The 114473-nt window shown below is 73.0% G+C and carries 92 protein-coding genes and 2 pseudogenes (1 of these 94 only partly in view); 44 read left to right on the top strand and 50 right to left on the bottom strand.

Annotated elements, in window-relative coordinates:
* Together ACFYWQ_RS35735 and ACFYWQ_RS35740 are read left to right on the top strand one after the other, a co-directional pair.
* The coding region (locus ACFYWQ_RS35735; protein WP_389522497.1) for an AMP-binding protein at positions 1-1137 on the top strand (1137 nt) is incomplete at its 5' end.
* Entirely contained in the window at positions 1134-2414 is a 1281-nt protein-coding gene (locus ACFYWQ_RS35740; protein WP_389522498.1) for a hypothetical protein, read from the top strand. The genes ACFYWQ_RS35735 and ACFYWQ_RS35740, both read left to right, overlap by 4 nt.
* A 116-nt stretch (positions 2415-2530) precedes the next feature.
* Here the strand turns inward: ACFYWQ_RS35740 and ACFYWQ_RS35745 are convergent, their stop codons facing one another.
* From ACFYWQ_RS35745 to ACFYWQ_RS35770, 6 genes are all read right to left on the bottom strand, one after another.
* The gene (locus ACFYWQ_RS35745) at positions 2531-3436 is read right to left on the bottom strand and encodes a TauD/TfdA family dioxygenase (RefSeq protein WP_389522500.1); all 906 of its coding nucleotides are present in this window, start codon (positions 3434-3436) and stop codon (positions 2531-2533) included.
* A 47-nt stretch (positions 3437-3483) separates the two neighbouring features.
* The gene (locus tag ACFYWQ_RS35750; RefSeq protein WP_389522501.1) at positions 3484-4803 is read right to left on the bottom strand and encodes a thymidine phosphorylase; all 1320 of its coding nucleotides are present in this window, start codon (positions 4801-4803) and stop codon (positions 3484-3486) included.
* The gene (locus tag ACFYWQ_RS35755; RefSeq protein ID WP_389522502.1) at positions 4800-6230 is read right to left on the bottom strand and encodes an aspartate aminotransferase family protein; all 1431 of its coding nucleotides are present in this window, start codon (positions 6228-6230) and stop codon (positions 4800-4802) included. Before ACFYWQ_RS35755 ends, ACFYWQ_RS35750 begins: the two co-directional genes overlap by 4 nt.
* A gap of 14 nt (positions 6231-6244) precedes the next feature.
* Complete coding sequence (locus tag ACFYWQ_RS35760) at positions 6245-6994, bottom strand: thioesterase II family protein (protein WP_389522504.1); 750 nt, start codon at positions 6992-6994, stop codon at positions 6245-6247.
* Complete coding sequence (locus ACFYWQ_RS35765; RefSeq protein WP_389522506.1) at positions 6991-9018, bottom strand: non-ribosomal peptide synthetase; 2028 nt, start codon at positions 9016-9018, stop codon at positions 6991-6993. Before ACFYWQ_RS35765 ends, ACFYWQ_RS35760 begins: the two co-directional genes overlap by 4 nt.
* A gap of 77 nt (positions 9019-9095) precedes the next feature.
* Complete coding sequence (locus ACFYWQ_RS35770; protein ID WP_389522508.1) at positions 9096-12431, bottom strand: type I polyketide synthase; 3336 nt, start codon at positions 12429-12431, stop codon at positions 9096-9098.
* A 128-nt stretch (positions 12432-12559) separates the two neighbouring features.
* Here ACFYWQ_RS35770 and ACFYWQ_RS35775 point away from each other — a divergent pair, with 128 nt between their 5' ends.
* From ACFYWQ_RS35775 to ACFYWQ_RS35785, 3 genes are read left to right on the top strand one after another with little or no spacing between them, the layout of a single operon-like run.
* Positions 12560-15691: an amino acid adenylation domain-containing protein gene (locus tag ACFYWQ_RS35775; protein WP_389522510.1), complete on the top strand. Its 3132-nt coding sequence runs from the start codon at positions 12560-12562 to the stop codon at positions 15689-15691.
* The gene (locus ACFYWQ_RS35780) at positions 15688-16866 is read left to right on the top strand and encodes a cytochrome P450 (protein WP_389522511.1); all 1179 of its coding nucleotides are present in this window, start codon (positions 15688-15690) and stop codon (positions 16864-16866) included. Before ACFYWQ_RS35775 ends, ACFYWQ_RS35780 begins: the two co-directional genes overlap by 4 nt.
* A gap of 58 nt (positions 16867-16924) precedes the next feature.
* Complete coding sequence (locus tag ACFYWQ_RS35785; protein WP_389522513.1) at positions 16925-17683, top strand: phytanoyl-CoA dioxygenase family protein; 759 nt, start codon at positions 16925-16927, stop codon at positions 17681-17683.
* Positions 17684-17948: 265 nt separating this feature from the next.
* Here ACFYWQ_RS35785 and ACFYWQ_RS35790 read toward each other — a convergent pair whose 3' ends face one another.
* Positions 17949-19379 (bottom strand): beta-N-acetylhexosaminidase, encoded by a 1431-nt coding sequence (locus ACFYWQ_RS35790; protein WP_389522514.1) that lies wholly within the window; start codon positions 19377-19379, stop codon positions 17949-17951.
* Between the two features lie 375 nt (positions 19380-19754).
* Between ACFYWQ_RS35790 and ACFYWQ_RS35795 the strand changes: the two genes are divergently transcribed.
* Positions 19755-20999 (top strand): helix-turn-helix domain-containing protein, encoded by a 1245-nt coding sequence (locus ACFYWQ_RS35795; RefSeq protein ID WP_389522516.1) that lies wholly within the window; start codon positions 19755-19757, stop codon positions 20997-20999.
* A 324-nt stretch (positions 21000-21323) separates the two neighbouring features.
* Here ACFYWQ_RS35795 and ACFYWQ_RS35800 read toward each other — a convergent pair whose 3' ends face one another.
* Together ACFYWQ_RS35800 and ACFYWQ_RS35805 are read right to left on the bottom strand one after the other, a co-directional pair.
* Entirely contained in the window at positions 21324-23615 is a 2292-nt protein-coding gene (locus ACFYWQ_RS35800; RefSeq protein WP_389522518.1) for a zinc-dependent metalloprotease, read from the bottom strand.
* 634 nt (positions 23616-24249) lie between these two features.
* A complete protein-coding gene (locus ACFYWQ_RS35805) occupies positions 24250-24510 on the bottom strand; it encodes a hypothetical protein (protein ID WP_389522520.1) in 261 nt (86 codons plus the stop codon).
* Between the two features lie 130 nt (positions 24511-24640).
* Between ACFYWQ_RS35805 and ACFYWQ_RS35810 the strand changes: the two genes are divergently transcribed.
* The 4 genes from ACFYWQ_RS35810 to ACFYWQ_RS35825 all read left to right on the top strand — a co-directional run bounded on the left by ACFYWQ_RS35810 (position 24641) and on the right by ACFYWQ_RS35825 (position 29459).
* On the top strand, positions 24641-25258 hold the full coding sequence (locus tag ACFYWQ_RS35810) for a TOPRIM nucleotidyl transferase/hydrolase domain-containing protein (protein WP_389522522.1): 618 nt from the start codon (positions 24641-24643) through the stop codon (positions 25256-25258).
* A 228-nt stretch (positions 25259-25486) separates the two neighbouring features.
* Positions 25487-28531: a CHAT domain-containing protein gene (locus tag ACFYWQ_RS35815; RefSeq protein WP_389522524.1), complete on the top strand. Its 3045-nt coding sequence runs from the start codon at positions 25487-25489 to the stop codon at positions 28529-28531.
* Positions 28532-28582: 51 nt separating this feature from the next.
* The gene (locus tag ACFYWQ_RS35820; RefSeq protein ID WP_389522525.1) at positions 28583-29239 is read left to right on the top strand and encodes a DUF6338 family protein; all 657 of its coding nucleotides are present in this window, start codon (positions 28583-28585) and stop codon (positions 29237-29239) included.
* Positions 29232-29459 (top strand): hypothetical protein, encoded by a 228-nt coding sequence (locus ACFYWQ_RS35825; RefSeq protein ID WP_389522526.1) that lies wholly within the window; start codon positions 29232-29234, stop codon positions 29457-29459. The genes ACFYWQ_RS35820 and ACFYWQ_RS35825 overlap by 8 nt, the downstream gene beginning before the upstream one ends.
* A gap of 112 nt (positions 29460-29571) precedes the next feature.
* Here the strand turns inward: ACFYWQ_RS35825 and ACFYWQ_RS35830 are convergent, their stop codons facing one another.
* The 3 genes from ACFYWQ_RS35830 to ACFYWQ_RS35840 form a co-directional block, all read right to left on the bottom strand.
* Entirely contained in the window at positions 29572-29796 is a 225-nt protein-coding gene (locus ACFYWQ_RS35830; RefSeq protein ID WP_389522528.1) for a hypothetical protein, read from the bottom strand.
* 113 nt (positions 29797-29909) lie between these two features.
* Positions 29910-30602: a response regulator gene (locus ACFYWQ_RS35835; protein ID WP_389522530.1), complete on the bottom strand. Its 693-nt coding sequence runs from the start codon at positions 30600-30602 to the stop codon at positions 29910-29912.
* Positions 30603-31267: 665 nt separating this feature from the next.
* Positions 31268-32299: a LacI family DNA-binding transcriptional regulator gene (locus ACFYWQ_RS35840; protein ID WP_389522531.1), complete on the bottom strand. Its 1032-nt coding sequence runs from the start codon at positions 32297-32299 to the stop codon at positions 31268-31270.
* Positions 32300-32612: 313 nt separating this feature from the next.
* On the opposite strand from ACFYWQ_RS35840, the gene ACFYWQ_RS35845 reads away from it, so the two are divergent.
* The gene (locus tag ACFYWQ_RS35845) at positions 32613-33152 is read left to right on the top strand and encodes a hypothetical protein (RefSeq protein ID WP_389522532.1); all 540 of its coding nucleotides are present in this window, start codon (positions 32613-32615) and stop codon (positions 33150-33152) included.
* Between the two features lie 87 nt (positions 33153-33239).
* Here ACFYWQ_RS35845 and ACFYWQ_RS35850 read toward each other — a convergent pair whose 3' ends face one another.
* Positions 33240-33968 carry a dienelactone hydrolase family protein gene (locus ACFYWQ_RS35850; protein ID WP_389522534.1) on the bottom strand — a complete coding sequence of 243 codons (729 nt, stop codon included), beginning with the start codon at positions 33966-33968 and terminating at the stop codon, positions 33240-33242.
* Positions 33969-34330: 362 nt separating this feature from the next.
* On the opposite strand from ACFYWQ_RS35850, the pseudogene ACFYWQ_RS35855 reads away from it, so the two are divergent.
* Positions 34331-35065 (top strand): annotated as a pseudogene (locus ACFYWQ_RS35855) (DUF4328 domain-containing protein).
* 200 nt (positions 35066-35265) lie between these two features.
* On the opposite strand, the gene ACFYWQ_RS35860 reads toward ACFYWQ_RS35855, so the two are convergent.
* From ACFYWQ_RS35860 to ACFYWQ_RS35875, 4 genes are all read right to left on the bottom strand, one after another.
* Positions 35266-36087 (bottom strand): nucleotidyltransferase, encoded by an 822-nt coding sequence (locus ACFYWQ_RS35860; RefSeq protein ID WP_389522536.1) that lies wholly within the window; start codon positions 36085-36087, stop codon positions 35266-35268.
* Positions 36088-36266: 179 nt separating this feature from the next.
* Positions 36267-36977, bottom strand: a complete 711-nt coding sequence (locus ACFYWQ_RS35865; RefSeq protein WP_389522538.1) for a hypothetical protein — start codon at positions 36975-36977, stop codon at positions 36267-36269.
* Between the two features lie 48 nt (positions 36978-37025).
* Positions 37026-38402: an NAD(P)/FAD-dependent oxidoreductase gene (locus tag ACFYWQ_RS35870; RefSeq protein WP_389522540.1), complete on the bottom strand. Its 1377-nt coding sequence runs from the start codon at positions 38400-38402 to the stop codon at positions 37026-37028.
* 91 nt (positions 38403-38493) lie between these two features.
* Positions 38494-39780: a hypothetical protein gene (locus ACFYWQ_RS35875; RefSeq protein ID WP_389522542.1), complete on the bottom strand. Its 1287-nt coding sequence runs from the start codon at positions 39778-39780 to the stop codon at positions 38494-38496.
* A 492-nt stretch (positions 39781-40272) separates the two neighbouring features.
* On the opposite strand from ACFYWQ_RS35875, the gene ACFYWQ_RS35880 reads away from it, so the two are divergent.
* Positions 40273-41196: a ketopantoate reductase family protein gene (locus ACFYWQ_RS35880; RefSeq protein WP_389522544.1), complete on the top strand. Its 924-nt coding sequence runs from the start codon at positions 40273-40275 to the stop codon at positions 41194-41196.
* A 231-nt stretch (positions 41197-41427) separates the two neighbouring features.
* On the opposite strand, the gene ACFYWQ_RS35885 is transcribed toward ACFYWQ_RS35880, so the two are convergent.
* The 8 genes from ACFYWQ_RS35885 to ACFYWQ_RS35920 form a co-directional block, all read right to left on the bottom strand.
* The gene (locus tag ACFYWQ_RS35885; RefSeq protein WP_389522545.1) at positions 41428-42687 is read right to left on the bottom strand and encodes a sulfite oxidase; all 1260 of its coding nucleotides are present in this window, start codon (positions 42685-42687) and stop codon (positions 41428-41430) included.
* Between the two features lie 397 nt (positions 42688-43084).
* Positions 43085-43489 carry a hypothetical protein gene (locus ACFYWQ_RS35890; RefSeq protein WP_389522547.1) on the bottom strand — a complete coding sequence of 135 codons (405 nt, stop codon included), beginning with the start codon at positions 43487-43489 and terminating at the stop codon, positions 43085-43087.
* A gap of 50 nt (positions 43490-43539) precedes the next feature.
* On the bottom strand, positions 43540-43722 hold the full coding sequence (locus ACFYWQ_RS35895; RefSeq protein ID WP_389522548.1) for a hypothetical protein: 183 nt from the start codon (positions 43720-43722) through the stop codon (positions 43540-43542).
* A 92-nt stretch (positions 43723-43814) separates the two neighbouring features.
* Positions 43815-45470: an amidohydrolase gene (locus ACFYWQ_RS35900; protein WP_389522550.1), complete on the bottom strand. Its 1656-nt coding sequence runs from the start codon at positions 45468-45470 to the stop codon at positions 43815-43817.
* 25 nt (positions 45471-45495) lie between these two features.
* Positions 45496-46941, bottom strand: coding sequence for a purine-cytosine permease family protein (locus ACFYWQ_RS35905; protein ID WP_389522552.1), 1446 nt, complete (start codon positions 46939-46941; stop codon positions 45496-45498).
* The gene (locus ACFYWQ_RS35910; RefSeq protein ID WP_389522554.1) at positions 46938-48455 is read right to left on the bottom strand and encodes an APC family permease; all 1518 of its coding nucleotides are present in this window, start codon (positions 48453-48455) and stop codon (positions 46938-46940) included. Before ACFYWQ_RS35910 ends, ACFYWQ_RS35905 begins: the two co-directional genes overlap by 4 nt.
* Positions 48456-48576: 121 nt before the next feature.
* On the bottom strand, positions 48577-49929 hold the full coding sequence (locus tag ACFYWQ_RS35915) for an aspartate aminotransferase family protein (protein ID WP_389522555.1): 1353 nt from the start codon (positions 49927-49929) through the stop codon (positions 48577-48579).
* A 94-nt stretch (positions 49930-50023) separates the two neighbouring features.
* Positions 50024-51496, bottom strand: a complete 1473-nt coding sequence (locus ACFYWQ_RS35920; protein ID WP_389522557.1) for an aldehyde dehydrogenase — start codon at positions 51494-51496, stop codon at positions 50024-50026.
* Positions 51497-51841: 345 nt separating this feature from the next.
* Between ACFYWQ_RS35920 and ACFYWQ_RS35925 the strand changes: the two genes are divergently transcribed.
* Entirely contained in the window at positions 51842-52459 is a 618-nt protein-coding gene (locus ACFYWQ_RS35925; protein WP_389522559.1) for a TetR/AcrR family transcriptional regulator, read from the top strand.
* A gap of 48 nt (positions 52460-52507) precedes the next feature.
* Here ACFYWQ_RS35925 and ACFYWQ_RS35930 read toward each other — a convergent pair whose 3' ends face one another.
* From ACFYWQ_RS35930 to ACFYWQ_RS35970, 9 genes and pseudogenes are all read right to left on the bottom strand, one after another.
* Complete coding sequence (locus ACFYWQ_RS35930; RefSeq protein ID WP_389522561.1) at positions 52508-53434, bottom strand: LysR family transcriptional regulator; 927 nt, start codon at positions 53432-53434, stop codon at positions 52508-52510.
* Between the two features lie 41 nt (positions 53435-53475).
* The gene (locus tag ACFYWQ_RS35935; RefSeq protein ID WP_389522743.1) at positions 53476-54846 is read right to left on the bottom strand and encodes an MFS transporter; all 1371 of its coding nucleotides are present in this window, start codon (positions 54844-54846) and stop codon (positions 53476-53478) included.
* Positions 54847-54911: 65 nt separating this feature from the next.
* Positions 54912-55142, bottom strand: a complete 231-nt coding sequence (locus ACFYWQ_RS35940; protein ID WP_389522745.1) for a hypothetical protein — start codon at positions 55140-55142, stop codon at positions 54912-54914.
* A gap of 10 nt (positions 55143-55152) precedes the next feature.
* Positions 55153-55899: pseudogene (locus ACFYWQ_RS35945) on the bottom strand (lyase family protein); the annotation flags it as partial.
* Positions 55900-56204: 305 nt separating this feature from the next.
* Positions 56205-57353, bottom strand: coding sequence for a M20 family metallopeptidase (locus tag ACFYWQ_RS35950; protein WP_389522562.1), 1149 nt, complete (start codon positions 57351-57353; stop codon positions 56205-56207).
* Positions 57350-58015, bottom strand: coding sequence for a DUF1028 domain-containing protein (locus tag ACFYWQ_RS35955; protein WP_389522564.1), 666 nt, complete (start codon positions 58013-58015; stop codon positions 57350-57352). Before ACFYWQ_RS35955 ends, ACFYWQ_RS35950 begins: the two co-directional genes overlap by 4 nt.
* A complete protein-coding gene (locus ACFYWQ_RS35960) occupies positions 58012-58482 on the bottom strand; it encodes a RidA family protein (RefSeq protein ID WP_389522566.1) in 471 nt (156 codons plus the stop codon). The genes ACFYWQ_RS35955 and ACFYWQ_RS35960 overlap by 4 nt, the downstream gene beginning before the upstream one ends.
* 10 nt (positions 58483-58492) lie before the next feature.
* Positions 58493-59779, bottom strand: coding sequence for a flavin-containing monooxygenase (locus ACFYWQ_RS35965; RefSeq protein ID WP_389522568.1), 1287 nt, complete (start codon positions 59777-59779; stop codon positions 58493-58495).
* Between the two features lie 188 nt (positions 59780-59967).
* The gene (locus ACFYWQ_RS35970; RefSeq protein WP_389522570.1) at positions 59968-60366 is read right to left on the bottom strand and encodes a VOC family protein; all 399 of its coding nucleotides are present in this window, start codon (positions 60364-60366) and stop codon (positions 59968-59970) included.
* 116 nt (positions 60367-60482) lie between these two features.
* Between ACFYWQ_RS35970 and ACFYWQ_RS35975 the strand changes: the two genes are divergently transcribed.
* Complete coding sequence (locus tag ACFYWQ_RS35975; RefSeq protein WP_389522572.1) at positions 60483-61475, top strand: helix-turn-helix transcriptional regulator; 993 nt, start codon at positions 60483-60485, stop codon at positions 61473-61475.
* 200 nt (positions 61476-61675) lie between these two features.
* Here ACFYWQ_RS35975 and ACFYWQ_RS35980 read toward each other — a convergent pair whose 3' ends face one another.
* Both ACFYWQ_RS35980 and ACFYWQ_RS35985 read right to left on the bottom strand, forming a co-directional pair.
* Positions 61676-61960: a hypothetical protein gene (locus ACFYWQ_RS35980; protein WP_389522574.1), complete on the bottom strand. Its 285-nt coding sequence runs from the start codon at positions 61958-61960 to the stop codon at positions 61676-61678.
* A gap of 177 nt (positions 61961-62137) precedes the next feature.
* A complete protein-coding gene (locus tag ACFYWQ_RS35985; RefSeq protein WP_389522576.1) occupies positions 62138-62611 on the bottom strand; it encodes a hypothetical protein in 474 nt (157 codons plus the stop codon).
* Positions 62612-62774: 163 nt separating this feature from the next.
* Here ACFYWQ_RS35985 and ACFYWQ_RS35990 point away from each other — a divergent pair, with 163 nt between their 5' ends.
* The 6 genes from ACFYWQ_RS35990 (at position 62775) to ACFYWQ_RS36015 (ending at position 70541) form a co-directional block, all read left to right on the top strand.
* Positions 62775-63500: a GNAT family N-acetyltransferase gene (locus ACFYWQ_RS35990; RefSeq protein WP_389522578.1), complete on the top strand. Its 726-nt coding sequence runs from the start codon at positions 62775-62777 to the stop codon at positions 63498-63500.
* Entirely contained in the window at positions 63479-64366 is an 888-nt protein-coding gene (locus ACFYWQ_RS35995; protein WP_389522580.1) for an NAD-dependent protein deacetylase, read from the top strand. The genes ACFYWQ_RS35990 and ACFYWQ_RS35995 overlap by 22 nt, the downstream gene beginning before the upstream one ends.
* A gap of 130 nt (positions 64367-64496) precedes the next feature.
* A complete protein-coding gene (locus ACFYWQ_RS36000; RefSeq protein WP_389522582.1) occupies positions 64497-66200 on the top strand; it encodes an NAD-dependent malic enzyme in 1704 nt (567 codons plus the stop codon).
* 211 nt (positions 66201-66411) lie between these two features.
* Positions 66412-68313: an FUSC family protein gene (locus ACFYWQ_RS36005; RefSeq protein ID WP_389522584.1), complete on the top strand. Its 1902-nt coding sequence runs from the start codon at positions 66412-66414 to the stop codon at positions 68311-68313.
* Positions 68314-68344: 31 nt separating this feature from the next.
* Positions 68345-69313: a LysR family transcriptional regulator gene (locus ACFYWQ_RS36010; protein WP_389522586.1), complete on the top strand. Its 969-nt coding sequence runs from the start codon at positions 68345-68347 to the stop codon at positions 69311-69313.
* Between the two features lie 106 nt (positions 69314-69419).
* Positions 69420-70541: an IS630 family transposase gene (locus tag ACFYWQ_RS36015; RefSeq protein ID WP_389522588.1), complete on the top strand. Its 1122-nt coding sequence runs from the start codon at positions 69420-69422 to the stop codon at positions 70539-70541.
* Positions 70542-70640: 99 nt separating this feature from the next.
* On the opposite strand, the gene ACFYWQ_RS36020 is transcribed toward ACFYWQ_RS36015, so the two are convergent.
* Together ACFYWQ_RS36020 and ACFYWQ_RS36025 are read right to left on the bottom strand one after the other, a co-directional pair.
* Positions 70641-71918, bottom strand: coding sequence for an IS701 family transposase (locus tag ACFYWQ_RS36020; RefSeq protein ID WP_389522590.1), 1278 nt, complete (start codon positions 71916-71918; stop codon positions 70641-70643).
* 218 nt (positions 71919-72136) lie between these two features.
* Positions 72137-73315 (bottom strand): IS701 family transposase, encoded by a 1179-nt coding sequence (locus ACFYWQ_RS36025; RefSeq protein ID WP_389522591.1) that lies wholly within the window; start codon positions 73313-73315, stop codon positions 72137-72139.
* A gap of 288 nt (positions 73316-73603) precedes the next feature.
* Here ACFYWQ_RS36025 and ACFYWQ_RS36030 point away from each other — a divergent pair, with 288 nt between their 5' ends.
* Both ACFYWQ_RS36030 and ACFYWQ_RS36035 read left to right on the top strand, forming a co-directional pair.
* Complete coding sequence (locus ACFYWQ_RS36030) at positions 73604-73945, top strand: hypothetical protein (RefSeq protein ID WP_389522593.1); 342 nt, start codon at positions 73604-73606, stop codon at positions 73943-73945.
* Between the two features lie 124 nt (positions 73946-74069).
* A complete protein-coding gene (locus ACFYWQ_RS36035; protein ID WP_389522595.1) occupies positions 74070-78368 on the top strand; it encodes a DUF6531 domain-containing protein in 4299 nt (1432 codons plus the stop codon).
* 64 nt (positions 78369-78432) lie between these two features.
* Here ACFYWQ_RS36035 and ACFYWQ_RS36040 read toward each other — a convergent pair whose 3' ends face one another.
* Positions 78433-79065 carry a hypothetical protein gene (locus tag ACFYWQ_RS36040; RefSeq protein ID WP_389522597.1) on the bottom strand — a complete coding sequence of 211 codons (633 nt, stop codon included), beginning with the start codon at positions 79063-79065 and terminating at the stop codon, positions 78433-78435.
* 130 nt (positions 79066-79195) lie between these two features.
* Here ACFYWQ_RS36040 and ACFYWQ_RS36045 point away from each other — a divergent pair, with 130 nt between their 5' ends.
* A complete protein-coding gene (locus ACFYWQ_RS36045) occupies positions 79196-79606 on the top strand; it encodes a VOC family protein (protein WP_389522599.1) in 411 nt (136 codons plus the stop codon).
* A gap of 149 nt (positions 79607-79755) precedes the next feature.
* Here the strand turns inward: ACFYWQ_RS36045 and ACFYWQ_RS36050 are convergent, their stop codons facing one another.
* The 3 genes from ACFYWQ_RS36050 to ACFYWQ_RS36060 all read right to left on the bottom strand — a co-directional run bounded on the left by ACFYWQ_RS36050 (position 79756) and on the right by ACFYWQ_RS36060 (position 82256).
* Complete coding sequence (locus ACFYWQ_RS36050) at positions 79756-80745, bottom strand: NAD(P)-dependent alcohol dehydrogenase (RefSeq protein ID WP_389522601.1); 990 nt, start codon at positions 80743-80745, stop codon at positions 79756-79758.
* A 168-nt stretch (positions 80746-80913) separates the two neighbouring features.
* Positions 80914-81615: a TetR/AcrR family transcriptional regulator C-terminal domain-containing protein gene (locus ACFYWQ_RS36055; protein WP_389522603.1), complete on the bottom strand. Its 702-nt coding sequence runs from the start codon at positions 81613-81615 to the stop codon at positions 80914-80916.
* Between the two features lie 161 nt (positions 81616-81776).
* Positions 81777-82256, bottom strand: a complete 480-nt coding sequence (locus tag ACFYWQ_RS36060; protein ID WP_389522605.1) for a carboxymuconolactone decarboxylase family protein — start codon at positions 82254-82256, stop codon at positions 81777-81779.
* 200 nt (positions 82257-82456) lie between these two features.
* On the opposite strand from ACFYWQ_RS36060, the gene ACFYWQ_RS36065 reads away from it, so the two are divergent.
* The 4 genes from ACFYWQ_RS36065 to mtnB all read left to right on the top strand — a co-directional run bounded on the left by ACFYWQ_RS36065 (position 82457) and on the right by mtnB (position 85677).
* A complete protein-coding gene (locus ACFYWQ_RS36065; protein WP_389522606.1) occupies positions 82457-83395 on the top strand; it encodes an RNA polymerase sigma-70 factor in 939 nt (312 codons plus the stop codon).
* A gap of 355 nt (positions 83396-83750) precedes the next feature.
* Complete coding sequence (locus tag ACFYWQ_RS36070) at positions 83751-84350, top strand: acireductone dioxygenase (protein WP_389522608.1); 600 nt, start codon at positions 83751-83753, stop codon at positions 84348-84350.
* The gene (gene mtnC / locus ACFYWQ_RS36075; RefSeq protein WP_389522610.1) at positions 84347-85072 is read left to right on the top strand and encodes an acireductone synthase; all 726 of its coding nucleotides are present in this window, start codon (positions 84347-84349) and stop codon (positions 85070-85072) included. Before ACFYWQ_RS36070 ends, mtnC begins: the two co-directional genes overlap by 4 nt.
* The gene (gene mtnB, locus ACFYWQ_RS36080; protein ID WP_389522612.1) at positions 85069-85677 is read left to right on the top strand and encodes a methylthioribulose 1-phosphate dehydratase; all 609 of its coding nucleotides are present in this window, start codon (positions 85069-85071) and stop codon (positions 85675-85677) included. The genes mtnC and mtnB overlap by 4 nt, the downstream gene beginning before the upstream one ends.
* 333 nt (positions 85678-86010) lie before the next feature.
* Here the strand turns inward: mtnB and mtnA are convergent, their stop codons facing one another.
* Positions 86011-87042 (bottom strand): S-methyl-5-thioribose-1-phosphate isomerase, encoded by a 1032-nt coding sequence (gene mtnA / locus ACFYWQ_RS36085; protein WP_389522614.1) that lies wholly within the window; start codon positions 87040-87042, stop codon positions 86011-86013.
* Positions 87043-87354: 312 nt separating this feature from the next.
* Between mtnA and ACFYWQ_RS36090 the strand changes: the two genes are divergently transcribed.
* The 6 genes from ACFYWQ_RS36090 to ACFYWQ_RS36115 are packed head-to-tail and all read left to right on the top strand — an operon-like array spanning position 87355 to position 93911.
* A complete protein-coding gene (locus tag ACFYWQ_RS36090; protein WP_389522616.1) occupies positions 87355-88407 on the top strand; it encodes a BMP family ABC transporter substrate-binding protein in 1053 nt (350 codons plus the stop codon).
* The gene (locus ACFYWQ_RS36095) at positions 88388-89926 is read left to right on the top strand and encodes an ABC transporter ATP-binding protein (protein WP_389522618.1); all 1539 of its coding nucleotides are present in this window, start codon (positions 88388-88390) and stop codon (positions 89924-89926) included. The genes ACFYWQ_RS36090 and ACFYWQ_RS36095 overlap by 20 nt, the downstream gene beginning before the upstream one ends.
* 1 nt (position 89927) lies before the next feature.
* Positions 89928-90971, top strand: coding sequence for an ABC transporter permease (locus ACFYWQ_RS36100; RefSeq protein WP_389522620.1), 1044 nt, complete (start codon positions 89928-89930; stop codon positions 90969-90971).
* A complete protein-coding gene (locus tag ACFYWQ_RS36105) occupies positions 90971-91837 on the top strand; it encodes an ABC transporter permease (RefSeq protein WP_389522622.1) in 867 nt (288 codons plus the stop codon). Before ACFYWQ_RS36100 ends, ACFYWQ_RS36105 begins: the two co-directional genes overlap by 1 nt.
* Positions 91834-92586 (top strand): nucleoside phosphorylase, encoded by a 753-nt coding sequence (locus ACFYWQ_RS36110; RefSeq protein ID WP_389522623.1) that lies wholly within the window; start codon positions 91834-91836, stop codon positions 92584-92586. Before ACFYWQ_RS36105 ends, ACFYWQ_RS36110 begins: the two co-directional genes overlap by 4 nt.
* Entirely contained in the window at positions 92583-93911 is a 1329-nt protein-coding gene (locus ACFYWQ_RS36115; protein ID WP_389522625.1) for an amidohydrolase, read from the top strand. Before ACFYWQ_RS36110 ends, ACFYWQ_RS36115 begins: the two co-directional genes overlap by 4 nt.
* Positions 93912-94008: 97 nt before the next feature.
* Here the strand turns inward: ACFYWQ_RS36115 and ACFYWQ_RS36120 are convergent, their stop codons facing one another.
* Positions 94009-94794, bottom strand: coding sequence for a ferredoxin reductase (locus ACFYWQ_RS36120; RefSeq protein ID WP_389522627.1), 786 nt, complete (start codon positions 94792-94794; stop codon positions 94009-94011).
* Positions 94787-95392, bottom strand: coding sequence for a sulfite oxidase-like oxidoreductase (locus tag ACFYWQ_RS36125; protein ID WP_389522629.1), 606 nt, complete (start codon positions 95390-95392; stop codon positions 94787-94789). The genes ACFYWQ_RS36120 and ACFYWQ_RS36125 overlap by 8 nt, the downstream gene beginning before the upstream one ends.
* Before the next feature lie 275 nt (positions 95393-95667).
* On the opposite strand from ACFYWQ_RS36125, the gene ACFYWQ_RS36130 reads away from it, so the two are divergent.
* From ACFYWQ_RS36130 to ACFYWQ_RS36140, 3 genes are all read left to right on the top strand, one after another.
* Positions 95668-97071: an MFS transporter gene (locus ACFYWQ_RS36130; protein WP_389522631.1), complete on the top strand. Its 1404-nt coding sequence runs from the start codon at positions 95668-95670 to the stop codon at positions 97069-97071.
* A 167-nt stretch (positions 97072-97238) separates the two neighbouring features.
* Positions 97239-98450 (top strand): globin domain-containing protein, encoded by a 1212-nt coding sequence (locus ACFYWQ_RS36135; RefSeq protein WP_389522633.1) that lies wholly within the window; start codon positions 97239-97241, stop codon positions 98448-98450.
* A gap of 307 nt (positions 98451-98757) precedes the next feature.
* Complete coding sequence (locus tag ACFYWQ_RS36140; RefSeq protein ID WP_389522635.1) at positions 98758-99708, top strand: alpha/beta hydrolase fold domain-containing protein; 951 nt, start codon at positions 98758-98760, stop codon at positions 99706-99708.
* Positions 99709-99803: 95 nt separating this feature from the next.
* Here the strand turns inward: ACFYWQ_RS36140 and ACFYWQ_RS36145 are convergent, their stop codons facing one another.
* Positions 99804-100661 (bottom strand): choice-of-anchor K domain-containing protein, encoded by an 858-nt coding sequence (locus ACFYWQ_RS36145; protein WP_389522637.1) that lies wholly within the window; start codon positions 100659-100661, stop codon positions 99804-99806.
* Positions 100662-100681: 20 nt separating this feature from the next.
* Complete coding sequence (locus tag ACFYWQ_RS36150) at positions 100682-101296, bottom strand: hypothetical protein (protein ID WP_389522638.1); 615 nt, start codon at positions 101294-101296, stop codon at positions 100682-100684.
* A 640-nt stretch (positions 101297-101936) separates the two neighbouring features.
* Here ACFYWQ_RS36150 and ACFYWQ_RS36155 point away from each other — a divergent pair.
* The 6 genes from ACFYWQ_RS36155 (at position 101937) to ACFYWQ_RS36180 (ending at position 108767) form a co-directional block, all read left to right on the top strand.
* The gene (locus ACFYWQ_RS36155) at positions 101937-103763 is read left to right on the top strand and encodes a serine/threonine protein kinase (RefSeq protein ID WP_389522640.1); all 1827 of its coding nucleotides are present in this window, start codon (positions 101937-101939) and stop codon (positions 103761-103763) included.
* A 209-nt stretch (positions 103764-103972) separates the two neighbouring features.
* Positions 103973-105058, top strand: a complete 1086-nt coding sequence (locus ACFYWQ_RS36160) for a hypothetical protein (RefSeq protein ID WP_389522642.1) — start codon at positions 103973-103975, stop codon at positions 105056-105058.
* The gene (locus tag ACFYWQ_RS36165) at positions 105051-106703 is read left to right on the top strand and encodes a polyprenyl synthetase family protein (RefSeq protein ID WP_389522644.1); all 1653 of its coding nucleotides are present in this window, start codon (positions 105051-105053) and stop codon (positions 106701-106703) included. The genes ACFYWQ_RS36160 and ACFYWQ_RS36165 overlap by 8 nt, the downstream gene beginning before the upstream one ends.
* On the top strand, positions 106700-107452 hold the full coding sequence (locus ACFYWQ_RS36170) for a hypothetical protein (protein WP_389522646.1): 753 nt from the start codon (positions 106700-106702) through the stop codon (positions 107450-107452). Before ACFYWQ_RS36165 ends, ACFYWQ_RS36170 begins: the two co-directional genes overlap by 4 nt.
* Before the next feature lie 72 nt (positions 107453-107524).
* Positions 107525-107995 carry a hypothetical protein gene (locus ACFYWQ_RS36175; protein ID WP_389522647.1) on the top strand — a complete coding sequence of 157 codons (471 nt, stop codon included), beginning with the start codon at positions 107525-107527 and terminating at the stop codon, positions 107993-107995.
* 172 nt (positions 107996-108167) lie between these two features.
* Positions 108168-108767 (top strand): TetR/AcrR family transcriptional regulator, encoded by a 600-nt coding sequence (locus ACFYWQ_RS36180; RefSeq protein WP_389522649.1) that lies wholly within the window; start codon positions 108168-108170, stop codon positions 108765-108767.
* Between the two features lie 70 nt (positions 108768-108837).
* Here the strand turns inward: ACFYWQ_RS36180 and ACFYWQ_RS36185 are convergent, their stop codons facing one another.
* The 3 genes from ACFYWQ_RS36185 to ACFYWQ_RS36195 all read right to left on the bottom strand — a co-directional run bounded on the left by ACFYWQ_RS36185 (position 108838) and on the right by ACFYWQ_RS36195 (position 113779).
* Positions 108838-111555, bottom strand: coding sequence for a glycoside hydrolase family 78 protein (locus ACFYWQ_RS36185; RefSeq protein WP_389522651.1), 2718 nt, complete (start codon positions 111553-111555; stop codon positions 108838-108840).
* 130 nt (positions 111556-111685) lie between these two features.
* Complete coding sequence (locus tag ACFYWQ_RS36190; RefSeq protein ID WP_389522653.1) at positions 111686-113002, bottom strand: MFS transporter; 1317 nt, start codon at positions 113000-113002, stop codon at positions 111686-111688.
* Positions 113003-113221: 219 nt separating this feature from the next.
* Entirely contained in the window at positions 113222-113779 is a 558-nt protein-coding gene (locus ACFYWQ_RS36195) for a TetR/AcrR family transcriptional regulator (RefSeq protein ID WP_389522655.1), read from the bottom strand.
* A gap of 595 nt (positions 113780-114374) precedes the next feature.
* Between ACFYWQ_RS36195 and ACFYWQ_RS36200 the strand changes: the two genes are divergently transcribed.
* Positions 114375-114473: the 5' portion of a DUF5670 family protein gene (locus tag ACFYWQ_RS36200; protein WP_389522747.1), read on the top strand. The gene runs 72 nt beyond the window's last position; the window shows 99 of its 171 coding nt (coding positions 1-99); it begins with the start codon at positions 114375-114377; its stop codon lies off the right edge, out of view.

A 114473-nucleotide genomic window follows, 5' to 3' on the forward strand; every position in this document is an offset into this window, starting at 1 on the left:
GCCGTCCAGGACGGTCCCCTGGTGCTGCCCGGCGCCGGATACCTCACCTTCTCCTCCGGAACCCAGGGCACGCCCAAGGGCATCATCGGCAACGCGGCCGGCGTCGCGCACTTCCTGGACTGGGAGGCGGCACTGCTGGGGCTGGGCCCCGCCGATCTGCGGGTCGCGCAGCTCACTTCCCCCTCGTTCGACGTGGTCCTGCGCGAGATGCTGCTGCCGCTGGTGGTCGGCGGGGTGCTCTGTGTGGCCGGGGCCGGGATACGGTCCGATCCGTCCGCGGTGCTGCCCTGGCTCGCGGACGAGCGGGTTTCCGCGGTCCACCTCGTCCCCAGCCTGAGCTCCCGCTGGCTGGCCGCCTCCGGGCGGGCCCGCCTGCCCGATCTGCGCTGGACGCTGTTCGCCGGGGAACCCCTCCACTCCCGGCACGTGGAGACCTGGCGCGCGGTCGCGCCGAAGACCCGGGTGGTGAACCTCTACGGCCCCTCGGAGACCACCCTCGCCACGTTCTGGCACCTGGTGGCCGAGAGTCCGGAGCCCGGGCTCCAGCCGGTCGGCCGCGGACTGCCCGGCGTCCGGCTGACGGACGGCCCGCCGGATCCGCGTGACGGCGCCGCCGAGGGGACGTTCCGGCTCACCATCGAGACACCGGACGGCGCGCTCGGCTATCTCCCCGACACCCCGGAGGACGCCGGCGCACAGGGGCTCACCCGGCGGGACGGCGTCACCACGTTCCGCACCCAGGACCGCGGGCGGCTCGACGAGCGGGGCCGACTCTACGTCGAGGGCCGGCTCGACGGGACGGTCAAACGCCTGGGGGTGCTGGTCGACCTGTCCCGGATCGCCGCCGACGCCCTCGACGACCCGGACGTGCGGCAGGCCTGCTGCGTCCAGGTGGACGTCGAGACCAGCGGCGACGTGGTGCTGGCCGTCGAGGCCGGCGCGGCGTTCTCCGTACCTGACTTCACCCGTCGGCTGCGCCGCAGGCTCGGCACGGCCATGCCGAACACGGTGATGATCTTCGACCCCCTGCCCCTGCTGCCCAACGGGAAGGTGGACCGGCGCCGCGTCCTGGCGGCGGCCGAGTCCCGGCGCAGGGCCGCCCCCGATACCGCTGTCCCACGCGAGGAGGTGCAGTGACGGCCTACGCCGCCACCCGGAGCACGCACGGTGAACTGTCCTGGCAACAGGCGGGACGACTGCGGCGCGACGTGGAGCGCAACGAACGGGTTCCGAACTGCAGGACGTCCTTCGTCCTGCCCGACGACGTGACGACGGACCGATTGCTCAGCCGGCTCCGGACGCTGGTCCTGCGTGAGGAGGCCCTGAGGATCACCGAGATCTCCCCCGCCGACGGGGGCCGCGCCCACTACGCGCCCGGCGTCGACCTGCCGGTCCGCCATCTCGGCGTCGGCTCGGCCGAGGAACTGGCGGAGGTCGGCACCCGGATGCGGCACCATCGCTTCGACCGCGCGGACGGCCCCCTGTGGGAGCTGGCGGTCATCGAGCTGCCGGATCCGGCGGGCCGGCCGGTCCGGCAGGTCTGCGCCGTCTTCGACCACCTGATCAGCGACGCCCGCAGCACCCGGCTGCTGCGCGACGAACTGCTCGGCCTCGGCACCGACCGGATCGGAGCCCAGTACGGCCGGCACTCGGACTGGGTCGCCGAGCAGCACCGGCAGTTCCCGTTCGACGCCGCCGGGGTACCGACGACAGCGCGCGAGTTCTGGCTGCGCTACCTCGACGGCACTCCCCCGGACCGCGCCACGGTCTTCCCGTTCTGCCCCGACCCGGACGGCCCCCTCAGCGGCTACGTGCACTGCATCCGGCGGGACCTTCCGGACATCGCGCGACTGCGGGCCGCGGCCGGCCGGCTCAAGTCCTCGCCGTTCCTGCTCTTCCTGGCCGGTGCGGTGTCGGCCGCCGGGCTCGTGACGGGCGACGACGACGTGACCGTACGGGTCAACACGAGCGGGCGGGCGCCCGGCTACCTCGACACCCAGGGGTACTTCGCCGAGAACACGCCCGTGCGGGTGCGCCACCCCTCGCTCGGCGAACCGCGGCACGCGCTCGCGGCCACGAAGTCGGCCTGGCTCCAGACGCTTCCGCACCAGCCGACGCCGTGGGACTACATCCTGGCGGTGAGCGGACAGGCCGACGCGAAGGCCATCGCGAGCCGTCCGGCACAGGTGCTGGTCAACTTCGTGCCGTGGACGGTGCCCCGGGAATCCCTGGCCCTGTCGGAGCGGGGCTTCAACAGCCTCGTGGGGACGTTCCAGCTGATCGTCAGCGTGGCGGACGACGGCACCTGCCACCTCGAGTGCCAGTTCGACCCCGGCCGGTTCGACACCGGCGGGGTGCACGGCTTCCTGGACGTGCTATCGGCACGGCTGGCGCACTTCACCGCGGACGTCTGAGACCCGCCGTCCCGAGCGGCGGGTCCGCATGACGGACGAGGTGGCGGGCGGCGCCCGGGACCTGGACGGCGGTCGTCCTCGTGGTCACGAGGACGACCGCCACCGGCCAGGCACGGTCACCGTGCCGGGACACCGGACCGGACCCGGGGGTGTCGCAGGTGCAGGCTCCGGTACAGGCAGCGTTGCCGGCCGGGCGAGTCCTCGTAGGGGGTGCGGCCGTGCGAGATCCGGGTGTTGTCGAAGACGATGCCCTGGCCCGCGTCCAGCGTGAGCTGCGTGAAATACGGGCTGCCCGGTCGCGCGGCGTCGCGCAGGAACCGCACCCCGCGCAGCAGGTCCTCCTCCACCACCTCGTCGGGGACCGCCCAGCGGTCGGTGGCGGTGACGGAGTAGCCGGCGACCAGCCGGCCGTCCTGGACGGCGAAGGCCGGCTGGGCGTTGACGTCGGTGGCACCGTTGATGTTCGCCTGCCGGACCAGCACCCCGGGCACGGCCAGGGCGCGTGCGGCCGCGGTGTCGTCGGCGGCGAGCCGGGCGAACGCGGCGGAGGCGTTGAACAGCGTGGTGTGCCCGCCACGAGCCGCCGGGAACTCGCACAGCAGCAGTGACGCCTTGATGTGACCGAGGGGCTGGAGCGTGCCGTCGCAGTGCAGTTCCTGGCCGACGGTCCGTCCGAAGGACGGGTGGTCGGCGTCGGCGGTGCCGACGTTGGCGGCGGCGGAGATCCGCGACACCGGTGCGGGTGTCTTGCCGCCGCGCCGGTAGAGATCGGGGACGAAGGGCTCGCCCAGGTCGAACGAGCGCGTGAGCCGGAGCAGCGCGTGCGGGGTGACGGGTTCGTCGTCCACCTGGACGATCGCGAAGCCGTGCCGCTCGTAGCGCTCGACCGCCCCGGCCGTTTCCCGGGCATCGACGACCGACGCCGTGCGCACGTGGACGGGATCGCCGGGGAGGTCCTCGAAGGTGGTGGTCACCGACTTGGCGGCGGTCAGCAACAGGTCGGCGTCGACAGGTCCGGACATGGGACGGGGCTCCTTGCTGCGGCAGCGGCCGCGCGACTCGGGCGGTTTCACAGGACGTCGTGGATCAGGGGCCGGGGGGCGGGAGGCTCCGCCGCGATGGTGAAGGCGGATCCGGTCAGAGCGACGGCGACGGCCGGGTCGGCGTCGGTGTAGTGGATCTCGGCCAGTGGGTCGCCGGCCCGGACCGGGTCGCCGACCCGCCGCCGCAGGACCACTCCGGCGGCGTGGTCCAGGGCGGCACCCCGCACCAGCCGTCCGGCGCCGACGCGGAGGGCCGCCGTGCCGATGACGACCGGTTCCACGGCGGCGACCCAGCCCGACCGGTCCGCGCTGACGACGGCCCGCCGCGGGGCCGTGGGCAGCAGGCCGGGCTCCCGCAGCACCCGGACGTCCGCTCCCTGGGCGCCGGCCCAGCGCAGGAACAGTTCGTGTGCGGCTCCGCTGTCGAGGGCGTGCGCGACGCGCCGGTCGGCCGCGTCGTCGGTGAGCTCCGGCTCCGCGTTCTGCAGCATCAGCCGGGCCAGCGCACGGCTCAGCTCCGACAGGCCCGGCACCTGCTCGCCCCGCAGCGCCGCGAGTGCTTCCCTGACCTCCAGGGCGTTGCCGACCGCATGGCCGAGGGGCTGGCTCATGTCGGTGAGCACGGCACGGCAGCGCAGGCCGAAGGCCCTGGCGAGTTCCGCCATGAGCGCCGCCAGTCGCACGCTCGACGCGTGGTCGGGGAGCAGCGCTCCGGTGCCGGTCTTCACGTCCAGCAGCAGCCCGTGGGCGCCGACGGCGACTTTCTTGCTGATGATGCTGGCGGCGATCAGCGGGATGCTGCCCACCGTGGCCGTGGCGTCGCGCAGGCCGTACACCGCCCGGTCGCCCGGGGCCAGTTCCTCGCTCTGGCCGGTGATGACCATGCCGACCTCGTCCAGCAGGGAGCGCACCTCGGCGGCGCCGAGGTCGAGCCGCAGCCCGTCGACGGACTCGAGCTTGTCGAGGGTGCCGCCGGCGTGTCCGAGTCCCCGCCCGCTCATCTTGGCGACGGCGACGCCGCAGGCGGCCACCAGGGGGACGACGACCAGGGTCACCTTGTCCCCGACACCTCCGGTGCTGTGCTTGTCCAGCACGGTCCGGCCCGGCCCGCCGAGCCCCAGGCGCTTTCCGCCCGCCACGAAGGCGCGGGTCAGCGCGACCGTCTCCTCCAGGTCGAGGTCCCGGCAGGCGACCGTGGCCAGCCAGGCCGCCATCTGGTAGTCCGGGATCCGTCCGGCGACGTGGTCGGCGACGACGCCTTCTATCTGCCCGGGGTCGAGCGCCTGCCCGGCGCGCTTGCGGGTGATGGAGTCGAGAACCCGGGCGGAGGCGCCGGCCCAGGTCATGCGGCGGCCTCGGTCACGGTGCGCTCCAGTCGGCCGGCGAGTTCGTCGATGCCCTGGTCGTCGATGGTCAGCGGCGGCACGGCCATGAAGGCCTCGCCGGGCTGACGGAGCAGCAGGCCGTTCTCCCTGGCGCGCAGGACCAGCCGCGTGGCGGCCTCCGGCGAGGACGTCTCCACCACCAGGACGAGCCCCGTTCCCCGTACGTCGGTCACCTCGCCGACGCCGATCAGCGGGGTGAGCCGGTCGCGCAGGACGGCTCCGTGGCGCTCGGCGCGTTCGGCGAGCTGCTCCTTCTCCAGGACGTCCAGGGTGGCCAGGGCCGCGGCGCAGGCCACCGGGTGGCCGGAGGTGGTGTGGCCGTAGCGGACCCCGCCGATGACCGGGTCGAGGGCGAAGGTGTCGTGGACGCGCTGGTGGACGGTGACGGCTGCGATGGGGACCGAACCGCCGCTCAGCCCCTTGCTCGTGACGAGGACGTCCGGGGGCGCGTCCTCGTGCTGGAAGGCGAAGACGCGGCCGGTCCGGCCGAAGCCGGTGAAGACCTCGTCCAGGATCAGCAGGGTTCCGGCGGTGTCGCACACCTCACGCAGCGCCCGCAGGAAACCGGGCGGCAGGACGATGCCGCCGCCGACGTTCAGGAAGGGTTCGACCAGCACGGCCATGGGCGGGTCGTCCGGGTCGTCGCCGATGGCCCGTTCGAAGGCTTCGAGCAGGGGGGCGAGGGCGTGGGGCCGGTGGAGTTCGCGCGGCGGGAGCGGGAGGTCGACGTGGGTGACCGGCAGCGGGGCGGCGAAGCCGTGGGTGATCCGCGGCAGTCCGGACAGGGTGCGGTTGGCCAGGGTCGAGCCGTGGTAGCCGCGGCGGAAGCTGACGACCCGTTTCCGCGGCCGGCCGGTGTTCTCCCAGTAGCCCGCGGCGATCGTGAGGGCGGCCTCCAGTCCTTCGGAGCCGCTGTTGACGAAGAGCGTCTTCGCGAAGGCGTCGGGCAGGTACGAGGAGAGCCGCTCGGCGAGGAGGCCGACCGGTTCGTGGCTGGCGATCGACAGGTCGAACTGGTGGAGCCGGTCGAGCTGGCGGTGGATGGCTTGCTCGACGTGGGGATGCCGGTATCCGGTCGTGGTGTTGAGCGAGGTGGCGTCGATGTACTCCTTGCCGTGGAGGTCGCGTACGCGGTAGCCGTCGCCGTGCACGAGGGTCAGTTCGGAGCGGTCGGCCGCGAGGGGTGACCAGGGGTGCCAGACGTGGCGCCGGTCGCGCTCCCGGATCCGCTCCCGCTCCGCCGCCGTCTCCGGGACGCCGGTGCCGTGGCGGTGCTGTGCCGGAGTGCCGGTGCGGTGGTGGTGCTGTGCCGGGGTGCCGGTGCCGTGGCGGTGCTGTGCCGGGGTGCCGGTGCCGTGGCGGTGCTGTGTCGGACTGTCCGTCGTCATGGGGTGTGCCTCCGTCAACTCGTCGGCCGGTCGCGGGAGTCCCGCAGCAGGAGGGCGTAGGGGGGATCGGAAATCAGGTAGAAGTGGTCCCCGCCCGGGACGATCCGTTCCCGGAAGGTGCCGGTGGTCAGCTCGCTCCACGGCCGGCGGTCGGCGTCCGGATCGGCGTCGCCGACGATCGAGGTCACGGGGCAGTCCAGTCGCGGCAGGGGCCGGAAGGAGCGGGCGTGGGACCGGAACATCTGTCCGTCCGCGCGGAGGTAGGGCAGCACCAGTTCCCGGAAGAGGGGATCGTGCGCCAGTTCGGGGTCGGTGCCCCCGAGGTGCAGGAGGCGCGCGGTGAGGGATTCCTCGTCCTCGTCGGCGTCGTCGTCCTCCTCGGGCTCCGGGAGGGGGGCGTCGCGGGAGCCGGAGGCATAGAGGTGTGCGGGGGCGACGCCCCGGGCCTGGAGCTCCCTGGCCGTCTCCAGCGCCACCACGGCGCCCATGCTGTGCCCGAAGAGGAGGAGCGGCCGGTCGGCCAGCGGCTCCAGGGCGTCGGCGATGTCACGGGCGAGCCGCCGCAGGTCGGTGCGGGGTTCCTCCTCGATGCGCTCGGCCCGTCCGGGGTAGGAGACCGCGTGGACCTCCAGGTCGGGCAGGTGCCGGCCCCAGTCACGGTAGAAGGCGGCGGACCCGCCGGCGTGCGGGAAGCACACGAGCCGTCGCCCGGCCGCCGGGCGCGGATCCGCGCAGCGCAGCCAGGTCTCCTGGATCCCGGTCACCGCGGGCCGCTCCCGTCGGTGTCCGCGGACCGCCGCGACCGTGCCGACCGGGCACGGCGGGCGGCCGGGCCGTCGGCGGGGGCGGCGTCCCGGGACCGGTCACCGGAGCGGGCGTCCTGGGGCCGTTCCCGTGCGGCGCGGATCACTTCGGCCTGCGCGGACACCGTGGTGTGCCGGAAGAGGGCGACCACGGAGGGCCGTACTCCCGTGTGCCGTTCCAGGGCGTCCTGGAGCTGGAACATGGTGAGCGACTGGCCGCCCGCGTCGAAGAAGTTGACGTCGGCGGGCGGAGCCTCGTCCACCTTCAGGACCTCGGCCCACGCGGCGGCCACCTGCGCCGTGAGGTCCGCGTCCGACGGCCGCCCCACGACGGCCGGCGCGGGTGCCGGGCGGGCGGGCGCGGAGGGTCCGGGGGTGAGCGTGGCCGCCAGTTTCCGCAGCCGTTCCCGGTCGGCCTTGCCGTTGACGGTGAGCGGCAGGCCGTCGAGCACCTGGACGCTGCCCGGCACCATGACCGTCGGCAGACGGTCCGCCACTCGCGCGCGCAGGGCGACGGCGTCGGTGCCGCGGGGTGCGGCGACGAAGGCCGTCAGCCGGGTGTGCTCGTCGTCCGCCACCACCACCGCGTCCCGTACTTCCGGAGCGGAGCGCAGGACGGCCTCGACGGCGCCGAGTTCCACCCGGTGGCCGCGGATCTTCAGCTGGTGGTCGCGGCGGCCGAGGAAGTCGAGCGTGTCCCCGGCGTTCCACCGGACGAGGTCACCGGTGGCGTACATCCGGCCGCCGTCCGCTCCGGCGAAGGGGTCGTCGAAGAAGGCCCGTGCCGTGGCGTCGGGACGCCCGAAGTAGCCTCGGGCCACCCCCGGACCGGCGATGTACAGCTCACCCTGGACGCCCGGCGGGACCGGCCGGCGCAGTTCGTCGAGCACGTAGAGCCGGGCGCCCGGGACGGGCCGGCCGATGGACACCGGGCCGGGGCCGTCGAAGCGGTGGTAGCTGGCCCATACGGTCGCCTCGGTAGGCCCGTACTCGTTGACCAGGGCCACCTGCTGCCGGTGCAGGGCGAAGTGACGGTGCACCAGGGGTTCGGAGAGGGGCTCGCCCGCGGTGATCACGGTGTCGAGGGAGCGCAGCCGTCGTGTTCCGGCGCGCTCGGCGGCGTCGAGCAGGACGCCGTAGAGGGAGGGCACGCACAGGAGCGTGGTCACCCGGTGGCGTTCGATCAGCGCGACCAGTCGCTCCGGGTCACGGACCTCGTCGGTCGTGGCCACGACGAGTCGGCCGCCGGTGGTCAGGGTGCCCCACAGTCCGGCCACGGAGGAGTCGAAGGCGAGCGGTGACACGAGCAGGAAGACCGGGGAGCCCGGGTAGACGGTGCGCCTCGCGCTGGTGGAGGCGGCCAGTTGGCCGTGTTCCACCAGGACTCCCTTGGGCTCGCCGGTGCTTCCCGACGTGTAGATCAGGTACGCGGGGTCGTCCGCGGTCGTGGGGACGGCCGGTGGCGTACCGGCCGGATCCCGGGTGCCGGGCGGTGGCTCGGCCTCGTCGGCCCGCAGGAGCGGCAGCCCCAGGCCGGCGGCCTTGTCGCGGGTGGCGGCGGTGACGACGACGGCGGTGACGCCGGCGTCGGCCAGCACCTCGGCGATCCGCCGTTCGGGGTGGGCCGGGTCGACGGGGACGTAGGCCGCGCCCGCCGCCAGGACGCCGAGCACGGCGGCCACGGCCGCGGCGGAGGGCTCGGCGATCAGTCCGACCCGGCTGCCGCGCCCCGCGCCCGCCTCGGTGAGCCGGGAGGCGATCCGGGCGGACCAGGCGAGCAGGTCCTGGTAGCTGATCGCCCGGCCGGCGCTGTGCACGGCGATGCTGCGCGGCCGGGAGCGGGCGATCCGGGCGACCAGCCGGTGCACCGGTGCCTCGGCGTCCGTCACGGGCCCGCCCCGGCTTCCGGGTGATGGTTCGGTCGGCGTCTCGTGGTCGGCGGTCTCCGGCTGCGGCGGTGCTTCGTTCCGGTCCGGCAGCAGCATCAGCGGTTCCTCCCGTTGTTCGCCAGTGCGGTCCTTCGGCCCATGGCGGATGTCGGCGGGGTGCGGGCGAGGACGTGTCAGAGCGGGGGCGCGGGGTCCGTCGACGGACCCGGCCGTCGTCCGATCAGGTCGCGGACGAGCGCGGTCTGCCGGGCCAGGGTGCGGCCGCTCAGCATGGCGCGGATCGGGGCCTGGATCCCGAACTCCTGGTTGATCCTCCGCACCAGACGGGTGATCAGCAGCGAGTCACCGCCCAGTTGGAAGAAGTCCGCCTCCGCGTCCGGATCGCCGTGGCCGAGCAACTCGGACCACAGGGCGGCGAGCCGGACGGCGGGGTCGGGGGCGGGGGGTGGTGCGGTGGGCTCGGGGAACGGATCCGTCCACGAGGTGTCTCCGCCACCTCTGCGGATCGGTTCCGCGGAAGGTGCTCCTTCACCGGCCGTACGGATCAGGTTCGTGGAAGGGGCTCCCTCACCGGCCGTACGGATCGGATCCGCGGAGAGGGCTCCCCCACCGGCCGTGCGGATCGGATCCGCGGAGAGGGCTCCCCCACCGGCCGTACGGATCGGATCCGCGGAGAGGGCTCCCCCACCGGCCGTGCGGATCGGATCCGCGGAGAGGGCTCCCCCACCGGCCGTGCGGATCGGATCCGCGGAGAGGGCTCCCCCACCGGCCGTGCGGATCGGATCCACGGAGAGGGCTCCCCCACCGGCCGTGCGGATCGGATCCGTCGGGGCCGGTGCCCCCGACGGGCGCGGCGGTGCGGGAAGGGGCGGCGCGGCGGTGCGCGGGGCCGCTTCGGGGGCGAGCCACCTGCGGCCCGCGAAGGGGTAGCCGGGCAGGTGCAGCCGCTGTCCGCCCGCGCACAGTCGCGCGACGTCGACGGGCTGCCCGAGGGTCCAGAGCGTGCCCAGGGACCGCAGGACCTCTTCCGCCGGGCGGGCGGTGCGGGCCGGGGACAGCGGGACGGTGTGCAGGCCCGCGGCCTCGGCCAGGGCCGACAGCGCGCGCCGCGGCCCGACCTCGACGACCACGGCGTCCGGGTGGTGGTCCGCCGTCGCGGCCAGGCAGTCGGCGAACCGCACCGGTCGGCGGGCCTGTTCGACGAAGTGGTCCGCCTCGACGGCCTCGTCGGCTCCCACCAGGCGCCCGGTGGTGTTCGAGGCGAAGGGCAGGACCGGCCGGTGCAGCCGGACGTGCGAGAAAGCGGCGGCCAGCGGTTCCAGGGCGGGCTCGACGAGGGACGAGTGGAACGCCCTGTCGGTCCGCAGCGGCCGGGTGTGGACGCGGTCCGCGAGCCAGGTACGGAAGTCCCGCACGGCCCGGGGCGGTCCGGCCACCACGGTGCTGCCGGGGCCGTTGACGGCCGCGACCTCCAGCCCGCCCCCGAACGCCGCCACCAGGTCCCGGGCCGCCGTCTCGTCGCAGCCCAGTCCGAGCATGGCACCCGGTGGGCACCCCTGCATGGCCCGTCCTCGTGCGGTGACGATCCGGGCGGCGTCGGGCAGGTCGAGCACTCCGGCGACGCAGGCCGCGGTGAGCTCACCCAGGCTGTGCCCCACCAGCGCGGCGGGGGTGACGCCCAGTTCGCGCAGGGCGGTGGCCGCCGCGTATCCGACGGCGAAGAGCGCCGGCTGCGCCCACTCCGTCGGCGTGAGCCCGGACTCTCCCGCGGGCGGGCGGTGTTCGAGCAGTGCCGGGCGCAGGCGGTCGGCGAGTGCCGGCTCGTAGGCGGCGAGGCAGGCGTCCAGCGCCGCGGCGAAGCCGGGCAGCGCGTCGGCGAGGGGCAGGGCCATGCCCGGGTACTGGGATCCCTGTCCCGGGAAGAGCAGGACGACGGGTGCGGGCCCGGAGTCGGGACGGCGTCCGCGGACCGGGTCGCGGCTCGTGGCGAGCCGGTCCGCGACCTCTGCGGACGTGCGGCCGGTCACGGCGAGGCGTTCGGGCAGGGCGGCCCGTCCCGCGGCGAGCGTGGCGGACACGTCGGTGAGGTCGGGGGACAGGTGCGTCAGATGGCGCCGCAGGCGGTCGGCCGACCGGGTCAGGGCCCCGGGGTCGGCGGCCGAGAGCAGGACGAGCCGGTCCCCGGCCGGCCGGACGGGCCGGGCGGGCCGGGGCTTCGGCGCCTGTTCGACGATCACATGGGCGTTGGTGCCGCCGATCCCGAACGCGCTCACCCCGGCACGCCTGGGGTCGGGTCCCGTCCAGGGCGCCTCCGCGGCGGGCACGAAGAGCGGTGAACCGTCCGTCTCCAGCAGGGGGTTGAGCCGTTCGAAGCCCGCCACGGGAGGCACCACCCCCTCCTTCAGCACCATCAGGGCCTTGACCAGGGCGGCGACGCCCGCAGCGTTGTCCAGGTGGCCGACGTTGGCCTTGAGGGCCCCCACCGCCACCTGGCCGGGCCGTGCTCCGAGGCCCCCGAGGGCGGCGGACGCCGCGGACCACTCGATGGGGTCGCCGACCCTCGTCCCGGTCGCGTGCGCCTCCAGGTAGCCGATCGAGGCGGCGTCCACGTCCGCCGTGCGCAGCGCCGCCCGGATCACGGCCTCCTGCCCCGCGGCCGACGGAGCGTAGAAGCCCGCCTTCGCCGAGGCGTCGTTGTTGATCGCCGTGCCGAGGATCACCCCGTGGGGATCGGATCCGTCGGCCAGGGCGTCGGCCAGCGGGCGGAGCACCACCGCGACCACACCGGAGCCGGCGACCACGCCGTCGGCGCTCGCGTCGAAAGGGCGGCACCGGCCGGTGGCCGAGTGGATGCCGCCCGGTACGTGCAGCCGCCCCGCCTGGGGGAAGGGCACTCCGGCACCGACGACCACGGCCTGCTCGCAGTCACCGTCGAGCAGTCCCTGCACGGCCAGGTGGACGGCCACCAGGGAGGAGGAGCAGGCGGTCCGGACGGCCAGCGCCGGACCGCGCAGGCCGAGTCGGTACGCGATGAGGCCCGCGACGAAGTCGGGTTCCGTGCCGTGCAGCGCGTCCTCGAGGGTCAGGTCGTCGAGGGCGCCGCCCGCGAGCATGGCGCGCAGGTAGCCGCTGGGGCTCGCGGTGGCGTACACACCGGTCCTCGGGGTGCCGCCCGAGGGGTCGGTCCCCGCGTCCTCCAGGGCGGTCCAGGCCGCCTCCAGCATCAGCCGGTGCTGGGGGTCCGTCATCTCGGCCTCGCGCGGGCTGACCCGGAACAGCGTGTGGTCGAAGCGGTCGGCGTCCGCGAGGTGGCCGTGGACGGGTACGTAGTCCGGGTCGTCGAGCAGCTTCTCGGGCACCCCGGCCGCGAGGAGTTCGTCGCGCTCGTACCGGCGGGTGAGCACCCGGCCCTCGCGCACGGCCGACCACCACTCGGAGAGGTCCGGTACGCCGGGGAACCGGGCGGCGATGCCGGTCACGGCGATGTCCAGGGAACGGTCGCGGGCCATCTCACCCCTTGCGTCAGACGCTGCTTCCTCCGGCATGTTGCCAGACCCATGTGGCATGTGCCAACCTCTTGGCAATAATTGCCAACGAGTTGCCATCCCGGTGCCGCGCCGAGGAGAGGGGAAATGGCGTGCGAGCGAACCCGAGCGCGATCCGGGAGAACACGGCCCCGGACCCCGGTGAGGGCCTCCACGAGACGGTCGCCCGCAGAGCGGCCCTGCACCCCGGAGCGGTCGCCCTCGTCACGGACGGGGGCCGGACGACCTACGGTGAGCTGGACCGCACGGCCGACGCCTGGGCCGCACGGCTCACCGCGGCCGGGGTCACCCGGTCCCGGTTGGTTCCCGTCCTGCTGCCCAGGAGCCCCGAGCTGGTCACCGCGGTGCTCGCGATCCTCAAGTCGGGCGCCGCGTACGCCCTCCTGGACCGGTCCTGGCCCGACGCCCGGCTCCACGAGATGTTCCGGGCGCTGGACGCCCCGCTGCTCGTGAGCGCGGACCCCGCCGACCACCGGCACGGACTGCCCCTCTGGTCGCCTCCGACCGGGCCGGTCGCCCGGCGGACCGGCTTCCGGCCCGTGAGCGTGGCCGGCTCCGAGCCGGCCTGCGTCTTCTTCACCTCCGGCACCACCGGCACGCCCAAGGCGGTCCTCTCCCCCCACCGGGCGACGGCCCGCCTCTTCCCCGCGGACGGCTCCGCCCGGTTCACCGCCGCCACGGTGATGCCGCTCGCCGCTCCCGTGTCCTGGGACGCCTTCTCCCTGGAGCTGTGGTCCGTGCTGCTCAGCGGCGGGACGTCGGTCGTCGTGGACGAGCCCTATCTGTCCGCGGAGTCCCTGCGCGGTGCCGTGGTCCGGCACGGCGTGGACACGGTCTGGCTCACGAGCAGCCTCTTCAACATGATCGTGGAGGAGGACCTGGACGCGTTCACCGGACTCGGCCAGGTCATGACCGGCGGTGAGCGCCTCTCCCCCGGTCATGTCGGCCGCTTCCTGGAACGGCACCCCACGGTCGGACTCCTCAACGGCTACGGCCCCGTGGAGAGCGCCGTCTTCGCCACCACGCACCGCGTCACCCGGGCGGACTGCCGGGCCCCCGACGGCATCCCCCTCGGCCGTCCGGCACCCGGCACGGAGGTCCACGTGCTGGCCGGGGACCGGCCCTGCCCACCGGGCGAGACCGGCGAGATCTGCGTGGCGGGCCCCGGGCTGGCCCTGGGGTACCTGGGGGACCCGGCTCTCACCGGGGCGAAGTTCGCCGACGTGCGGATCGACGGCCGGACGACCCGCGTCTACCGCACCGGCGACCTCGGGTTCTGGGGGACGGACGGGCTGCTGCGCTTCCGCGGCCGGGCCGACCGCCAGATCAAGATCCACGGTCACCGGGTCGAACCCGCCGAAGTGGAACAGCAGGTGCAGCGGCTGCTGCCGGAGGTGCGGGACTGCCGGGTGCTGGCCCGGCCGGACGCCACCGGCACCACACGGGAACTCGTGGCGTTCTGCGTGCCGGCCGCCACCGGCGACCCGCTCGCGGCCGCCCCGGCCGTACTGCGCTCCGGCCTCGTCGGCTATCAGCGGCCCGCCGCGGTGGTGAGCGTCGACGCGTTTCCCGTGACCGCCCGCGGCAAGCTCGACGAACGCGCCCTGCTCGCCCTGGCCCCGCCCGCCCGCGCTCCCGTGCCCCTCGCCGGTGACGAGGCCGGGACGGGCGGGGGCGACGCGCCGCACCGGAACGGGCCACGGTCCGCCGACCCGCTGCGGCGCCTGGTGGCCGATGCCTTCCGCTCCGTGCTCGGCCGGGCGGACGTCCCGGAACAGGTGCCCTTCACGGAACTGGGCGGTGACTCGCTGGGGGCCGGCCGGGTGTGCGCCCGGCTCGCCGCGCGGCTCGGCCGTCCGGTCCCGGTCTCCCGGCTGTACGCCCGTCCGACGGTCGCCTCGCTCGCCGAGTGGCTCGCCGGCACGGCGCACCCCGGGCCCGCCCCGGAGGACCCCGCGTCCGAGGACGTACCGCTGACGCCCATGCAACTGGTGTACCTGACGCGGCACCTGGTGCAGCCGGCCGACCGGACCTCGCACTCCCTGCTCACCTGGACGATCGAGGGAGAACTCGACCGGGCCGCCCTGGGGTCGGCCGTCGCCGCCGTGCACCGTGCGCACCAGGCGCTCGCCGCCGCCTATCTTCCGGATCCGCACCCCAGGGCCCGGCCGGCCGGGGCACCTGCTCCCTCTCCGGTCGTGCTCGGCGCGCGGCCCTCCGTGGCGGACGCCGTCCGCGCGGTGCGCGAGGAGCTGTCGGTCCCGCTGGAGCCGACCGAGGGGCGGGTGTGGCGGACGGCGCTGGTGCCGGTGGCGGACGCGTCGGTGACGGTGTTCGGGTGCGTGGTGCACCACATCGCCTTCGACGGCTGGTCCGAGTCCGTCCTCGCCCGGTCCTTGGGCATCGCCTACCGTCACGCGCTCGGGGTCTCCCCGCCCGAGGATCCGCCCCCCACGCTGCGGGCCGTCCACCGGGCCCACCGCGAACGCCTCGCGCACACCGATCAGGCGGGTCAGTACGCGGCCGTGCGCTCCGAAATGGCGGGCGTGCCCGAGCTCCACTGGCCGTCCGGGCCTACGGAGGCCGCGTCCGCCGCCCCGCGCGAGCTGATGGTGACGGTACCGCCGGGCGTCGTCACGGCGGTGGACTCACTGGCCGCGCGGGCGGGTGCCACCCGGTTCGGTGTCCTGCTGGGGTACTGCGCGAGCAGTCTGGGGGCGGTCACCGGGCAGCGTGACTTCGCGGTGGGGGTCCCGGTGGCGCAGCGCGACCACGATCTGCTGACCCGGTCCGTGGGGTGCCGGATCACCATGGTTCCCGTCCGGATGCGGGGTGCCGCCCTCGACGGCGGCCTCGCGGGGGCGAGGGCCTCCGCGGCCGCCGGCCGGCGGGCCCTGGCCGCCCAGGACGTGCCGATCGACGATCTGCTGCGGCTGGCCGGGCCGCGTCGCAGGGGACGTCCCCCGCTGTTCCAGACGCTCTTCGCGCTCCAGGACAACGCCGAACCCCGGCTCGACCTGCCCGGGCTGCGCACCGCCTTCCTGCGCCTTCCCTACCTGGACCTGCCCCTCGAACTCCACACGGAGCTGTGGCCCGACGAGCACGGAGGGATGCGGCTGGTCGTCTCCTACCGGCCGGAGGCCGTCCCGGAGGCCGCCGCCCAGGAGTACGTGAAGCACTTCACCCACTGCCTGTACACCACCCCGTCAGGAGTCCGCCCGTGACGGTTTCCCCCGTCTCCCCCGCCCGTCTCACCGATCCCGAGCTGCACGCGGGCGGCGATCCGCACGCCCTGTGGCGCTGGATGCGCGAGCACGAGCCGGTGCACTGGCACGCGCCCGACGACCTGCCCGGCTTCTGGTCGCTGACCCGGTACGAGGACGTCAGCACCGTGTACCGCGATCCGCGGGCGTTCAGTTCCGCGCACGGTGTCCTGCTGCGTCCGACCGCCCAGGGCGCCGATCCCGGCGGAGGGCTGACGCTCGCGCTGACCGACCCGCCCCGTCACCAGCAGCTTCGCCGCCTGGTCGCGCGGTGGTTCAGCGAGCGCTCGGCCCGTCAGTGGGAGGAGGCCGTACGGCGGGCGGTGCGCGCGGTCCTCGCCCGGGCGATCGAACGCGGTGAGAGCGACGCCGTGCACGACATCTCCGCGCGGCTGACGCTCCATCTCATCGCCGGCCTGATGGGCGTACCGGAAGGGGACCGGGAGGATCTCTTCCGGTGGACCAACGAGGCGTTCGAGGCGGGTACCTCGCTCGTCGCCCACCACGAGACGATGCTGTACTTCCTCGACCTGATGGACCTCCGTACGGCGGAGCCGGCCGACGACCTGGTGAGCGCCCTGGTCCACGGGTCGGTCGACGGCGAGCCGCTCACCGCGGAGGAGGTCCTGCTCAACTGCGAGAACCTGGTGGGAGCCTCGGAGAACGCCCGGCTGTCCATCGCCGGCGGCTTTCTCGCCTTCCTCGAACACCCGGACCAGTGGCAGCGCCTGCGGGACGACCGGCGGCTGCTGCCGACCGCGGTCGAGGAGGTGCTGCGGTGGACGTCCAGCGCCACGCACAGCATGCGTACGGCGACCGCTGCCCGCGACCTGGGCGGCCGGCGGATCGAGGCGGGTGACCGGGTGGTGCTCTGGGTGCCGTCCGCCAACCGGGACGAGGCGGTCTTCCCCCACGCCGACCGCTTCGACATCGCCCGCCGTCCCAACAGGCACCTCGCGCTGGGCACCGGCGAGCACGTCTGCATCGGCAACGTCATGGCCCGTGCCCAGATGCGGGTCCTGTTCACGGAGCTCCTGGACACCGTGCGCGGATTCGAGCAGTGCGGTCCGTACGTTCCGGTGCGCTCGATCGCGGTCAACGGCCCGGAGCACCTCCCGATACGCCTCCTCGCCTGAGCCCCTGCGCCCCGCCCATGCCCGGCCCGCCCGGGCCGCCGACACCCACGGAGGATTCATGGCCGACGCGGACACCCCCCGTCCCGTACCGGGAGAGCTGACGGAGGAGCAGCGCCGCACCCTCGACAGGGACGGTTACCTCGTCCTGCCCGACGTCCTGTCAACGGAGGAGTGCGACCTGCTGAGCAAGGAGACGGACGACATCTGGGAGAGGGAACGGGGCGCCGAACACAAGTACGTCGAGGAGGCCGGCGTCCGTTTCACCGACAATCTGCTACGGCATTCGACCCTGTTCGAGAGGGTGCTGACGGAGCCGGCCGTCCTGGCCGGGGTCCGCGCCGTGCTGGGCGCGGACATCCGCCTCTCGCTGATCAACGGCCGCCGGGCGGACCCGGGTCACGGCAACCAGCCGCTGCACGACCTGAAGCGGCGGCGGGGGAAGCCGTTCCGCTGGTGCAACACCATCTGGTGCCTGGACCCCTTCACCGAGCGGAACGGCACCCGCGTCATCCCGGGCAGCCATCTGGAGGACGAGCGGTTCCTGGCCAGGCTGGAGGACCCGAAGCTGATCCACCCGGACGAACGGACCGTGGTCGCCCCGCGCGGGGCGGTCGTGGTCTTCAACTCGCACCTCATCCACGGCGGCAGCACCAACCGTGAGGACACGGCGCGGCGCTGCATCCACGGATCGTTCGCCGCCGCCGGCGAACCCACCTTCTACAACTGGCACGAGTTGCCGCAGGCCGTCAAGGAGGGCCTCGCGCCCGGCAGTCTGGCCCTGCTCGGCCTGGCACCGGAGCCGAGCCGACAGGCCTGAACCGCGTACGCCCCCGCCGCGGTGGGCGTCGGGGGCACGACGGCCGGCGTCCGTCACCGGCCCGGCGTCGCGGGCGCGGCTCCCGCGGCACCGGGCCGCCGGCCGGCTGCGCGCTGTCCGAGCGCGGCCGGAAGGGGCCGTGGCACACGGCGGGCCCGGCCGCCCCGGGAGGGACGGCCGGGTCGCGCGGGGAGGGGCGGCCGGGTCGCGCGGGGAGGGGCAGCCGGGTCGCGCGGGGAGGGGCGGCCGGGTCGCGCCGGAAGGCTCACAGCGGGCGGTAGCCGACTCCCAGCCGGTCCAGCAGCGGGAGCTGCGCGGTCAGCCGGCGCCGGAAGTCGGCGAAGTCCCGCTCGCCGGACGACCAGCCGATCTCGGCGATGGCGGCGAGCCGCGGGAAGGCCCGCCACTCGACCAGCTCCGGTGTCGGCAGGTACTCGCTCCACACCTGGCCCTGGACACCGAGGACCGTGCTCGGCGGCCGGTATCCGTACACCCGGGAGAGCGTCAGCCCGCTGTCGATGGCCAGCGGTTCCCGCGGGCCCCCGGTCTCCGCCCAGTCCAGGTAGGTGTGCTCGTACGGGGCGGCCACCACCCGGTGTCCGGCCCGCACGGCTCCTTCCACCTGGGCCACCGAGCGCCAGCCGAAGACGGCCGTGCCGTGCGGCACCCCGCTCTGTACGACCTCGTCCCAGACGGCGGCCCGCCGACCGTGCCGTTCCAGGTGCCGCGCCAGCCGGCGGGACCACCAGCCGAGCAACTGCTCCGGCCCCCGGAGGCCTTCGTCGGCGACCCGCCGGTGCGCCCGCGGGCTGGCCGCCCATTCGTCCAAGGGGACCTCGTCGCCCCCGATGTGCACATAGGTGAAGGGGAAGACGTCGACCAGTTCGTCCAGCACGTCCTCGACGAAGCCGACCGTACGGTCGGAGACGTTGAGGATGTGGCGGGAGATGCCCCATTCACGCCGGACGGGCACGGGCCGCGACGGGGTGTTGCCGAGCCAGGGGTAGGCCGCGATCGCGGCCTGGACGTGCCCCGGGGTGTCGATCTCCGGCATGATCCGCACCCCCAGACGGGCCGCGTGGTCGACCAGCTCGCGCAGTTCCCGCTGGGTGTAGAAACCGCCGTGCGGGACGTCGTCGGCCCGGCCCTCGGAGAGGTGGCCCGCGGTGGATCCCGCGCGGAAGGCGCCGACCTCGGTCAGGCGCGGGTACTTCAGCACCTCGAAGCGCCAGCCCTGGTCGTCGGTGAGGTGCAGGTGCAGGGTGTTGAGCTTGTAGAGAGCGAGGAGCTCCACGTACCGGCGCAGGAACGGGAGGGGGTGGCACCACCGGGCGACGTCGAGCAGTGAACCGCGCCAGCCGTACGCCGGCCGGTCCTCGATCTCCACGAACGGCAGGCGATCGCCCTCCCGCAGCTGGCGGAGCGACTGCACCGCCCAGCGGAGTCCGGCCGCCCGGGCGGCCCGTACCCGCACCCCGTCGTCGGTGACCGTCAGCCGGTACCCCTCGGCCCCCAGCCCGGGATCGTCGACGAGGGCCAGGTCGATCTCGTGTCCGGGTCCGGACAGGCCCAGCAGTTCACGGGCCAGACCGGCGACCGCGGCCGGGCCGCGGACGCCGGTCTGGGCGGTGAGGTGCAGATGCCCGCCGAGGACGCGCAGCGTCTGCGGCCGTGGGACGAGGGAGGCGACACTCACCGGGCGGCCCGTACCGCACGGCCGGTGCGGACGTGAGCCACCGGCGGCGGTGGCATGCCCGCCGACCGTGGTCCCGGGCCCTCGTAGGGCCAGTCGATCTCGTCGTCGGATAAGTTCTCAAGAGGCTCGCCGGTCTGAGACTGCTTCCGCAAAGCGTTTTCCCGTCTCTGTCGGGGATCTTGGCCGTGACAGGGAACGTAGGCTCGCGTCCCAGCAGTTGACAATCGAACCAGCCGACTTGCCACGGAATTGCCACAATGTGGCAACATCATGGTCCGGCCTGTCGAGGTCCGGTACCGGGCAAAGGCACCGACCCGTGCGGTTCTGACTTGCTCTGGGTTGACCCATCTGGCAATCTCCGCAGGTATGGGCATCATGAATCAGCCACAGTTCGGGCAAAAGCTCAAGGCAATGCGTGTGGCGAGCGGGATGACGCAGACCGCCCTCGCGGGCAACGGCATGTCCACGCCCTATCTGTCGCGCCTGGAGTCCGGTGCCCGCCCGCCGACCGAGAAGGCGGTCGCCTACCTCGCCGAGCGGCTCGACGTCCCCCTGGACGCCTTCGCGGAGTCGGAGCCGGGCTCGACGAAGACGGAGGGCCCGCGGACGGAGCCCGTCTCGCTGGCGTGCGCGCTCGCCGCGGCGGCCTCCGGGCAGGCACACGACCTGGAACTGCTCGAAGAGCACGTTGCCGCCGACGAGGGCAAGAACCCGTTCCTGGACTGGCAGGCGCAGTGGATGCTCGCCGACTTCAAGAGGAAGGCGGGGGACCACGAAGCGGAGCGCGGCTATCTGCGGCAGGCCACCGGCCTCAGCGACCGCCTGGCGCTGCCCGAACTCCGGGTGCGGGCCCGCACCCGGCTGGCGCGATGTCTGCGCGCACTGGGCGACAACGAGGAGTCCCGGCTGCTGGCGGCGGAGGCGCTGACGATCGCCCGGGCCCATGGACTGACCGTCGCGGACACCGCGGGGACCCTGCTGGTCCTGGTGTCCGCGGAGGTCGAGAGCGGTCGCTTGGCGGATGCCGAGGCGCATGCGGACGAGTTGCTGGCCATGGTCTCGGACGAGACGGGCCCCCTGCCCGTCAAGGCGCTGTGGACCGCCGCCACACTCCGTGTCCGTCAGGGGGACCCCGCAGAGGCACGAAGCCTCCTCGCGCAGGCCCTCGAACGACTGGACAGCCGTGAGGATCTCGTCCTGTGGGTGCGTCTGCGACTCGCCGCCGCCTCACTCGGCCTCCAGCTGGAGCCGGCGGAGACCGAGGCCGCGGCGGCCTGGCTGGACGAGGCGACACCCGCGGTCCACCTGATCGGCGCTCCCCAGCAGCGCCAGGAACTACAGGCTCTGCGTGCGCATCTCGCCTTCCACGAGGGCCGGACCGCCGATGCCCGTGCCCTGCACGACAGCCTGGTCGACGACCAGGTACTGCTGTCCTTCCGTGACCGGACCCGTCTGGCCATACTGCACAACCGGCTGCTCTTCCACGAGGGGCGGCCGGGCGAAGGCGCCGCCGGGCTCCGCGCACTGGCACAGCAGGCCCAGGTGAGCGCCAGTCTCGACCTCGCGGCCGAGACCTGGCGCATTCTCGCCGAATGCCTGAGCGACCAGGGCGGCGTGTGACCGGCAAGGCGCGCCGACCACCGGCGTCCCGCCCGCGGCACCGGCCCGGCCGACGGGCGAGGCGCCCCGCGTCCAGCCGGTCCGCGACGGTCCTCACCCCGGCGTGAAGGACGCGCAGCGCCTCGGTGCCCCGGCGCTTCCCGCCGAACCGCCGTGCCTGTTCCCACGCGCCACCACCGCCCGCGGCCGACTCGGAACCCCACCTCCCTCGTGTGGCCCGCTGTCGGCGAGAACACGATCGGCCACCCCTCCTGCCGGAGAAGACACCTCACGCTGCGATGACGGCGCTGCGGGCGGCGGCCGGTCGCGGACGGCCGGCTCCCGTCAGTTGGGGGCACCGGGCGGCACGGGGAGCAGAACCGTCGTGGCGGCCGGGAGCGGCTCGGAGAGCCGGGAGGTGATGGTGTGCGCCGCTTCCCGCCGCTGGGCGTCCCCGCCGCGCAGGGTCTCCGCCAGGGACCGCAGTGCGTGCCGGACGGCGGCGTCGACCGCGGCGTGCGGGACACCTCCGGCGAGGATCGCGAACAGGTGGTGCAGCACCGTCCAGCCCGCGGTGTGTGCCACCGCGTCCGCGCCGGTGGTCCCCGCGTCCACGGGGTCGTCCCTGAGCCAGGTCGCCGCGAACACCGCCTCCAGGACGTCGGTGACCCCGGGCACCTCCGGGTCGACGGAGTGCTGCCAGGCCAGCCGGTTGAGCCGCGTGGGTTCGAACAGCGGCTCGGCCACCACGGACACCGCCGCCGCGACCGCCGCGAGCGGGTCGAAGATCCGTCCGGCCCTGCCGACGAGGTACTGGTCGGTCGGCTCGTGGCGGACGGCGGGCGGGGTGAGGACGTCCAGCACGGCCGATGGCAGGGCGAGTTCCTCGGTGCGCAGCAGGGACGCGAGGCGGGCGAGCGCCGCGCGCTGGGCCGCCGCCGCCACGGGCCGGGTGCCCACGTCCGGGTCACCGGCCCAGGTGTAGCCGTAGCGCACCCCGCCCAGCAGCCGTGCCACGGCCTGCGTCTCGTGCCGGTGCAACAGGTGCAGGAGCGCGGCCCGCTCCTGGAGTTCGCCGCTCTGCCGGTCCGGCGGCACCGCGCCGGTGGTGAACCCGGCGAGCGCGGCCCGCCGCACCTTCAGGATGCGGTCGAGCGCGTCGAGCGCGTCACCACCGGTGACCCACGGCACGGCGTCGGCGTGGGCGGCGTACGGGCCGTGCCCGTCCTCGTCGGTGATGTGGACCAGGCCGGTTTCGGCGGCCGAGCGCCGGAGTTCGGCCAGCGCGGTCTCCTCGTCACGGCCCGGGAAGCAGCCGTAGGCGTGGGTGACGAGGAAGTGGTCCCAGGGGCCGAGTCCCTCCGCGTACGCACCGGACACGTCGATCTCGCCGTCCTCGGTGAGGTCGAGGCGGGCGTGCGGATAGTCCATCACGGACGGCTTCGGGTGGTGGGTGCTGGCGTAGTTGTGCATGAACCCCAGCGCGTGACCGATCTCGTGGGCGGCCAGCTGGCGGAGCCGCGCGAGGACCAACTCCTCGACGGCGGCGAGGCGTTCGACCTGGTCGGGACGTCCGTACGGCGTCAGCAGGGCCTCACCCAGCGCGCGCACCTGCTCCACCCGCTGGGAGCCGAGCCTGACCCGGCCGACGACGATCTCGCCGGTGCGCGGATCGGTCAGGCCCGCGCCCAAAGACCAGCCCCGGCCGGCGCGGTGCACCCACCACACGGCGTTGACGGCCGGGTCGTGCAGGTCGACGTCCTCGGCGGCGACTTCGACGCGGAAGGCGTCGGTGAACCCCGCGCTGTCGAATCCCGCCCGCCACCAGTTGCCGCCCTCGACGACGGCCGAGCGCAGGGGCTCGGGTATCGCGGGGTCCACGAGGAAGACGACGGGCCGGCGCACGGGGGTGACGGGTGCCGAGGGGTCGAGCGGTTCCAGACGGAACCGGGGCTGTAGCCGCACCGTGGGGGAATCGCCGTCGGCGAGGCGGGCGTGGTCGGCGTGGCCGATGCCGTAGGCGCCGGAGCCCGGGTGGTACCGGCGCGCGGGCAGGGCCGGTTCGGGCAGGGGCAGGACGTGCAGGTGCTGCACGAGGCTCACGGAGCGCGCGTCGGGCACGACCTCGCGCAGGGCGGCGCCGGTGCCGGGGCCGCGCAGGGTGAGCAGGGCGGAGAGCCGGGTGCGTCCCTCGCGGGAGAAGCTCTGGTCGACGAGCGGCACGCTGTGGTCCTGGTCGAGCGTGTGCTCGCCCTGCCCGCTCTCCCTCAGGTGGGTGATGAGGTCCTGGTGGTCCGCGACGGTCAGGGTGCCGGCGTCGACGACGGCCGCGCCGTCCTCCTCGCGCAGGACCGGGGCGCTCCACAGCACCGACACCGCGAAGGACTCCTCGCCGGCCCGGCGGGCGGCGGCGTCCCCGTGGGCGAGGTGGTGCTTGTTGTGCTGGACGAGCAGGACACGCGGCCCGACGCGCCGAAAGGAGGCGACCCGCATCTTGCCCGGGCGGGCGCGGTCGGGAAGCAGGCGGCTGGTGCCGATCCCGGTGCCGAGAGCGGCGACCAGCAGGAACGGCGCGTCGAAACGGCGTACACCGATCAGGAGCCGTTCTCCGGCGGGATCAGGCAGGAGGTCGATCATGGTCGATGCCTTTCTTCTCGTGCGCGGGTCTTCTCGTGCGCGGGTCTTCTCGTGCGCGGACGTACGAGGGGCGGGGAGAGGGGCGCGCAGCCCCCGCGCGTATTCACGCATATCCACGTGCGGACTCCCTGCCGGTAGCACGGCCGGGACGGGTCCCGCATCGGCCTCGGTCACCGGGCCGGGATCGAGGCCGTGCGGGGCGGCGGCGGGAGCGCGCCCGCCGGCCCTGTGATCGGGCGTCGGCGGACGACGGACGGCAGGCGGCGGACGCCGTCTCGACGGCGGGGCCGTTTCGGGGGTGGGGACGCAACCACCGGCGAGGAAGCGCCGGTTGGACGGCCGCTTCGCCGGCCTGCGTCCCTACACCCCGCCACACGAGGTGCTGCGGGTGTGGCGGGACGAGTTCGACGGAGCCCGCCGCGGCGGCCGATGACCTGAGCGGGACGTCCAGGAGGCACCGAACCGGCCCGGCCCGTGAAGCGGACCGCGGCCGTCGTGGCGGGCAGGTGGCCGTCGTGGCGGGGCAGGTGGCCGTCGTGGCGGGCAGGTGGACAGGGAGCCGGGGGCCGTCAGAGACCGGCGGGCATGCGGCCGGCCCCGGTCTCCGGGGCCTTGGCGTCCGCGGCGCGGCGCGTCAGGCCGCGGTCCCGCAGAGTGGACGCGATCGCGGCGAGCGCGAAGGCCGTACCCACGTAGCCGATGGCTGCCAGGCCCGGCCGTGGTCGATGACCAGGCCGGAGATGTAGGGGGCGAGGGTGACGTCGACGTTGAAGGCGGCGATGTCGAGCGCGCCGCCGAGGGGGCGGGTGGGGCCGAGGGTGCCGAAGACGCGGGCGTTGACCGCGGGATGGGTCGCGAAGCCGCCCGCGGCCAGCAGCACCGACCCACGGATCACCCCCTCGGCGACGACTGCGCGGTCGGCCCGGCGCTTTTCAGGACGTCGCCCGCGGCATCCTCGCCGCCCAGGCGTCGCGCGGCCGAATGTCGCGTGCGCGGCCGTGGGTGGACGGAGCAGACTCCCCTGCATGGTCGACATGCGCATCTTCCGGGACGAGGTCACACGCTGGGCGGCCGGTGGCTCCGGCGGGCCGGCCGGGGAGCTGGCGGAGCTCCTGGGGGTGCACACGGTGGTCCTGCTGGAAGGGCTGAGCGACCTCGCGGCCGTCGAGGCGCTGGCCGCGGGACGGGGCCGTGACCTGGCGGCCGAGGGGGTGTGCGTGGTGCCGATGGGCGGGGCGATGAGCGTCGGCCGCTACGCGGGGCTCCTCGGGCCGTCCGGTCTCGGCCTGCGTCTGATCGGTCTGTGCGACGAGCGCGAGAAGCCCTTCTTCGACCGGGGCCTCGGCCCGGCCCGGGCACCGCGCCCGAGCGTCTTCGTCTGCACGGCGGACCTGGAGGACGAGCTCATCCGCGCGCTGGGCCCGGAGCGGGTCGAGGAGATCGTCCGGGCCGAGGACGAGCTGCGCGCCTGGCAGACCTTCGTACGGCAGCCCGCCCAGCTCGGCCGGCCCCGGCACCGGCAGCTGCACCGCTTCATGGGCACGAAGAAGGGCCGCAAGATCCGCTACGGCCGCCTCCTGGTCGAAGCCCTCGCCCCTGGCCAGGTGCCCGCCCCGCTGAAGGACCTCCTCGCCGGCCTGTGAGGGGCGCACCATCTGTCGTGGCGGAGCGCCGGTCAGCCGTCCGGCGCGGGCAGGTGGGCCAGGCCGGCGTCGAGCATGACGCGGTCGACAGTCTCGCCCTGTCCAAGCCGGGCCCGCCCGCCGTACGATCGCCTTCCTCGCATCTGTCTTCTGCCCGGGGGGAGCGGAGAATTGGTGGGTGGCACGGGGCCCGAGCCGGCCGAGAGGTCGGCTGAGCGCGGGCACGCGATGACCGAGCGCTTCACCTGGACCGGACAGGTGTCGGACATCGACGCCGCCGTACGGTCTTTCGGCGAGGCGGTCGACCTCACCGCGGCCGGCGAACCGAAGCGCGCCGGATATCTCTCCAACCTGGCCTCGGCGCTTCACCACAGGTTCCGGGCCTCGGGGAATCCGGACGATCTGAAGGCCGCCGTCGAACGGGCCGAGGAGTCGGTCCGCGCCGCGCCCGCCGACTACCCGGCGCGGCCGGACGTGCTGTCCAATCTGGCGACGATCCGGTTCACCCGGTTCGAGCGCTCGGGCTCGGACGACGACCTCGACGCGGTCGTCGCGGCGGCGCGGGAGGCGGCCGACTCCGCCCCGGACGACCACCCGAACCGGGCCGCCCATCGGAACGCGCTGGGCACGGCCCTGCGCGCCCGCTTCGAGAGGAAGGGGAACGAAGAGGATCTGGCGGACGCCGTCACGTCGTTCCAGCGGGCTGCCGACGCCGCCCCCGGTTCCCACCCGTATCGCGGAGCGGTGCTCGCCAACCTGGGCATCGCCCTCCAGGTCCGTTTCGAGCGGCGGGGCGACCAGCGGGACCTGGACCGTTCGATCAAGGCCGGCCGGGAGGCCGAGTCCCGCTTCCCCTCCGGTCACCCGCACCGGGCCACCGTGCTGTCGAACCTCGGCACGGCGCTCCGCGCCCGTTTCGTGCGCACCGGTGCGCTGGACGACGTGACCGAGGCGGTCCGCCACCTCCGGGAGGCGGCGCGGCTCACTCCGCCGGGGGACCACCAGCGCGGTCTGTGCTGGGCCAATCTCAGCGCGGCCCTGTACGCCCGGTTCGAACGGACGGGCACGCGGGCGGACTTGGACGAGGCCGTCGACAGCGCCCGGGAAGGGGTGGCGGCCACCGCGTCCACCAGCCCGAACGCCGCCTCGCGGCTCTCCGCGCTGGGCATCGAACTCCGTACCCGTTTCGAGCGGTTCGGCGGCCCGGGAGACCTGAGCGACCTCGACGAGGCGATCCGGTTCAGCCGGCGGGCGGTCGACGCCGCCTCGGACGACAGTCCCCACCGCGCCGGCTACCTCGCCAACCTGGCGGCCGCGCTGGGCACCAGGGCCGAGCGCGGCGGCGGGCTGGAGGACGTACAGGAGGCCGTCGCCACGGCGCAGGCGGCGGAGGCCGCGACCGGCCCCGAGCACCCGAACCGTGCCCTCCGGCTCCACACCCTCGGCAACAACCTGGCGCTGCGGGCCGAGCGTCTCGGCGCCGACGCGGACCGGCAGGCGGCGGTGGCCGCGTGGCTCGCGGCGGCGGGCCTCGACACGGCGGCGCCGTCGATCCGTATCCGGGCGGCCCGCTCCGCGAGCGCGGCACTGTCCGGCGTCGACCCGGTGCGGGCGGCGGACGCGGCGGAGCAGGCCGTCCTCCTGCTGCCGAGCCTGACCTCCCTCCGCCTCACGGCCGGGGACCAGCAGCACTCGCTCGGCGCCTTCGCCGGGCTGGCCGGTGAGGCCGCCTCGCTGGTGCTCGCCGGGCCCGGCAGCGACGAGGAACGCGGGCTGCGGGCCCTACGACTGCTCGAAGCGGGCCGCGGGGTGCTGCTCTCCCACATCCTGAACACCCGCAGCGACCTCACCGACCTCCAGGCGGCGCATCCCGTACTGGCCGCCCGGTACCTGGAGCTGCGCGACCTGGTGGAACGGGCCTCCGGCGGCGGGCCGACCGGAGCGGACACCTCGGGCACCCCGATCCGGCAGATCCACTCCGGCCTGGCCGACCTGCACGAGCTGGCGGTGCGGACCGAGGAGGTACTGGACGCCATCCGCCGCGAGAGCGGATTCCACTCCTTCGCCCTGCCGCCCGAGACGTCGGAACTCCTCGCGGAGACGGCTGACGGACCCCTGGTCGTGTTCAACGTCAGCCGGACGCGCGGTGACGCCCTCCTCCTGCGGCCCGACGGCGTCCGCGCGCTGAGGCTGCCCGGCCTCACGTCGGACCGTGTGACCGAGCAGATCTCCACGTTCCACGAGGCGCTGGGCCGCGAGGGCAGCCCCGAGGAGCGACTGGCGGCGCAGCGCACCCTCCACGGCGTGCTGCGCTGGCTCTGGGACACGGCCGCGGGACCGGTCCTCGACGCGCTGGGGCTGGCGACGCGACACACCGGCGAGAGTCCCGGCAGCTGGCCCCGGCTCTGGTGGATACCCGGTGGCCTGCTGGGCTCGCTGCCGCTCCACGTGGCCGGCCACCACACCGACCCGGCGGACGCGCCGGACCGGCGCACGGTCCTGGACCGGGTGGTCTCCTCCTACACGCCGACCGTACGGGCCCTGCGCCGTGCCCGCGAGCGTACGCGGACGTCCGGCACGGCGATACCGGCCGAGGGGACGGCCGCCCTGGCCGTGGTCATGCCGACCACTCCCGGCCTGCCCGGCGGCGCGGTCCTGGAGGCGATACCGCAGGAGGTGGCGGCTCTGCGGTCGGTCTGGCCCGACCTGGACGTCCTGGGCGAGGACGCCACCGACGCGACCGACGCGTCCGGCACGGCAGGAACAGCGGGGACGGCAGAGCGGGAACGAGGGACAGGGACGCCTTCCGAACTGCCCACCCGCGGCACGGTCCTGGCACGTCTCCCCCACTACCAGGTCACCCACTTCGCCTGCCACGCCGGCAGCGACCCCGCCGACCCGTCCCGAAGCGGCCTGCTGCTGCACGACCACGAGACGGGCAGGCTGACCGTCGCCGCCCTGCGCCCGGTCAGCCTCGACCGGGCGCGACTGGCCTACCTGTCGGCGTGTCACACCGCGGTCTCCGAGGCCGCCGACCTCATGGACGAGTCCATCCATCTCGTCTCGGCGCTGCAACTCGCCGGTTTCCCACAGGTGATCGGGACACTGTGGCAGGTCAAGGACGCGCCCGCGGCGACGATGGCCGCGGCGTTCTACCGCCAGGTGACCTCGGGCCCCTCGGCCTGGGCGCTGCACCGCGCGGTCCACGAGGTCCGCGCCCAGTACCCGAGTTTCCCGTCCCTGTGGGCCGCGCATCTGCACACCGGTGCCTGACACGGTCGCCGCCCGCGCTCGCCGGGACCTGGAACACGGAAGGCGGAGACGGTGCAAGCACCCACGACGCTCGAACAGCTGGCCCTGCTGGTGGTCCTCGTCCTGCCGGGGATGACGTACCAGTACCTCCGGGAGCGGTGGCGCGGCCCGGTGAGCGGCGAACAGCAGCTCGCGGACCGGGTGATGCGGGCCCTCACCGCGGGCGTGGCGCTGGACTCCTTCTACGCCGTGGTCCTCGGCCCGTATCTCGTCGACAGGTACCGCCGCTCCGGGCCCGGCTACGGCGTGGTGGCGGAGCACCCCCGGGCGGCAGGGCTCTGGGCGCTGGGTCTGTTCCTCGGCGTGCCCGCGCTGGTGGCGGCGGCGGTGTCGTGGTGGGAACGGCGTGGCGCGCGCACCGTCTACCGGGCGGCGCCCACGGCGTGGGACCACATGTTCGGCGACAGCACCCAGGCCCGGCCGCGCTTCGTGCGGGCCCGGCTCAAGGACGGCACGTGGGTGGGCGGCTGGTTCGACGCCCGTTCCTACGCGTCCGGCTATCCGCACGCCGGCGACCTGTTCCTCCAGTGGAGCTATCAGATGAATCCGGACGGTTCGTTCGGCCCGCCGGTGGCGGGAACCGCGGGGCTCTATCTACGCGTTGAGAACATCGACGTCCTGGAACTGCTGGACCCACCCGCTGCGGATGCGAGGACACCGGATGCCTGACGCACACGGCCCGGAAGAGGAACTGACCCCGCAGGAACTGGCCTTCCTCCAGACTCTCGACCAGGATCGCGGCTGGCGTCCGGTGACGCCGGCGGCCGAGACACCGCCCCCTCCGCCGCCCGGGCGCGCCGGCGCCTCCACGGCGGCGGTGGAGCCACCGGAAGCGGGCGACCCACCCTCGCAGACCCCCGACGGACGACCGGACACCCCGGGCGGCTGACGCGGGCACAGCCTCCCAGGGGCAGCGCAACGCCAAGGGTCAGCGCGACGCCCGGGGGTCAGCGCGACGCCCAGGGGTCAGCGCGACGACGGCCCGGGAACCGGCTGCCCGCCTACACCTCGCCGGTGGCGAACAGCTCCAGGTGCCCGCACTTGGGGCAGCGGAACGCCTCGATCTGCCGCCGTGGCCGGCCCATCCGCTTGGCACCCCCGAGGAACCCCCGCTCCAACGCGCCTTCGATCCAGCGCGCGTACCCGCGCGAGTGCTCGCCGGCGTCCTCGATGAAACCCTCCATCAGACCGACGGTGCCGCAATGGGTGCACGTGTCATTGTTCATCCAGTGAGTGTAGGAAGCGGTGCGTGCTCACAAGAACGGGGCCTGTGCCGGTCGGCCGCCCTGCTGGGACGACAGTGGACCGGACCCACGGCCGGCGCGCCTCGCGGCGACCGTCACGCGCCGGGGTCGCCCGGCCGCACCGGTCGGCCTCCGACCTGCGCGATGCCCGCTTCGTAGGCGAACACCTCCGCTTGGGCGCGGCTGCGGAGGTTCAGCTCGGTCATCACCCGGTGCAGGTGCGTCTTGACGGTGGACTCGCTGACGCGCATCCGGTCGGCGATCTCCTCGTTGGCGAGCCCCTTGGCGACGAGCCCGAGCACTTCCACCTCGCGGCCCGTCAGCGTGCTCGTCGAGCCGGTGCCGGCCGGGGGCTGCTGCTGGTGGACGACGTGCCTCTCGACGAGCCGCCGGACGCGTGCCGGAGCCACCAGGAGGTCGGCGGAGAGGGTCGCCGTGACGGCGCTGAGAAGCTGTTGCGGCGGCATGTCCTTCAGCAGGAAGCCGCTGCAACCGGCGCGCAGGGCCGCGTAGACGAACTCGTCGTCGTCGAAGGTGGTGAGCACGACGATGCGCGGATTCGGGTCGAGACCGAGGGCGAGGATGCGCTCGGCGGCGGCGAGTCCGCTGAGCCGGGGCATCTTGATGTCCATCAGGATCAGGTCGGGACGGTGCTCGCGTGCCACGGCGACGGCCTCCTCGCCGTCCGAGGCCTCCAGGACCGGGCCCAGCCCTTCCACCGTACGCAGCAGCGTGACGATGCCGGAGCGGATGAGGTGCTGGTCGTCCACCACCAGGATGCGGGCCACAGCGCTCCTCGGAGATGCTCACGCCACGGATCGGCCGCCGTTCCGGTCCTCACGCCGAACGGCCGGTTCTCCCGCAGGGCGAGTGACAGGGCGATCACCGAGGTGAGCAGATGAGCCCACAGGTCGAACGGCCGCCAGGGCGCCGTTCAAGGCGGCTCGCTCCGCTCCCCGCGCGCGGCCCGGCCCCCGGCCGGGCCTGCGCTCCTGCCTACGTCCCGCTCCAGCTCGGCCGGCGTCCGCGCCCCGCACATTTCTTGCGGTTCCTGTGGTTCTTGCGGATTGCGGTGTTCATGGTGGTCCCCCGTGGCCGGCCGTGCCCGGCCGCTCTCGATTCACGACGCTCGCCTTTCCCGGCAGGGCGAGTTCCGACATCACGTCGTGGCTCTCCTCATCGGGTTGGTGTGCCGGCACGTCGTCCCGGCACCACCGAGGTGAGGAGAGCGGGGGTGCCGACGGCGTCCGGCAGAAGGGCAGCGGCTACGTCAACTTCCGGCGCCGAACGGCTCCTCGGGGTCAACCTGGTACCGACGGCCAGGTCATCCTCCGGTTGACTCGTCAACCGCGGGCGTGGGAGACGACGCCGGGCACCTGGCCCGAGGGCCGGACGCCGGAGGACACCGGGCTCTGGGAGAGATCACCGCCCGGTGGGCGATGCCGGCCGGTGGTCAGGAGCGGGGTGCGCCCGTGGACTCCCGCACCATGAGCCGTGGCGCCAGCACCTCGGACTCGATCTCCTCGCCGGCCATGCGGCGCACCAGCAGGTCCACCGCTCGGCGTCCCTGCTCGGCCATGGGCGAGTGGACGCTGGTGAGCGGCACGGGAAGTTCCGCGGCCAGAGGCGTGTCGTTGAAGCCCGCCAGCGCGAGGTCCCGCCCGAGTCTCAGTCCGAGGTCCCGGACCGCGCCCGCGGCTCCGATGGCGGCGAAGTCGTTCACGGCGAAGAGTGCGGTCGGCCGGTCCTCCGCCCTGTGGAGCAGGTCGAACGCGGCGCGGCGCCCGCCGACCGTGTCGAAGGCCGAGTGCACCACCCGCCGTGCGGGCAACGGCAGTCCCGCCTCCCGGTAGCGCTCGACGAAGCCCTCGGTCCGGTCCGCTCCCGTGCTGGCGAAGGGTTCTCCGGCGATGACGCCGACCGAGGTGTGCCCCAGCTCCAGCAGATGCTCGGCGACCAGCCGCCCGCCCAGCCGGTCGTCGCAGGTCACGGAGGTGTGCCCGGCACCGGTGCGGCGGTTGACGAGGACGAAGGGTGTGGTGCGCAGGGCGGGCAGGTCGAGGGCGGCCCCGTCCAGATGCGCGTCGCCGATGACCAGTCCGTCGACGCGGCGGGCCAGCACCATGGCGATCCGCTCCCGCTGGAGGGCCGGATCGTCGTGGGTGTTGGTGACGAAGGCCGACAGCCCGTGGGCCGCCGCGGCCTCCTCGGCGCCTTCGTAGACCGTCGCCATCACGATCTCGGACAGCCGCGGCACGAGCACACCGATGAGGTTGCTCCGACGGGTGCGCAGCCCCGTCGCCAACGGGTTGGGCCGGTAGCCGAGTTCGTCCGCGAGATCGCGGATACGGCGGGCGGTGTCGCCGGATGCGGCGCGGGCGCTGCCGTCGCGCGGTCCGTTCAACACCCGCGAGACGGTGGACACATGCAGGCCGAGTCGCTCGGCGATGCCCTGGAGCGTCACTGGCCCTTTGCCCGCCCCCATGACCGTGCCCCCGTCCTCTGTTCGACAACGCACCCGCGTCGTCGGCGGCATCCATTGTCACGCATCCCGATGCGGCGCCGACCACCGAGGCGCCGGCGCCTCGGGGCCGGCGCCTCGGGGCCGGCGAGGATGCGGGGCGACGCGTCCCGCGGCCTGCCGGACACCTTTACCCAAACGTTTGGCGCAAACGTTTGGGTAGTGCATACTGACGGCGCGTGGAAGCGCCAACGGCCGTTGCGGACAAGCGGGTTGCGCCTGGCGGCGTGCTCGGAGGGGGCGAAGCGAAGTGGAACGGGTGGGATTCCCTGATCACGTGCTCGAAGCGTTCGGGGAGGCGACCAGGGGCACGGGCTGGGGCGAGGCGCGTTACACAGTCGGCGGGCGGATGCGCGGCGGCTCCTGGCCCGCGCTGATCACCGCGCTGTCCTTCGCGCTCCTCATCGGCGGGCTGACGACCTGGGGAGTGGTGTTCCTCTGGCCGGACCTCCCGTTCCAGGCCGTCATGGGCTTGTCGATCGGCTACCTCATGACCCTCGGGATGCTGTGGGTCGCCTGGGACAAACGCCCCGGCGTCCGGCATCCGACGACCTGGGTGGTCGTCTGGGAGGAGGGGGTGGCGTGGCTGTCCGAGGGCGGCACCCCTGTGGTCCTGGCCTGGGACGAGGTCGCGGAGGCCCGGCACACCGTGACGTCGGTGCAGGACGGCTTGGGCAAGGAGTTCAAGCGGACCCACAGACTGATGGTCGACCCGGTGGCGAACCCGGTGCACCGCGGCCGGCTCTTCCTGGAGCCCGGGTTCCCGTTCGTGGCAGAGATAGCCGCCTTCGTGACGGCGCGGGTGTACGCGCGCTGAGACGTCGCGTCTCGACGGTCCGGCCCGGACCGAACGCGCCGGCCGGGAACGGGTTCCGGCCGGCGCGCCGGGCAGTGCGATCTCGCGTCAGATCAGATGCCGGGCGAAAAACCGCAGCGAGCTGTCCACCTCGAACGACGGCACACCCCCGTGCTGGCCGGGGTTGGCGTGCAGCGTCTTCTCAGCCGAGGCCAGGGCGTCGAACAGTGCCAGGCCCTGGTCCCGCGGCACCATGCGGTCGTCCCACTGGACCAGGAACTGCACCGGCACGGTGACCCGCGCGGCGTCCTCGGCCAGCCCGTGCACTCCGAGCAGGCCCAGCACCGCGGCACGGATCCGGGGCTCGGCGGCGATGAGCGGGACACCGAGCCCGCAGCCCATCGACATGCCGCAGTAGCCGACCGGGCCGACACCGACCTGGTCGAGGCGCTGGACCGCGGTCAGGACCTCCTGCCAGTCGGCGACGGCCCGTGGAGCCAGGTAGCCGTGCAGGCCGGCGACCAGCGCGCCCGGATTCCCACCGGCAGCCATACCGGCCCGCATCTCGGCGGCGATCCGGCCGAACTCCTCGTCCTTGGGCCGCTCGCCGTGGTGGGGCGCGTCGATCGCGACCACCGCGAAACCCTCGGCGGCGTAGCGGCGCGCACGGGACACGATGCCGGGGGTCATCTTGTGCTGTCCGCCGCCGTGGCCCAGCAGGACCAGGGAACGAGGACCGCGGGCACCTTCCGGGGTCCACAGCACACCGGGGATCTCACCGAGGGTGAAGAGCTGTTCGGTGACGCCGTCCGACGACGTCAGGGAGGTGAAGCGCATCAGCGTTTCAAGCCTTTCGGGATGCCTTGTGCGGGCGCTCCCTAGGGCATACGGAGGAGGGAGCCCCGACCTGTCACAGCGTTGATCGGTCTCACCTCCTCGGTTCGCAGCGGCACTCAGCGGTACCACCCAGTGGTACTCAGCGGCGCTGAACCTACCACAGGCGACTTCGCCGCCCCCCTTCTTCCACACCGGGGCGAACATCGCCTGACGCGGCGGCAAGAGGGTCCCCATGACGGCCGCCAGTCGCCGGTCCCGCATTGTCATGGACGGGATACTCGCGCCGGGCATATCGTGCGTCGGCTGTGCGATCTTGAGGCGCAGCGCTGCCGTGTTCGTCGCCCGTGGGGGGTCTCATCGTCATGTTCGCGTCCCGCGCATCGCATCCGCTGCCACCGCTGCCCGGGGCCCCGCCCGTGCCGTCGCGGGGGTTCCTCATCGCCACGCTCACGGGACTGGCGCTCGTGGCGCTCTGCGATCTGTTCAGCATCTTCGCCGGCGTTCGGTACCGGCTGACGATCGACGGGGACGCCGGGTTCGTCACAGCTCCCCAGGAAGATCTCGACACCGCCGCCTCGCTGTACGAGACGGCCACGCGCGTGCAGGTCATGGTGTTCCTGCCCTGCGCGATCGTCTTCGTCGTCTGGTTCTTCCGGATGCGTCGCGCGACCGGACCGCTGGCGCCCGATCGCTTCCGCTACGGCCCTGGTTGGGCTGTCGGCGCATGATGCGTCCCGCTGGCGAATCTGTGGATGCCCTACCGTGTCGCCTTCGACATGTGGGGAGCCGCCACGCTGCTGCCGTCCGGCGATGAGGGCCACCGGCCGCGGATCTGGCCGCTCAACCTGTGGTGGGGACTGTTCGTCTTCTCGGTCCTGTTCGACACAGTCGCCGGAGCCAAGTTCGAGGACGCCGGAACGCTGCCGGAGATCCAGGACGGGCTGGTGCGGTACATCGTCTCCGACGCGCTGCACATCCTGGCCGCTGCCGCCGCCGCGTACTTCGCCGTTCAGATCACCACCATGCAGCGGCACAAGGCGGTGCACGGACCGTTCGGGACGGCGACTGCCGAGCACACGCCGGCCGGTTCGGCGTAAGAATCAACTCCGTCAGAGAGTCGGCACCGGCAGCGGAACGGCCCTGGGCCCGGACCGTCACACAGGTCCATGCCCAGGCCGACGAGCACCGACGGGCACCGACGGGAAGGACGGGTGGTCCCTCGGACAGGTGCTGGAAGCAGGCGGGCAGGCCATCGTGGGCGGGGTCGCCGGAGTGCGGGGCGGCCGGGGCGTGCCGGTCACGGACGTACGTCGTGCGGACGGGGTGCCTTCTCCCCGTGCACGGCCGTGTATTCGGCGGCGAGCCAGGGGCCCAGGTCGTCGATGAGTGTGCTGAGCACCGCCGGATCGGCCGAGGGGACGCGGCCGATGGCCGCGGCGGTACGCATCCGGTCGGCGTGCTCGGGGTAGTAGCGGCCGAAGAGTTCGGCGGACTCGACGAGGTCGCTGGTCCAGCCACCCCAGCGAGGCATGATCAGGGTGAATCCGGTGCGCACGATGCGCCGGGCGACCCCGCGGCTGAGCGCCCTGCGGTCGGCGTCCGTGGCGGCTTCGGCGGCTCGGACGCGCCAGCGCTTCAGCGCGAGGGCGAGGTCGCCGTTCGTCTCACGGGCGAGCTCGGTCGTAGGGCGGTAGCGGGGAAGCCTTTCGGCGAGGTCGGGGCCGAGCAGCGGGGTGCACAGACAGGCGATGAAGAACCCGGCGTCGTGGCGTTCGAGGTCGCTGAGCAGAGCACGGGTACTGGTCAGCAGGATGCCGACGCCGTCGATCTGGGGGAATGCCTCGTCGAGCGCGACCTCGATCGCCGTGGCGTCGGCGCGGTCGGCTTCGGTGGGCTCGTCGTGGAGGGCGAGCTGGAGGTCGAGGTCGGACACGCCGGGGATGGCGGTGCCGCGAGGAATGCTGCCGTAGACGTAGGCGCTGTGCAGCCGCGCGCCGTCGAACGTCTCGGCGAGCCGAGTGCGGGCGGCTTCGACGACGGGGATGAACGCTGCCCGCACTCGGACCAGTGCGCCTTCACGTGCGATCGTTCCGTCATGGGCCAGCCCGTGTTCGCTCATGAGGTCACTGTGCCCGGTACTGCCGTGTGCTGCCGAGCCGTTTTCCGAGGGGGTGGCGCAGCCGCCATGGGCCGGGAACACGTCGGCGGCGAGCAGGGTGCCGGCGTCTCCGTCGCGCGGAAGGGGCCCGTGAACCGACCGTGGTCCGCGGGCCCTTCGGCCGCGGCGGGCCGGCGGTGTCACCCGGGGCCGGGCCGGTTCCCGGGACCGGGGAGGTCTCGGGAGGGCAGCCGCAGCATGGCCACGCCGACGGCGGCCACCCACAGCCAGAAGAGGAAGAACGGGGTGACGGAGGGCAGGGACAGCGGTGCCAGCCAACCGGAGCGGACGAGGGAGACCGCGCCCGAGGCGAGCGTCACGAGACCCGCCGCCAGCGCGGTCCACGCGGTCCACGCGGGCAGCTCCCGGCTGCGGTGGATCGCGACGGCCGCCGCGAGGAGCAGGAACGCGAACACGGAGAGCAGGCCGTAGAAGGTGTGCAGGCACGCTTCCGTGAAGGCACGCAGCAGGGGCCAGGACACGGGGTCGTCGATGAACTGCGGAGTGCTCGTCACGCTGAACATCGCGTTCACGACGAGCATGCCGGGCACGATGGCGGTGGCGGAGGTCCGGATGACGAAGGACAGGAGGGAGTCGCGGGGAAGCCGGAGGGCCCGGGTGAGGGAGAAGGCGAACCAGATTCCCAGGAGCGCGCCGATGTTCGTGGAGAAGGTCTGGGCGGACGCCCCCGCCGAGTAGCGGTCGAACCAGGCCGCGTACTCCGCGTCGGAGTCGCCGCGGACCGGCCAGAACTTCCAGGAGTCCCGCGTGGTGAGCAGGACGGCCAGGGAGAGCAGGAGGTTCGCTATTCCGGCCCAGGCCCCCAACCGGATCTGTTGGGTCTCCGACATCGTCGACCGCCTTCCGCCCCAGCGGGGCCTGGCTGCTCCCTCACTTCGTCACCGCGCGCCGTCGCCGTCCGCGGCAGGGCCGGGCGCCCCGGTCCGCCGCGCCCTGAACACCACCTTGGCCAGCATCCGCGGGCTGCCGAGCGCGGTCGGCGACCTGACCATGTGCCAGACGCCCACGAACACGCGGAACGCCTCCGGGTCGGCGACCACCAGCCGGAGGAGCCGCCGCTTGTACCAGAGGGCCGCGCGCAGCCACAGCGGCAGCGCGCCGCGTTCGCGGTGGTGGTGCCAGGCCAGGTCCTCGCTGACGGACATCAGCCAGGGCGCCCGCACGATCGCCGCGACCCGGCGCTGGGCCCGGCGCGCGACCGCGTCCAGGTCGTACGCCCTGGCCAGGGTGTCGCCCAACGCCTCGGCCTGGAGCAGCGACACCGTCATGCCCTGCCCGAACACGGGATCGAAGGCCGCCACCGAGTCGCCGATCGCCACCAGTCGCCTCGGCCACCGCCGCATCCCCGCGTAGTCGGTGCGACGGTTCTCCGTGCGCTTGAACCCATGGACGCCGACGCCCGCGACGGGGGTCGCGGATCCGAGGAGCCCGTCGAGGTCCGCGTTGCCGAGGCTCCTGGCGAACTCCCGCCAGCCCCGTTCGTCGGTGGGCGGATGGTCCCCGCCCGCACCGAACACGGTGACGACCCAACGACCGCCTTCCACGTGCACGGCGAAGGCGCCGCGCGGCAGGTCGGGAGCGCTGGTCATGTGCTGGAGGGCCTCGAAGTCCGGGCCGGGGGCGTCGAAGACCATGGTCGAGTACGCCAGCCCCGCGTCGACGACCTTCTCCGCCGGGCGCGGGTACCCCGCCTCCACCAGCCAGCGGGGCAGCTTCGAGAACCGGCCCGAGGCGTCCACCACCAGAGCGGCGTCGAGGACCTCGCTCCCGGCCAGCCGCACGCCGACGACCCGCGTCGCGTCCCCGTTCCAGCACAGCCCCGTGACGGGGGACCGGTCGCGGACCTCGACCCGCGGCTGTGCCGTCACGCGTCGGCGCAGCGACCAGTCCAGCAGGTCCCGTGAGAAGGCATGGGCCCGCACCCCCGCCTCCGTGCGCGGCACGCGGCCTGCGAACACCGTGGTCGACGCGGACAGACCGTGGTCGAACAGCGGTGCCCCGACTGCGATCAGCTCGGCCCGGAGGCCCGGGAACAGTCGCTCCAGTTGTCCGGCGCCCCGCGCCGGCATTCCGTGCACGTGCCGTGCCTGCGGGACACCGGCGCGCGGACCCGCGTACGGCGGAAGCTCGCCCGCCTCCACCAGCACGACGCCCTCGAAGTGGTCGGCGAGCACCCGCGCGGCGGCCAGGCCGCCTATGCCCGCGCCGACGACCACGGCCTGGCCGGAGTACCGCCGGCACCCTCGGTCCGTCACGTGCGCACCCCTCCCGTCGCTGTGCATCTGCGCGCCCTCCCGCTGCTGTGTCCGAGCGCTCCCGCCGGCGGTGCACCGGGCCGCCGGGAGGTCATGTGTCCGGCCCGCGCCGGGCATCCTCCGTACGCCGGGCCTCCTCCGTCGTCCGCCGGGCATCCTCCGTACGCCGGGCATCCTCCGTCGTCCGCCGGGCATCCTCCGGACACCGGGCATCCTCCGCACGCCGGGCATCCCCCGTACGCCAGGCGTCCGCGGAGTCGGGTATGAGCTCCTCCAGGTACCCGGGACCGGCGGGCGGGCAGGAGTAACGGCCGGTCGAGACGCCCCATTCGGCATGGCCGCGCATCCAGGCCCGCAGCAGGTCGGCGCACGCGGTCAACGCCCGCCGCCGCGTACGGTCCGACTCCAGCGCCGCGCACAGGCCGGGCAGGTCCCGTTCGGCCCGGTGGAAGTCGTCGAGCCGGCCGTCGACGAGGGCCCGGGCCCGTGCGAGGGCTTCGCTCCGGGTGGAGCGGTGCGCCGACCGGAGCACGGTGACCAGGTTGAGCAGGTCTCCCGCGGCGGTCTCCTTCTCGACGGTGAGGAGGTCGTTCGTCCAGCACACGACGTCGCCCGAGGCCGTCAGCAGGCGCTGGTAGGTCCGGCTGTAGTACACCGAGGGCGGCAGTTCGGCCCCGCCTGCGATCTCGATGAGGTCGAAGGTCAGGAGGATCCCGCCCGCCGCACGGCGCAGTGCCCCGTACTCGGTGAGGTCGCAGACGTGACCGAGCCTTCGGTAGGCCGCCTGCTGGAGGTTGCCGGCGAGGTATTCCATCAGGTGCCGGTGGAGGCGGCGGCTCAGTCTGCTGCCGGCCCGGGCCCGGGTACGGGTCCACAGATCGGTCAGCGCCTCGCCGATCGGCCCGGTGCCCGCCTCGCCGATCGGTTCGGCGCCCCCCTCGCAGACACCGTTGGACGCCACGTCGGCGACACGCGCCAGGAAACCCTCGAACCCTTCCGGATCCAGAGCGGTCCGGCGGTCGTCGTTCTGGTCGTCGAGGAAGTCCAGCCAGGCGATCCAGTCCGTGGTGAGCAGCAGGTCCTCGACCCCCGCGGTCGGGTAGACGCGCGCCGCGAACTCCCCTGTGCGCATCGACGCGAGCCGGCGTTCGGCGGCTTCGGACCGCACCAGCCCGTGGCTGCGGGCCCATGCCACGACGTGCTCGTTCGCCTTCTCGGCGGCCGGGGAGACAGGGGTCTTACGGAGCGCCCAGATCCCGTCGGGCACGGAGCGGTGCATCCGCTCGCCGGTACGGACGCGGTCTTTCTCGGCCTCCTCGCCGGAAGCGGTCGAGCCGGTCCGGGCACGGCGGGTGGTGTGGTCGGTTCTCCGCTCCATGACTGCCCCCTTGAACTGTCTCCCCACGCACATCCGGAAGGCGGAGGGCGCGCGCCCTCGTAGCCCCCCTACGGCTGACGAATCTCCGCTCTGCACGCTCGGTGGCCGGAACACTCGTGGTGCTCACCGGTCGCCCCGCTCGCGGAGTGGCACCCGGCCTCTCCCCAGGCCGTGTGCCGTACACCCCCTGAGTCGTCCCCCCGCATCCGCCGGGCACTCCGACGGAGGCGGGGCGCACCGACGCATCCGGCGGGGCGCGCAGGGCGTGCTCGGACGGCTGACACGCAGCCAGGCGGAACCGGCCCGCTCAGCGGGCGGCCGGTGCCCGCCGTACGCTGCCGCCGGTTCCGGTGCCGAGGGGACGCGGAGGCACGGGCACGGCGTCCTCATCCTCCGGTGGTCTCCCCGGCCGCACATGCGGCGCGCGACTCTGCGACGATCATCCCGAGGCGGCCACCGATCGCACGGGGCCGACCGACGAGAGGACACCTCATGACGCACACGACGAGCAAGCCCACCGTGGCCATCCTGGGCGCCGGCGGCATCGGAGGTCTGCTGGCCGCCCTGCTGGCCCGATCCGGCCACCGTGTCGTCTGCCTGGCCCGCGACACCACGGCACGCACCCTGCGCAGCGGTGGGGTCGAGGTCCGCAGCCGCCGGTTCGGCGACTTCACGGCCGTCGTGGAGGCGGACACCGCACTGCGCGAGCCGGTCGGCGCCTGCCTGATCGCCGTCAAGCACACCACTCTGGACGCCGCGCTCACCCGCGTCCCGCCCGCGATCCTCGGCGACGGCCTCGTGGTACCGCTCCTGAACGGCGTCGAACACCCCGCGACCCTGCGCGCCCGCTACCGGCCCGACCGTGTGGCCCCCGGAGTGATCCGTGTGGAGTCCGCCCGTACCGGCACCGCCGGAACGGGCCCCGTCGTGATCGAGCACGGCAGCCCGTTCGTCGAGGTCGACCTGGCCGCCGGCCCGGCCCCGCGCCCTCGCCTCGAAGCCCTCGCCGCCGTCCTGTCCGACGCGGGGGTGACCGCACGGGTGGTGGAGGACGAGACCGGGGCCCTGTGGGCGAAGATGGCCTTCCTCGCCCCGTTCGCCCTGCTCACCACCCGGTACGGGCTCCCGCTCGGCGAGGCCCGTACCCGCCACCGCGAGGAGCTGGAACGCCTGGTCGCCGAGACGGTCGCGGTGAGCCGCGCCTGCGGTGCCCCCTCCGACCCCGCCCAGGCCCTGGCGCGGTACGACGCCTTCCCGCCCGAAGCGAAGTCCTCCATGCAGCGCGACGCGGAGGCGGGCCGGCCACTGGAACTCGACGCCCTCGGCGGGGCGTTGCTGCGCGCCGCCGACCGTCACGGTGTGCCGGTGCCGGTGACCGCCCGCCTGGTGAGGGAGATACGCGCCGCCGGCCATTAGAGGGGGCTCCGCCCGCCGGATGCGGCTCCGCCGGCCGCGCCCCCGCTCCCGGCACGCGCCCCGGGCCCGGCGGGAAGACCGCCGGGCCCGCAACGGCACGCGCGGCCGTCGCGGTGGTCCGCCCCGGCGGCCCGGCCACCGGGGCGGGCCACCCGGACCGGCGCCTTGCTCACGCCCCGGTCACGTGCCCCGGGGCCGCCCGGCCGGCGCTCCGACAGGGGCGGCGAGCCCTCACACCGCCTCCACCGGATGCCGCACGACGGCGTCGAACAGGTATCCCTGGGTGTTGTGGACGGTGGTGTCGGGCTGGGTGCGGCCCGTGCTGTCGGTCGCCCGCGCCAGCAGGGTGTACGCCCCGGGCGTCGGCGGAGTCCAGTCGGTGGACCAGCGGACCCAGCCCGCCCGGCGCGGGGCGTCGTGGAGACGGGCCCGGCTCCAGGTGGTGCCGCCGTCGGTGCTGACGTCGACGCGGACGACACCGCCCGCGCCGGACCAGGAGCGACCGGTCAGCCGGTGTTCGGCGGCGGCGTCCAGGGGCGCGTTCCAGGCCAGCTCCCAGGCGCTCTTGAGGGTCTGCCGGGTCAGCGGGGCGCTGCCGTCCTCGGGGTAGGAGGTGCCGAACAGGCGGTAGAAGTCGGTGTTCCAGGGCGAGTAGAGCGGCTGGGCCGCCACCTCGATGTCCCCGACCCACTTGATCGACGCGATGCCGATCCAGTTCGGCACGAGGACGCGGACGGGGTGTCCGTGGTCGTACGGCAGCGGCTCGCCGTTCATCTCGTAGGCGAGGAGGACGTCGTCGAGGGCCTTGGACAGCGGCAGCGGGCGCCGGACCCGGCCCAGGTTGGTGCCGTCGGCGGTGACGTAGTCGGCGTCGAGGCCGCGGGGGAGGACGTCGACGGCGTGGTGGCCCAGGCCCGCGTGCCGCAGGACGTCGGCCAGGCGTACGCCGCGCCACCGGGCCGTGCCGATCGCGCCCAGCGTCCAGGCGGTGCCGCTGACGGTCTGGCCCTGCTGGCTGGTGAAGAAGCTGCGGCCGTTGCCCGCGCACTCCACGAACGCGCTGCGGGTGACGGCGGGCAGGCTCTTCAGGTCGTCGAGGGAGAACACGGCGGGGGTGGTGCCGGTGAGGCCGTCGCCGTGGACGGTGAGGGTCCATGCGGCGGCGTCGAGGACCGGGGTGGAGGTGTGGTTGCGGACGAAGAAGCGGTCGTTGGGGGTGTGGTAGCCGGTGTCGGCGAGGGAGGCGAACTTCGTCTCGGCGTTGGTGCCGCGGACGGTGAACCGGTCGTCCGGGAGGGCTTTGACGATGCCGGGCGCCGTGGCCGCCGTCGCGGGGGCGGCGAGCGCGGGGGCGGCGGCGGTGGCGAGTCCGGCGGCGGCGAGGAGCCGGAGCATGTCGCGACGGGAGACGCCGTCGGCGCGGGCCTCGCCGGCCAGCCACTGGCGGAGTCTGCGGCGGTCGTAGGCGGATTCGGAGACGGACGCGGGCATGGGTCTGCCTTTCGGGAGGCGCGGAGTGGCCGGGGTACGCCTGCGCCGGACCGGGCCACCGCGTCAGGGCGTCGAGGGCGTCAGGGCCTCACGGCGTCAGGAGACGGAGCCGTGTCCGGGGTCGGGCAGGCGGAGGAGGATGCGGAGGATCAACAACAGCGCGACGCGGGCACGCGGTACCGCGACGGGGTGGGGCGGCGTCGGCTGGGGATCATCGGGCCATCGTAGGAGGGGCGGGGCCGTCTCGGCAGGTGTTCGCGCTACTTGGCCCCCGGACGGAGGCACGGCGAGGGTGGCAGCCGTACGCCGGCGGGAAGGGGCGGCCGCCCGCACGGCCGCGCCCTCCTCGTGGGTGCGGCGGCTGCCGTGGAGCGGTCCGCGGCGGGTTGTGCTCACGTCACGGTCCGGCGTCGTCCGTCCACGCCAGGATCTCCGCGGCACCCCGGCGGACGGCTTCTTCCGGCTCCCCGGCGAGCCGCGCGCAGACCGTGGCGAGGCCCGGCACGCCGTCCGGTCCCGCGAGCGCGTCCTGCACGCCGGTCCGCATCCAGTCGGCCTGGTTGTCGTCAGCCGCGGCGACCGCGAGGGCGACGATCCTCAGGGCGGGCGCCGTCCCCACCCGGGCCAGGGCCCGTGCCGTGTGCCGGGTCACCGCCGTGTCCTCGGCGTCCAGCAGCAGCCTCGCCAGCGCTTCGGCCGCCTCGGGAACATCGGCGGAGGCGGCGAGGTCGCGCCCGGCACGCGCACGCCGCGACCACGAGGGGGACGCGGCCTCGGCCAGGGCCGCCCGCGGCCCGCTCACCGAGCCGTACACCGGGGAGACACCCCGCTCACGGCCTCACGCCACATACCTCAGTCATCGTCGTCGCCGCCGCTGGTCCGGTTCCTCCCGGAGGCGCGCAGCAGTTCCCCCGCGGCGAGCGTCGCGGTCGCCACGGCGCGGGCCCAGCGGGGCCCGCCCCGCGCCGCCCACACCACACACGCGCACCCGCCGACGACGAGCGCCAGGACGCCGAGCGACAGCACGACAGCCATGTTCCCCACCCCTCGAACTACGTGATGCCGATCGTCTCAGGTGGGGAACCGACCCCGTCGACGGGGTGCCCCGCGCAGCAGCCGCGACGCCCTCACAGGTCGCCGTGCACCGTCCGGCCGTCCACGAGCGTCAGGACGGGCCGGGCCGAGCTGACCGCTTCCAGGTCGGTCAGCGGGCGGTCGAGGACGACCAGGTCGGCACGGCGGCCGACGGTGATCGTGCCGACCTCGTCCTCGGCGTGGTTGGCGTAGGCGGAACCCGCCGTGTAGGCGTCCAGCGCGACGTCCAGGTCGAGGGCGTGCCGGGCCTCCAGGGGGTCGGTGAACACGGTGTCGCCGACCGCGTGCGGGTCCTGGCGCGGGCCGAGGCGGGTGGCGGCCGTGTAGATCGCCCAGAAGGGGTTGGGGTCGGTCACGGGCCAGTCGCTGCCCATGGCCAGCCGGGCACCGGCCGCCTTCAGCTCCTGGAACGGAAAGTGCCGGGCCTCCCGTTCGGGCCCGAGGAGCGGCAGCTTGCGCTCCACGATCTCCTTGTCACGGCGAGCCCACAGTGCCTGGATGTTGGCGATCACGCCGAGTTCGGCGAAGCGCGGGACGTCGTCGGGGTGGACCACGTCCAGGTGGGCGATCTGGTGCCGGTTGTCGTGTCCGGGGTTGGCCCGCCGGGCCGCCTCCAGCGCGTCGAGGCACTCGCGTACGGCGCGGTCGCCGACGGCGTGCATGTGGATCTGGAAGCTGCGGCTGTCCAGCTCGCGGCAGATCTCCCGCAGTTCCCCGGGGTCGATGAAGGACGCGCCGGTGCCGGCGCCGTGGTGGACGTCCCCGTAGTAGGGCTGGAGCATGGCGCCCGTACAGTTCTCGCACACTCCGTCCTGCATGACCTTCACGGAGACGGGCCGGAAGCGGCCGGCGGTGCCGGTGGCGCGGCGTTCCTCCAGGGAGTCCAGCTGGCCGAGGCCCTTCTCGGCGGACCACCACAGCGCGCCGACCACCCGCGCGGTGAGCCGGCCGTCGGCGGCGAGCCGCCGGTAGACGGGCAGGGGGTCGGGCATGCCCCACAGGCTGCCGACGCAGGCGTCCTGCCATCCGGTGACGCCCATCGCGTGCAGGTGGTCCTGGGCCGCCAGGAGTGCCCGCTCGGCGAACTCGTCGCTGATCGGGGGCAGCAGGTCGGTGATGAGATCACCGGCCCGTTCCACCAGTACGCCCGTGGCCACGCCGTCGGCATCGCGGTTGATGCGGCCGTTGACGGGGTCCGGGGTGTGGTCGTCGATCTTGGCCAGTTCCAGGGCCCGGCTGTTGGCCCAGACGCCGTGGCAGTCGTGGCTGACGAACACCGCGGGCCGGTCCGGGACCAGTTCGTCCAGGATCGTCCTGGAGGGCAGCCCGCCCGGGAAGGTGTCGCCGTACCACCCGTTGCCGCTGATCCACTCCAGTTCGGGATGGTCGTCGGCGTAGGCCCGGATGGTGGCACGGTAGCGGTCCAGGTCATGGGGCAGACGGGACAGGTCGCAGGTCAGCAGCTGCACGCCGGCGGCCATCGGGTGGACGTGGGCGTCGGTGAAGCCGGGCAGCACCGCGGCGCCGCCCGCGTCGACGATCCGGGTGCCCGGACCGGCCAGCCCGGCCAGGGAGTCCCGGTCCAGGGCGGTGATCCGTCCCCGGGTGACGGCCAGGGACGTCATGCCCGGCCGGGGGGTGCGCACGTCGGCGTCGACGACGACGAGGTCGGGGTGGGTGGTGTTCACGGTGGTCCTCTCTCCGTGCTGGGTTCTACGGTGCGGCTGCGACGCGGACGTCGGGCTCCGTCGGCCGGGCGCGGCCGGCGACGAGCCGGTAGAGGCATCCGCTGACGGCGAGCCCGACGAGCCAGGCGAGGTCGATCCCGCCGATCGCGGTGGCGACGGGACCGACGTACATCGGCAGGACGACGAACGGGATCTGCACCAGCAGCCCGATCAGGTAGACGCCCAGGGCGGGGATGTTCCAGGAGCCGTAGGGGCCGCCGTCGGGGGCGAAGAAGGCGTCGACGTCGTAGTGCCCGTCGCGGATCAGGAAGTAGTCGACGAGGTTGACGGCCGACCACGGCACCAGGACGTAGAGGAGCACGGTGATGAAGTTGGTGAAGGAGGTGATGAACCCGCCGGAGGCGGCGAGGGCGACGGCCGCTCCGACGACGTGCAGGATGCCGGAGGTCACCAGGCGCGCTCTCAGGCCGGGCAGCCAGCCGGGCCGGAAGGTCTCGGCGAGGGTCAGGGCGTTGAGCGTGGCGCAGTAGACGTTGCCGGCGTTGCCGAGGGCCGACGCCCCCGCGAAGGCCAGCAGGACCGTGGTGGACAGTCCGCCGGTCAGGGCGGCCAGACCGCCGACCACGTCGTCGCCCTCGGTGACGGCGCCGACGAGACACCCCAGGGCCATGACGAGCACGGAACTGATCACGCTGCCGCCGTACGTGGCCCAGAACGCGCCGCGCGCGCCGGAGTCGGCCGGCAGGTAGCGGGAGTAGTCGGACACGTAGGGGGCGTAGGCGATCTGCCACACGGCGCCCACCGCGACCATGGAGACGAAGCCGGTGGTCGTGAAGGCGCCCGCGCCGAGCGCGCCGTCGGGCACGCCGGAGACGAGGATCCAGACGAACGAGGCCACGACGAGCAGTCCGATGGCGACGGCGCTGACCATGATGATCAGCTTGATCAGCCGCAGACCGATGACGGTGATGGCCATGCTGAGCACGGCCGCTCCGATGACGGCGGCGGTGGGGTCGACCGAGGGGAGGACGCCTTGCAGGGACTGCGCCCCGACCACGAGGTTGGAGATGTAGAACCCCAGGAACATCACCGTCGCGACCAGGACGACGAGGGCCGCGCCCTTCGTCCCGAACTGGCCTCGGGCCTGGATCATCTGCGGTACGCCCAGCCGCGGCCCCTGGGAGGCGTGCAGGGCCATGAAGACGCCGCCGGCCAGGTTGCCGATCACGACGGCGAGCACGGCCCAGACGAAGGGCAGTGCGAAGGCCGTGGTGGCGAGGGCGCCGGTGATGACGGTGAGGGGCAGCATGTTGATGCCGAGCCAGATGCCGAAGACGCCGCGGGCGGTCCCGGTGCGTTCGGAGGCGGGGATCGGGCCGATGGTGTGCTGTTCCAGCAGGGCGGTGGTCTCGGGAACCTCGGAGGGTCTCGGCTGCTCGGGGGCGGTCGCCGGGGTCTTCGCGGTCGTCATGAACGTGCCTTTCGGTGCGGTCCGGCCTGCGCGACGGGCGGTGCGGCGGCCTCGCGGCGGGCGACGGTCAGGCCGACGGTCCCGACGAGCAGCAGCACGGCGACGGTGCCGAGGGTGAACGCCTCGAACGAGAGGCGGGAGACTCCCCAGACGTCCTGGAAGACGTAGTCGATGCCGAAGAGTCCTTCGAGGACGCCGGGGAAGAGCGCCGACCAGGAGCCGGCCAGGATCCAGGCGTAGACCAGCGCCGCGCAGGTCAGGAACCCCGGGTCGCCGAAGGGGACGCGGTAGGGCCGGGGGGTGTCGGGGCGGCGCAGCCGGAGCACGACCAGCGCGGGGACGACCACCAGGTAGGACAGCAGCAGGGTGGTGACCGCCACGGTGAGCACGACCGCGAAGACGGCACCCGCGTCGCCGTCGGCGAGTTGCATGGCGGTCAGCATGAACACGGTGGCCACCGCCCCGGAGAGCAGGTTGGTCCGCACGGGCGTGCCGAGGCCGGGGTGGAAGGCGCCGAGGGAGCGGGTGAAGAAGGCGCCGTCGGCGGCGGCCATGGCCTGCATGCGGTCGCTGACGATCATCCAGGCGCTGCCCTGGGTGAGGAGGGCGAAGACGAACATGACGGCGGTGAGGGTCAGCAGGGGGCCGGACGCGCCGCCGTAGACGCCGAAGACGAGGCGGGCGCCCTCCATGAAGCCTCCGATGCCGGTGACCTTCCGCGCGGGTACCACGGCCAGGAGCGCGAGGACCGGCAGCAGGTAGCAGCAGGCGGCGATGGCCGCGGAGCGGCCGAGGGCGGCGGGTAGGTCGCGCTGCGGGTCGTGCATCTCCTCTCCGGCGGCGTTGGGGGCCTCGAAGCCGACGTAGGCGAACAGCAGGATCGGGACGAGGGCGAGGAAGCCGGCCGTGGTCGGGGTGAACCGGGTGTCGGTGAGTCCGTGGAATCCGTGCTCGATTCCGTAGAGGACGGCGGTGAGGGTGAACAGCCCGAGGGCGAGGACCTTCACCAGCGCGCCGGCCGTGGTGATCCACTTGCCTCGGCGCAGGGAGACGACGGCGGTGAGGATGGCGGCCCATACGAAGAGCAGCTTGAACGCGTAGTCGGCGACGGTGCCCGAGCCCAGGGGGAAGACGAATCCGTCCCAGGTCTCGGCGGCGAGGAAGACCAGGGAGCCACCGAGCCAGATGGGGTTGGTGACCCAGTAGAACAGCGTCGTGAGCGCCGCCGCGGGCCGGCCGAGGGCGAGCTTGACCCATACGTACGGGCCGCCCTCCTGGGGGAACGCGGCGCCGGTCTCGGCGAACAGCAGGGCGTAGGGGACGAGGAAGAACAGGGCGATGACCGCTGTCCAGGTGGCGGCCTCGCCGCCGCCGGTGGCGATCTGTCCGACGGTGTCGAAGGAGATCACCGCGGCGACGGCCATGGCGGTGATGTCGAAACGCTTCAGACTGCGCGGCAGGCCGGTGGCTGTGTCCGGCGTGCGCGGGTCCGAGGAGGTGAGGTGCGAGGACACGGGCAGTTCCTAGGACGGGAAGAGGGGACTGCGAGGGGGCGCGTGCGGGCGCGGCGACGGCGTGGGGTTCCGTGTCGGGTGGTGCGGGGAGGCCCGGTGGTGCGCCGGGCCTCCCGGGGGGTCAGGCGGGGCGGATCTCGCCGGTGGGGCCGGTGCGTTCCAGGACGCCGCGCAGGGCGGAGGCCGCTTCCTTCGCCTCGGCCTCGGTCATGATCAGCGGCGGGGAGAGCACCAGGCTGTGCGCGGAGTCGCGGACGATGACGCCGGTCTCGCGGCGGATGACGTCGTGCGGCATCCGGTCGGGGTTCAGGGGCAGGGGGGTGCGGGTGGTGCGGTCGGCGACGAGTTCGACGGCGAGCATCATGCCGACGGAGCGGATCTCGCCGACGATCGGCAGGTCGCCCAGCTGGGTCTCGAGTTCGGCGTGGAGGAAGGCGCCGAGGCCGGTGGCGCGGGCGAGCAGGCCCTCCTTCTCGATGATGTCGAGGTTGGCGAGGGCGACGGCGGTGGCGACGGGGTGGCCGTTGTAGGTGTAGCCCATCGGGAAGCCGTGGTCGCGCAGCAGGACCTCGGCGACGTGGTCGCCGACCAGGAGGGCGCCGAGCGGGACGTAGCCGGAGGTGATGCCCTTGGCGGTGACGATGATGTCGGGGGTGACGCCGAAGTACTGGGCGGCGAACCACTCCCCCACGCGTCCGTACGCGGTGACGACCTCGTCGAGGATCAGCAGGATGCCGTGCCGGTCGAGGACCTCGCGCACCCGGGGCCAGTAGTCGGCGGGCGGCACGAGCATCCCGCCGACGCCCATGATGGGCTCGCCGATCATCGCGGCGATGTTCCGCGGGCCGATCTCCGCGATGCGCTCCTCCAGCTCGGCGATGAGGAAGTCGGTGGGGTCCTGGCCGTCGTAGAGCTCGGTGCGGTACGGCCACGGCGGGGTGAGGTGGGAGACGTGCGGCATCATCGGGGCGAAGCCCTCGTGGTAGAGGGGGAAGCCGGTGGCCGAGCCGCCGCCGTAGCCGATGCCGTGGTAGGCCTTGCTGCGCGCCAGGATCCAGGTCCGGCCGCTCTCGCCGCGGCGGTGGTGGTAGTAGCGGGCCATCTTGATCGCGGCCTCGTTGCCCTCGGAGCCGCCGGAGGTGAAGTAGACGTGGTTCAGCGGGTCGGGGGCGATGGAGGCCAGCTTGGCGGCCAGCGCGATCGCGCGGTCGTTGGAGAACTCCCAGAAGCTGGTGAAGTACTCCAGCTTCGTCATCTGGTCGTGGGCGACGTCGGCCAGGTCCGTGCGGCCGTGGCCGACCTGGGCGAGCCACAGACCGCCGGTGGCGTCGAGGTAGCTCCGGCCCTCGGAATCGGTCAGGCGACAGCCCGATCCGCCGGTCATCACGACGCGCTCGGTGGCGCTGCCCGGCAGGTAGGGGTGGATGATGTGCGCCCGGTCCAGGCGGGTGAGGTCGGCGGTGTCGAGGGTCATGGGGGGTGCGTCCTTTGCTCGGTGGCGGGTGCGGTGGCGGGTGCGGTGCCGGCCGGGTGACCGGCGGGTCGCGGGGGCCGGTGCGTCGGCCCGGTCAGCCGTAGGCGATCCAGGTGGTCTTCAGGCCGGTGTACTTGTCGAAGGAGTGCAGGGAGAGGTCACGGCCGTGGCCGGACTGCTTGAAGCCGCCGAAGGGGGTGGACGGGCTGAGCGCGTCGACGGTGTTGACGGAGACGGTGCCCGCCCGCAGGGCGTCGGCGACGCGGTGGGCGCGGCCGAGGTCCCGCGTCCACACGGACGCGGCCAGGCCGTAGGCGGAGTCGTCGGCCAGGCGGACCGCCTCCGCCTCGTCGCGGAAGGGCAGCACCGCCAGGACGGGACCGAACAGTTCGTCGCGCACGAGCGGGGCGTCCGGGGCCAGGCCGGTGACGACGGTCGGGTCGACGTACGCGCCTTCCCTGTCGGGGCGGGTGCCGCCGCACACGAGCGTGCCGCCCGAGGTGCGCACCGCGTCCAGGACGCGTTCGGCCTGGGCCTCGTCGACCAGCGGGCCGAGCCGGGTGGCGGGGTCGAGCGGGTCGCCCGGCAGCCAGGTGCGGGCGTGTTCGGCGACCCGGGCGGTGAACTCCTCCGCGACGGACGCCTCGACCAGCAGGCGGGTGTTGGCGGAGCACACCTGCCCGGCGTTGTAGGCGAAGCCCCAGGCGGCTCGCTCGGCCGCGGCTTCCAGGTCGGCGTCGGCGAAGACCAGGTTCGGGCTCTTGCCGCCGGCCTCGGGCCACACCTGCTTCATGTTCGACTCGGCCGAGTAGGCGAGGAACCGCCGGGCCACGGCGGTGGAGCCGGTGAACACCAGGGTGTCGACGTCCGGGTGGAGTCCGAGGGCGCGGCCGGTCACCTCGCCGGGGCCGGGGACGACGTTCAGCACGCCGTCGGGAAGTCCCGCCTCCGCCGCGAGTTCGGCGAGGAGCAGCGCCGACAGCGGTGACTGTTCGGCGGGCTTGAGCACGACGCTGTTGCCGGCCGCCAGGGCGGGGGCCAGTTTCCAGCTCGCGAGGTCGAGCGGGAAGTTCCAGGGCACCACCGCGCCGACGACACCCAGCGGGGCGCGGCGCACCAGGGCGAGGTTGCCGGGCGGGGCCGGGGCGACCTCGTCGTAGAGCTTGTCGACCGCCTCGGCGTACCAGGCGAAGACACCGGCCGCGCCGGGCACGTCGGTGCCGTACGACTCCGCGACGGGCTTGCCCATGTCGAGGGTGTCACAGAGGGCGAGCTCCTCGCCGTGCGCCTCGATGAGACGGGCCAGCTCCAGCAGGACCCGCTTGCGCTCGGCGGGGGCGGTGCGCGACCAGCGGCCGTCCTCGAAGGAGGTGCGGGCCGCGGACACGGCCCGGTCCACGTCGGCGGGCGAGCCTGCCGCCACCTCGGCGGTGGTCCTGCCGGTGGCGGGGTTCACGGTGGGGAGCCACCGGTCGCCGGTCGGGTCGGTCCACGCTCCGTCGATGAACAGGCGCGTGCGGGGCGCGAGCTCGGCGGCACGCTGCCGCCAGTGCGAGTACGTCGTCATGCTGTGGCCTTCGATTGCGTTGTGGGACCCGGGCGGACCGACGCCCGTCCGGGTCTCGTGTGGCCGGGGCCAGGTGGGAGGTACTGCCCGCGGAGGCGGGGCAGGGCAGGACGGGGGCGGGACGGCTCCACGAGGGGGGATCCCACGGGGGGATCCCACGGGGAGATCCCACGGGGGAGATCCCACGGGGGAGGTTCCACGGGGGAGATCCCGCCGAGGGGGTTCCGCGGGGAGGTCCGCACCAGTTCTTTGAGTCGAGATTCAAACAATCGGTGAACCGGTCGTCAATGCTCTGGACACGAACTTCTTGCGGAAGATGGTCCGAGTAACAGAGAATTAACCGCCATGGGCAAAGTCGGCAGACCACGCAACCAGACGGCGCGCAGAGAAGCCCTCGTCTCCGCCGCGGGGCGGGCCATCGCGCAGCGCGGACTCGAGGGCCTGCGCATCAAGGACATCGCGGACGCGGCGGGCGTCTCCCAGGGCTCGGTGCTGTACTACTACCCGGAGCTCGACGACCTCGTGCTGGAGGTGCACCGCGGAGCGGTGGAGGGTTTCCTGGCCTCCCGGCAGCAGGCGTACGACACGGCGGCCGCGGGGGATCCCGCGGCGCGGCTGCGCGCGCTCCTCGACAGCGGCCTGCCCGACACCACGGAGGACCCCGTGCACGGGCTGCTCTACGAGCTGCACCGGCGCGCCGGCCGCAGTCCCGGCCATGCCGAGCTGATGACCTCCCTCTTCGCCCGGGAGGTGGCGCTCTACACGACCGCCCTCGAGGTCGGCGCCGCGACCGGGGTGTTCTCCCTCGCCGCGTCCGCGCACGATCTGGCGCACGGACTGGTGGCCTTGGAGGACGGCTACGGCCTGCACATCGTCAGCCACAACGCGGCTCTGCGCCCCGGCAGGGCCCGTGACCTGATCCTGGCCCATGCGCGGGCGGTGACGGGCTGCGCGGGTCTGTGAGGCCCGGCGGTCACCGCTCGGGCCCCTCCCCGGCGGGCGGCCGCGGGCTCAGGCCTCGGCGGACTCCGCGGCGATCTCCCGCAGCAGGTCCATCACCGCTCGCGCGCGGGCGGTCTGGGTCATGCCCCCCACGGAGGCGAGCTTGACCTCGAGCGGCGGGCCGCCGTCCAGCAGCCGGAGTTCGGCGACCTCGCCGCCACCGTAGGTCTGGCTGGTCGCCGGCCGCTGGTTGAGCACGGAGTAGCCGAGTCCGCGGGCCACCAGGGAGCGTACGGTCTCGTAGCTCTGCGTCCGGTAGCGGACGTCGGGCGCGGTGCCGGTGGCGGCCACCAGCGAGTGGAAGTAGTCGCGGCTGTGGGGAAGGTCCAGCAGGACGAGCGGTTCCGCGGACAGTTCGGTCAGCTCCGCACTGCCCCGGCCGGCCAGCGGGTGATCGGCCGAGACGATGACGTAGGCCGGGGCGCGGGCGATCGTCTCGCTGCGCAGTTCCGGCTCGGCCGACAGACCGAGGCCGTAGGTGAGGGCGAAGTCGATGCGTCCGGCCGCCAGGGCGTGCAGGAGCTGGTCCGTCTCCGCCTCCACCACGTCGATCTCGATGCCCGGATGGCGTCGGGTGCACTCGCTGAACAGGGGCGGGAGATAGTAGGGGGCCAGGGTCACGAAGCAGCCGACGGCCACCGGCCCGGAGAGGGCCTCACCGTCCCCCCGGGCCTCCCGTTCGACCTCGCGGGCGCGGGCCAGCAGGTCCCGCGCCTGCTGCTGGAGCCGCTCCCCGGCGGGGGTGAGGGTCAGCCCCCGGCCCCGCCTGCGGATGAAGAGCTGCACCTGGAGGTCCCGCTCCAGGTGGTAGACGGCCGCGGACACGGCGGACTGGGCGATGTGCAGCTCCGCCGACGCCTCCGTCATGGATCCGCGCTCGGCGGCGACCAGGAAGTAGCGGAGCTGAACGAGGGTGAATCCCAGCGGTGACGTCATGCGAGACCCTTGTGCCCGGTGAACCGTGTCCGTGCCCGACCCTATGCGGCGGTGCCCGCGACCCGCTCGGAGGGTGTGCCGGCGACGTCCTCGGGGCGCAGCAGCGCCGAACCGGCGGTCTCCTTCAGGGACAGGGCGGCGACCAGGCCGCCCACGGCGAACACCATCAGGTACGGGCCGGGCACCAGGGTGCTTCCCGTCGCGGAGATGAGCACCGTCATCAGGTAGGGCACGGTGCCGGCGAACAGCGCCGCGGTGATGTTGTAGGCGACGGACAGGCCGCTCTGCCGCGTGCGGGTGGGGAAGATCTCCGCCGACCACACCGCGTAGGTGCCGAGGATCGCCGCCAGGATCACGCCGAGCAGCAGAGCGGCGATCCAGGTTCCGGCGAGTCCGGTCCGCATCAGGAGGAAGGCCGGGGTGGAGACGACCAGCAGGGCCGCCGTCGCCCCGACGAACACCGGCTTGCGTCCCACCCGGTCGGACAGCATGCCGAACAGCGGCACGAGCACCAGCCCCAGCAGCGAGATGACGGTGGACAGCAGGGCCGCGCTGTCGGCCGAGTGGCCCAGGTGGTCGGTCTCGTAGGTGACGAGGTAGGTCAGGACCGCGTAGAAGGGGACGTGCATGGCCGCCATCAGGCCCGCCGCCTGGAGCAGTTGCCGCTTGTGGGAGCGGAGCAGTTCCCGGGCGGGGCTGCTCGGAACGGCGCCGTCGGCTTCGAGCGCCCGGTACTCCGGGGTGTCCTCGATCTTGTTGCGGATGATGAAACCGATGACGCCGAGCGGCGCGGAGACGAGGAAGGGGATGCGCCAGCCCCAGGAGGTGAGCTGGTGCTCGTCGAGCCCGGTGGACAGCAGCAGGAAGACGAACGAGCCGGCGAGGAAGCCGAGCAGGGAGCCGACCTCCAGCCAGCTCACGCCGAAGCCGCGACGGCGGCGCGGCGCCGTCTCGGCGAGGAAGCTGGCCGCGCTGCCGAACTCGCCGCCCGCGGCGAAGCCCTGGATCAGGCGCAGGACCACCAGGAGCACCGGGGCGGCGATCCCGATCGACGCGTAGCCGGGGAGCAGACCGATCGTCAGGGTCGCGCCGGACATCATGAAGATGACCAGGGACAGGGTGCGCTTGCGGCCGATCCGGTCGCCGAGCGGTCCGAACACCAGGGCGCCGACCGGCCGGATGCCGAACGAGACGGCGAACACGCCGAACACGGCGAGCAGTCCGGTCGTGGCGTCCTCGGCCGGGAAGAACACGGTCGCGACGGTACCGGCGAGATAGGCGTAGGCGGCCCAGTCGAACCAGTGCACGAACACGCCGACGGCTCCCGCGGCGACGCTCCTGCGCAGGGCGACCACGTCGGTGGCCGGCTCGGCCCCGGTGGTCGTCGGGGCGCCGCTCTTACAGGTGGGCATACGCGCCTCCTTGTGGGGATGGATGGAGAAGCCGGAGCTGTGCGGGTGCCGCCGGCGCCGTGCCCTCAGATCGCTGCGGGTCGGCCGGTCAGGGAGGCGGGGCTGGTGAGGTCGCGGAGCTGCGCCTCGGTCAGCAGCCCGCGCTCGCGGATCAGGTCGAGCGCGGGCCTGCCGGTGTGGTGGGCCTCCAGCGCGACGGCGCAGGCGGTCTCGTAGCCGAGTGCGGGGCCGAGCGCGGTGACCAGTCCGGTGGAGGCGGCGACGGTCCGGGCGAGCCGGCGACGGTCGGCGGTGATGGCGGAGCGTCGGGACGCCCGTCAGGCGGCGCAGGTGCTCCAGCGCGCGCTCGCGGTAGCCCGGGCGGGCGTTGAGGCCGGTGCCGATCGCGGTGCCGCCGAGGTTGAGTTCGTGCAGCAGCAGCCTGGCCTCGGCGAGCCGCTGCTCGTCCTCGGCGAGGGTGGCGGCGAACGCCCCGAACTCCTGGCCCAGCGTCATGGGTACCGCGTCCTGCAACTGGGTACGGCCGATCTTCAGCACGTCGGCGAACTCGGCGGCCTTGGCCTCGAAGGCCTCGCGGAGCCCGGCCAGGGCGGCGAGCAGTCCGGCGATGTGCGCGTCGAGCGCCAGCTTCACCGCGGTCGGGTAGACGTCGTTGGTGCTCTGGCCGAGGTTGACGTGGTCGAGGGGGTGCAGGACGGCGTACTCCCCGCGGGGGCGTCCGAGCAGTTCCAGGGCGCGGTTGGCGATCACCTCGTTGGCGTTCATGTGGGTCGAGGTGCCGGCGCCGCCCTGGATGAGGTCGACCACGAACTGGTCCCGCAGCGCGCCGTCACGGATCTCCGCGCAGGCGTCCGCGATCGCCGAGGCGAGGGTGCCGTCCAGGGCGCCGACCTCGGCGTTGGCGCGGGCGGCGGCGTCCTTCACCGCCGCCAGGGCGCCGATCAGGTGCGGCCGGGCGGCGAGGGTCTCCCCGGTGAGGGAGAAGTTGGCCACCGCCCGGACGGTGTGCGCCCCGTAGTAGGCGTCCGCGGGCACGTCGACGTCGCCGAGCATGTCGTGCTCCGTCCGGTACCCGCTGTCCGCCGGGGCGGTGTGCCGACTGTCCGCCGGGGCGGTGTGCCGGGGGCCTGGGGTCGGGGGCATCGGTGTCCTCCGGGTCGTAGGGGGTCGAGGGGGCCGGGTGGGCCGCGCGCCGGGACGGGGTCCGGCGGCGGGAACGGCGGGGGGGGGCGCCCCGGACGCCGTGCCCGTCCGGCGGACGTCCGGCCGCGCCCGGTCGGGTGCGCCGGCCGTCACCGCGTGGCGGCCGGGCCGGGGCCGCGCGGAGCCGGCGTCCGGGGCGCCCCCGCCCGCCCCCGTCACGCCGCCGCTCCCCCGGCCGGCACGCTCCGGTCGACGCCGGTCCAGGCCAGCGCGACCGCCGCGTCGAGCAGGGCCCGCTGCGCGTTCCCGCCCACGCAGTACGCGGCGAACTCGTGCTGGTGGTTGGTGGCGGGCAGCGAGCCGATGCCGATGTAGGGGTGGATGGCCGGCACCACCTGCGAGACGTTGCCCATGTCGGTGGAGGCGCGGTTCATCCGGGCGGCCTGGCCGGGCGGCGCGAACTCCCGCCCCAGCGCGAGGGCGTTGGCGCGGTAGTGCCCGAGGGCGGCCTCGTCCGTGCGGAACTCCGCGTACGGCTTGCTCTCCGGCTCGATCTCCAGGTCGCAGCCGGTGGCGAGGGCGCCCGCCTCGAAGGCCCGCATCACGCGCGGTTCCAGCCCGGCGAGTTCGGCGAGGGTCTCGGCCCGGACGTACCAGCGTCCGGACGACCGCTCCGGGACGGCGTTCGGCGCGTCCCCGGCATGTGTCACCACCCCGTGCACCCGCGCCGAGGCCGGCAGGTGCTGGCGCAGCAGCCCGATGGCCACCTGGGCCACGGTGAAGGCGTCGGCCGCGTTGACGCCGGCCTCCGGATAGGCGGCCGCGTGCGCGGACTTCCCGGTGTACGAGATTTTGGAGTGGCTGACCGCGAACGGGCGGGCCTCGGCGACGTCGACCGGCGCCGGATGCGCCATCATCGCGAGGTCGACGCCGGCGAAGGCTCCGCGGTCGAGCATCTCGATCTTGCCGCCGCCGCCCTCCTCGGCCGGGGTGCCGTAGACCTCGACGGTGAGGCCGGCGTCGTCGGCGACGGCGGCCAGGCCGAGCGCGGCACCGACCGAGCTCGCCGCGATGAGGTTGTGCCCGCACGCGTGACCGAGGCCGGGCAGCGCGTCGTACTCGGCGCACACCGCGATCCGGACCGGCCCGCTGCCGAACCGGGCGTGGAAGGCGGTGTCCAGGCCCAGGTAGGACGAGGTGACGGCGAATCCGGCGCGGTCCAGCAGTTCCGGTACGGCGGCGGCGGCCCGGTGTTCCTCCCAGGCGGTCTCCGGGTCGGCGTGCAGCCGCTCGGACAGGGCGATCAGTTCCTCGGCGTGACGGTCGACCGCCCGCCGGGCCGCCTCTTTCAGGGTGCCCGTCACAGGTCGCCCGGGACGCCGTACGACGGTGAGCCGGCGGGGTCGAGCCCGCGCCGCACGTAGTCGTCCCGCTGCGGCAGCCAGACGTCGAGGAGGTCGCCGAGCCGGTCGACGGGGTCCTCCGCCCAGTCCACCCGCAGGTCGGTGACCCGCCAGCCCACGTCCGCGACGACCGCCAGGCCCGCGGAGTACACCGGCCCCTCCTCCCCGCCGGCGTCGACGGCGGCCCTGAGCGCGGTGAGCAGCCGCTCCTCCAGCTGGCCCGTGGCGGCGGCGTACGCGTCGAGCATGACACCGGGAATGTGCTCGCCGCAGAGCATGTTCCCGGCCGCCACCGCACCGTCCCGCGCAGCCGCCGCGTGCTTGCCGAGGGTGCGCGGCCCGCTGAAGGCAAACCCGGGGCCGGAGCGGCCCAGCACGGTCAGCTGCCGGTAGTCGATCTGCTGGGACGCTCCGGTGACCTCCGTCAGCGCGCGCTCGGGGTCGCCGTGTTCGGCGAGCCGCTCCAGCAGGCGGGTGCCGAGGGTGGGGTCGGTGATGTTCTGCGAGGCGGCCGCGCCGACGCCGGGCCGCAGGTGGGCGACGCGGGCGAAGACCGCGGGGCTGGAGGAACTGGCGACGATGCCGAACCGGTCGCCGTCGCGGGCCACGAGGGAGAACGTCATGCCCGCTCCTCCCCGGGGATCACGGCGACGGCGTCGATCTCGCAGAGCCATTCCGGGCGGGCCAGGGCCGACACCACCAGGCCGGTGGAGATGGGGTGGACGCCCTTGGTCCAGCGGCCCACGGTGCGGTACACCGCCTCGCGGTAGCGCGGGTCGACCAGATAGATCGTCAGCTTGACCAGGTGCTCCATCCGGCTGCCCGCCTCTTCGAGCAGCATCTTGATGTTGGCCATGGCCCGCTCGGCCTGCGCCTCGGCGTCACCGATGCCGACGGACTCGCTGGTGTCGAGGTCCTGGCCGATCTGGCCCCGGACGTAGACGGTGTTCCCGGCGACGACGGCCTGGCAGAGGTCGTTGTCGAGGTTCTGCTCGGGATAGGTGTCGCGCGTGTTGAACGGACGGATCCGGGTGTGGCCGCCGGCGGTGATCGGGGCCTTCGCCCGAGGGCCCTGGTGCGTGGAGGTCATCGTCCGCTCCTCAGGTGGTGGGGGTGGCCGGCGCGGTGCCGGGCCGGTCGGTGGTGCCGTACGCGAGGTAGCCCCGCCGGGTCGCGATGTGGTCGGCGACGTACCGGGCGTCGTGCCAGACGCCCCAGATGAAGCTCGACCCGCGGCGGGAGAGCCAGGGCAGGCCCAGGAAGTAGACGCCGGGCTCGCGGGACACTCCTCGTCGCTGGTCCGGCCGGCCGTTCCCGTCGAACGCGTCGGCGTCGAGCCAGCCGTAGTCGGCGGCGAAGCCCGTCGCCCAGACGATCGAGGTGACCCCGGCCTCGGCCAGGTCGAGCTCCAGCCGGGGGTCGGTCACGCAGGCCGGGTCCGGCCCGAGGACGTGGGCCTCGGGCTCCTCGGGGAGGTCGAGGCCGTTGCGCTCGACGTACTCGTCCGCCGCCCGCAGGAGCGCGAGGTACTTGGCGTCGCCGAGCGCGATGTTCGTCGCGAGATCCGGCGCGAAGCGCAGGACGCCGTCGCCGTGGGACGCGGTCAGGCCGACGAGCTCGATGCCGGTGCCGGCCAGGGCACGGAAGTCCACGGTGTGGCCGCCGCGGGCGCCACTGACCGCGATGGTGACGTGCTCGGCGCCCTGGGGAGGCGTCTCGGCGTCCCACAGCCCGAGCACGCCGAGCCACCAGCAGAAGTCCCGTCCGCGGTACTCACGGGGAGGACGGTCGTGCGGACCGACGGAAAGGAAGACCCGGCGACCGGACCGGCGCAGCTCGTCGGCGATCTGGACCCCCGAGGAGCCGGCCCCGACCACGAGGACCGCGCCCTCGGGCAGTTGCCCGGGGTTGCGGTACCCGCTGGAGTGGATCTGTACGGCCACGGCGCCGTCCGGGACGATGGGCGGGATCACGGGCCGCTGGAACGGTCCGGTCGCCGCCACGACGAAGCGCGCGTCGAGGGAGCCCTCCGACGTCTCGACCCGGAAGCCGGGCCGGCCGGTGTGCCTGCGCACCGAGGTGACCTCGACACCGCACCGCACCGGGGCACCGATCTTCTCGGCGTACGCGGTGAAGTAGTCCGCGACCTGTTCCTTCGAGGCGAAGGCGTCGGGGGCGACGTCGGCGAACTCCAGCCCCGGGAACCGGTCGTGCCACGCGGGCCCGTTCGCGACCAGGGAGTCCCACCGCTCCGAGCGCCACCGCTCGGCGATCCGGTGCCTCTCCAGGACGACGTGCGGTATGCCGTGGGCGCCCAGGTGCTCGCTCATCGCCACGCCCGCCTGGCCCGCCCCGACGACGACCACTTCGGTTTCTTCACTCGGCACTTCGACCTCCACTCAGGCGGTAGTCCATCCCGGTGTCGCGTTGACTGTGCTACCGCACGAGTCATCCTCGGCCGCGCCGGAAAGCCTGTCCAACAGATGTTTCCGTTGCAGGCCATCTGATTTTCAGATGCGGAGCGGCGTGCGGTGCGGCGGACGCCGGCGCAGATCCGCGGGCCCGGGCGCGGACGTCACCGCGCGAACTTCTCCTTGGCCGCCGGAGTGACGGGGGTGAAGAAGTTGACGAGGTTGCCGTCGGGGTCGCGGAACAGCAGGGACCGGTTGCCCCAGGGCATCGTGGTGGGCTCGCTCACGAAGTCGGTGACGAAGGCGGACAGGTTCCGGTGCACGCGGTCCACGTCGGCGACGAGGAACTCGACGATCACGCTGTGGTTGGCCGCCGCGCGTGCGGAGCCCGGGGCGAACAGCGGGACGGTGCGGAGGCCGGCGATCGCGAGGGTGGCGTGAGGGGTCTTGAGTTCGGCGAAGTCCTCGGTGGCCCACACCGCCCGCACCTCGGTGGCCCGCTCGTAGAAGTCGACGAGGCGCGCGACGTCGCCGGTGATGACGCGGATCGAGACGAAGTCCATGGTGATCTCCTTGACTGCTGGCGTTGCTGTGCCGCTGTGCTGCTGTGCTGCTGTGCTGCGCAGGCTAGGAGAAATAGCGGACAGAACGTGTCCTGTATGCGCGTTAGGCTGTGACCATGCCCCGTCCCACCGGCCGCGTGCTGACACTCCTGGAACTGCTCCAGTCGGGCGGCACCCGGACGGTGGCCGAACTGGCCGAGCGGCTCGGCGTCGACGGGCGCACCGTGCGGCGGTATGTGAACCAACTGATCGACCTGGACGTGCCCGTGGAGTCGGTGCGCGGCCGCTACGGCGGGTACCGACTCGCTCCCGGGTACCGTCTGCCTCCGCTCATGCTCAGCGACGACGAGGCACTGGTCGTGCTGCTCGGCCTGATCGCCGGACGCCGGACGGGGTTGATGACGGCGGGACACACCGCGAGCGAGACCGCAACGGCCAAGATCCGGCGGGTGCTGCCCCGGCATGTCGCCCGCCGGCTCGACACGCTCCTGGACTCGCTCGCCTTCACGGATCGGCCCGGTGAGTTCGCCGCCCCGGACGCCGGCATCCTGCTCACCCTCGCCGACGCGGTGCGCCACCGCCGGCCCGTCTCGATGAGATACACCGGCGGCGACGGCCGACGCAGCGAACGCACCCTGCACGCGTACGGGATCGTCGCCCATTCGGGCCGTTGGTACGTCACGGGCAAGGACGCCCTCAGCGACCAGGACCGGACCTTCCGACTCGACCGCATCTCGGACGCGCGGACCCTGCCCGGCTCGTTCGAGCCGCCCGAGGGCACCGATCCGGCACAGCGTGTGCTGTCCGGGTTCGCCACGGCCGAGTACCGGCACGAGGTGACCTTGCGGATCCACGGGACGGTCGAGCAGATCCGCGCCCGCCTTCCCGCCGGCGTCGCGATCCTGGAGGAACACGAGCCCGTGGCAGGCGAAGAAGACCGGGTGACCGAGCGCTGGCTGCGCGTCCGGCTCCGGGCGGAGCGGCTCGACTGGTTGCCTCCGGTCCTGGCCTCACTCGACCGGCCGTTCGTCATCGAGCGCCCCGACGCACTGCGCGACCTCGTCGTCACGTTCGCGGATCGTCTCGCGTCCCACGCCCGCCGGGCGTGACCGCCAGCGGGATTCACCGGCATCGGCCTGCCCCTCCAGCCCGGCCGGCCCCCGGTGTCGGCCGGAAGCGGGCCGGCCACGCCCACGCCACGACCAGCCGACGCACGCAAGGGCACCGGGGACGCCACCGAGCCGGGGCCGCCCCGCGGCGTCAGGTGCGCGCTTCGGGCGTCCCCGGCCGGAGGCCGGGGTGTGCGCGGCTACGCGAAAGCCACCACGTCCCCGGCCATGATCTGGGGAGGGTTGGGGAGCAGGGCCGCGAGGTTGCCGCGCACGAAGTCCGCCGCTTTCGCGACCGATTCCTCGGCACCGGCCCGGTCCTGGAAAACGCTGGTCGAGACCATGACTCCGTCTCCGGCATCGACCCAGTAGTAGGCCACGAAACCGGCGATCTGGCGCACGATCGGCACGAATCCCTCGTTCACCAGGCGCCCCGCCTCGGCCGGATCGGTCACCCCTTCATACCTGCGGACTGCTGCGTACACGGCTGATCTCCTCACACGTTCCGGGTCCGTCCTTCACAGGGACGCCATACCCCCTGCGACAGCCGGCGCTCGCGAGGCGTCCGACAATCATCACCACAGGCTGCCCATGTGATCCGAACGGCGCTGCGCCCGTCCGGTCGCGATGACACTCGCAGCGGCAGGCCTTCTCGCGCCCGCTCAGCGGGACGCCCCCGCGGGCCACAGGACGCGCACCGCGGTCGCCTGCCGCTGGGCGTGGGTGACGACGTCGGCGGTGCCGCCGTAGCCCCGGGCGGGCCGTCCGTCCCACACGGCGAGGAGTTCGTCGACCAGGCCCACGAGGATGTCGCTGCCGGCCATGTAGGCGTGGGGGTCGGAGGCGGTCATGCCGGTCGCGTGGACATCGGCGGCCTGCTCCACCAGCCGGTCGTAGGTGGGGTGGTGCCAGTCGGGAAGGCTGGCGCGGTACTCGGAGGCGGGGACGACGACCTCGATGCGTCCGCCGTGGTCGAGGACCGCTTCGGCGAACCAGGAGTCGGGGCCGTCCGCGACGCACGAGACGCCGACCAGTTCGGCCGGGGCGTACTCCGCCACGGCCGCGGCCAGCAGCGCCCGCACGCGCTCGGCGACCTCCCCGCTCAGGCCGCGGTGCCCGGTGATCCCCACCCGCATTCCCCTCACCCCTTCTCACAGACGGACGCCGTGCGGGCGCTCGTCGAGGTCCCGCACCGCCTTCGGCGGTAACGACAGTGCCAGGGAGCGTCGCACGGCGCGAGCCCGCGCGACGGTCGAGAGCGCGTGGGGCGGCGCCGCACGCACCACGCCGCATCGGCCGGTGACACCGCCGTTCCTCGTGCCTGGACGGTTCCCCGGCGGCGACCGCGTGTCAGGCCGGCGCGACGGCATCCGGCAGGATCGGCTTGTGGTGCGGCATGCGGTGACCTCGCGCAGAATCGAGCTCGCGGACTGGCGAGCCGTCCACTCCTGGGCTTCCCTCCCCCAGGTCTGCCGCTTCCAGCCCTGGGGGCCGAACACCGAGGACGAGACGCGGGCGTTCGTGGTGACCGCGGTCGACGCCTGGGCGCGCTCGCCTCAGCAGCGGTTCGCTTATGCGGCGCTCCGCGAAGACGTCGTGGTCGGCATGGGTGAGCTCCACGTACGGAGCCGACGGCATCGTCAGGGCGAGATCGCCCATGCCGTGCATCCTCGGGTGTGTGGACAGGGCGTCGCGACGGCGATCGGACGGGACCTACTGGCGCGAGGGTTCACGGATCTCGCGCTGCACCGCATCCATGCCACCTGCGACCCGCGGAACGTCGGGTCGGCACGAGTGCTCGGCAAGCTCGGCATGACGTGGGAAGGACGTCAGCGTCACACCGCGCTGATCCGGGACGGCTGGCGGGACTCCGAGATCTTCAGCATCCTCGAAGACGAATGGCGCGAGAAGGCCGGAGCGGAGGCCCACGAGCAGCCGGGCGGCGGCCCGGACCGCCAGGGCGGAAACGAGGCGTCGGGGAGCCTGTTCCGTACCCTGGCGGCATGCGCGTACGCCCCACTCTGAGCTGGACCCCCACCGAGGACCTGCCGCCGGGCACCACGGATCCGGAGCCGGTCGCCGAGGCGCTGAGCACGGGCGGTGTGCTGGTGCTCAGCGGGGCGGGCATCTCCACGGAGTCGGGCATCCCCGACTACCGGGGCGAGGGCGGGAGCCTGAGCCGGCACACCCCGATGACCTACCAGGACTTCACGGCCGACGCGCAGGCCCGGCGCCGGTACTGGGCCCGCAGCCACCTCGGCTGGCGCACCTTCGGCCGCGCCCGCCCCAACGGCGGGCACCGGGCCGTGGCCGCGTTCGAGCGGCACGGCCTGCTCTCGGGCGTGATCACCCAGAATGTCGACGGCCTGCACCAGGCCGCCGGCAGCGAGGCCGTCGTGGAACTCCACGGAAGCCTGTCCCGGGTCGTCTGCCTGACCTGCGGCACCTTCAGCGCCCGCCGCGACCTCGCCCGCCGGCTGGAGGAGGCCAACGCGGGCTTCGCGCCGGTGGCCGCGGGCATCAACCCGGACGGTGACGCCGACCTCACCGACGAACAGGTCGGGGACTTCCGCGTGGTGCCCTGCACGGTCTGCGGCGGCATCCTCAAACCGGACGTGGTGTTCTTCGGCGAAGCCGTTCCGCCGCGGCGGGTCGAGCACTGCCGCACGCTGGTCCGTGAGGCGGCCTCGCTGCTGGTCCTGGGCTCCTCGCTGACGGTGATGTCCGGGCTCCGCTTCGTCCGCCAGGCGGCGCAGGCGGGGAAGCCGGTGCTGATCGTCAACCGGGACCCGACCCGGGGCGACCGGCACGCCCTCACCCGGGTCGCGCTCCCCCTGGGGACGGCCCTCACCACCGTGGCCGGTCGGCTGGGCATCCCCGTCCACGGGTAGCGCTACGGGCGGAGGGCCTCGCATGCATCAGACGCATGAATGATGCGGCTCTCAGGCATTGGACGCATGGGTGTCCGACGTCCGATGCTTGCCGTATCCCTCTCACGGCGTTCCGACAGGAGTCGATGTCATGCCGAAGCAACCGCGGCCCACGGACAGCGTGGTCGAGACGACCGCACGGGGCCGCGCCGTCCTGGCCGATCCCCGCCTGAACCGCGGCACCGCTTTCACGTGGGAGGAGCGGCGTGAGCTGGACCTGGTGGGCCTGGTGCCGCCGCAGGTGCTGACCTTGGACCAGCAGGTGCGACGGGCCTATCAGCAGTACGCGGCACAGCCCACCGATCTGGCGAAGAACGTCTGTCTGACCGCGCTGCACGACCGCAACGAGGTGCTGTTCTACCGGCTGATCGGCGACCACCTGGCGGAGATGCTGCCGATCGTCTACACGCCCACCGTCGGCACGGCGATCGAGCGCTACAGCTACGAGTACCGCCGCCCGCGCGGCGTCTACCTCTCCGTCGACGCCCCCGAGGACATCGAACGCTCCCTCCTCGCCGCGGGACTGGGCCCCGACGACGTGGACCTCGTCGTCGCCACCGATGGTGAGGCCGTCCTCGGCATCGGCGACTGGGGCGTCGGCGGCATCGACATCGCGGTGGGCAAGCTGGCCGTCTACACCGCGGCCGCCGGCATCGACCCGCGCCGTACGCTCGCCGTGATGCTGGACGTCGGCACCAACCGCACCGAGCTCCTGGAGGATCCGCTCTACCTCGGCAGCCGCCACGAGCGCGTCGACCAGGCGACCTACGACTCCTTCGTCGACGCCTACGTCAGCACGGTCAGCCGCCTGTTCCCCAAGGCCCTGCTGCACTGGGAGGACCTCGGCCCGGCCAACGCCCGGCGCGTCCTGGACCGCTACCGGGAGAAGGCCTTCACCTTCAACGACGACATCCAGGGGACCGGCGCCGTCAACCTCGCCGCCGTGCTCTCCGGCGTGCGGGCCACCGGCCTGCCGCTGGCAGAGCATCGCATCGTCGTCTTCGGTGCCGGCAGTGCGGGCATCGGCATCGCCGACCAGCTCCGCGACGCCCTCGTCGCCGCCGGGCTGAGCCCGCGGCAGGCCACCGCCCGCATCTGGGCAGTCGACCGCCAGGGCCTGCTCACCGAAGGCCAGCAGGGCCTGCGCGACGTCCAGCAGCGCTACGCCCGCCGCGCCGCCGAGGTCGACGGCTGGCGACGCGACGACCGGGTCGGCGGCATCGCGCTGGCCGAAGTCGTCGCACGGGTACGGCCGACCGTCCTGATCGGCACCTCCGGACAGAGCGGCGCGTTCACGGAGGACATCGTCCGCACCATGGCCGCGCACACCGACCGCCCGATCATCCTGCCGATGTCCAACCCCACCCGCCTGGCCGAGGCCGTCCCCGCCGACCTGCTCGCCTGGACAGCGGGCCGCGCGCTGATCGCCACCGGCAGCCCCTTCGACCCGGTCGAGTTCGAGGGCGTCACCTACGGGATCGGGCAGGCCAACAACGCGCTGATCTTTCCCGGCCTGGGACTGGGGGCCTTCGTCGCCGGTGCCGACCGCGTCACCGACGCGATGCTCGTCGCCGCCGCCCACGCCGTCGCGGCCCGGACCGACGCCGGGGCGCCCGGGGCACCGCTCCTGCCCCTCATCGACCGGCTGCACGAGACGTCCCTCGCGGTGGCCGTCGCCGTGGCGCGGGCCGCCGCGCGGGACGGCGTCGCCCACGCCGCCGTCGACGAGCACATCGAAGAGCGCGTCCGCGCCGCCGTCTGGCAGCCTGCCTACCCACCGGTCAAAGCCGTCTGACGCCCGCCTCACCGCGTCGGCCGGTCCACGAGCCGCGGGATCCCGGCACCACCTTCGCGTCGCGAGCTGAGCACCGCCACCGACCCGCTCGGCGGCACGGCACAACCGGCCGGGCGCCCCCTGCCGTACCGGGCCGGGCCGACCGTGATCCACGCATCCTCCCCCCTCCCCCCCCCGGTCGCGTCACGGACGCGCGAAAGGACCCGCAGGCATGACTCGCACCGCTCGCCGGCGCACGACGCGCGCAGCCGGGCCGTCCTGGACGCGCCGCGTCACCGGCATCGTGTCGGCACAGCTGCCCGTCGCCGCGATGGTGCGAGGTGCCGCCGGACTCGCCGTCCCCCTCCTGGCCGGGATATGGACGGGATCGGGGGCGCTGTCCGTGATCGCCGCCGTCGGCGCCCTGTGGGGCATCGGCCAGGACGGTGGTGACGCCTATCCTTCCCGCGTGCGGAGACTGGCCTGGACCGGTGCGGCCGCCGCGCTGGGATGCCTGATCGGCGTACTGGCCCTGCGCAGCGGCCAGCCGACCGCGGTCACGGTCTGCCTGACCGTCGCCGCCTTCGTCTCCGGCCTGATCAGCCTGCGCGGACGCGTCGTGTCGGTGGCCGGCATGCATCTCCTCCTGGGGGCGGTCATCGGCAGCGGCATCCCGGTTCCGGGCCCGTGGTGGCATCCGCCCGTCGCACTGCTGAGCGGCGCCGTCTGGGTCCTGGTCCTGTCCTGCACGCCATGGCTGTGGGCTCGCCACGACATCGAGCGTGCCACGGTGGGCGCCGTCTACCGCGTGGCGGCCGAGGCGCTGGAACGGGCCGGTACGCCCGCGGCGGAGGACGCCCGCCGGCGTCTGACGGACGCGCTCGACGCCGCCCAGCACGCGATGAGCCGGCATCTCACCCCCGGTACCCGGCCTGCGCGGCAGACGGAGCTCGGCCGGCTGCTGCGCGCGTTCGACGTCGCGGTGCTGTTGGGCGAAGCGGTGACGACGCTGCTGTGGGAGGCCCGGCCCCTGGCACCGGCGGTGACACGCGTGCCCCTGCTGCTGGCCGACCGTCTGCTGCCGCAGCGGAAGGACCCCACCGCCCACCGGGAAGACCGGAAGGACCGGGAGGACCGGGAGGACCGGGAGGACCGGGAGGACCGGAAAGACCGGAAGAACTGGAAGGACTGGAAGGACCGGGAGGACCGGAAGGACCGGGAAGCGGCCTCCGGCGAGGCCGGCGGTCCCCCGCCGCGACAGCCGGACTTCGCACCGGACTCCCCCGGTCTGCGGGCGCTCGCCGCCCTCCACGAGGCAGCCGGCCGTGACCGGATCGACGACGTGTCCCTGGAACCGCCGACCAGCAGCCGCTCCGGCCGGTCGGCCCACCTGCGCTACGCGGCCCTGCTGGCGCTGTGCGTGCTGATCACACAGGGGTGCGCCACCGCACTGGACGGTCCCCGCGGCTACTGGCTGCCCATGACGGTGGCCTTCGTCTACAAGCCGGACTTCGGGCCCCTGCTGCGCCGGGCACTGCACCGCTGCGCCGGCACGGTGGCCGGAGTCGCGGCCATCGGGGCGGTCGCGCTCCTCACCGACAGCACCTACGCCTTCATCGCCGCGGTGGCCGTCTTCGGGGCGCTCATGGCCGTGGGCGTGCGCCACCATTACGCGATCGCGACGACGGGCCTCACCGCGGTCGTCTTCGTCCTCCTCGACCTGCTGGGCGACCACCGGCAGCTGTACTGGCCCCGCATCCTGGACACCGCCCTGGCCGCCGCGGTCGTCCTCTTCGTGCACTTCGCCGTGTGGCCCGACTCCGCGGCCGCCCGCGCCGAGCAGCAGACCGAAGCCGCCCTGGCCGCCGCGCTGCGCTACCGGGATCTCGCCCCCGACGCCACGCCGGCGCAACGGCACTCCCTGCGCCGCGCCGCCTACCAGCAGCTCGGCGAGGCCCGTCGCGCCGGCGACCACGCCCGCCGTGAGCCCTCCCGGCCCGGCCGCCCCCTGCCGGACTGGGAGCGGAGCATCACCACCGCCGAGCACCTGTGCGACCTGGTCACCGCCCACGCCGTACGGACCGCGCCCCCACCCCGCACCCCACCCACCGGAATGCAGCCGACGCATGAATGACCCCGCTCCGATGCAGTGAGAGGATACGGCCATGGATCTTGAAGTTCTGCGCTCCTTCAAGGCCGTGGCCGAAGGCGCGACGGTCACCGACGTCGCGGCGGACACCCGCATCACCCAGCCCGCCCTCTCCCGCGCGCTGAACCGTCTCGAGGACGAGGTCGGCGCGCAGCTGCTGCAACGCGTCGGCCGTGTGTTGCAGCCCACCCCGGCAGGCCGGGTGTTCAAGGAGTACGTCGACGCCCTGCTCGACAGCTACGACCGCGGCCGACGGGCCGTGGCCGAGGTCGTCGACCCCGACGCCGGCGTGGTCTCGCTGGCCTTCCTGCACACTCTGGGCACCTGGCTGGTGCCCCAGCTGGTCACCGGATTCCGGCAGACCCACCCCACCGTCCGTTTCGAACTGCACCAGGCCGACGAGAACGGACTCGCCCGGCACCTCCTCGACGCCACCGCGGATCTCATCATCACCAGCAAGGATCCGGGCCACCCGCTCATCACCTGGCGCCGGCTCCTGGTCGAGCCCCTCTGGCTGGCCGTGCCCGCCCGCCACCGCCTCGCCCAGCGCCGACGGGTCCGCCTGGGCGAGGTGAACGACGAGCAGTTCATCGTGCTCAAACCCGGTTACGGCCTGCGCAGCATCACCGAGACACTGTGCCTCCAAGCAGGATTCAGCCCGTTGGTCGGCTTCGAGGGCGAGGAAGTGGAGACCCTGCGCGGTCTGGTGGCAGCCGGTCTGGGCGTCTCCCTGATCCCGGCCCCACCGGAGGCCCCCACCGCCCCGCACACCCACCCCAGCCTGCCCATCCGCTATCTGGAGCTCACCGACGTCCATGGCGCCCGGGACATCGGCGTCGCCCGCCTGGCCTCCCGCACCCTGCCCCCGGCCCCCCAACGCTTCCTCACCCACGCGCTCCAGGAGACATCCGCCAGGCGCGAGGCAGCGGCGGCGGGTGCGGAGACGACAGACGCATCTGACGCGCTGTCGGCAGCGCCCTGGTGAAGGGCCGGGCGGCGCCGGCCGGAAGGCTGCACCCTCATCCGTGGTTCACAGCGTTCCCCGACAGGGCACTAGTGTCCTGCGCCAGTAGTTGATCGTTAGTAGTTGTGTGACTTCTGCTGCTGGTGCGTCAGTTCCTCGTCGGGGCCCGAAGCTGGAACCGTTGCTGCTGTCTGATGACGAGCGGGCGGTGTTGGAGCGGTGGACGCGGCGGGCGTCGTCGGCCCAGGCGCTGGCCCTGCGCGCGCGGATCGTGCTGGCGTGCGCGGGTCCGGAGGTACCGCCGATCGTTGCGGTCGCCCGCGAGTTGCGGGTGGCCGCCGACACCGTCCGCAAGTGGCGGCGTCGGTTTCTGGCGGAGCGGCTGGACGGCTTGGTCGATGAGCCCCGGCCGGGCCGGCCGCCCACGATCAGCGTTGATCAGGTGGAAGCGGTCGTGGTCACGACACTGGAGGAGATCCCGAAGAACGCGACCCACTGGTCGCGGAAGTCGATGGCGGAGCACAGCGGCCTGTCGAAGTCCACCGTCGGCCGGATCTGGCGGAAGTTCCAGCTCAAGCCGCATCTGACTGACACCTTCAAGCTGTCGACGGACCCGCTGTTCGTGGAGAAGGTCTACGACGTCGTCGGGCTGTACTTCGACCCGCCCGAGGGCGCGGTGGTCTTGTCGGTGGACGAGAAGTCGCAGATCCAGGCCCTGGACCGGTCCCAGCCGGTGCTGCCGATAATGCCGGGCATGCCCGAACGCCGCACCCACGACTACGTCCGCAACGGGCTGACCACATTGTTCGCCGCGTTCGACGTGGCCACCGGCGAGGTGATCAGTGCTCTGCACCGCCGGCACCGGGCAGCGGAGTTCAAGAAGTTCCTGATCCGGATCGACAAGGAAGTGCCCGCGCACCTGGCGGTCCACCTGATCTGCGACAACTACGGCACCCACAAAACGCCTGCCATCAGGACGTGGCTGGCCAAGCACCCCCGCTTCCACATGCACTTCACCCCGACCGGCTCCTCCTGGATCAACCAGGTCGAGCGGTGGTTCGGCTCCCTGGCCGATCAGATGATCCGCCGCGGCGCCCACAAAAACGTACAGACCCTCGAGGCCGACATCCGCGCGTGGGTCAAAGACTGGAACGCGGACCCCAAGCCGTTCATCTGGACCAAGACCGCCGAAGAGATCCTCGAATCCCTCGCCCGCTTCTGCCGACGGATCTCTGGCGCAGGACACTAGTAGGACTCCGTTAGGTTGCTCTGGATCTTGGGCTCTGGCCGGTGGTTGACGTTCTGGGCAGGGGCCGGTGGCAGGTGGTGCAGGTGCCGGTCCAGCAGTTCAGCAGGTCCTGGAGGGCGTCGAGGATCTGGTAGAGGGTGAGTCCGGTGCATCGGCTTTTGGGGCCAGCCGCTGTTCGGTGAGGAACGCGTGGGCGGCGGTGACCCGAGTGACGTGGTGGTGCCAGCCGGTCCAGGAGCGTCCCTCGAAGTGGTCCAGGCCGAGGCCGTGTTTGAGTTCCCGGTAGTCGTGCTCGATGCGCCAGCGGATCCTGGCCAGGCGGACCAGTTCGGCCGGCGGCGTGTCGGAGGGCAGGCTGGACAGCCAGTAGCCGGTGGGTGCTTCTGCTCCGGCGGGCCGTTCGGCCAGCAGGGTGACCTCGGGCAGGACACCGTCCCAGCAGCCGTAGCGCGAGGTGGCGGCGTTCTGGGCCAGGCGGCGGGCCCTGATCCCGGCCGGCCGCACCCGCACGGCCAGGAAGTGCGAGCGTATCGGTCCGTGGGAGCCTTGCCGCCAGGCCACCTCGGCGAACGCCCGATGCCCCCGGCCGGCCGCCAGCGCGGCCACCGAGAACGGCTTGTCCCGGTAGCGGGCCTGCGGCCTGCGGCCGTTGCCCGACCAGGGCGGTGTGACCGGCTGGGTGTCGTGCGGGTGGACGGTCACGTCCGACCGGATGGCCACGACATAGCCGATGCCCCGCTCGCCCAGGCCGCCGCGGAAGTCGGCGTTCTGGCCGTAGCCGGCATCGGCCACCACCACCGGCGGCACCAGACCCCACCCGGCCAGCTCATCCAGGCTGTCCAGAGCCAGGCGCCACTTCTCCCGGTGCACGACCTCCGGCGGCATCCCGGTCTTCTGCCGCCGTGGCGCATCGTGCGCCCACTCCCCGGGCACGAACAACCGCCAGTCCAGCGGACAGGACGCGGTGTCGGAAACCGCGTGCACGCTCACCGCGACCTGGCAGTTGGCCCGCTTGCCCAGCGCCCCGCAGTACTGGCGCGCGACCGCCACCGACATCTTCCCGTCCTTGGGGAACGACACATCGTCGACCGCCCAGGCATCCGGACCGATCCGCGGCACCATCCGCTCCGCGATCCGCCGCCGCACCGGCACCGGATCCCACGTCGACTGGTTCACGAACTGCTGCAGGTTCTGCTCGTTGCCGTCCGGCAGCCGCTCCGCCATCGGCTGGACCGACTTACGGCGGCCGTCCAGCATCAGCCCCCGCAGATAGCAGTCGCCCTTCGCCCGCTGGTCCTTGCACGGCACCGACGCGAACACGTCCGCCACGAATAACGCCAACTTCGCCCGAACACGGTTCACTTCATGTGCGTCCACACCACCAACCTGCCCCCAAACAGGACCGCGAGACAGACGTCACGGAGTCCTACTAGTACTGCAACGGTGCTTGTTCTGAATGCTGGGCAGTTTTCAGGGGCTGTGTCCACGGCGCTTGTAGTGACTGAGCCGAGCTTGGTACTGCCGTCTCCGGCGCCATGTCGACCAGTGCAGGATGTGGTCGACGGGTGCGGGCCGGCGGTCGGTGAGTCGGGTGATCAGGCGTCTGATCTCGGCGAGGCTGAGGTGGATGAGCTGGGAGGATCCGTTTCTGCTTTGTCCGCGTCCAACTGGCGGGCTCGCAGGACGGTCAGGCAGGCGTGGGCGGCCATGGCCAGGGTCATGTGGCGGTGCCAGCCGGGATAGCGGCGGACCTGGTAGTCGTCCAGGCCGCACTCCTGCTTGGCGGTCTGGAAGCATTCCTCCACTGCCCAGCGGCTGCCCGCGATGCGGATCAGCTCGTCCAGCGTGGTGCCGGCGGGGCAGTAGGCGATGTAGTAGGAGATCTCGTCGGGTCTGCTGACGCTCCGGCGGGCCAGCACCCAGTGCCGGCGGTCCTCGCGGTGCCAGGGCCGCACCTCGACGCGGGCCCAGTCGTAGATCCGCCGGCCGTGGACGCCGTCGCCGCAGGAACGGCGTTTCCACTTCTGCCGCGGCAGGCCGGGGAACAGATCGCGGACGGGGTGGTCGAGTGCCCAGCGGGTGACGACGGTGTCGTGGCGGGTGGTGGCCATGACGTGGAAGACATCAGCCTGCTCCAGCTCGAACCGCCAGCCCTTGCTGAAGCCATAGGCGGCGTCCGCCGTCACCCACCGGAACGGGACCTTGTCGGCGATGGCCCGGCGGACCATTGTCTTGGCCATGGCCACCTTCGTCTCGAAGGCGACACTGTCGTCGATACCCGCCCGGCGGCAGCGTTCCCGGTCGTCCGTCCAGGAGGCGGGCAGGTAGAGCCGCCGGTCGATCAGCGTGCGTCCGCGGCCCGTGGCGTAGGCGAGGAAGACGCCGATCTGGCAGTTCTCGGTGCGTCCCGCGGTACCGGAGTACTGCCGCTGGACGCCGGCCGAGCGGATGCCCTTCTTCAGGAACCCTGTGTCGTCGACGATCAAGACGGCCTCTGGGTCTCCGAGGTGTTCGACGACAAAATCGCGTACATCGTCCAGGACCTCGTCGGCGTCCCACTCAATGCGGTTCAGCAGCCGCTGGATGCGATCGGGGCCCGCGTGCCCGGCCTCCTCCGCCAGCGTCCAACCGTTCTTCCGCTCCAGCGGAGCAACCAGCCCCCGCATATAGGCAAGCGCGGACTGACGCGGCTCCTCCCGGCTGAACCGGTGCACGAACCGCTCATGCACCGCCTCGAGTTCACCCGCCCACAACCTGACATCAGCAAGGTCCAACTCATGACCACACCAACGACCGAACTGGCCACCCGTCACGGCAAGCACCGTTGCAGTACTAGGTCGTCACCTGTGTTCCGGCAGGTCGGAACACAAACCGTCCGCGCCCAGCCGAGGGAAGCCGTGACCGTGTCGACGCTGATCCTTCTGGGAGCCGCGGGAGGCGTGTTGCGCGGGCTCTCGATGTCTACCTCCGCTTCCTGGACTGGCATACCGACCGTCGTACCCCTATTACGACAACCGGAGGAACAGGGCGAACCACCGCAGTTCCGCCGATACTTCGATCCCATGGCCGACCCGGTCGCGGCGCTGGTGCACAGCGCGATGAGCGCCGGGGCCGCTGTGCTCTTCGGTACGGCGGGGCAGATCAGCGGCGCCTACGCCGCCGTCGTCGTCGGCATCTCGGCGTCGGTGATCCTCTCCCGGCTCGGCCGCGTCCGGGCGGTCAGTGACTCGGTGGCCGCAGGGGCAGACCCCGACGCGGGCATCGGCCGGACGGACGCGCCCCCGCCGGCTGCTCTCCCCGCCCAGCAGTCGGCCCCCGCGTCCCCGGACGGGACCGACGGCATGCCGACGATGTCCCGGGCACGACGGATTCCACGGGCCGCTGCAACGGCACATCGTGACTGAAGTTGGCCCTTGACCGTCATGCCGTTGCGGCAGGCAGGATGGGGCGCCGGCGTGTGGAGGCGCGGGCCAGTCGTCCTGCCGGAGGTCATTCCGTGATCGACCAGCCAGTCACCCGGGCCGGAGCATGAACGTCTGGCTCGTTCTCGATCTGGAGACAGATCCCACTCCGGGCGAACCCGGCTACTTCCGGGCACTTGCGACACGGCTGCGCCGTGAGGCGGAGCACGCGGAGCAGCACACCAGCCGCCTGCGCCAGGTCACGGCCAACAGCGCCGACTTACACATGCGGGGCGATTACGCCGCGCGCTTCCACAAGGCCCTGGCCGACCTCCCCGACCGGTCCGCTCCGCTGGGCCCGGCTCACCAGGCCTGCGCCGGCGCCCTCGCCCGATACGCGGACCAACTGCAACAGGCCAAAATCCAGTCCGCGGCCGCCCTGGAGCGGGGCCGGCAGGCAGACGCCCAGTACAAGGCCGCGTTACAACAGTTCTACGCACTGGTGCCTGTGACGCCGCCGGCCACCGGCGTCTGGCGCGGTCTCAACCGGTCTTCGGCGCTCGCCTACGCCCAGTACCAGCAGCCCCAAGTCCGCGAGATCGCCGCAAGGATCGGCGCCTACGCCGGCCAGGCCGAACAGGAACGGCAACTCGCGGCCCAACTGGCCCGTCAGGCCGCCCGAGCCCTACACGAAGCCGAAGCACAGTGCGCCCGTACCATCCGCGCGGCGGCACCCCGGGGCATGACGCAGTCCGGCGGCGCGAAGGCCCGCGCGTCCGGTGCGGTCGGCCACCTGAAGCAAGCGACGGCCCGCTCCTCTCCGCACGCCGCCGGCGCCGGAAACTCCGCACACTCCGCGCGCACGGCGGTCTCGGACCCCCGGATCAACGGCAGGCCCCTGCACAGTCGTACGGTCTGCGGCGACCCGGTGGACGTTGCGACCGGACATGTCACCTTCACCCAGACCGACGTGGAGTTACCCGGCTCGCTGCCACTGGTCTTCAACCGCACCCACGACTCCGGCTACCGTGCCGGGCGCTGGATGGGCCCGTCGTGGTCCTGCACCGCTGATGAACGACTGGAGATCGACGCCGAGGGCGTCGTCCTGGTCGGCGCCGACGGCGTCCTGCTGGCCTACCCCCACCCAGCGCCGGGCGCGTCCGTGCTGCCTGTTACCGGAGACCGTCGCGCTCTGGCCATCGACGCGGACGGCGCCTACACGGTGACGGACCCCGACACGGGCGTGGTGAGCACCTTCTTCGCTGAGCCGGACGCCCCGAGCCTTGCCCGGCTCACCGAGGTTCGCGACCGTGCCGGCCGGTGGATCGCCTACGACCACGACGAAACCGGCGCCCCTACGGCCGTACGCCACAGCTCCGGCCGGCGGGTCAGGATCGATGTGACGGGCGGCAGGATCACCGCCCTGCACCTGGCGGGCACCGGCCCGGGCGGCGGTGACCAGGAACTCATGCGCTTCAGCTATACCGACGGGCACCTCACCGAGGTCGTCAACTGCTCCGGCCTGCCCCTGCGGTTCGGGTACGACGACGAAGGCCGAATGTTGTGGTGGACCGACCGCAACGGCAGCCACTACGCCTACCGCTACGACGACCTGCACCGCTGTCTCGCGCAGGGCGGCGCAGAGGGCCATCTCGCCTACCGGTACGACTACGACGGACGCGACCCGGAAACCGGCCAGCGGATCACCACGGTCACCGACTCGCACGGCCACACCACCCGCTTCACCGTCAACGCCGCCCGGCAGATCGTCGCCGAGACCGACCCCCTCGGCCACACCACCCGCTACGTCCGCGACCGCTACGACCGGCTGCTGTCCCACACCGACCCACTGGACCGCACCACCACCCTCACCTACGACGACGACGGCAACCTCACCTCCGTCACCCGCCCCGACGGCACCCGAACGCTCGCCGCACCCGGACCCTTCGGACTGCCCACCACCATCACCGGCCCCGACGGCGCCATGTGGCGCCAGACATACGACGAGCACGGCAACCCCACCGACTTCACCGACCCGACCGGCGCCACCACCCACTGCACGTACGACAAACACGGCCACCTCGCCGCCGTCACCGACGCCCTCGGTCACACCACCCGCATCCGCTGTGACACCGCAGGGCTGCCGTTGCAGATCACCGACCCGCTCGGCGCCACGACCCGCATCGAACGCGACGCCTTCGGCCGCCCGATCGGCGTCACCGACGCCCTCGGCGCGGTCACCCGCCTGACCTGGACCGTCGAAGGCGGACCAGCCACCCGGACCCACCCCGACGGCACCACCGAGACCTGGACCTACGACGGCGAGGGCAACCGCCTCACCCACACCGACCAGATCGGCGGCGTCACCCGCTACGAGTACACCCACTTCGACCTGCTCGCCGCCCGCACCGACCCGGACGGCGCCCGCTACACCTTCACCCACGATGCCCAACTCCAGCTCACCACCGTCACCAACCCCCAGGGCCTCACCTGGCGGTACGCCTACGACCCGGCCGGACGTCTGCAGTCGGAAACCGACTTCGACCACCGCACGACCACCTATACCCACGACCCCACAGGCCAACTCGCCACCCGCACCACCTCCCTGGGTGAGATCATCCGCCACGAACACGACGCCGCCGGCCGCACCGTGCTCCTGGACGCCGCCGGAGCGATCACGCGCTACGTCTACGACCCCGCAGGCCGCCTGATCCGGGCGGCGAACGACGACACGACCCTCACCTGCCGCTACGACCCCGCGGGCCGCTTGACCGAGGAGACGGTCGACGACCGCACCATGACGTACACCTACGACCCCCTCGGCCGACGCACCTCACGCACCACCCCCAGCGGCGCGCGCACCACCTACGCCTACGACGCCGCAGGCAACCGCACCCGGCTGACCTCCTCCGGCCACGAGTTCACCTTCACCCACGACGCCCTCGGCCAGGAATGCACCCGCCACCTCGGCGACCTCTTCTTCACCCACAACTACGACGCCCTCGGCCGCCTTACCGACCAGCAACTCGCAGCACGGGGCAGCCGACTCGTCCACCGCTCCTACACCTACCGCGACGACGGCTACCCGACCGGCATCGACGACCCGGTCACCGGCTTCTCCCCGCGCATCGGCCTCGATCCGATCGGCCGCCCCACCCGAGTCACCGCCGCGGACTGGACCGAGACCTATGCGTACGACACCGCGGGCAACCAGACGCATGCCACGCTGCCCGTGGACTTCCCCCAGGACGCTGTGGGCCCACGCAGCTACACCGGTACCCGCATCACCCGTGCAGGCAACGTGTGGTATACATCTGACGCCGCAGGCCGCACCACACTGCGCCAAAAGAAACATCCCTCCGGCGCTGCCGAGACCTGGCACTACACCTGGAACGCCGAAGACCGCCTCACCATGGTCACCACGCCCGACCACGTTCACTGGCGCTACCGCTATGACCCCCTCGGTCGCCGCATCGCCAAACAACGCCTGTGCACCGACGGCGAGACGGTCAGGGAAGAAACACTGTTCGCCTGGGACGGCACCACCCTCGCCGAACAGACCACCCTCTCAGGCGAGACGTGGAAGCCGGTCACTCTGACCTGGGACCATGTCGGCCTGCACCCTCTTGCACAGGCTGAACGCACCACGGCAGTCGACACCAGGCACGATGAGACGAGTCATCGCTTCTACGCCATCATGACCGACCTCGTCGGGACACCTACCCATCTCGTCGATGGCTCCGGACATATCTCATGGCGCACTCGCGCGTCACTATGGGGCAACACATCGCACTCCTCAGAATCGGCCACCGAGTCACCCTTTCGGTTCCCCGGACAGTATTTCGACCCTGAAAGCAGCCTTCACTACAATCTCCACAGATATTACGATCCAGAAGCGGGAAGGTACATCTCGGCGGACCCGTTGGGGCTCGCGACGGCGCCGAACCCGATGGAATACGTCAACAACCCGCATATTTCGACGGATCCGCTGGGACTCATGTCCTGCACTTCGAGAATACGTCAGACGATCGGAGCCGCGAGAAACTGGGCGAACAACACCTACTTGGGGCGTCGGCTTATGAAGCGCCCCATGGAGCCCTGGTTGAGCAACCGCCGCTTGTATCGCAGCCTCAAAGGAGCACGCCCAGAACCGAATGCAACGGTTCGCGACCTGCTCGACCTGGCCTACGGCAACCCGCCCATCTCATACAAGGAAGCCAACGCGAACAGCCGTTCAAGTCAAATTCTCATGGAGTCGGTCTTCGCCCCTCGCGACGGGCAATATATCGCGACTTACGCAGGACGACCGGGCAAGATAGGGCAGGGAAATCATCGGGCCATGCAGCTGATATCTCGAGCCGAAGATCCAGATGACGAGCTAATTCAGTGGAGCACTCTCATCTTCATCCATCGCGTGGGAGAGTGACACCGATTCACGGCCTCAGAACCGGTCGACATGCGGCGATCGTGCGGCGGGGGGAGCTTCGAGCTCAGCCCAGGACCACCGGCAGTCGCCCTTCGATCCGCTCCAGCAGTCGGCCGCCGTGCACCTTCGGTATGTCGAAGCAGCGCAGGTCGTCGGGGTCGTCGCCCTCCGCACGCAGCACCTCGGGGACGAGCACGGCGGCCGGGTCGAGGTCGTGGCCGAGGCCGAGGTAGCGGGGCGCGAGAACCGGACCGTGCAGGGTGCCGCCGATCAGATCCGGAGCGAACTCGCTGGACAGGAGGGTCACGGCGGCCTTGAGATCGCCGTGGACCATCACCAGCTTGTCGGTCATGTTCCCGATGAACGCGCCGTCCACCGTGACGCTGCCCAGCACCAGCAGCTTCACATCCCCTTCGAGGTAGACGTCGGCGGCCCTCAGGTCACCGAGGACGACCAGCGCCGGGCAGCCGTCGTCCACGTTGAGAACGCTGCCCCGGACGGTCAGGTCGCCGTCGACGACGACTCCGGTCGCGGACGTCCAGTCCCGTGCGTCGAGGTCGAGCGGGCCCGGTATCTCGAGAGAGCCGGAGCGGACGTCGTAGGTCTCGTCGTAGAGGTTGCGGTACGACGACTCGGGCAGGCCCCGGCGCTCGAACACGGCAACGGTCTCGGCCCAGGGGAGGGTGCGGTCGCTCATGGGCCGCACCCTCGCACACCGCACCGACAACGCCCCCACGGCGACGGTCGGGGCTCGCCGCGACCGTCCGCCCCGGATCGATCAGGAATCGAGAAGCGCGGGTGGAGGAGCCGGACCTAGCCTGATCGTCATGGACATCACCCTTCACACCAGCGTCCTCCCGCACGACGACCCGGACGCGTCCCTGGCCTTCTACCGCGACGTCCTCGGCTTCGAGGTCCGCAACGACGTCGGACAGGGCACCATGCGCTGGATCACGGTCGGCCCCGTCGGCCGGCCCGACACGTCCCTCCTCCTGGCGCCGCCGGCCGCCGACCCCGGGATCACCGAGGACGAGCGCCGCACCATCGCCGAGATGATGGCCAAGGGCACCTACGGCTGGATCCTGCTGGCCACCCACGACCTCGACGGCACGTTCGAGAAGGTGCAGGCCCACGACGTCGAGGTCGTCCAGGAGCCGACCGAGCAGCCTTACGGCATGCGCGACTGCGCCTTCCGCGATCCGGCGGGCAACCTGGTCCGCATCCAGGAACTCCGCTGAGCCGTCCGGACAACGGTCCTGTTAAGGGCGGGCAACCGATCCTTCCCGACGGCGGCCCCGTCGTGGACGCTCCCGGGGAGTCACCCCCTCCCGGGTGCGGCTGACCCACAGGTGTGCGTCGGCGTTCGGCCGGGCCGTGCGGGGCGTGCTCACGGTACGACGATCACGGCCTTGCCGCGGGCGTGGCCCCGCTCCACGTGGCGCACGCCCTCGGCCGCGTCGGCCAGGCGGTAGGTCCGGTCGACCACCGGGGTGAGCCGGCCGGCCTCGATGAGCGCGGTGACGGCGAGCAGGTCCTGGTGGGTCGGCCCGGCCGGGGCCGCCGGGAGGATCGGGCGGAGCCGCTGCCGCACGAGCGTGTCGACCGCCGTCAGCCGCAGCATCGAGCCCAGCGCCCCGAACACCCGGCCGGGCGAGCCGCCGCCGTTGGCCACCAGCGTGCCCGCCGGGGTGAGCGCCCGGCGCAGCCGGCCCAGCGGGCGGTTGCCCACGTTGTCCAGGATCAGGTCGTAGCGCACACGCCCGTCGGTGAAGTCCTCCCGGGCGTAGTCGACGACGTGCGCGGCGCCCAGCGAACGCACCAGTTCGGCGTTGCCGGCGCTGCACACCCCGGTGACCTCCGCGCCGAGGTCGGCGGCGATCTGCACGGCGAACGTGCCCACGCCGCCGCCGGCCCCGTTGACCAGCACCCGCTGTCCGGCCCGTGCCCGTCCCACGGTCCGGATGCCGCGCAGGGCGGTGACCGCCGCCATCGGCACGGCCGCCGCCTGTTCGAAGGTCAGCCCCGCGGGCTTGGCCACCAGCAGATCCGCGCCGGTGCGGGCGTACTCGGCGAAGGAGCCCGGGCAGAAGCCCAGCACCTCGTCGCCGGGCCTCACCCCCGGCACGCCGGCGCCGACCGCCTCGATCTCTCCGGCCGCGTCGATCCCGGCCACGCGGGACTTCGGCCGGGTCAGCCCGACGCCTCCCGACAGCCGTGCCACGTAGGGGTCGCCGCGCATCATGTGCCAGTCGTACGGGTTGAGGGCGGCGGCGCGCACCCGTACCAGCACCTGGCCGGCCCCCGCCTCGGGCCGGTCGATCTCCGCGAGTCGCAGCGTGCCGGGCGGGCCGAACCGCTCCTGGACGATCGCCTTCATCGGGACTCCCCCATCACCACGCGAGGGTGTACGGCGTACACCTCTTGTCGCGCACGGTAGGTGTACGCCGTACACCCGTCAAGGCGTGCGGCGGGCCGAGTCGGCGGCGGCCGTTCGGGCGGGTGCCACAGGGGCGTTCGCCGAGCGGGCCTGCGCCGAGGGGAGGGGTCAGAGCGTGTCGCGGAGCCGCTCCAGACCGTCCAGCGTCAGGTCCAGAGCGAACTCGAACTCGAACTGGTCGTCACAGCCCGAGCCGACGACGGAGTCCGGGTCGTGGGCGACCGCCATGGCGAGTTCGGCGAGGTGGGGGTAGCGTGCGGCCATCTCCTGGGGCGGCATCGCGTCCGGATCCGGCTCGCGGTCGGGGGCGTCCCGGAAGAGCTCCTGGGAGAAGCCCAGCAGCCGGCTTCCCATGACGTGCATCGCGTGATGGACCAGGCCGACCGAGAACCCCCCGGACCGGAAGGTCCCGATCATCGAGTCCAGGTACTCCATCACCGCCGGGGTCGGGACGGTCCGCGCCTTCATCCTCGACTCGATGACACCGGGCGCCCACGGGTGGCGCAGCAGCATGCGCCGGGCCGACAGCACCCGTCGGCGCACGGCCGTCTTCCAGCCGATGCCGGCGTCCGGCGGATCGATCTCGCGCACGAGTACGTCGATCATGCCGTCCAGCAGCTCGTTCTTGTCGGTCACGTGCTTGTACAGCGCCATGGGCACGACACCGAGCGCGTGCGCGATCCTGCGCATGCTGAGCGCGTCGACCCCGCCTTCGTCGGCCAGCGCGACGGCGGCGCCCAGGATCCGCTCCCTGCTCAGGGGTGCGCGACGCCGTGCGGCGGTGTGGGCCTGCGTGGTCATGTCGGCCATCCCCTCTCTACGGGACCTACGGGCAGGACCCGGAGCCGACCGCTCCTTCACTCGACGTGCGGTCTGCGTCCGCCCACCTTATGGCCTGGTCTCGTCACCGGTCGTGGCGCGATCCGGAACGCCACCGCCGGCTGCCGGGCGGGCGGGGCAGCGCCGGCCGGTCAGTTCGACAGAGCGGCGAACATGCCGCGCTCGTACGAACCCCCCGGGTTGCGCACGATCACGTTCATCCGGGTGGCCGCGTTGATCAGGGAGACCAGGCACACCAGCGCACCGACCTGGTCGTCGTCGAAGTGCTTGCGCACCTCGGCCCAGGTTCCGTCGGACACACCGTGGTCGCCGAGCCGGGTGCCCTCCTCGGCGAGCGCCAGCGCGGCCCGCTCGGCCTCGGTGAACACGGTGCTGTGACGCCAGGCGGCGACCAGGTGCAGCCGGAGCGCCGTCTCACCGGCGGCCGCCGCCTCCTTGGTGTGGACGTCCACGCAGAAGCCGCAGCCGTTGATCTGGCCGACCCTGAGCTCCACCAGTTCCCGCAGGGTCTTCGGCAACGTCGACCGGTCGAGGACCGACGAGACGTTGTAGAACCGCTGGGCGATCTTCGCGGCGGTCGGGCTGTCGAACAGGTTGAAACGGGCTTCCATGACGTCGTCCTCACTCGTGGAGTCGTGTGCCGCGCGGATCGTTCGCACGGCGTCGTGACGGACATGGAGATGCCGCCGCCCGGAGCCCTGTGACAGCGGGGGGATGTGACGTGCGCCACTGACCATGGGTGTCACAAAGGAGCCGGGGCCGGCGTCTTGTGTGCGTCAGGGTCGACGGCGGACACAGACAGGAGCCGGCCATGGGTGAGCGCAACGGGCGGACGACGGGCACGGCCGGGCCGCTCGCCGAGGGCGACCGCACGGACTCCGCCACCGAGGCGTTCGTCGCCCACCGGAACCTGCTGTTCACCGTCGCCTACGAGATGCTCGGCTCGGCCGCCGACGCGGAGGACGTCCTTCAGGAGACCTGGATGCGATGGGCGGGCGTCGCTCTCGACACCGTGCGGGATCAGCGCGCCTACCTGGTGCGGATCACCACCCGTCAGGCGCTCGGCCGGCTGCGCGCACTCCGCCGGCGCAGGGAGTCCTACGTCGGCGCCTGGCTGCCCGAGCCGCTGCTCACCACGCCCGACGTGGCCGAGGACGTCGAGCTGGCCGACAGCGTCTCGATGGCGATGCTGCTGGTGCTGGAGACCCTCGGGCCGACCGAGCGGGCGGTGTTCGTGCTGCGCGAGGTCTTCGGTCTGGAGTACGACGAGATCGCGGAGGCGGTCGACAGGAGGCCGGCCGCCGTGCGCCAGATCGCGCACCGGGCGCGGGCCCACGTCGCGGCGCGCCGTCCGCGCGGGGCCGTCTCCCCGGCCGAGACCCGAGAGGCCCTCGAGGCGTTCGAACGGGCGGTCAGGACGGGCGATCTGCAGAGCCTGCTCGACATCCTCGCGCCGGACGTCGTCCTCCTCGGTGACGGCGGCGGAGTCGTCCAGGCCGTACTGCACCCCGTCGTGGGGGCCGGCCCCGTGGCCGAGCTGGTCGGTGGGCTGGGCCGGTTCGGCGCCGCGGCGTCACTGCGGCCGGCCCAGGTCAACGGCTGCCCGGCGCTGATCCTCCGGCTCGACGGCGAGATCGACACCGTCATGGCGGTGCGCGTCGACGACGGCCTCGTCACCGGACTCTACGCCGTGCGCAACCCGGTGAAGCTGTCACGCGTCGAGCGGGCGACCGCCCTGCGCCGCCGGTGAGCCGCTCCTCCCGCTCCGGACCCGCGGGAGGCGAACCGCGTGCCCAGGACACGCACTCTCAGCAGTTGAGACGAAAACCGGATCGTGGCCGGTCAGCGGCACCGCGGGCGTATCATCACCGGACCGGTATCCGATCCGGGACAGTGAGGCACGTGATGACGACACCAGGCGCGACAGCGATGCGCATGCTCCGCATGTGGTGCTGTACCGGCGCGGTGCGTCGCGGCTGACGGCCCCTCCGGCCCCCTCCTCCCGGACCGTCCGCCCCGGCGCGGCACCGCGCCCCTCCCCCACCGTGCCTGTCCGGTGTCCGTCCCGGTATCCGGACTTCCCTACCAGCCCTGTGGAGTTCCCCATGACCCTGCTGACGACCTGGTCCGAGTCGGGCCCGGAGTCCCTGGTCCGCCGTACCTCCGACCCCGCCGAGATCGCGGCGGCCCTGGCGCCGATCGGTGTGCGCTACGAGCAGTGGCCGATCCGTGAGGACGTCCCCGCCGACGCCGACAGCGACACCGTCTTCGCCGCGTACGGCCCGGAGATCGAGCGCCTCAACGCCGAGGAGGGCTTCACCACCGTCGACGTCCTCGGCCTGCACCCCAGCGACGACCCGGAGTACCCGGTGAAGGCGAAGGCCGCCCGGGAGAAGTTCCTCCAGGAGCACACGCACGACGACGATGACGAGGTCCGCTTCTTCGTCTCCGGCTCCGGCATCTTCTACCTGCACGTGAACGGCGAGGTGCACGCGGTCTTCTGCGAGAAGGGCGACCTGCTGGGCGTGCCGCGCGGCACCACGCACTGGTTCGACATGGGCACCGAGCCGGCGTTCACCGCGATCCGCTTCTTCCACGAGGAGGACGGCTGGATCGGCAACTTCACCGGCTCCCCCATCGCCTCCCGCTTCCCGGACTACGACACCATCGCCGCGGGCTACGCCAAGGACAGGGCCGCCGCGTGAGCCTGCGTTTCGACGTGGACGCCGTGGTGCTCGACATCGAGGGCACCACGAGCGCCACCGGCTTCGTCGTGGACGTGCTCTACCCGTACTCGCGGGCGCGGTTCGGTGAGCTGCTGACGCGGCGCGCCGACGAGCCCGAGGTGGCGCGGGCGGTGGCGCAGGTGCGCGAACTGACCGGCGATCACACCGCCGACGCGGCGGCCGTCGAGAAGACGCTGGGCACCTGGCTCGACGAGGACCGCAAGGCGACCCCGCTGAAGACCCTCCAGGGCATCATCTGGTCGGAGGGCTTCGCGCGCGGCGACCTCGTCTCGCACTTCTACGACGACGTCGTACCGGCCCTGCGCGCCTGGCGCGCGGCGGGCCTGCGGCTGTACGTCTACTCCTCCGGGTCGGTCGCGGCCCAGCGCGCGTGGTTCTCCTCGACGCCCGAGGGCGATCTGCTGTCGCTGGTGGCCGGCCTGTACGACACGGAGAACGCCGGTCCCAAGCAGGAGCCGGAGTCCTACCGCCGCATCGCGGAGTCGGCGGGCCTGGCGCCCGGCCGGCTCCTGTTCCTCTCCGACCGTCCCGGCGAACTGGACGCGGCCCGCGCCGCGGGCTGGCACACCGTCGGCGTCCGGCGGCCCGGAGAGCCGTACTACGAGCAGGGCGTCGGCGACCACGCGCAGGCGGGGACGTTCGACGAGATCAGCGTCAACACCTCTGGGAGCACCGCATGACCGCCGACATCACCGCACGCGAGCTGGAGGAGGCGGGGGCCGTCCTGGCCGCCGAGTCCGCCCGGTTCGCCTCCTTCGGCTGGATGCGGGGCACCTCCGGCAACCTGTCGGTGGTGGTCTCCCGCGACCCGCTGCGCCTGGCGGTCACCGCCAGCGGTCACGACAAGGGCGAGCTGACGCCCGCGGACGTGGTGCTGGTGGACGGGCAGGGCGCGGCCGTGCAGGGCGGCAAGCCGTCCGCCGAGGCCGAACTGCACGCGCGGGTGGCCGCGCTGACCGGCGCGAACGCCGTCGTGCACGTCCACACCGTGGCGTCGGTGGCCCTGGGGCACCGCAGCCCCGGCGGGATCGTCTTCAAGGACCTGGAGATGCTCAAGGGCATCGGCCAGCCCGCGCACGACGTGGAGGTCACCCTGCCGGTCATCGCCAACAGCCAGGACATGAAGGTCCTCGGCGACCGCCTGGAGGCGGCCCGTGAGCCCCGGATGCCGGCGGTGGTCGTCGCCGGGCACGGGCTGTACGTGTGGGGCGACGACCCGCGCCAGGCCCGCCACCACACCGAGATCGTGGAATGGCTGCTGGAACTGGAACTCACCCGCCGCTGACCGCCGGCACACGTGGGCGAGGGCACCGGCCGACCGCCGGTGCCCTCGCCCACATGCCGTCACCCTGAGGCTCGCCGTCGGCCTGAGGCCGCGTGCAGCCGGTTTACGGCTCGCGTGCCACCGACCGACGGCTCACCCGCCGTCAACCTCAGCCGCGTACAGCCGACTTACGGCTCGCGCGCCACCGACCGACGGCTCACCCGCCGTCAACCTCAGCCGCGTACAGCCGACTTACGACTCACGAGCCGCCGACCGGCGGCTCGTCTGCGCCGGCAGGGGGCTCCCCTGCCTGGCCGGCGGCTCACCCGCGCCGGCCGGAGGCCAGCGCGCCCTCTACCGCAGCCGGTCCCCCGGCAGTTCGCCCGCGGAGACCTCCAGCACACCCCGCTCGGTGACCAGTCCGGTCACCAGGCGTCCCGGAGTGACGTCGAACGCCGGGTTGTGGCCGCGCGACCCGGCCGGCGCGGTGCGTACTCCGCCCCACTCCAGCACCTCGTCCTCGCCCCGCAGTTCGATGGGGATGGCGTCGCCGGTCGGGGTGGAGAGGTCGACCGTGGTGGTCGGCGCCGCCACCAGGAAGGGGATACCCGCGTCGGCGCAGGCGAGCGCCACTCCCACGGTGCCCACCTTGTTCGCCGTGTCACCGTTGGCCGCGATGCGGTCGGCGCCGACGATCGCCGCGTCGACCAGCCCGCGCAGGATGGTCCCGGCCGCGGCGCCGTCGGCCTGGACGCGGTGCGGGATGCCCTCCTGGACCAGCTCCCAGGCGGTGAGGCGGGACCCCTGGAGCAGGGGGCGCGTCTCGTCGGCGTAGACGACCTCCAGCCGTCCGCGTGCGTGCAGTTCGCGGATCACGCCGAGCGCCGTGCCCCAGCCGGCCGTGGCCAGCGCGCCGGTGTTGCAGTGGGTCAGGATGCGCAGCGGCCGGTCCTCGCCGGCCTTCTTCAGCAGCCAGTCGGCGCCATGGGCGCCCATCGCGCGGTTGGCGTCGACGTCTTCGCGCTGGACGGCGGCCGCTTCCTCCAGGACCGCCTCCAGGCCCTCGTCGAAGCGGGTCATCACCCGGTCCACGCACACCATCAGGTTGACCGCGGTCGGGCGCGCCTCGCGGATGCGGGCCACCTCCGCGCGCACCCGGTCCCCGGTCCATCCCTCGCGCTCGCCCTGGAGCATCGCGAGGGCGACCCCGTAGGCGCCGGCCGCGCCGATCGCGGGGGCGCCGCGCACCACGAGCCGCCGGATCGCGTCCACCAGGGTGTCGGTGTCACGGACGTCCACCGTCTCGGCGCGGTGCGGGAGCAGGGTCTGGTCGATCAGCGCCAGGCCCGATCCGGTCCACTCGACGGCACGCAGTTCCTGGGACATTACGGGGCACTCCTGATCTTCCGATGGTGTCCGACACCGTACATGACCTGGAGGAACCACAGTTCGAGACGATCGAGCAGATGTCCGGAAACGAGTGTTACAGTCCAGCCCCCGCATCTCGCGGGCCGAGACGACGAAGGAGGGCGTGTGCTACTCACCAGGCGCCGCTTCCTGGACTTCGGCCGCTGTGCGGGCGACGGCTGTCGCCGCTGACGCCGGCTCCACCCGTTCCGTCACCGGCCCGCCCGGCCTCCCCCTCTCAAGCCCGCGCGCGCCTCGCGCCGCCCCTTGCCGTACCCGGAAGGCTCCCCGATGCACCGCAGACACCGCCGCTCCCTGCAACTGACCGCGCTCGCCGCCGGCACCGTGCTCCTCGCCACCGCCTGCAACGCGGCGGCGAAGAAGGACGACGCGTCCGCCTCCGCCGGGAGCAGCGGCACGTCCTTCACGCTCGTCACCCCCGACCCCGTCGGCCAGAACGAGTTCCTCAAGCTCGCCGTCGACGGTGTCGAGGCCGCGGCGAAGCAGCACGACGGGACGCAGAAGGTGTACCAGTCCTCGGACACCGCCTCCCAGCAGCAGAACGTCCAGGCGGCGGTCGACGCCGCGCCGGACGTCATCGTGCTGGTCGGCTTCGAGTTCGCCGACATCGTGGCGCAGCAGGCCGAGAAGAACCCCAAGCAGCAGTTCCTGATCATCGACGCCTGCACCACCAAGACCTTCGCCAACGTCAGCTGCGCGGTCTTCCGCGAGCACGAGGGCGTCTACCTCGCCGGCGCCGAGGCGGGCCTGCTCAGCAAGAGCGGCAAGGTCGGCGCGGTGGACGTGCTCGACACGCCCCAGTTCCGCCGGTACAGCGACCCCTTCGCGGCCGGCGCCAAGAAGGTCGCCGCCAAGACGGAGTCCTCCACGCGCTTCGTGGGCGGCCAGTCCCCCTTCGACGACTCCGCGCGCGCCAAGGAGCAGGCCAACACCCTGCTGTCCAAGGGCTACGACCACATCATGGCGGCCGCCGCGGCCGGCAACTACGGCGTCTTCGAGGCCGCCAAGGCCAAGGGCGCCTTCGCGTACGGCGTCGACGTCAACCAGTGCACCGCGGCGCCCGGCACGGTCGTCGACAACGTCATCAAGCGCACCGACGTCGCCGTGAAGGACGGTATCGAGACGGTGCTGGACGGCACGACGGGCACAACCGTCTCCTACGGTCTGAAGGAGGGCGGCATCAGCCTGACCGGCCTGGAGGACGACGTCGACTCCTCCCAGTGCGTGATCGCCGACCACAAGGACGTGCTGACGAAGGTGAAGGCGCTGCGCGACCAGATCGTGTCCGGAGAGCTGAAGGTCGATGACCCGGCAGCCGGCTGACGACGGGACGGCGGTCGAGCTCCGGGGAATCACCAAGCGGTTCCCCGGCACGCTCGCCAACGACGCCGTCGACCTGACGGTCCGCCGCGGCGAGATACACGCCCTGATGGGCGAGAACGGCGCCGGCAAGTCCACGCTGATGTCGGTCCTGTACGGCATGGAGCGCCCGGACGCCGGCACGATCCGGGTCGAGGGGCGCGAGGCGGTCTTCGCCAGCCCCGGCGCCGCGATGGCCGCCGGGCTCGGCATGGTCCACCAGAGCTTCAAGCTGTTCGACTCGCTGACGGTCGCCGAGAACGTCGTCTACGCCGCCGAGCCGCGCCGCTTCGGCCTGGTGGACCGGGCCGCGGCCCGCCGCCGGGTGAGCGAACTGGCCGAGGAGCACGGGCTCGCCGTCGACCCGGACGCCCGGGTCGGCGACCTGCCGGTGGGTCTGCGCCAGCGCGTGGAGATCCTCAAGCTGCTGCACCGCGGCGCGCGCACGCTCATCCTCGACGAGCCGACCGCCGTGCTCACCCCGGCCGAGGCGGACGCCCTGTTCGCGGTGCTGAAGTCGCTGGCCGCGCAGGGCCGTTCGGTGATCCTCGTCACACACAAGCTGCGGGAGGTCCTCGAGGGCAGCGACCGGGTGACCGTGCTGCGCGACGGCCGGGTGGTCGCCCGGCTGGTCACCGCCGAGACGTCCGCCGACGAGATCGCGGCCGCGATGACCGGCCGCGCGGTCGAACTCGACCGCGTCCACGCGCCGGGCACGCCCGGTGAGGTGGTCCTCGACGTGGCCGGGCTCGGCACGGACGCCGTGCACACGGTCGACCTCACCGTCCGCGCCGGGGAGATCGTCGGCATCGCGGGCGTCGCCGGCAACGGGCAGAGCGAACTGGTCGAGGCCCTCGCCGGCCTCAGGCCCGTCACCGCCGGGCGGGTCGCGCTCGCCGGCCGGGACGTCACCCACGCCTCGGCGGCCGAACGGCGCGCCCGGGGCCTGGCGTACGTGCCCGAGGACCGGCACGCCGTCGGCACCGCGCCCGCCGCGTCGGTCGCGGACAACCTGGCGATGGGCCACCACCGCACGTCCCTGTCCACCCGCGGCATGCTGCCGCCCGCGGCGGTCAAGGCCCACGCGCGGCGCCTGGTCGAGCGCTTCGGCGTCAAGGCGTCCACCCCCGAGGTGCCCGCCTCCGCGCTGTCCGGCGGCAACCTGCAAAAACTGCTGATCGGGCGCGAACTCGCCCATGAGGCACCGCTGCTGCTCGTCGAGCAGCCCACGCGCGGTGTCGACATCGGCGCCATCCAGAACATCCACGACCAGCTGATCGCCTACCGCGACGCCGGTCACGCCGTCCTCCTCGTCTCGGCCGAGCTGAGCGAGATCCGGGGGCTCGCGGACCGGGTGCTGGTCATGTACGAGGGCCGCGTCACGGCGTCGTACACCAAGCAAGAGGCGGACGAGCGGACGCTGGGGCTCGCCATGGCCGGCGGCGCCCTCACCGACCCCGCCCCGGCGGAGGCCGTCGACTGACATGACCAACCGCATCACCGGAGCCCTGCGCTCCCCCCTCACCTTCTCCGTGCTCGCCGGACTCGTCATCGGGGCGCTGTTCCTGCTCGGCACGGGCGCGAACCCGGTCACCGCGTACGGCGAGGTCCTGACCGGTTCGCTCGGCGGCGACGGCATCGGCTCGACGCTCACCACCGGGACGAGCGTGCTCGGCCTGGCGCTGGCGCTCGCCGTCCCGCTGCGGGCCGGGCTGATCAACCTCGGCGGCGACGGGCAGATGGTGCTCGGCGGCATCACCGCCGCCGTCACCGGCCTGTACTCGCCGCTGCCCGCCCCGCTCACCGTGGCCGCCGCGCTCCTCGCCGGGATGGCGGCCGGCGCCGCGTACGCCGTGCTGGCCGCCCTGTGCGAGAACCACTTCGGCGTGCCGCTGCTGGTCAGCAGCCTGCTGCTGAGCTACCCGGCGGTCTCGCTGGCCTCCTACCTGGCCCGCTATCCGCTCAAGGAGCCCGGTTCCAGCCTGCCGCAGACCCGCGCGCTGCCCGACGGGGTGGCCCTGCCCGCCTTCGGCGACTCGACGGTGACGCTGGGTCTGCTCCTCGTCGTCCTCGCGGCGGCCGCGTACTGGTTCACCGACCGGCGCACCGCGTTCGGCTACGAGATCCGCATGACCGGCCTCAACGCGCGCTTCTCCGCGTACGCGGGCGTCGAACGGCGCGGCCTGACGCTGAAGCTGATGTCCGTCTCGGGCGCGCTGTGCGGACTGGTCGGCGCCATCGGGGTGCTGAGCTTCCCCTACCGCTTCGTCGACGGCTCGCTGACCGCGCCCGGCTACACCTGGACCGGTCTGACGGCCGCGCTGCTGGCCGGAGCCGCCCCGATCGGCACGGTGATCGCCTCCTTCTTCTTCGCCGTCCTCCAGGTCGGCGGACTGGCGATGGAGCGCACCACCGAGGTGCCTCGGGAGCTGACACAGGTCCTCCAGGCCATAGTGATCGTGTTCCTCGCGGCCCGGCTGCGCTTCCCGCGCCGCCTGTTCCGGCAGCGGCAGAAGGAGACCGTCTGATGTTCTTCGACTCCGACCTGCTGATGTCGGCGCTGCGCGCGCTGACCCCGATCCTGCTGGCCGCGCTGGGCGGCGCCCTGTGCGAACGCGCGGGCGTGTTCAACATCGGCCTCGAGGGCATGATGCTGCTCGGCTGCTTCACGGCCGTGGCCACCAGCTGGTTCACCGGCAGCCCCTGGCTGGGGGTCCTCGCGGCGGCGCTGGCGGCGGCCGCGTACTCGCTGATCCTGGCCGTCGGGGCGGTCACCCTGCGCGGGGACGCGGTGGTGCTGGGCATCGCCCTGAACCTGCTGGCCGTGGGCCTGACCAGCTTCCTGCTGCGCACGGTCTTCGGCGTGCAGGGCACCTTCGACGACCCCTCCCTCGCCGGTCTGCCGCTGATCGGCGGCTTCACCCCGCTCGCCTACCTGTCGTGGGTCGCGGTCGCCGTCGCCGCCCTGCTGCTCTCGCGGCACGTGTGGGGGCTGCGGCTGCGCGGGGTCGGCGAGGCCCCGGACGCGGCGGCCACGCTCGGCGTGAGCCCGGCGAAGTACCGGTACGCGGCGATCCTGGCCTCCGGAGTGCTGTGCGGCCTGGCCGGCGCCCAGCTCGCGCTCGGCAACGTCACCCTCTTCTCCGAGAACATGACGGCCGGCCGCGGCTGGATCGCGGTCGTCGCGGTCATGCTCGGGCGGGCCGCCCCGCTCGGCGTGCTGCTCGCCGCGCTGCTGTTCGGCCTCGCCGAGGCGGCCGGCTTCCGCCTCCAGGGCCTCGGCCTGCCGCAGCAGGCCACCGACGCCGCGCCGTACGTGGTCACGCTCGGCGCCCTCTTCCTCACGACGGCCCGCCGCCGTCGCCGTACCCGCACCACCGGAGCCGTCTCATGACGCAGGACCTGCTGCCCGTCACCCGCATCCCCCGCACCGGCCTCCCGGAGCGTGCGCTGGTCGTCGGCGACCCGGCGCGGGCCGCGGCGGTCGCCGCGCTGCTCGACGGCGCCGAAGAGGTGTCGTACCACCGCGAGTACCGGGCGTTCCGCGGCACCTGGAAGGGGCTGCCGGTCACGGTGGCCTCGCACGGGGTCGGCGCTCCGGGGGCGATCCTGCTGTTCCAGGAGCTGGCGGACGCGGGCGTGCGCACCGTCGTGCGGTTCGGCACGGCGGGTGCGATGAGGCCGGGGATCGCGGACGGCGACCTCGTCATCGCGGAGGCGGCCGTGCGCGACGACGGCGTGACCCACCAGTTGCTGCCGCCGGAGTATCCGGCCGTGTCCTCGCCGGAGGCGGTGTTCGCGTTGCAGCGGGCGGCCCGCGGGATCGGCGCCCCGCACCACCGGGGCCTGGTGTGGACGCGGGCCGCGTTCCAGCCGGGCCTGCTCCCGCTGTTCTCCTACGACGGCGCCGGGCTCGCCGCGATCGAGATGGAGCTGTCGGCGCTGCTGGTGACGGCCTCGCTGCGCGGCCTGGTCGCGGGCGGCGTGCTGGTGATCGACGGGGCGAACGCCGACGAACTCGTCGACGAGCAGGCCACCGGCGGATACAACCCGCACCGGGACGTCGTCGCCGCCGGTGTCGAGCGGGGCGCCCTCGTCTCGCTGGAGGCGCTGCGGCTGCTGGCGGAGGAGGAGCGGGCGTGAGCATCGACCTGCTGGTCCGGGGCGGTGACGTACTGACCGTGGACGACGCCGGGACCGTCGTCCACGACGGTGCGGTCGCCGTCCACGAGGGCGAGATCCTCGCCGTCGGCCCGGCACGGGACCTCGCGGCCCGCTACCCGGCGGACGAGGAGATCGACGCGACGGGCTGCCTGGTACTGCCCGGCCTGATCAACGCGCACACCCACCTCGCGATGACGCTGCTGCGCGGCCGCGCCGACGACGTCACCCTCCAGGGGTTCCTGGAGCGGGTGCTGACCTGGGAGTCGGCGCTGCTGGCGCCGGACAGCGTGGCGGCGGCGGTCCGGCTGGCCGTCGCGGAGAGCGTCCGCGCGGGGGTGACCTCGGCACTCGACATGTACTGGTTCCACGAGGCGGCCGAGACGGTGGCCCGCGAGACGGGCTGGCGGCTGCACACCGGCCCCACCTTCATGGACGTCCCGGACCCGGCCGACGGCATCGCGTACGGGGAGCGGCTCGCGTGGGCGCGGCGGGACCTTCAGGCGCGGGGACCGGCCGGTCCCGGCCGCCGCCCGGTGCTCTTCGCGCACTCCGCCTACACCCTCACCCCGTGGCAGCTCACCGAGGTGTTCTCGCTGGCCCGGGAGTTCGGCGCGCTGATCCACACCCACGCGGCCGAGAACGCCACCGAGGTCGCCACCGTCGAGGAGCGGTACGGCAAGCGGCCCGTCGAGCTGCTGGACTCGCTCGGGCTGCTCGGTCCCGACGTGCTGCTCGCGCACACCGTGGACCTGACCGGGCCGGAGATCGCGGCGCTGGCCCGCACCGGCACGTCGGTGGCCCACTGCCCGGTGTCGAACCTGAAGCTGGGCTGCGGCATCGCACCGGTGCCGCGGCTGCTGGACGCGGGCGTGACCGTAGGCCTCGGCACGGACGGAGCCGTCAGCTCCAACACGCTGGACGTCCTGGGCGCGGTGCGGCAGGCGGCGCTGGTGCACAAGGCGGGCGGTGACCCCACGGCGGTCGGTGCCGAGGAGGCCGTCCGCATGGCGACCGTCGAGGGCGCGCGGGCCCTCGGACTCGGCGGGCACCTGGGCTCGCTGGAGGCCGGCAAGCGGGCCGACCTGATCGTGCTCGACCTGCGCGCGCCGCACCTCCAGCCGCCGCACGACCCCTGGTCGACGGTCGCCTACGCGGCGCACGCGGCGGACGTACGGGACACGGTGGTCGACGGACGCGTCCTGATGCGCGACCGTGTGCTGACCACGATCGACGAGGCGGCGGCACTGGCGGACGTCGCACGGCGCGTTGCGCGGGGCGTCGCGCAGGGCGTCGCGCAGGACTGACGGCGGGCCCGGAGGGCACGGGGGGCACCAGCGGTTCCTCCCGTGCCCTCCGGGCCTCCGCACTTTCCGGGCCCCTGGGCCTCGGGGCCCCGAGGCCTCAGCCGAACCGTTCGATGCGGATGCGGTCCACCGGCTGGCCCGCCGCCACCAGCAGCCGTGAGGCGTGCTCGGCGAAGGCGTTGGAGCCGCACACGTACGCCTCCCACCCGCCGACGGGCGGCTCGGCCATGAGCGGCGCCAGGTGCGCGGCCGTCAGCCGTCCCACCGGTACGCCGTCCGGCGCGCTGCGGGTGAACACCGGTGTCGTCTCCGCGCCGTACTCCCGCGCGTAGATCAGCTCCTCGGGGCTCCGCGCGGACACCAGCAGCCGCAGCGGCACGCCGAGCCCCCGGGCGCGGTGGTGCCGCACCATCGACATCAGCGGTACGACCCCGGAGCCCGCGCCGACCAGCAGCGCGGGCCGGTCCCCCGGCCAGGCGAAGAAGCCGCTCAGCGGCCCGCGCACCTGCACCCGGTCGCCGATCCGGGCCTCGGTGTGGAACCACCCGGACACCTCACCGCCCTCGACGTGGTCCAGGGTCAGCTCGACGTGCCCCGGCTCGTCGGGCGCGGACGCGATCGAATAGTGCCGCTGGGCCGTGTAGCCGTCCGGGGCGGTCAGCCGCAGCATCAGGTGCTGGCCGGGCAGGTGCCCCGCCCAGGCGGGTACGGCGAAGCGGAAGGTGGCCGCCGCGGGCGTCTCGCGGCGGATGTCGGTGAGCGTGGCGGTCTGCCACAGGGCCGCCGCCCGGTTGCTCACGGCGATCCGCCCGGGCACGGCGAAGCGCGTGGGCGGCACGAAGGATGCCTCGGTCGGGGCCTCGGCCAGGATCGGCTCAGTCACCGGAGTACCTCTGCTCCTCCCAGGGGTTGCCACGGGCGTGGTAGCCGTTCTGCTCCCAGAAACCCGGCTCGTCGTGGTCGAGGATCCTGAGGCCCGCGATCCACTTGGCGCTCTTCCAGAAGTACAGGTGCGGCACCAGCAGCCGGGCCGGTCCCCCGTGCTCCGGCGGGAGCGGCCGGCCGTCGTACTCCCAGGCGATCCAGGCCCGCCCGCCGGTCACGTCCGCGAGCGGGAGGTTGGTGGTGTAGCCGGTGTGCGCGTAGGCGACGACGTGGGTGGCGGAGGGCAGGGGGCGCACCGCGTCGAGGAAGGTGTCCAGGGACACGCCCCCGAAGCGCACGCCGAACTTCGACCAGCTGGTCACGCAGTGGATGTCGCCCTCGTACGCCGACGCGGGCAGCGCGTGCGCCTGGTCCCAGGTCCAGGTGCGGGGCTCGGCGACCAGTCCGTCGACGCGGAAGGTCCAGTCGGCGGCCGCCAGGTCGGGCGTGACCTCGGCGGACAGGACGGGCCAGTCGTCGCCCGCGTCGTACTGGCCGGGCGGCAGCCCGGGGTCGGACACGCGCGGGCGCCCGGTGAAGCCTCGGGTGATGTTCATGCGGGTGGTGCCTGCCTCCGTAGCGGCGTCTGCTCGTTTTTCCTCCCCCATCTAACCGCACCCGGATCGCACCCGTGTGCCGCCCTCGGTCCCGGCCTCGGAGACGCCGGGACCCCCTCCCTGCGTCTCACATCTCGATATGAGGTTTCCGAAACATAAGATGCCTGAGATCGTTCATGCTGCCCGCCCAGTGCGCGCGGCCTTTCGGCGAGGGGAGGCGTGCGCGGGTCCGGGTCCTCGGCAACCGATCTGCACCTCGCGCGAAAGACCGAGCTATGCCCGCACCAGCCACCGGCTCAGCACCGGCACCCGTCAACCCGCGTTCCCGCGTGCTCATTGCCAGTCTAATTGGCACGACCATTGAGTTCTACGACTTCTACATCTACGCGACCGCCGCCGTACTGGTCTTCCCCTCACTCTTCTTCCCCACCGGTGACCCGACCACGGCGCTGCTGTCGTCCTTCGCGGTCTTCGGCGCCGCGATGGTGGCCCGCCCGATCGGTGCCGTGTTCTTCGGGCACCTCGGCGACCGGCTCGGCCGCAAGAAGACGCTGGTGGTCTCGCTGCTGACCATGGGCATCGCCACGTTCCTCATCGGGATCGTGCCCACCTACTCCCAGGTCGGCTGGGTCGCCACCGCGCTGCTGGTGCTGATGCGGCTCGCGCAGGGCTTCGCGCTCGGCGGTGAGTGGAGCGGCGCGGCACTGGTCGCGACGGAGAACGCCCCCCGCGGAAAGCGCGCCCTGTACGGCACCTTCCCGCAGCTGGGCGCCCCGCTCGGCTTCATCATCGGCAACGGCCTGTTCCTCGTCATCGGAGCGCTGCTGCCGTCCGGGGCGGGCGCCGACCCCACGCAGCCCTCCGACGCCTTCCTCAGCTGGGGCTGGCGCATCCCGTTCCTGTTCTCCGCCGTCATGGTGGCGATCGGGCTGTGGGTGCGCTCACGGCTGGTGGAGTCGACCGTCTTCGCCAAGACCCGTGAGGCCGGGAAGGTGCGCAAGCTGCCGCTGGCCACCGTGGTCCGCAGCCACTGGAAGCAGCTGATCCTCGGCACCTTCTTCATGCTGGCGACGTACGTCCTCTTCTACCTGATGACGACGTTCTCGCTGAGCTACGGACGCACCGCGAAGGACGCCGCCGTGCCCGGCCTGGGCTACAGCTACACCACGTTCGTCATGATGATGATCTTCGGAGTGCTGTTCTTCGCGGTGTTCACCCTCGTCTCCGGCCCGCTCGCCGACAAGTACGGACGCCGCACCACCCTGATCTGGATCACTGCCGCGATCGTGGTCTTCGGACTGGTCTGGGTGCCCCTCATCGGTCTGGGCACGCTCGGCGTGGTGCTGTGGCTCGTGCTGGGCTTCACCCTGATGGGCATGACGTTCGGGCCGATGGGCGCCCTCCTGCCCGAGCTCTTCCCCACGAGCGTGCGCTACACGGGATCCGGCATCTCGTACAACGTCAGCTCCATCCTCGGTGCGGCCGTCGCCCCCTTCATCGCGGTCGCGCTGTGGGAGACCGGCGACGGCTCGCCGTGGCTGGTCGGCGTCTACCTGTCCTCGATGGCCGTGCTGACGCTGATCGCCCTGCTCCTCGGCAAGGAGACCAAGGACGTCTCCCTGGACGACGGCGAGGCCGCCTCCGACGGCGACGACGCCCTCGTCACGGCCCACCGCTAGCCGGGGTCCGCGTTCGGACGGGTCCCGCCCGACGCAACGACGACGCGAGTGTGACCGCCGCCTCACAAGAGGCGGCGGTCTTGTCGTAGCGGTCGGCCGTCCGTGTCGGGCGGGTCGCGACGGGTACCGGGAACGGGCCGAGGGGGGAATCCGCGGAGGGAGGAAACATGCTCTCGGACACGTCCCGTCCCGTCGTCATCGCGACCCTGCCCGTGGTGGCCGACCACATCGGCGAGATCGCCCAGCGCTTCTACCGCAGGCTCTTCGCCGAGCATCCCGAACTCCTGGACGGCGTCTTCAACCGCGGCAACCAGGCGCACGGCCAGCAGCAGCAGGCGCTGGCCGGCTCGGTGGCCGCGTTCGCGACGACCTTGGTGGAGACGCCGGAGCGGGTGCCGGAGCAGTTGCTGCGGCGGATCGCGCACAAGCACGCCTCGCTCGGCATCCGCCCGGACCAGTACCAGGTGGTCCACGACCATCTGATGTGGGCGGTCGGCGACGTGCTCCAGGACGCCGTCACGCCGGAGGTCGCCGCCGCCTGGGACGAGGTCTACTGGCTGATGGCCAACGCCCTGATCAATCAGGAGCGCGGCCTCTACAGCGCCCGAGGGGTGCGGCCGGAGACGGTGTGGCGGGACTGGCAGGTGGTGCGGAGGATCCAGGAGACCGAGGACGTGGTCACCTTCGTGGTCAAGCGGATCGACGACCGCCTGGTGAAGACCTCGCTGCCGGGCCAGTACGTCACGGTGCGCATGCGCATGCCCGACGGCAAGCTCCAGCCCCGCCAGTACAGCCTGACGCGTGCCGACGACGGGGAGCACCGCCAGTTCTCGGTGAAGCGGGTGCGGGGCACGGACGGGGATCCCGACGGCGAGATGTCGACGCTGCTGCACGACTCCGTGGGCGTGGGTGACCGCCTGACGCTGTCACTGCCCTACGGCGACGTGGTGCTCGACGACTCGGGGCGGCCGGTGGTGTTCGCGAGCGCGGGCATCGGGATCTCCCCCATGGCGGGCATGCTGTCCCACCTGGTCGCGGCCGAGGCCGGGCTGTCGATCACCGTGCTGCACGCCGATCTCGACGAGGCTTCCTTCCCGCTGCGGCGGCAGGTGGTCAACGACGTCCTGGCCTTGCGGAACGCGCGGATGTTCCTGTGGTACGAGAGGGGCGCGCACAGCCTCGAACCGGTGGACGGGGTCTTCGAGGGGCTCCTGGACCCGACGGCCGTCGACCTGGCCGGGGACTCCCTCTACTACCTGTGCGGGCCGCTGCCGTTCATGCAGGCCGTCCGCAGCCGCCTGATCGAACAGGGCGTGGCCCCGCAGGACATCCAGTACGAGGTCTTCGGCCCCGACCTGTGGCAGGCGGACACGGACTGATCCCAGGACGGCTCCCGGCCGGACTGACCCCCGGGAAACCCCCCGGCCGGACTGCCCCCGGGACTGCTCCCGGCCGGGCGGATCGCCGGCGCCCCGTCCGGCCGCCGTGACCGCGCCACGCCCCGGCAGCACCCTCGCGGCTCCGTTCCCCCACCGGGGGGGGATGTGGTGCAGGTAACGCGACGAAAACCTAGTAACCACAAGCCATTCGGTTCATCATCACTTCCGCGTGCGCAGGTGCACGCCACGGGGCGCAGCCCGCGAGGCCCGCGCCCCACCGACGAGACCGGACGGAGCCGTCACCCCGATGACCACGACCCAGCACCCCGACAGCGACGAGACCCGCGACGACGAATGGGCCGGCCCGGCTCGTTTCCTGCCACCGGTCGAACCCGTCGTGCGCCCGGACGGCAGCCGCCACTACGCCGGGGTGACGTACGCGGTCGCGTTCGGATACCGGCCTCTGCAACTGGACCTCTGGGTGCCGGCCGGCGCAGAACGGCCGCCGCTGGTCGTGTGGATCCACGGCGGGGGCTGGATGTTCGGCGATCGGCGCATCCTGCCGGAGACGCTGCGACCCGGCCAGATGTTCGACGAACTGCTCGCCGCCGGCCTCGCCGTCGCCACGATCGACTACCGGCACGCGCTGGAGGCGCCCTTCCCGGCCCAGTTGCACGACGCGAAGGCGGCCGTCCGGTACCTGCGCGCCTACGCCGACGAGTTGGAAATCGACACCTCGCGCGTCGCGGTCGCGGGTGAGTCCGCGGGAGGCCACCTCGCCGCCCTCGTCGGCCTGACCGCCCACCGTCCCGACCTGGAGGGCTCGCACGGTGTCGTCGGCCCGTCCAGCGCCGTCGACGCCGTCCTCGACTGGTACGGCGTCGCCGACCTGTCCACCATGCCGCGGATGCAGGCGCCGCCGGAGGTGCTCGCCAAGCTGCCGGAGGAGCTGCGCACCCCGCCCGAGGACCAGATCGTCCGCGGGCTCGACGACCGGGGCCGGGCCGACGCCAGTCCGATCACGCATGTCACCGCGGACGCCCCGCCGTTCCTGCTCGTGCACGGCACCGCCGACTGGCTCGTGCCCTACGCGCAGAGCGAGGCGCTCGCCGCCGCGCTCACCGCGTCCGGGGTGCCGGCCCGGCTGGTGCCCGTGGACGGCGCCGGACACATCTTCACCGGATGCACCGACGTGGACGCCGTCGTCCGCCTGTCGGTGGACCACCTCGCCGAAGCACTGCTGGACGCCCGGGCCTAGCGCCTCCCCTGGCCCGGAGAGGTCCGTGCCAGGGGAGGTCGCCCACCACGGCCGGGAAGGTGAACCGCCTGAACACCCCGGCCGGGGCGGGGTGTTCAGGGGCTGGTGTTGAAGCCCTTGTCCAGGTAGGGGTGTTGGTCGACGACGAAGCCGTCGTGAACCAGGCGGGCGATGCCGCCCTGGTCACGCCAGACCTCCCGGGCGGAGCCGAAGGAGAATCCGCCGGACTCCTGGTGGTTCTGGTTGGTGTAGACCCGGTAGCGCCGGCCGGGCTGGATGAGCGTGCCCGGCGGGAAGGCGTAGGTGTGCCCGGTGGGCTTGGACTCCACGACCCAGCCGGTCAGGTCCTGGGCCGCGCCGCCCTTGTTGAAGATCTCGACGTATTCGTCGGGCTGGCCCGCACCGGTGCCCAGGTAGCGCAGGTCGGAGATGATCACGTCGGGCTCGTCGAGCGTGAACATGCAGACGACCTCGGCGAAGTTGATGCCGCCCTCGGGGCTGCGGAACTGCTGGACGATCTGCCCGTTGCGCTTGAACCCGCTCAGGACCGCCCGGTACTGCTTGCCGTCGATCGTGACGGGCTGGGGGTGGACGAAGGTCTCCAGGTCGACCAGGTCGTCGTCCGCGGGACTGCTGTTGGTGGTGTTGGGTGTCTCGTTGTGGTGGAAGCTGAAGTCGAGGTCGGTCGTGCTGCCGTCCTCGAACATGACGTTGACCCTGAGCTGGACGTCGAACTGGGACGGGCTGACGTTGGTGGGCAGATTGCGGTGCACGAAGGTACCGACGACGAACTCGGTGCCGTCGAGCTGCACGTCCGCGGCCGCACCGCGGAACTGGTACCCGCTCTGGGAGCCGCTGCTGCCCCACCTGACGTCAGGGGTGCCGAGCCCGTCGACCGGGGAGATGGCCGGGGTGGTGGCCGGAAAGACGCCTGAGGTGACGACGGTGGTCATGGTGTCTGGCTCCTGCTCTCTCAGTCCTCGTCCTCGATGACCTCGGCCTTGAGTTTGGCCGGTGGCGCGGTGCCGATCTGAGCGACGCCGTCGGTGTGACGGCCCAGGGCGGCACCGTCGACGGCCTCCAGGCCGCAGGTGTAGACGATGCAGTCCTTGTCCTGATCGGTCGTGTTCAGGTGGACGTGGTAGGTGAAGGTCAGCGTGCGTCCGTCGTCGCTGACCTTGGCCCGGACGGGCGGGAGGCTGCCGCCCGTGGTCTGGTTGATGCGCTTGTACTGGGCGCCCACCGTGCCGTTCCAGCGGAATCCGGTGGGGGCGGTGAAGACGTGCTCGCGTTCCCCCGCGTCGACCGTCTCGCTCCAGTTCGGCGTGCGGACACAGATGTTGATGGTGGCGCCGAGGCCGCCGGGGGCGTCCTCGACCCCGCCCTCCTGCCACACGACGAGGTCCAGCTTCTGCGCGCGGCCCTGTTCGTAGCCCCAGTCGTAGCCGTTGGCGTACTGGTCCTTCTCGCCGCGTGTGCCGTCGCGCGGCGGGTCGGCGTACGGGCGACCGGCGAGGGCGTCGGCGCGTCCCTGGTCCTCTCCCCGTTTGTAGGCCTGCTTCTTCGCTGACTGCACGTCGGTGGTCATCTCCGGGTCCTCCTGGGACTGCGATCGGAAGCGTGCGGTGGAGAGGGAGCCTGGGCGCGGGTCACCTCGGCCCGCGAAGGGCGGGCCGGGAGCGGGCGCCGGATGCGCCGCGTGGTGCACGGAGCGCGGAAAGCCGTAGGGCGGTGTGAGTGAGGCGGAACGCTGAGTGCCGCCTCGGCTCCCGGCAGGGCGTCCCTCGGACGAACGGCACGCACAGGGCCGTCATCTGGGTCCATGGTTAGCCGGTGCCCGCGGGCGGTATGCCGTCGTTCCCCCGTTCGGTGGCGCGGGATCGATTCTGCGTCGCTGGTTCGAGTGGAGCGGAGGCATACGGGGGCGCACGGATGCGGAGCGCGGCGGCCCGCGTGCGGTGCAGTCATCGGTGTCCTGCGGCGGTGTGCCTCGGCCGGAGCCGGGCCACCGCCCGTCCCGGGCGCTCTTCCCTCGTGCGGGTGGAGCGGTCGGTGCGCTGCTCCTGCGGGCGCGGCCCGGCCGGTATGCAGGGGAGGCCGGAGACGGATCGGACACAGGAGACGGACATGCGGGTCACGAGGGTGACAAGGGTGACGAGGGTGCCGAGGGCGCGGAAGGCGACAGCGGCCGCCCAGGCGCCGCTGCGGCGGTTCCGGGCGGTGACGGCGTGACGGCGAAGGCCTCCGCCGACGAGCGGGCGCCCGTTCCCCCGGACGGGCAGGATCCGCTGGTCACCGTGGCCGGGAACGGCACCGCCGGGTTCCGCGGGGACGGGGGGCCGGCGCTGGAAGCTCAACTGGCCTTTCCCGCCGATGTGGCCGTGGGACAGGGGTGTGTCTTCATCGCCGATCACGCCAACCACCGCGTCCGCCGGGTCGACGGCTCCGGTGTGCTCACCACGGTCGCCGGGGACGGGCTGCGGGGCTTCGCCGGGGACGGCGCGGAGGCGGTGCGGGCCCGCCTGGGCTTCCCGGCCGCTCTCGCGGTCGACGCGGACGGGGGCGTGCTCATCGCCGACGAGATGAACCACCGGGTCCGCCGGATCGACTCCTCGGGCGTCATCACCACGGTGGCGGGAGACGGGTGCCGCGGCGGCGACGGCGACGGCGGCCCCGCCGTCCGCGCCCGGCTGGACTCCCCCTGCGCCCTGGCCGTGGACGGCGCGGGGACGCTGTACATCGGCGAAGCGGGTACTCCCCGGCTGCGCAGGGTCGGCGGGGACGGTGTCATCAGCACGGTCGTCGACACATCCGGGCGTGGTGGTGCGACGGACGCGGGCGAGGCGTTCCTGCCCGCGGGTCTCGCGGCCGATGCGTCGGGGCAGCTGTACGTCGCCGACCCGGTGGGCCGCCGGGTGCTGCTGCTGGGCGCGGACGGGACGCTGCGGGTACTGGCGGGGCCGCCGCCCGGGAGCGCCGGCGCGGTGGCGGTCGACTGGGACGCGCCGTGTGCCGTGGCGGTCGACGCCCAGGGGGTCGTCCACGTCGCCGACATGACCGGGCACCGCGTGTGGCGGCTGTCCGGCGGAGTCGCCCGCGTCGTCGCGGGACCGGCCCTGTCGGCGGGCGTGGCTGCCGGCGGGACGGCGGAGACGGCCGCCGACCGCTCGCCGGCCTATCCGTGCGGTCTGGCCGTGGACCCGGCCGGGCGACTGCTCGTGGTGGACAACTTCCACCACCGGATCACGGCCCTGCCCCTGAGCGGCGCTCTTCCCGAGCCCACCGATCCGGAACCGGTCACCGATCCGGAACCGGTCGCTGGTCCGGAGGGGACCACCGACCCGGAACCAGTCACTGACCCGGAAGGGACCACCGACCCGGAACCAGTCACTGACCCGGAAGGGACCACCGACCCGGAACCAGTCACTGACCCGGAGGGGACCACCGACCCGGAACCAGTCACTGACCCGGAAGGGACCACCGACCCGGAACCAGTCACTGACCCGGAAGGGACCACCGATCCGGCACCGTCGGACACGGATCCGGATCCGGATCCGGTCAGGGATCGTGAACCGGACGGCGGGGCCGGAGGCGCTCAGGGCGCGGACCGGGACGCCGCCGCGGCGACGGCCGCGCGGCTGCTGGTACGCCAGGAGGTCGGGGTGGAACTGCCGCGCGGGGGCAGCGAGTTGATCCACGTGCGGGTCTCGTCCGCCGATGTCTGGGCTCCCGGACGGGTGGAACACCGCTTCACCGCTCCGACGGGTCTCTCCTTCGACGGCCGGGTGACGTGCGCGTACTACTACGCCGACGGGTCCGTGGCTGCCGCCGCGGAGCCGACGGCGGCGGTGCGGGAGGGCGGCAGGTCGCTGTCCGTGGTGGACGAACCCCGTCTGAACACGCCCGGCCGTTCGGCGGCCGCCCTCGTGTACACCCTCGGCGTGCGGGCCGCGACGGATGCCGAGCCGGGCCGGTACACCGACGGACGAGCCGTGATCGCGGGCCGGCCGGAAGTACGGCTGAGAGCGAGCGTTCTCGGGGACGACGAGGATTAGGGCGCCGCGAACGCGAGCCGGACGGACCGGGAAGGACGCGTTCGGTCCCTGAGCCGTTCGAGTGCCGTCCGGGGCGGACCGCCCGCCCCGGACGGCTCTTCGCGTTTTCAAACCACCAGTGCGGAAGTAATCGTTTCTCTGCTCCCAGGTCACCCACCCGAACGTCACTCGCTGTGACAGATGGGAGACAGTGGGTTAGCTTTCGAAATGTGTCCACGCCGACCCTTTCGAGGCTCGGGCCCCCGGGCCCCTTCCCGCATGCCCCGCTCACCCATCCACTCGACCGCAAGTGGCTGCACTACGCGTTCCTGTCCCGGTGCGGCCGGCAGGCCCTGATCGCCAACCTGTCCGTTCTGGGGTCCTCCTCCGGCGCGGTCTTCGCGGATCCGGGTGCTCCGGTCACCGGGCGGCGCAGCGGCACCGGCACGGCGGACGAGGGACAGCACATGGCGATCCTCCTCGTCTACGAGGAGGGACACGGCTGGAGTTCGACACAGTTCAACGCCGAACAGCCCGCACTGCCCTGGTCGGCGTTCCGGTTACCGCATCCGCACGGCGAGGCCGGCGCGTTCGCGGTGGCGGCCCGCTCGGGGGCGCCGGCGGCCGATGTGCGGCTGACCCGGACCAGCAGGCCGTGCACCTCGCAGTGCGCCCCCTTCGGCGAGGACGAGCACCTGCGCTGGCAGTCGGAGCCCGGCGTGCTGGGCGAGGGAACCCTGCGGCACGGCGACGGCACGGTCACGGCGACGGAGCTGCTCGGCTACCACGAACGGGTACGCGGCCGGTGGTCCTGGCCCACGCTCGGGGGCTGGGTGTTCGGATTCGTCAACGACCCGTCCGGCCCCGCCGGTGCCGCCCCGCCCTCGGCGGTGGTCTTCACCCTGCTCCAGCCGGCGCGTCCGGCGGACGCGGCCAACGGGTCGGTGATGCTGTGGCACGAGGGGCGGATGGTCCGTCACTTTCCGCGCCGCAATCTGCGGGTCGCGGTCAGCGGCGCGCTGGACCGCGACCGGGTGGTGATGGTGCCGCCGCTGGCGGACGTGCTGGGCACCCCGCCGATGGCCCCGGTGCCCGGCCGGCTGCTGATCACCGCCCGGCTCGGCGAGGACCGTCTCGTCCTCGACTTCCGCTCGCACACGGCCGGGCGGATCGCCAACCCCTCCGAGACGAGCCTGCACCCGTTCAGCGTGCACGAGACCCTCGGCCCGTGCACGGTGGAAGGGCGGGTCGGCGGGCGCCGTATCGGCTTCCGCACCGAGGGCATCGTGGAGTTCGCCGGTGGCGCCCGTGACTGAGACCCTGCCCGCGTTCACCGGTGCCCGGCTGCTGGACGAGACCGTCACCGCCCTGTCCGACCGGGCGCCGGCCGTTCTCGCCGCCGCCGCCGACCAGTTGCACGGCATCCGGCTCGGCCTGCACTTCAACGACGGCAGCCACGCCACGCTCACGGCGCGGCACAGCCGTATCGTCGTACGCCAGGACCGCTGCCCGGATCCGGACGTCGAGGTCGTCTTCGACAACCGGGCGATGGACCTGCTGTTCGACCTCCAGCAGCCACCCGTCGACCAGGTCCTGCCCGACAGCCTCGACATCCGCGGGGCCCAGGAGGAGACCCTCGCCGTGTGGCGGGCCTTCACGCTGCTGTCCCGGCGTGCGGCGGGGCTGCGCAGCATGCAGGAACTCTGGGGCGCCTACCGCGAACAGGCCCCCCGGTTGTGGGGCGGTGCCGCACCGGCCGCCCGGGAACCGGCCGCCGATCCGGTCGACTGGACGGCGCTGGACTTCCTCGCCCGGCGCTCCCCCCAGGACGCGCCCGCACCGCCCGCGCTGATCGGCGACACCACCGTCGGGGCCCCGCGTCTGCTGTGGGACGGACGGGCCAGCACCGACTGGTCGCTGCCGGACACCGTCCGGGACGCGGACCTGATGGAAACCATGCTCCGGTGCCGGGCCCGCACCAACGAGGAGATCGACCGGCTGCTGCCGGACCGCGAGCCGCGCGCCGAGCTGTACGACCTCATGCGTTCCTACCCCGCCCGGCAGGGCAAGGGCCTGCGGCCCACGCTGACCATCGCGGCCTGCGCCGCCTTCGGCGGACGCCCCGACGACGCCGTACGCGCCGCCGCCGCGCTGGAGCTGTTCCACAACGGCTTCCTCGTCCACGACGACATCGCCGACGAGTCCACCCACCGGCGCGGCCTGCCGACCATGCACGAGGAGCACGGCCTGGGTCTGGCCGTCAACGTCGGCGACGGCCTGAACCTGCTCGCCGTCGACGCCGTCCTGTCCAACCTCGAAACGCTCGGTCTGGCCCGCACCCTGGGCCTCATCCACGAAGCCATCCACATGTGCCGCGAGTCCGTCGAGGGCCAGGCCATGGAACTGGGATGGATCCGCCACGACGTGGTGCCCGAGGCCGACGACGCCTACTTCACCATGAGCACGAAGAAGACCGGCTGGTACACCTGCATCAGCCCGTGCCGCATCGGAGCCGTCTGCGCCGGCATCACCGACCCGGCCGTACTGGGCCGCTTCGACGAGGCGTTCCGCCTGATCGGCATCGCCTTCCAGATCCAGGACGACATCCTCAACCTCGTCGGCGAGGAAGCCCTCTACGGCAAGGAGCCCCTCGGAGACCTGCTCGAAGGCAAGCGCACGGTGATGCTGATCCACCTCCTGCGCACCGCGTACGTCCACGAGCGGCCCCGGCTCTTCGACATCCTGCGCCGGCGCCGCACCGACAAGACCCAGCAGCACGCCGAGGAACTCCTGGCCGCCATGCGGCGGCACGGCTCCATCGAATACGCCACCGACCTCGCCGACCGGCTCGCCGCGGAAGGCATCACGCGCTTCGAGGAAGACCTGCGCGTCATCCCCGAGAACGAAGGCAAGGCCGTCCTGCGGCAGATCGCCCACTACGTCACCTCGAGGCCCCTGTGACCACCACCGCACCCCCGCCGCCGTCCGGCCCCGCCGGGACCGGCCCGCTGACCCCGACCGACCACCGGGCCCTCGCCTTCCTCAACCAGAGCAACAGCCGGCTGCGCCGCGGCCTGTGCACCCTGGCCCGGCACGGCGTGGCCCTGCGCCGGCACGCCCCCGAACGCGCCCGCGTCCTGCTCGACACGGTCCGGCCCTGGCCCCTCCACAAGGGAGGCCAGTTCCTCTTCGACCTCATGGAGTGGGAGGACCTCATGGTCGACGGCGACCCACCGCCCCTGATGTCCACCGAGCGGATCGTCTCCGCCTTCTCCCTGCCCGTGCAGTGGCTCGCCGCCACCGCGGAGGCACCGACCGCCGCGACACTGGTCCCCGGCCAGCGCACCGCCGCCGCCCTCGACCTGCCCCTGCGCCTGCTGGCCACCACCGCCCGCGCCGCCTTCCGGGGCGCCGCTCAGGACCTCACGGACCTCCTCGGCCCTCCCGCTCCCCCGGACGAGACCCAGGACGCCGCACACGTCACCGCCACGGACTCCGGTGCCGAGGCCACCGACGACGAACTGCCGCCTCTGGAAGCGGGGTTCTACCTCTACGAGGACATCGTCCTCGGCGCCCTGGTGGTCCTCGGTCCGCTCCTGGCCGACCACGCGCCCGACGGCACGGCGCCTCCCGGCCCGCTCAAGGCATCCGCCGACGGCTCCGACGGCTCCGACGGGCCCGAGGGGCCCGAGGGGCCCGGCGGCCCATGAGCGAGCCCACCCCCCAAGCCCGCCACCGGCGGATCCGCCCACGCGGACACCCCCACCCCCAGAAGGGACATCATGGCCACGCAGACCCAGGCACCCGTTGAGTCGGGAGCCGAGAACAAGCTGTACATCCTTCAGCAGGGCATCGTCGAGGACGCCCCCGGAGGAGTGCCGGCCCACCTCAGCTTCGGCATCCTCAGCACCGTCCCGGACCCGGTGAACCCCGGCGACATCACCTTCACCCTCAAGGCGCCGACCGGCTTCGTCTTCACCAGCTGGCTCTCCTGGGCCTACCACGACGTCAACACCCTCCAGGCGAGGGGCAACCTCCAGACCACCCAGGGCGTCCTCGGCAACGGGGGCCGCACCCTCACCTTCACCCACAACCCGTACCTGTCCACCAACCAGGAGTGCATCGGTTACGGGGCCCAGGTCACCGCCGTCGACGGCGCGACGCCGGGCCGCTACACCGATGGTGAACTCCGCGTGGGAGGCGCCAACCCCGTCAAGCTCAAGGGCCGCGTCCTCGACCCCGACGAGGACTGACCCTCCGTCGGCCGACCGGTCCACCGGTGGCTCCGGCACCTGACCCGGAGCCACCTCCCCTGCCACGCGCGGGCCGCCGGTACGCCGGCGCGTATCGCCGGCCCGCGCGGTGTGCGGGGGGGACGCTCTCCTGGTCAGGAGGGTCAGGAGGGGGTGGCTATCATCGGCTCCCATGAGCCCTCGGAACTCGGTCCTGGAAACGCGCCGCACCCGGCAGCGCATTCTGGACCGCAGTATGGCGATCGCCTCGGTGGAAGGGCTCCAGGGACTGACCATCGGCCGGCTCGCGACCGAGCTGGGGATGAGCAAGGCCGGCGTCCTCGGCCACTTCGGCACGAAGGAGAGCCTCCAACTCGCGGTCGTCGACACCGCGTCGGAGTTGTTCGCCCGGGAGGTGCCGCAGCGGGTGCGGGACGTGCCGCCGGGACTGCCGCAGCTGCGCGCGGTGTGCGAGGCGTGGGTGTCGTACCTGGAGCGGGACGTGCTGCCCGGCGGCTGCTTCTTCACCGCGGCGGCGACGGAGTTCGACGGGCGGGACGGACCCGTGCGCGACGCGGTCGCGGGCATGAACGCGCTGTGGCAGCGCGATCTGCGGCGCCACGTCCGACGCGCGATCGGCGCCGGGGACCTGCCGGCGGACACGGACCCCGACCAACTGATCTACGAACTCGTCGGCATCATGCTGGCCCTCAACCATTTCCTGCAGCTTCAGCACGACCCGCTCGCCCCGTCCCGCGCCCGCCGCGCCCTGCACCGGCTGCTGGGCACCTGACCCGCTGCGTCAACGGTGCGCACGCGACGGCCCCGGACATCCGTCCGGGGCCGTCGCGTGGCGGGAGCCGTCAGCCCGGCAGCAGCGGCGGGGCCTCCTCGATGACGTCGTCCTCCGCGGCGGGGAACGGCGTTCGGAACAGGTGCCGTCCGGAACCGACCTCGACCGTCTCCCCCTCCCGGCCGGGGAGATCGACCAGCGCGGTGGTGTTGGGCGGGACCGTGACGCAGACCCGCAGCTCGCCGTCCTCCCGCGTCCAGGAGACCGCCGCGCGTCCGTAGGGCGTCCGGTGCGCCGCCGAGGCGTGGCTCAGCCGTCCGCCCGGGCGGGGCCGGACCAGCAGCCGCCGGTACCCGGGTGCGGCGGGGGCGAGGCCGGCCACGGTGCGGTGCAGCCAGTCGGCGACCGCGCCGAGGGCGTAGTGGTTGAAGGAGGTCATGTCGCCGGGGTTGACCGATCCGTCGGGCAGCATGCTGTCCCAGCGCTCCCAGATCGTGGTGGCGTCCATGGTGACCGGGTACAGCCAGGACGGGCAGCCCTGTTCGAGCAGCAGCCGGTAGGCGGCGTCGTACTCACCCGCGGCGCACAGCGCGTCGCAGACCAGCGGGGTGCCGACGAAACCGGTGCCGATGCGGAAGCCGCCCGCGCGCACCAGCTCGACCAGTCGCCGGCCCGCACGCCGCCGCTGTTCCTCCTCCGGCAGGAGCGTGAACCGCAGCGCGAGCGCGTAGGCGGTCTGGGAGTCGCTGACCAGGCGGCCCGAGGGGCTGACGTACTCCTGGTGGAAGGCGGCCCGGACCGCCTCCGCGAGCTTGCCGTAGTGGTCCCGGTCCTCGTCCCGGCCCAGCACGGCCGCGGTGTCGGCCAGCAGTTGCGCGGAGAGCGCGTGGTAGGCGGTGGCGACCAGGTGGCCGTCGGTGCGGGCCTCGAACGGACGGTCCGGCGGGGCGGTGGGGTCCAGCCAGTCCCCCAGTTGCAGCCCCTCGTCCCACAGGTGCCGCTCCCCGGTGAGGGCGGCGACGCCGTCGACCCAGGCCTTCATGCTCGCGTACTGGGCCGCCAGCACACCGGTGTCGCCGAACCGCCGGTACATCACCCAGGGCACGATGACGGCGGCGTCGCCCCAGGCGGCGCACGCGAAGCGGGGGAACACCGACTCGAACCCCGGCACCCACAGCGGTGGCCAGCCCTCGGGGCTCTGCTGGAGCGCGAGGTCGGTCAGCCACGAGCGGACCAGACCGGCGCAGTCGTACAGGAAGCTCGCGGTGGGCGCGAAGATCTGGAGGTCGCCGGTCCAGCCGAGGCGCTCGTCGCGCTGCGGGCAGTCGGTGGGGATGTCCAGGAAGTTGCCGCGCATACTCCACACGACGTTCTCGTGCAGCTTGTTCACCAGCGGGTCGGAGCACTCGAACCAGCCGGTGCGCCGCATGTCCGTGTGGCAGACGACGGCCCTGATGTCGCCGGGGGCGATCTCGCCGGGCCAGCCGTCGACCTCCGCGTAGCGGAAGCCGTGGAAGGTGAAGCGGGGCTCCCACTCCTCGGTGCCGCCGCCGCGCAGGGTGTAGGTGTCGGTGGCCTCGGCCAGGCGGAGCGGGCGGGTGCCCAGCTCGCCGTTCTCCAGCACCTCGGCGTGGCGCAGGGTGACGGTCCGCCCGGCTTCGCCGCTCACCCGGATGCGCAGCCGGCCGACGAGGTTCTGGCCGAAGTCGAGGACGGTGCGGCCGGACGGCGAGGTGGTGACCGCCACGGGGTCGACCAGCTCGGTGCGGCGTACCGGCGGTCCGTCCGGCGCGACCAGGCGGCCGAGGTCGTACGGCAGCACGTCCACGCCGCTCCACGCGCTGTCGTCGAAGTGGGGGGCGGACCAGCCGGGCAGCTCGCGCCGGGCGTCGTACCGCTCGCCCTCGTAGATGCCGGAGGAGACGATCGGCCCGTGCGCCGCGCGCCAGTCGCCGCCGCTGCCGAAGGTCGCGGTGCTTCCGTCGGTGTGGCGCACCTCGATCTGCACCAGGGCGGCGAGGCGGTCGCCGTAGCGGTTGCGCGCACCGCCCTCGAAGCCGATCCGGCCGCGGAACCAGCCGTCGGCGAGCAGGACGCCGACGGCGTTGCCGCCGGTTCGGAGCAGGCCGGTGACGTCGAAGGCCTGGTAGCGCAGGCGCTCGGTGTAGTGGGTCCAGCCGGGGGCGAGGACATGGTCCCCGACCCTGGTGCCGTTGATCTCGATCTCGTGGACGCCGTGGGCGGTCGCGTACAGCCGGGCCGACTCCACCGGCGCCCGCAGCCGGAACTCGCCGCGCAGCAGCGGGGGCGGCACCTGGTCGGTGACGTCCTCCTGCCAGGCGGGCGAGACGAACCGCGCCGTCCAGTCGTCCGGCTCGAGCAGGCCGGCCTCCAGGGCGGTCTCCGGGGACCACGGGCTCGGGCCCGTGCCGTCCGGCCCCCAGACCCGTACGCTCACCAGTTTCCGCTGCCGCGAGCGCAGCGGCGCGGCGGGCCAGGGCACGAGGACGGACTCGTCACCGTCACGGCGCCCGGAGACGGTCTCGTCGCCGTCACTGCGCTCCGGGTCGGTCTCGTCACCGTCACCGCGCGTCGAGGCGGTCTCGTCGCCGTGGGCGTCGCGGACCCGGATCTCGTACGCGGACTGCTTCCAGTCCGGACTCTCGGTGGCCACGGTCCAGGACAGTCGGGGGCTGGGCTCGCCGATGCCCAGGGGCTCCCGGTGGTGCTCGATGCGGACCTCGGTGACACGGGTGCCGTGCGGTCCCTCGTGGGGTGCGGTCGTCATGCTTGTCCTTCTGGGTCGTGCTGCCGATCGCCCCGGCCGGAGCGGGCCGGGGCGATGGGATGTCGACGGGCGCCGGCCGGGTACGGCCGGTCGGGCCGGGGCTCAGCGGGTACGGCCGGTCGGCCGGGGCTCAGCGGACGCCCTTGATGGGCTTGAGCGTGAGGGCTCCGATCACCATGCAGACGGCCGCGATGACGAACACCGCCTGGTAGTTCGTGTCTCCGAAGACGGCGAGCAGGGCCGGCACGAGCGCCGGGCCGAGGGACAGCCCCAGGGTGCTGGCGACGGCGAGGATGCCGAGGTCCTTGGCCGCGTCGGCGCCGTTGTCCGGCAGGACGTCGGTGACCAGGGCCAGGTCGACGGCCAGGTACAGGCCGAAGGCGAAGGAGGCCAGGCCGACGCCGGTCAGGAAGACGGCGGAGTTCGTGGAGAAGGCGATGACGAGCATGCCCGCGGCGAAGAGCAGGGAGCCGACGGTGACGAAGGCCTTGCGGCGTCCGCTGCGGTCGGACAGCCAGCCGCCCACGGGGCTGCTCACGAGCTGCGCCATGGTGCCGATCGTGGTGCCGGCGGCGACGACGCCGGTGGCCGCCGTGGCGGACATGCGCAGGTGGTCGGTGAGGAAGTACAGCTGGTACGAGCCGAAGAACGCGTAGCCGATCATGATGAGCAGCCGGCCGAGCCACGCCCAGGCGAAGTCGGGGTGCTTCCTGGGGTTGACCAGGAAGCTCGACGCGAGCTTGCCCAGGGAGCGCGTGTCCCGGTCCGCGGCGCGCAGCCGCCGGTCGGGCAGCCGCAGCGCCAGCGCGCCGACGCAGACCAGGGCGACCAGCGGGGGGATCACGAACATCGCGAGCACGGAGCCGGTCACCAGGCTGGCGATCCACGTGCCGCACATGGTGCCGATCGACTGGCTGACGCCGATGAAGCCGGAGACCTTGCCGCGCTGCTGGGGCGCGATCCGGTCCGCCATCACCGCGTAGAGCGCGGCGAAGACGGCGTTGAACCCGAGCTGGGCCAGGCACCAGCCGAGCACCATGCCGCCCACGGACGGGAGCAGGGCCACCAGCAGGGTGCCGGCGATCCCGGCGAGGGATCCGCCGAGGAGCCAGGGCCGTCGCATGCCGAAGCGCGAGGTGGTGCGGTCGCTGAGCGCCCCGACCACGGGGTTGGCGACGGCCGCGGAGACGGTGCCGAGCAGCAGGACCAGGGAGAGCACGCTCGCCTTGCTCTGCGGAGCGATCTCCTGGGCGCGCAGGGCCAGGGTCACGATGGTGGGGGTGGCGGCCGCCATCATCAGGCCGCCGTAGCCGCAGACGTAGAAGACCAGGAAGCTCAGCGGGGCGGGCGGGACGGCGGGGGCCTGTGCCTCGTCGGCGGAGTCCGGGGACGGGCCGTGGCCGGGAGGGACATCGGACTCGGGAAGTGGGGACGGGGGGATGACCACGGTGTCTCCCTGCCTTCTTCTCTGCTCGTGCACGCCGAGGAGGCCCCCGGGCTCGGGGACCGCTCAGGCATGGCGACGGGATGACGTAGGAACTGCCGGGACATGACCCGGCGACCTACCGAGTAGAAGGTAGGGTTGCGGGTTGAAACGTGTCAATGGCTTGAACCCGAGGTTCCGGGAGGGTTCCCGAGGTTTCCGGAAGGTCGCGCGGCGCGTGGGTCAGCCGCGTGTCATCGCCCTGCGCAGTCCTTCACTGTAGGAGCGGAACGCCTCGGCCAGGTCCGTGGCGTCCGGGTCCTGGAGCCAGAGCGCCTCCAGTCCTTCCATCACCGCGATCGTCTGCTCCACCACCCGGTCGCAGTCGACGTCCTCGCGGACCGTGCCCGCCGCCACGCCCCGCCGCAGGGCGGCGGTCAGTTCCGTACGGATGCGGCGCAGCCGGTCGCGGAAGTACAGGTGGGCCGGGTGCCCGGGATCGAACGCCTCGGCGCCGAGCACATGGGCCAGCTGCACCAGGCCCCTGCGGTTGGTGTTGAGCCGCGCGAGATCGTCCAGGAAGTCCAGGACCTCGATGCCCGCCAACGACTCCAGGGGCCGGCCGAAGGCGCGCAGGTCCTGCTCGTCCCGTTCGGTCAGCACGGCGAGGAGCAGCGCCCGCTTCGAGGGGAAGTGGTGCAGCAGGCCGGCCCGGGTGAGCCCGGCCGCGTCGGCGACGACCTCGAGCGAGGTCCCACGGTAGCCGGTGCGGGCGAAGGCCTCCAGCGCGGCGGCCAGCACCCGGGCCCGGGAGTTTTCGCCGGCCCGGGGCCGATGGCCGTCGTCTCCGGTCCGGGGCCGGAAGCCGTCTTCCCCGGCCCGGGACCGGAAGCCATCCTCCCCGGCCCGGGACCGGAAGCCATCCTCCCCGGCCCGGGACCGGAAGCCATCCTCCCCGGTCGGGGCCTCGGCCGGGCGGGCGTCCGGCCGAGGCCCGGGCCCGGGCCCGGTGGCTCTCCGCGGCCCCCGGGGCGCGGCCGGGGCCTCCGCCGCACCGTGCGCGTCCGCCCGCTCTCCCGCGGCCGCCACCCGCATCCGGTAGGCCCTCCCCTGGCAGGCCCGCGAACAGTAGCGGCGGGGACGGCCCGCCCGGGCCCGGCCGGAGTCCGGCGCGGCACGGAGCTCCTTTCCGCACACGCCACAAGCAGCCATGGTGAGTCCTTTTCGTCACACGATCGTCGGCACGGACAGCTCACACTAAGCCGTGCGGCCGGTTTTCGTCACGCCCATTTCGTCACACGCGCCGACGTGCCCCGGCCCGTGCGGAAAAACACCCGTGCCTTCCGCGTGTGCGGGTGGCGCCGCGGGGCAGACGGCGGAACGGAGGTTGATGACTATGGTTCCCCTGCTTCTGGTTCTGCTGCTGGTCCTGCTTCTTTTCGGTGCCGGGTTCGCCCTCAAGGCACTGTGGTGGATCGCCGTGATCGTCCTGGTG

This window comes from Streptomyces sp. NPDC003247, from assembly GCF_042888135.1.
GTDB lineage: Bacteria > Actinomycetota > Actinomycetes > Streptomycetales > Streptomycetaceae > Streptomyces.

Bases quoted from the DNA above. Each gene is read 5' to 3' on its own strand.
- ACFYWQ_RS35930 (WP_389522561.1), bottom strand. From the start codon at position 53,434: ATGACGTCACCGCTGGGATTCACCCTCGTTCAGCTCCGCTACTTCCTG.
- ACFYWQ_RS36110 (WP_389522623.1), top strand. From the start codon at position 91,834: ATGACGCAGGACCTGCTGCCCGTCACCCGCATCCCCCGCACCGGCCTC.
- ACFYWQ_RS35925 (WP_389522559.1), top strand. From the start codon at position 51,842: ATGGGCAAAGTCGGCAGACCACGCAACCAGACGGCGCGCAGAGAAGCC.
- ACFYWQ_RS35915 (WP_389522555.1), bottom strand. From the start codon at position 49,929: ATGACCCTCGACACCGCCGACCTCACCCGCCTGGACCGGGCGCACATC.
- ACFYWQ_RS36055 (WP_389522603.1), bottom strand. From the start codon at position 81,615: ATGGCCGACATGACCACGCAGGCCCACACCGCCGCACGGCGTCGCGCA.
- ACFYWQ_RS36040 (WP_389522597.1), bottom strand. From the start codon at position 79,065: ATGAGCGACCGCACCCTCCCCTGGGCCGAGACCGTTGCCGTGTTCGAG.
- ACFYWQ_RS35875 (WP_389522542.1), bottom strand. From the start codon at position 39,780: ATGGAGCGGAGAACCGACCACACCACCCGCCGTGCCCGGACCGGCTCG.
- ACFYWQ_RS36175 (WP_389522647.1), top strand. From the start codon at position 107,525: ATGGCCACGCAGACCCAGGCACCCGTTGAGTCGGGAGCCGAGAACAAG.
- ACFYWQ_RS35880 (WP_389522544.1), top strand. From the start codon at position 40,273: ATGACGCACACGACGAGCAAGCCCACCGTGGCCATCCTGGGCGCCGGC.
- ACFYWQ_RS35865 (WP_389522538.1), bottom strand. From the start codon at position 36,977: ATGTCGGAGACCCAACAGATCCGGTTGGGGGCCTGGGCCGGAATAGCG.
- ACFYWQ_RS36035 (WP_389522595.1), top strand. From the start codon at position 74,070: ATGAACGTCTGGCTCGTTCTCGATCTGGAGACAGATCCCACTCCGGGC.
- ACFYWQ_RS36145 (WP_389522637.1), bottom strand. From the start codon at position 100,661: ATGACCACCGTCGTCACCTCAGGCGTCTTTCCGGCCACCACCCCGGCC.
- ACFYWQ_RS35810 (WP_389522522.1), top strand. From the start codon at position 24,641: ATGGTCGACATGCGCATCTTCCGGGACGAGGTCACACGCTGGGCGGCC.
- ACFYWQ_RS35955 (WP_389522564.1), bottom strand. From the start codon at position 58,015: ATGACGTTCTCCCTCGTGGCCCGCGACGGCGACCGGTTCGGCATCGTC.
- ACFYWQ_RS35755 (WP_389522502.1), bottom strand. From the start codon at position 6,230: ATGACGACGGACAGTCCGACACAGCACCGCCACGGCACCGGCACCCCG.
- ACFYWQ_RS35895 (WP_389522548.1), bottom strand. From the start codon at position 43,722: ATGGCTGTCGTGCTGTCGCTCGGCGTCCTGGCGCTCGTCGTCGGCGGG.
- ACFYWQ_RS36045 (WP_389522599.1), top strand. From the start codon at position 79,196: ATGGACATCACCCTTCACACCAGCGTCCTCCCGCACGACGACCCGGAC.
- ACFYWQ_RS35985 (WP_389522576.1), bottom strand. From the start codon at position 62,611: ATGCGGGTGGGGATCACCGGGCACCGCGGCCTGAGCGGGGAGGTCGCC.
- ACFYWQ_RS35825 (WP_389522526.1), top strand. From the start codon at position 29,232: ATGCCTGACGCACACGGCCCGGAAGAGGAACTGACCCCGCAGGAACTG.
- ACFYWQ_RS36050 (WP_389522601.1), bottom strand. From the start codon at position 80,745: ATGAAGGCGATCGTCCAGGAGCGGTTCGGCCCGCCCGGCACGCTGCGA.
- ACFYWQ_RS35770 (WP_389522508.1), bottom strand. From the start codon at position 12,431: ATGGCCCGCGACCGTTCCCTGGACATCGCCGTGACCGGCATCGCCGCC.
- mtnA (WP_389522614.1), bottom strand. From the start codon at position 87,042: ATGTCCCAGGAACTGCGTGCCGTCGAGTGGACCGGATCGGGCCTGGCG.
- ACFYWQ_RS35850 (WP_389522534.1), bottom strand. From the start codon at position 33,968: ATGCGCTTCACCTCCCTGACGTCGTCGGACGGCGTCACCGAACAGCTC.
- ACFYWQ_RS36030 (WP_389522593.1), top strand. From the start codon at position 73,604: ATGGCCGACCCGGTCGCGGCGCTGGTGCACAGCGCGATGAGCGCCGGG.
- ACFYWQ_RS36095 (WP_389522618.1), top strand. From the start codon at position 88,388: ATGACCCGGCAGCCGGCTGACGACGGGACGGCGGTCGAGCTCCGGGGA.
- ACFYWQ_RS35860 (WP_389522536.1), bottom strand. From the start codon at position 36,087: ATGAGCGAACACGGGCTGGCCCATGACGGAACGATCGCACGTGAAGGC.
- ACFYWQ_RS35750 (WP_389522501.1), bottom strand. From the start codon at position 4,803: ATGACCTGGGCCGGCGCCTCCGCCCGGGTTCTCGACTCCATCACCCGC.
- ACFYWQ_RS35995 (WP_389522580.1), top strand. From the start codon at position 63,479: ATGCGCGTACGCCCCACTCTGAGCTGGACCCCCACCGAGGACCTGCCG.
- ACFYWQ_RS36150 (WP_389522638.1), bottom strand. From the start codon at position 101,296: ATGACCACCGACGTGCAGTCAGCGAAGAAGCAGGCCTACAAACGGGGA.
- ACFYWQ_RS35970 (WP_389522570.1), bottom strand. From the start codon at position 60,366: ATGGACTTCGTCTCGATCCGCGTCATCACCGGCGACGTCGCGCGCCTC.
- ACFYWQ_RS35785 (WP_389522513.1), top strand. From the start codon at position 16,925: ATGGCCGACGCGGACACCCCCCGTCCCGTACCGGGAGAGCTGACGGAG.
- ACFYWQ_RS35745 (WP_389522500.1), bottom strand. From the start codon at position 3,436: ATGTCCGGACCTGTCGACGCCGACCTGTTGCTGACCGCCGCCAAGTCG.
- ACFYWQ_RS35935 (WP_389522743.1), bottom strand. From the start codon at position 54,846: ATGCCCACCTGTAAGAGCGGCGCCCCGACGACCACCGGGGCCGAGCCG.
- ACFYWQ_RS35975 (WP_389522572.1), top strand. From the start codon at position 60,483: ATGCCCCGTCCCACCGGCCGCGTGCTGACACTCCTGGAACTGCTCCAG.
- ACFYWQ_RS36105 (WP_389522622.1), top strand. From the start codon at position 90,971: ATGTTCTTCGACTCCGACCTGCTGATGTCGGCGCTGCGCGCGCTGACC.
- ACFYWQ_RS35905 (WP_389522552.1), bottom strand. From the start codon at position 46,941: ATGACGACCGCGAAGACCCCGGCGACCGCCCCCGAGCAGCCGAGACCC.
- ACFYWQ_RS35765 (WP_389522506.1), bottom strand. From the start codon at position 9,018: ATGCTGCTGCCGGACCGGAACGAAGCACCGCCGCAGCCGGAGACCGCC.
- ACFYWQ_RS36070 (WP_389522608.1), top strand. From the start codon at position 83,751: ATGACCCTGCTGACGACCTGGTCCGAGTCGGGCCCGGAGTCCCTGGTC.
- ACFYWQ_RS36010 (WP_389522586.1), top strand. From the start codon at position 68,345: ATGGATCTTGAAGTTCTGCGCTCCTTCAAGGCCGTGGCCGAAGGCGCG.
- ACFYWQ_RS36060 (WP_389522605.1), bottom strand. From the start codon at position 82,256: ATGGAAGCCCGTTTCAACCTGTTCGACAGCCCGACCGCCGCGAAGATC.
- ACFYWQ_RS35800 (WP_389522518.1), bottom strand. From the start codon at position 23,615: ATGATCGACCTCCTGCCTGATCCCGCCGGAGAACGGCTCCTGATCGGT.
- ACFYWQ_RS35795 (WP_389522516.1), top strand. From the start codon at position 19,755: ATGAATCAGCCACAGTTCGGGCAAAAGCTCAAGGCAATGCGTGTGGCG.
- ACFYWQ_RS35830 (WP_389522528.1), bottom strand. From the start codon at position 29,796: ATGAACAATGACACGTGCACCCATTGCGGCACCGTCGGTCTGATGGAG.
- ACFYWQ_RS36125 (WP_389522629.1), bottom strand. From the start codon at position 95,392: ATGAACATCACCCGAGGCTTCACCGGGCGCCCGCGCGTGTCCGACCCC.
- mtnB (WP_389522612.1), top strand. From the start codon at position 85,069: ATGACCGCCGACATCACCGCACGCGAGCTGGAGGAGGCGGGGGCCGTC.
- ACFYWQ_RS36090 (WP_389522616.1), top strand. From the start codon at position 87,355: ATGCACCGCAGACACCGCCGCTCCCTGCAACTGACCGCGCTCGCCGCC.
- ACFYWQ_RS36100 (WP_389522620.1), top strand. From the start codon at position 89,928: ATGACCAACCGCATCACCGGAGCCCTGCGCTCCCCCCTCACCTTCTCC.
- ACFYWQ_RS36135 (WP_389522633.1), top strand. From the start codon at position 97,239: ATGCTCTCGGACACGTCCCGTCCCGTCGTCATCGCGACCCTGCCCGTG.
- ACFYWQ_RS36005 (WP_389522584.1), top strand. From the start codon at position 66,412: ATGACTCGCACCGCTCGCCGGCGCACGACGCGCGCAGCCGGGCCGTCC.
- ACFYWQ_RS36000 (WP_389522582.1), top strand. From the start codon at position 64,497: ATGCCGAAGCAACCGCGGCCCACGGACAGCGTGGTCGAGACGACCGCA.
- ACFYWQ_RS35885 (WP_389522545.1), bottom strand. From the start codon at position 42,687: ATGCCCGCGTCCGTCTCCGAATCCGCCTACGACCGCCGCAGACTCCGC.
- ACFYWQ_RS35840 (WP_389522531.1), bottom strand. From the start codon at position 32,299: ATGGGGGCGGGCAAAGGGCCAGTGACGCTCCAGGGCATCGCCGAGCGA.
- ACFYWQ_RS36180 (WP_389522649.1), top strand. From the start codon at position 108,168: ATGAGCCCTCGGAACTCGGTCCTGGAAACGCGCCGCACCCGGCAGCGC.
- ACFYWQ_RS36185 (WP_389522651.1), bottom strand. From the start codon at position 111,555: ATGACGACCGCACCCCACGAGGGACCGCACGGCACCCGTGTCACCGAG.
- ACFYWQ_RS36140 (WP_389522635.1), top strand. From the start codon at position 98,758: ATGACCACGACCCAGCACCCCGACAGCGACGAGACCCGCGACGACGAA.
- ACFYWQ_RS36130 (WP_389522631.1), top strand. From the start codon at position 95,668: ATGCCCGCACCAGCCACCGGCTCAGCACCGGCACCCGTCAACCCGCGT.
- ACFYWQ_RS35960 (WP_389522566.1), bottom strand. From the start codon at position 58,482: ATGACCTCCACGCACCAGGGCCCTCGGGCGAAGGCCCCGATCACCGCC.
- ACFYWQ_RS36065 (WP_389522606.1), top strand. From the start codon at position 82,457: ATGGGTGAGCGCAACGGGCGGACGACGGGCACGGCCGGGCCGCTCGCC.
- ACFYWQ_RS35815 (WP_389522524.1), top strand. From the start codon at position 25,487: ATGACCGAGCGCTTCACCTGGACCGGACAGGTGTCGGACATCGACGCC.
- ACFYWQ_RS35920 (WP_389522557.1), bottom strand. From the start codon at position 51,496: ATGACGACGTACTCGCACTGGCGGCAGCGTGCCGCCGAGCTCGCGCCC.